Below are 80,794 nucleotides of genomic sequence, written 5' to 3'. Positions count from 1 at the left end.
ATCCAATCTGAGATATATTGTTCATGCTCCCCAATTTGAATCTGAAGCTGATAATCTTGATCACTAGGCAAAGTGCCCACCATCGCATATGTTCCATCCTCCTCCAAAGCAAATTGCCAGCTTCCTGATTCCGACCCAGTAAGAAATACGGTGGCATTATTGATTGGATTAATGGACTGCTCTGAATACACGGTTACCGTCCTGCCCAACTTCAAGGTCGACTTCCCTTCCAATTCCACATATCCTTCGGCAACTAAAAACCCAAAATCCTGGGTGATTATCTCAAGTTCATAAAACTCCCGGCAAGAAGCCAGAAGAAGAACTATTGATAGATACTTGGATACAAAAATTCTAGAGACCAGTCTATTCATGTTTTTAAAACTTAAAATTATATGTCACAAATGGAATAGGCTGTGCAAAAATGGATAGCTGATAGCCTTGCAATACACTGTTTACCGGGACAAAATAAGCTGAGTAAGGATTACTTCTTCCCAACACATTGTAAATCCCCAATGACCAGGAAGAATGGGCCAGCTTTTTACTTTTATGATTTCCCTCGATATTCACCGAAAAATCTACTCGGAAATAATCGGGTATGCGGTGGGCATTCCTGTCTGAGAAGAAAATCCTTTCCGCCCCTTGGTAGCTGAACTTGGCTATTGGTAAGGTAATGGGCCTTCCAGTGCTGTAATTTGCATTTATAGACGGTGAAACTCTCTTGGTCAATTCATAAGTTAAAAACAAAAGCGCATCATGGGGCTGATCAAAATTATTTGCGTACCAATTTCCATTATTGATTTTCTGGCCAATCTCATCTGGAGCCGAACGAATCAATGATCGTGAATACGTATAGCTCAACCAGCCATTCAGCCTACCCACATCCTTTTTTATCATAAATTCCATCCCATAAGCTTTCCCTTCTGATCGGATCACGTCCCGCTCTATGTTGTCATTCAAAATCAGGCTTGCTCCGCTTCGGTAATCAAGCAAATTTTCCATGGTTCGGTAATATACTTCCGTGGATACTTCCAGCGTGTTTTTCTTAAGATTTTTGAAAAGCCCCAAAGTCACCTGCTGTCCCAATTGAGGCCTGAGATGGGGATCACTTAACTTCCAAGTATCGGTGGGAGAAATGGCGGCAGTGTTGGTCACCATATGGAGATGCTGACGCGAATTATTAAATCCTGCTTTTAAGGAAGTGGAATTATTCAAAATGTACCTACCGAAAACCCTGAATTCAGGACCATGGTAATTTTGGGCAATCTGCCCTCCTTCAAAAACCTCGGTACCTGTCTGGGTTTCCGCGGTTTTGAGGACTCCCTCTGGATATAAGTTTACAGTAGTGGGCCCCAAAAACTGATACATAACATACCTAACCCCCAAGTCAACTGAAAGCCTATTGTTGACCTCCCACTTATCTCCAAAGAATAAGGCTGTTTCCAACGCTCTTTCTCTGCTCACATCCGATCTGGCAATGGTGGATTCCTCTGTGCCAGGCCTGATAAATCCCGGTTCCAAGTCAAAATGTACTGCCCCTATTCCGAAAGTAAATTGGTGGGAGTCGGAAAGCCTATAATCAAATTTCCCCTTAGCGTGAATTTGTCCTAAGTTAAACCCAAAATCAAATGCGTTTTCAGGCATTAAGTTACTTTCAATACCAAATGAGTACAGGTCCTGACCAATCACAAAGTCTCCTGTAAAGTCCTCATTAAATCTGTGGGTCCAGCCTACATTAAAATTCTGGTTGCTGTATGAAAATGTAGTATCCCTCTCAAACCTAAAGCTGTCTCCACTTTGGTAGGCATTTAGGCGAAGAGAATTTTTCGAATCTATCTCATGCTGAATACTTAAGTTGGCGTCATAAAAAGAAGCCCGACCATTATTGAATCCCGATCCTTCCTCCAAGAAGCCCAACAGCCAGTCAGAATATGTGGCCCTGATGCCCGCGGCAAAAGTCGTTTTGGGTGAAACAGGCCCATCAATAGAAAAACGGCTAGTCAGCAACCCAATACCCCCACTACCCTGAATTTTCTCTTGGTTTCCATACTTGCCTTTCACTTCGAGCACCGAAGATAGACGGCCGCCATATTCCATGGGGGCTCCGGCCTTATACAGCTCCACACCTTCCACCAAATCAGAATTAAAAGCCGAGAAAATCCCGAACATATGTGCTGGGTTAAAGATGGTGGCGTCATTGTACATAATCAGGTTTTGATCTGCAGCTCCACCCCGAACATTGAACCCCACACTGGCCTCTCCTACTGTTTTCACACCTGGCGTGGACAGAATTGCTCGGATTACATCTACTTCACCTAATACTGCGGGAAGCTTTTTGATGGTATTTATATCAAGTTCGACTGAACCCATATTTACCTGGCTGATGTTTTTGGGTTGCTCGGACGTGACCACTACCTCACCTAGTGACAGGTAATCTTCCTCCAGATAAATGTTTAAAGTCCCGGGTCCTAGAATATTTACATGCCTTTGGACTACAGGAAGTCCAAACCTTTGCAACCGGATATGCTGTAATCCACGCGGTAGAGCCAGGGTGTAATAGCCATTTTCATCCGTCATGGTCACCTTGCCAGTCACCGGCTCCACCACACTCATACCCTGAACTGCTTCATTTTTTCCTTCCAGCAAAACTCTACCTTCAAGCTTCACATCCCCCGCTCCTGTGGTCCGCTGTCCTACTGTCCATATCCTGTTTTCAGCATAATCACCCTTGCTCTCTACCTCTTCAGCTCTTGGACTGAGGGTATCGGCGACAGGTCTCAATGTATCATTGGAAATTGCCAAGGCAGGAAACCTCACCCGCATGGCTTTACCTTGGGTGATGAAAATTCTTTTTTGGGAATCAATGGCAAATTTGAAGTCAGTATCCTGAAAAACACTTCTAAGCAACTGCTCTACAGTGTGCTCGTCAGCTACCAGACTCACCTTGATTTGGGCTAGCTGCTCTTGGTCATAATAAAAAACATAGGAGGTTTCTCTTTCAATTTTATCCACAAACCTGTCAAAGGAATACCCGAAAAATGTCCCTGAAATTCGATCTTGATCAATTTTTTGGGCAGAAAGGAGCTTTGGAAAAATTAAAACAAATAGAAGGAAAAGTAATTTTTGTTTCATTAAACAACAAGTAAGCAATCGAAACCAACTAAAATAACGGTATCAATTTATTACTTTCTTTTTAAAAACAAAACAAATAATAACTAATTCAACCTAATCATTTAACATGATCTCTATTTTTCTCAATAGGCTTAAAAAAAATATAACTATTCCAAGAAAAGTTACGGAAAGCTCCATCAGAAATCCAGCGTTTTCGTTGTTTATGAGCTCCTACGGCCCATTTTCTAGTCAATTTTCGGAAATATCCGTAACTGATCCGTAAGTGATCCGTAGGTGATGCGTAAGTGATCCGTAACTGATACGGGGGAGGCCCGGGGGGGATAGTTTAGGATTGAGGTTTATAGCTTATTTTGAGAGAATTAGCCTGGCAGTTTCTTCAGAGGCATTTCTCCCTCCTATTCGATCCTTCACTAGCGTATACCCATCCAACATCTCCGCTTTTCTTGGAACCGATGCCAATATGGCATTCAGTTCATTACTCACCTGGTCAACATTCATATCTCCCTGGATCAGCTCCTTTACAACTTCTTTTTCAGCTATAAGGTTTACCAATGAAATATATGGGACTTTAATGAGCCTTTTGGCTATGGCGTAGCTAATGTTGCTGGTTTTATACACCACTACTTGAGGCACGCGGAAGAGCGCCGTTTCAAGGGTTGCTGTTCCGGATGTGACCACTGCGGCAGTGGCGTGATGCAGCAGGTCGTAGGTTTGGTCAAAAACTATTTTGACTCCTAAATCCAAGGCCGGTTGGTAAACCCCACCATCTAGATTTTTCACCCCTGCGATTACAAATTGGGCATTGGGAAACTTGGGGATCACACCCATCATGGTGGAAAGCATATTTGTCACTTCCTGTTTACGGCTGCCAGGCAACAGGGCTATGATGGGCTGATAGTTGAGCTGGTTTTTCTGGTGGAAAAAGTCATGGGGTTTAAACTTCTTGATTTCATCAAAAAGCGGGTTTCCCACATAATGCACACTCATATCAAATTTGCTGAAAAACTCCTGCTCAAAAGGCAGTATGGTATAGATTTGATCTGTATATTTCTTAAGCTTCAGTGCCCTTTTTTGATTCCAGGCCCACACTTTAGGAGGAATGTAGTAATGTACGGGTATATTGTTCTCCTTGGCAAATTTTGCAATCCGCATGTTGAACCCACCAAAGTCCACCAATATCAATGCATCAGGCTTGAACTCGAGGAGGTCTTTTTTGATCAGATTGAGGTATTTGAAAACTTTCCGGAATCCCAGCACCACTTCCACAAAGCCCATCAAGGCCATTTCTTTATAATGCGCACTTAACTCCACTCCCTCCCGGGCAGCATAATCCCCTGCCATACCCCTGAACTCAGAGGCCGGATCAAGTTTTTTTATTTCGTGGATCAAATTTGCCGCGTGCAAATCCCCCGACCGTTCCCCGGCAATTAAATAATACCTCAAAACCACAATTAATTATTTACTTAATGAATCAATAATAAACCGCAAAGATAAGAAGTAGCGCAAAGCCATATTGTTAAAGGAGACACCTCACATTCCATTTGCAACTCTTTTGATTCCGTCCTTGAGCCAGGGCACATTAAAATTGATTAGCAGTCCAAGTTTCAAGTTACTTAATTTTAAATATGTTAACACCTGCGCCAGATGAATTTCCTCAAAGGCTTTAATACTTTTCAGTTCCAATATAAGTTTATCTTCAATTAGTAGATCAATCCTATATCCGCAGTCAATTTTTATGCCCTCAAAAATGACAGGCATAGTTTTTTTCTTTTTCAACTTTAAACCCAGCTTGAGTTATTTTATAAAAAAGGCATTCTTGATAGGTGCTCTCAAGCAAACCTGGCCCTAAAGATTTATGTACTTCAATAGCCAGTCCTATAATCTTATTTGAGAGGAGGTTTTCATCCATGAATGAATCCATATTAAATTAAAAAAAATCAAAAAAATGATAAATCAATTTACAATTTTACCGCTATAAAAAATAGACCCTCAGAATAAAAACTTTGCGAAACTTAAAAATCTTTGCGGTTAAATATTTCATCCCCCTCTGCGCCTCTGCGGTTATTTTTTTTTCAAAACTTACTCACCGAAATACTCCACAAAATTCCTCGGCGTTTCATACAACGTCAACTTATACAACCCCCCATGCGGGGTAATTTGGTGGACTTTGGGTTCGAGGATTTTCCAGAATTCCATGATGAGGTTTTCGCAGCTGGCCATCTTGCCGGCCATGAAATCCACATCCATGTTGAGGTTTTTGTGGTCCACCTTATCAATGACATGCTCTCGGATCACATTGCTGAGTTGCTTTAGGTCAACCACAAATCCGGTATCGGCATCGGGTTTGCCCTTCACCGTCACGATCAACTCAAAGTTATGTCCATGCCAATTGATGTTGGCGCAAGGTCCAAAAACTTCCTTGTTTTTCTCCTCGCTCCAATTGGGGTTCCACAGCTTGTGAGCTGCATTGAAATGTTCCTTCCTACAAACGTAAATCATACTCCTTCTAATTGAAGGTGCAAATTTAGTAAAAAGAATTTATCTATTCCTTTTGCCCATTTTTAATGTAGAAAGATAGGCGGATTTTTAACGATAATATGGTGAACCGGTTTGCTCAAAGATCTTCCGGAAGCTGTTCCCGGTCAAAGCGCTAAATCCTGCTATCAAAAAACCAAGCAGACCGGTAGCCAAAACCAAAATAATTGGGTTCTCAAGTCCCATTATCTGGCCTATTTTGGCTGGAAGTTCGGACTCGGTCTGCAGGGTTACCCACATGGGCACCGCAATCCAAACCAAACCAACGCCCAAGCCACTAGCGGCAAATGCCACAATCCTCTTCCCTCCTACTAGGGCTGCCATTAAGGCAATAGCAATCATCAACCCATAAAATGGCAGAAATGGACCCAAAATCAGCGCTAGCACTACTGAAAATACAAAGAGTAATAAAAATTTCATCAGTTCTAAATCAAAATTATAAATTTCTTAGCCATTCCTTTGCGCCCTCGCGCCTTTGTGGCCTCATTCACATCAGTTCTGCTTCAAAGTTACTGTGTATAAAAGATCCCGTTCTTCGCTTTGAGGACGAAGGGAAACATCCAGGTACTCACCCCTAGCCCATTTGCCTATCAAGTTGGTGTAATACCGGCTGCCAGGATTCCCCGATTGACCTCCGGGATAGATCCCAAAAGCATTGGGCTGCTCACCCATTTCCACCACCATCCTCCAAGATGCCCCGTGGCGCTCACTCGTGGCATTGAGTATGCCTCGGCCTCCTCCGGTGCTCACATTCTCCACACTAAAGGACCTGAAGTTAGGCACCAAGTGCTGGATGGTCGTCCGCTTGTAATTGCCCCAAGTGAGCTCATCCTCTCTGGACTTCCACTCTTCATAATCCTGCAACATGGCCTCAAAACTCTCCCTGACCAGTTCACGGGCGGTCTCCACTTCTGCAGAATTGGGTTTGTCGAAAACCTCGTGGTCAGGGGAGTTTGTCAGTAACTTAGTGGTTTGGTATTTATTGGGAATTACGATCGGCACCTGTGGCTTTCTCCACTTGCCCCATACTTTCTCTTCCAGATTCTTCCACCACATTTCAAAAATAGGTGGCGCAGTCAATTCAGGATGGGTGTGAAAACTCCAACTCTGCAAATCCTGCACAATCCTCCGCACATTGCCATCTTCCAAAATCAAGGTATCTTCCAGCAAATAGTCCAACATCAACGGTAAAGCCTCTGAGGCGTGCAAATAGAAATTGTCAAATTGAAGATCCATCATATCCTCCACCGTGATCTTGGACATCTCTGACAGCCTGCTGTTGAGCCTGCGGTTTCGGAAATGTTCGAAGCTGTCATCAAATACAAAGTAAGGGTAGGAAGGATCTACCGAATGTTGGTTAGCCGAGCTCACAAATCCACGTGAAGGGTTTTTGGTGGCTGGGTTTTGTTCGGATGGAATAAAGTCATGCCACTCATAAATAGGGTCACTCCCGTCCATAAGATACTTTCCTTGCTGATCCCATTTCAAAGGGAAGCTACCCTGAACTTTCAGCGCGATGTCACCCGTTTTGCTGGCAAATACAAAGTTTTGTGCCGGAGCAACAAATGTCTCCAAAGCGGCTAAATAATCCTCGTGGTTTTTGGCTCTATTGAGGTTTAAGAAGGTGCTTTGCTCGTTGGAACCCAAGTGGGCTGTCCATTTGAGTGCGAAGTTTTTCAACTGGCTCTCTCCGCGGAAGCTTGGATCGTACACCACAGGACCGTAATGCGTATACACCACCGAGTCAATAAAAGATGATTCCCCTTTGATCTTGATTTCTTCCAAGCGAAGGCTGCTGTTGATCCATTGATCGTTATATAGGTATTCGGTACGGTCCTCATTTCTGAAATTTATACTATACCAATCTCTTACATCCCGGGTGGCGTTGGTCACACCCCAGGCAATATTTTCATTAAACCCTGAAATCACCCCCAAGGCACCTGGCAGAGAGGCGCCCTTCACCGAATACTCCGGCGTGGACAATTGAATGATGTACCATAAAGATGGCAAATTTAGATTTAGGTGGGGATCATTGGCAAGGATCGGATGTCCGTTTTGGGTTTTTGATCCGGCCACAGCCCAATTGTTGGATCCCACGCCCTCTTCAGGCGCTGGCATGGGGTCAATCAAGATTTCTTCATCGGGGTATACTATATTGTCCGGTCTATTTATTGGCAGAGGCGTAAAATCCCATCTTCGATTAGGCTCGATTACCGGGTCATTATCCTCCGGAAAGTCAGGATAAAGTTCTGCCATCAGCTCTTCTCCTATGAGCTTGCGTAGGTTGGTGTATTCCAAATCCTTATCTCCCACCAGCATATCCGCCATATATTTAAGAAATAAGGCAGTTTTGTAGACAGTCCAAGGCTCGGGTCTATAATTGAGGATCTTGTACTCAACAGGCAAATTTCGATAAGAAAGGCTATTGATGTATTGATTTACCCCATCAGCATAGGCTTCCATTAGGCTGAAAGTTTCAGGATCAGTTCCCCTGATGTATTGCAGGCCTTCCTCGGCACCAAAGCCCAGCCCTTTTCTCCGCTGCATCCTGTCAAAATCCAGGGCTGCACTGCCCACAATTTCAGATACCCTTCCTGCAGCAGCCATGGTCTGAAACTCCATTTGCCAAAGGCGGTGCTGGGCCGTTACAAAACCTTGAGCCCTGAAGAGGTCCTCTTCATTTTGGGCAAAAATGTGCGGGATTAGATTGGTATCGTACTTTATCTCTACTTGGGCAGAAAGCCCGGCAATTTTAAATTCATTGTCTTTGCTATAATCCTCGGAATAAGTATTCTGCCACACTCCGTGGTAGGGATCTAAAAGCCTGCCCAGGGGCGGTGTCTGCCCTATACTGATGGCCAAAGCCACGGCCAAAACCAGGGTGATGATCAGTGAAATTAAAAAAGCTATGTATTTCATTAAATAGTATTTACGATGTTTGGGTGGCGGATGTAGGAAGACTGATGTCGGATGTCGGATGACCGATGTCTTCACGCCTTATTTTACCTGTTTTTGTTTCAAAGAAGTCCTTTTTTTCGGTCCACTTTGTGCTACTTCATTAAAACTTTGTGACCTTCGTGACCATTTTTCATCCTATATTGGATGCAGGAACCAATTTAAGGTATTAAATGATAATTTCAATAAGGAGCGTGCAAAAATGAAAAAAGAGGCCGAAGCCTCTTTGGTTTAACTTACCTTGATTGGAAGTCTCAGCTTTTCCCATCTGATGACAATTCCCGGTTCCTCTACCTTGATGACAAGCTGCTCCTGGGAGTCATCCTCCCACTGGGGACTTACCTGTACCCGCAACACGTCATTTTCTTCCTTATACTGGAAGTGGCCGTGCTCCAAATCCCATTCAGAATTAAAAATCACTGTCCATGGCCCCTGTTGCTTAGGGATGGTAAAAATAGAATACTTTCCAGCTGGAAGGCTTTTACCCTCCACTTGAACCTCTTCTTTGAATTCAACATGCGTGGCTTCGTTGGCACCCGTACGCCACACCTCATCATACGGGGCGATATCTCCCCAGATCGTTCTGTTTTTCACAGACGGAGCACCATATTGCACGCGGATCTCCCGGTTGTTCACCGTACCCTCGGCCGTTCTCAATGGACTGGCTCTTTCTTCCCTTCTATCTTCCACAATCTCATCTTCACCATCCCTTTCGGTCTCATTGCTTCTCTCCCCGCAACTTACTACAAGGCTGGAGCCCAAGAGCATTAAGGCAATAAACAGAATGTTAGATTTTTTCATAGTTATACTGTATTAGTTTGAATAGTATTCCCGGGATTTTATTCCAAATAGTCCCGAAACTTAGTAAATATAGCCATAACTTCTAAATTATTATATAGCCTTGGAATAATTGGTAAATGAAAGACTGAAGCCCATTGCTATCGTAAAGTGTACCTATCACTTTTAACTCCATCTTTGCGTCCCTCAGCGACCTTTGCGGTGAAAATTAAATCTTGTGCCCACTGCACCTCTTCGGCTTCTCAATAACTGCTTACTTCACACCCCTCACATCAAAAATGGTTTGTTTTTTGAACACATACCCGTGATTTTGATTATTAAAGTGTGGTACTACATTCTATTTTCACCCAGATTAAGAACCATGCCCAAAATTTGCTCGAACCTAAAACCTATTTAAGACTAGTTTTATGGACAAACACACCTATGGCAGTGGCCTGATCGGAAACTGCGCCTATTTAGCCCATATCGAAAAAAACACCAATATCAGCTGGCTATGCTTTCCCCGATTTGATAGCGATTTTGTATTCGGCTCCATGCTGGATAAGGAAAAAGGTGGCGAATTCAGCATCCTTCCCGAATCGGAAGAATACTCTTCCGAACAACGATACCGAGAAAATACCAATATATTAGAAACAACCATTTCATACAACGGTGAACATGCCTATAAGGTGACTGACTTTGCTCCGCGATTCAGAAACTATGGACGCTACTACAAACCCCTGATGGTAGTAAGAAAAGTGGAAAGGGTAAGAGGCGAACCAAAAGTAAAAATCAAATGTCAGCCCAGGGCCGAACACGGAAAAAAGAAACTCGTTCCCACCCTCGGGAGCAACCATATCCGCTATATGGGCGTGGAACAGGAGATCAGGCTGACCACCAATGCCTCTCTCAATTATGTGGTTGAGGAAAAAAGCTTCATGCTCCAGCGTCCAATCTATCTGGTTTTTACCTATGGAAGACCCTTGGAAGCCCCAATTGAGGTTACCGCTGAAGATTTTCTCCAGTCCACCACCGCCTATTGGAGGGAATGGCTGAAATCTACCAGCATCACAAATTTTCACCAAGACTACGTCCTTCGCTCCTTGTTGATTCTTAAAATCCATCAGTTTGAGGACACGGGGGCTATTATTGCTGCCTCCACCACGAGTCTTCCCGAATCGCCAGGCAGTACCCGAAACTGGGATTACCGCTATTGCTGGATTAGGGACAGTTATTATACCTTAAATGCCTTCAACAATATCGGCCACTTTGAGGAGCTTGAAAAATACTTTGAATACATCCAAAACCTGGCTACCAACTCCAACGGCAGGTATCAACCCCTGTATTCGGTAACCGGGGAAGCCAAACTCACAGAGATCATCCATGACCTGGAAGGCTATAAAGGAAACCAGCCTGTAAGATTCGGAAATCAGGCTTACACCCACATTCAAAACGATTTATATGGGCAAGTCCTAGTTAGTTTGCTGCCGCTGTATGCTGACAAACGGTTTATTGAATCAGAGAAAAGCCACTCCAGGCCGATGATCAAAACCCTCCTTGACCGCATCGATGAGACCATGGATGAGCCGGATGCTGGGCTGTGGGAATTCAGAAACCTCAAGCAGGAGCACTGCTATACCTTTCTCTTCCACTGGGCCGGGGCAAGTGCGGGAATCAAAATTGCCAACAGACTGGAGGATGTGAGTTTGAGAAAGCAAGCTGAATCACTTCGTGACAGGGCCATCAAAAAAATAGAGTCTTGCTATGTCCCTGAACTAAAGGCCTACGCCCAGGCGGTGGGTGTAAAGCATATGGATGCCAGTACGCTCAAGATGATTAACATGGGTTATTTTGGCAATGACATAGAAAGGGCTAATAACCATCTTAAGCAATTGGAAAAAGAGCTTTTGGCAAAGGACTTCCTCTTTTATCGATACAAGCATGAGGACGACTTCGGCAAGCCTGAGACCACCTTCCTGATCTGCGCTTTCTGGTACATCGAGGCCCTGGCTTGTGTAAATAGGCTGGACGAAGCCATCGAAGGATTTGAGACGTTAATTAAATATTGCAACCACCTCAAACTCTTCTCCGAGGATGTGGACCAAAAAAGCGGTTCCCAATGGGGCAACTTCCCCCAGGCCTACAGCCACGTGGGACTGATGAACGCTGCCTACCGTATAGGCATCAAGCTTGATAGGCCGAGTTTTTTGTGAAAAAGACGGGAGACGGGAGACGGGAGACCGAAAAGTAGTTACCAAACAATAAATAACCGCAGAGGCGCAGAGGACCAGAGAAAATTTTTCTCTGTGCCCGCTACGCCTCTGGCGGTTTACAATTCCCTGTTACGGACTAATCCTACTTAACACTCTTTCCAAGCATTTCATATTTCTCCGCGATGAGGGAACTCTGAGAAACTCTATTAGAACTCAGCGGAACTCTGTGTCCCTTTTCTTTCCCCAAAGGGTTCTTCCGTCTCCTAAAAAAGCCTCTTCAACAAATCCCTTACCTGACTGGATGATTTGATGTTATAATTAGCCTTGGTATAGTTATACCCCACGCGTATCGTGTAGGCATTTTTGGGCATTGCTTTGAAAGTATCCTCATCAGTCCAGTCATCGCCAATGGCCAGGATGAAGTCATAATCCTTATCCTTCATAAAAGCCATAGCGGCCCGGCCCTTGTTGATATCGGGACGCTTGATTTCAAGCACCATGTTGCCCTCCAGCACTTGTAGATTGTGGCCACTTGCCATGTATTTGAGGTGACTGAAAAGTTCACGCATCCTCAATACGCCCAGGCCACTTTCCACTTTGCGGTAATGCCAAACCAAAGAATGATGTTTTTCTTCGATAAAGGCACCTGGTGTCCTTTGCACATAATAATCCATCACGCTTCGGATATCCTCTTTCCAGGAGTTGTCGACATCGGAAAACACATCCCACTCTTCCTCCGTGTTTCGGTTTTTCACCCAAACGCCATGCTCTGCAATCATGTCCACATCAAGTCCCTCAAACCACCTTCCCAAGGTATCCTTATCCCGGCCGCTGATGATCACCACTTGTGCTTTTTTGGAGAGCTTTTCTACAATCTCTTTCAATTCACTATCCGGATAAGCATCTTGTGGCTTGTTTTTGAAGCCCACCAAAGTCCCATCATAGTCCAAGAAAAGTATAGGATTTTTCGAACCTTTAAAGTACCCGATCAATTCCTGGATCGTCTCCTCATCCATTTCTTTGGATTGGAACTCCTCCTGCTTATCTTTTACAACTTTCAGCCTGTCCATAAACACTTTTACCCATTTGTGGATATCGTAGCGTTTGATGGTTTCCTGCATGGATACCAGACGCGTTTTCTGTTCTTCTTCCGACATGTTCAAGGCCATGTGCAGTGCCTCGGTCACTTTGTCCATATTATTGGGATTGACCAAAATGGCATCCTGAAGCTCCTTGCTGGCCCCTGCCATCTCGGAAAGGATAAGCACCCCCTGCTGGTCGGTTTTGCTGGCCACAAATTCCTTGCAGACCAGGTTCATACCATCCCTTAATGGGGTCACCAACCCAATATTAGACATCTTATAGAAGGCACTGAGCTCCTCAAACGGAAAGGCCCTATAGAAATAATGAACTGGCACCCAGTTAAGGGTACTATAGGCACTGTTAATCCGGCCCACCAGCGTGTCAATTTCTTCTTTCAGTTCACGGTATTCTTTCACGGTGTCCCTGGAGGGCACCACCACCATGATAAGAGAAACCTTTTCCTTATACTCTGGATAAAGCTTAAATAGCTGATCAAATGCCTTGAGGCGCTGGGGAATCCCTTTGGAATAATCGAGCCTGTCAATGGATAAAAGCAATTTTTGGCTTCCCAACTGTTTCTTGAATTTTTCTACGACAGCCATGGTAGTTTCGCTGTCAGCTGATTCAGAGTACTTCGTGTAATCTATGCCCATAGGGAATGCATCCACGTTGATCAGCCTGTTTTCTGCTTGAATGTAACCACTTTCATTGGAAAGCCCGAGGATTCTCCCCACAGAGCTCAGGAAGTGGCGCATGTCGTCGTAGGTATGAAAACCAATCAGGTCAGCCCCACACATTCCTTCCAGGATGGGCCTTCTCCAAGGAAGCATCCGGATGATCTCGTAGGAGGGAAATGGAATATGCTGGAAAAAGGCAATAGTAGCATTGGGTAGCTTGTCCCTCAGCATTTTTGGCAACAAGAGTAATTGATAATCATGCACCCAGATGGTGTCATCCGGATCGGCTTTTTTCAAAATGGCCTCACAAAACTTTTCATTGACCCGCACATATGCTTCCCAGAACCGGCGCTCATAAGCTATATATTGGGTAAAATAGTGGAATGCCGGCCAAAGGGTTTCATTGCTGAAGCCTTCATAAAACTCCTCTATATCCTCTTGGGTGAGAAATACAGGGGCCATTTTGTGTTCATGTAGCTCCAGAAAGATTTCCGCTCGCTGCTCTGGATCCTCCACATAATTTCCCGGCCATCCAATCCAAATATTATCGGCCTCTTCGAAGATGGAGCCCAGCCCTGTGGCAAGTCCTCCGGCACTGGTTTTAAAATCGGGTTTCCCATCCTTATAATCCAGGCTGATGGGCAGCCTATTTGAAACAATTATTGTTTTTCCCATGCTGACAAAATGTAGGTTTGATAGAAATCATAAAATAAACTCCCAAAGTAGGGGGATGTTTGGTGATTTGGTGATTTAAAAGACGTAAGACCGAAAACGGGGAACCTGAAAAGCAACCTCAGAGACACACAGATTAATATCCTCTTTCTTCTCCGCGAAGAAGCCTGCCTTTGCTGGCGAAGTAGGCTCTGTGCAACTCTGTGTTAAACTCTGCGAAACCCTGTGACCTTTTATTTTGGTCTTCGGTCAAATAAAAAAAGGTATAGAAAATTCCTATACCCTTTATAACCTTGCAAAAACACAAGTTTACAACTCAGTTGTAATTGCCGTTATCATTTCTCTTCATTAAGGAAATTAACTACCACTCTTAAGTGGTCAGGATCTTTTAAGTTTAGTCCGGAGTTCTTTTGGATCTCTTTTACTTTATCATAATCGTCCCCAAATACTTCTTTCAACTGCTTATTTCGGTTACTCAATTGTTTTACTTCATCATCCTTTACAATGAAATGAGAAACCCTATCAGAAAAAGCTTTCTTTGCAGCAGCACCATATGTGGCGTTTGGATCATCCACAATTACCTTATGCTTAAATTCTAAAAGCTTGTACTCATCCCCTTCAGCAAGCACTTTTGTAAAGGCTTTGTCTTTTAGGTGGGGAATGACATACTCGGATGTGTAGTAGGTATTTCTACCGTTTTCATTTACAATAAACCCTCTAATATCTTTTGCTCCATAAGAAAACACCTCACCTTGCTTAAGATATTCTAATCTATGGTCGTGAGCATTAAGCCTTACTTGCATGTTTTGGGCAGAATCTTTTTTACTATGGATGATGATGCCTTCGGCAAAATCATGGAAAAAATGGTCGCCATTAATGCCTGTGAAGGCATCCTTCATTACCGGAGCACCTGAGGCCATATCGTTGTAGACTCTCAGTTGGGCAAAACTCAAATTACCTACTAAACACAATAATAAACCTAAAAGAATCTTTTTCATAAATTGGACTTTAAAAAAGGCCGGCAAAGTATGCCGACCTTTAGATTTAACATATTATAAATTAATCAGCAGGTGGAGCAGGCTGAGAAATTCTAATCTGAACTCTTTTGTAGTTTTCACTTGCAGAAATGTTTGCATTACCTTCAAGCTCCAAGAGAAGATCAACCACTCCAGTACCAACACCTGTATCCAAGATCTCTACTTCCAACTCACCGAAGCTGGAATTTGCAGGGATTACCAAAGAGCCAGATGCATTGTAATGAGTACCAGCTACTGCGGAGGTACCATCACCAACTATGTTATACGTGATAGTCTCATCACTTGTTCTCTGTGCAGACACAAGGTTAACTTGCAAATTCACAGTGCCTACCGTATTTTGGACAGCTATCCTTGGGAAGGTTTGGCCCGCAGCGGGTGCTCTGGTTACCGCATCCTGGAACTCTACTTCAGCTCCATCCCAGATGGGGTAGTTCTGCTCTATGCAAGAGCCAAAAACAAACACCATCACAAGGGAAAATATTGAAATTATCTTTTTCATATTTTTATAAATTAATATCCTCTGTTTTGGTTAAGATTGGTGTTGATATCCACTTCTCTTTGAGGAAACGGAGGCAATATTCTGAAATCATCAAAAGGAACCAAAGCATTAGCACCCAAGTAACTAGTTTTATCGATGGCTTGACTATAACGCTTTAAGTCATAAAACCTGTGTCCTTCAAAAGCAAATTCTTTGAATCTTTCGATCAGAATTTCATCAAGAATAGCTTCTCCCGTAAGCTGGACTGGTTCCAAACCTCTTAATCCTTTAAAAGCATTTAGTTCATCCAAAGCTTCCGCAGTATTTCCTAGGTGAAAATTTGCCTCTGCTCTGTTCAAATGCATTTCGGACTTACGGATCACTGGAACATTATCCGCATATGCAAAGCCAGTCTTGGATATAAACTTGATACATTCAATCTGGCGACCAGCACCTCTGATATTGCTACCTGTGGTATATAGAAAGGCTCTTACATCATTATTTCTAGTAACATCCCAGTTATTATTATCCGATTCATCACCACCTAAATGAAGAGGTGCTAACCCAAAGAAATCTCTAACCCTTTGATTAGGAACGAAATCACCCCATCCTCCTTGAGAGTTTTTGCTGGCGTCGAGATTTAACAATGTAGTATAGGAACTTGACAGTGACAAGTTTACTCCATTAGACTCACCTGGGATTGCATACCTAACTTCAAACATTGCCTCAGGATGAGATTCAGCTCTCCATCCATCAACATAAGCTTGACCTGACAGCACATTTCCAGCGGAAGACCCTAAAGCTTCAGTTGCTTGATTAGCAGCCAATTCCCAGTCTCCACGATAAAGAGCTACCCTTGATAATAGACCTTGTGCGGCACCTCTTGAGGCATACTGAACGGGACCATTTCCAAGAGAGGCTATTGCATCATTTAAATCATTATAGATTTGACTGTATACTTCATCAATTGTTGCTCTCGGAGAGCTTCTATTCATACCAATATCTGATGTTATTGAGCCCTCCAATGGCATAGGAATACCCCCCTCATCAGTTAAGCCTGCAGTATATATAGCTGTAGGTATATAAGAATAAGATTTTACCAAATCAAAATAGTAAAGTGCTCTTAAGAATTTTGCTTCGCCTTCCCAAGCTGCTATTTGCGTAGCAGAGGCTCCTTCTACACCTTGAGCGATACCATCAAGAATAAGGTTGGCTTCGTTGATGGCGTAATAACTATTTTGCCAAAACACATTCCCCTCATTATTAAAATGATTATTTGGTTGGTTATTATTTTCTTGGATCAAACGCCCACTATTTCCAGTGGTCACACCAACATCAGCTAAAGCATCTGAAACTGCCATTAGGTTTCTACCATAATTACCTATGGACCTTAATCTAGCATATACTGAATTTAAAGCTGCATTCACCGCTTCAGGTGAGGATAAGGCCCCATCCGCATCGATAGACTGTCTTGGCTCCACATCCAGTATGCCATCGCAAGCGGTAGTCATCACACTACCTCCAAGCATTGCCGCAAAAGCAAGTCTATATATAAATTTCATATTTTTCATCTTATTTAATATTAGAATCCTAGTTGAACACCCATGATGAAGTTTCTGGTCATTGGCAATTGGCCTGTTCCAGCACCTACGAATTCAGGATCATAACCTGGATAATCTGCATAAGTCCATAGGTTTACACCTTGAGCATATACTCTAGCTCTGTTTAAGCCTAATCTTCTTACTGTCTGCGTAGGAAGATTATAAGCGACCATTAATTGAGCTAACCTTACGAAGTCAGCATTTAATAAAGAAGCTGACCCAAAATTTCTGCCTTGACTTCTTACTTCATTTCCACCATTAAGTGCAAGGTTTCTTGGAATATCTGTCATTTGACCTGGCTCTCTCCAAGATCTATCATTCACTTCTCTCAAAGCATTCAAACCTAAACGAGTTCCATTTTCTCTTAGGAAGCCATATTGGCCATCGGTTACAACTGCACCATATTCATAAGTGAAAAACGCAGTTAATTCAAATCCTTTAAATGAGAAAGTATTATTTAAACCACCATAATATGGTGCTAAATTGCTACCAAAGTATCTTCTATCAGCAGCGATAGGCAGATAAGTTCGATTCCCTTCAGCATCAAGCCACATTGGTCGGCCAGTTGCTGGATTGACGCCAACATATTCTGCTACAAAATGAGCTCCTGGCGCCTGACTACCAGGAAATGCTGGGTTACCAACCGGTTGACCAACTGCCAACTGAGTGCCTGCAGTACCTCCCTGAATGAACTCAAGCCCATCAAATAAAGAAACAATTTCGTTCTTAATGTATGTAAAGTTGAAACTAGTATTCCATCTAAAGCCACCTCTATCAACATTCACGGTACTAATTTCGAATTCAATACCTCTATTTCTAAGTTCACCTACGTTATTGGCAATTGCGTTGAAACCATTTGTCCAAAGTATGGGCTGATTTAACAATAGATCCTTAGTTCTTCTATCGAACAAATCGACACTACCATTAACTCTATTATTAAAGAAACCATAATCGATACCAAGGTTTATAGTTTCGTTGGTTTCCCAACCAAGATTCAGATTACCTAAAGAAGATGGCCTAATACCTGCACTTCCAGAATAGTTACCAGCACCTTGATAAAGTCCTCGCGCATCAAAGTTACCGATCTGGTCGTTACCAGTTCTACCCCAAGAAGCTCTAATTTTCAAATCAGACACAGTAGAGCTTTCTCTCAAGAAGTTCTCTTCTTTCAAATACCAACCACCTCTGATGGATGGGAAAAGGCCGTATTGTCTGTTAGCACCAAATCTGGAAGAACCGTCATAACGGGCTGTCAAAGTCAACAAATACTTCTTATTGTAGTCATAATTCACGGAACCAAAACCACCAACTCTTCTATAACCGGTCCAGAAACCAGTGATGCTTTCAGGAGTTGCAGCAGATTGGATCGTTCTGAACTGGAAAGTTGGGAAACCGATACCAGCACCAGAGAAGCCTTCTCTTGACTCATTTACAAACTCAAAACCGCCAATTGCAGACACGTTATGTACATTCGCATATGTCTTGTTCCAGTTTAAGGTATGGGTAGTAATAAAGTTAGTTCTAAAGTCAGTCATTTGAGATGCTCTACCCTGCACACCCGCTCCATCAGGAGTACGTGGATCAGTAAATCTTTCACCTTGTATGGTTCTATAATTGATACCAGCCAATGATCTCCATGTAACATTATCTGATACCTTATAACTAGCTACAACGTTTCCTACTAGTGTATTTGTTCTAGTCAACCCACTATTATAATCATTTACCAAAGCGACATTTTGGCCCAAAACACCTCCAATAGAAGTATTATAAGAACCATCTTCATTTCTTATCGCATTGTGCGGCAATATCATGGATGCCGAGAAGGCAGGGTTACCCAAGAATGATCCATCTACTGAGAAAGGGTTTGTCTGGCTAACAGTTGCAAGATTAACATTAGTCTCAATACTCAGCCTTTCATTTGCCTGATGCTTCAAGCTGGCACGGAAAGTACCTCTTTCAAAATCAACAGGTTGAAAAGTTGATTCTTGGTAATTATATGAACCCGACACAAAGAACTGAGTTTGTTTATCACCACCTGTAGCAGAAAGCTCATAGTTCTGAAGACGGCCTTGGCCCATCAATTCTCTTTGCCAATCATAAGATCCAACTCCTTGACCAAGTGCCTCAAGATCTTCTCTTGATAATGACTGCCAATTGGTTGGTAGAATACCCATACCATTTAAAGCATTAGCCTCCGGAGATGCATTACCAGAATTAATAAAGGCATCTCTTCTCATCTCATACCACTCTGGACCGTTTAACACATCTAAGTATTTCATCGGCTGAGTCACACCGGTGAAGGCGTTGAATTCAAATCTTGCTTTACCTTGCTTACCTTTCTTAGTAGTGATGATCACAACACCGTTAGCAGCCTGAGAACCGTAAATTGCAGCAGAAGCAGCATCTTTCAATATCTCCATAGACTCGATATCGTTAGGGTTCAAGAACGCAAGCGGGTTAGCCTGAGTCATGGAAGCGTTATCCTGGCTGTTCATCTGAACTCCATCCACAATATAAAGAGGCTCGTTTCCTGCGTTAATAGAACCTACACCTCTAATTCGGATGTTTACCGCACCACCTGGAAGACCGTTTGCAGATCTTACCTGAACACCAGAAGCTCTACCTTGAAGGGCTCTGTCGAAAGACTGCATTGGCAGGTTTTCGATCAATTCACCTTTTACGGAAGATACAGCACCTGTTACTTCTCTTTTCTGCTGCGTGCCGTAACCAGTTACGATTACTTCACTTAAGCTTGTAATGTCTGGCTGCATTACGATTTCAAAATTGGTTCTGTTTCCAATTGTCACTTCTTGGCTAACATTTCCAATAAAGCTTACCACAAGCACATTGTTGCCTTGTGGTACCGATAGGGAGAAATTACCATCCAAGTCAGTAGCAGTACCGACGGTGGTTCCCCTTACAACAACAGACGCCCCGGGAATGGGATAACCATCCTCAGCCGAAGTCACTGTCCCAGTAACTCGACGCTCCTGTGCAAAAGCCGTAGCTGCTGCCATTAAAAGCACGAGTCCTAGAAGTAAAACTTTCCTCATAAAATATTTTTTTTGGTTTAACGATTCCCAATTTTAGCGCATCTCTTATAATAATCCAATAGCTGAGGAAAATTAAATCAATATCGCTACTATTTTTACTTCTAAACAAAATAACCATTGTAGAAAAAATCAGAATATTATACCAAAATATCAAACCATATTTCCTTTGTTAAAAAATTCAAACGAAATACAACCTAATAATCAGAATAAAATTTTTTTTAAGAAATCTTTAAGAAAGTTAAAATCTGTTAAATTCAAATTGTATTTAGCCAATACGCCTAATTCACACTATACCCTTATTATCTATTAAAAAACATTAAAAAATCATTATTATTATCACTTTACAAATATTAAATAAAAATATACAAATTATATAAACCTTTTAACAAGTTCTAACGCTGATCCAAGCAAATAGCTTAATTTCGCTTAAACACAACATTAAATCAATTTAATTAAATTTATTGTCCAAATAATACTATTACATCGTTTGCATAAATAGAATAGATTATATTTGGTGGGATTAATTGTTTAAAGTCTAAAAAAATAGCTATTCCACTACAATTTCGATTCTTCTGTTTTTAGAGCGGTTTGAGGAAGTATCATTGGGTGCTACAGGATTTTGGTCTCCATAGCCCCTAGTAGAAATTCTTGCTTCTGATATCCCAAGCGAAATTAACTCCTGCTTGACTGAGAGGGCTCTTTTTTCACTAAGTTGCTGGTTGTAGCCCGGATTCCCCACGTTATCCGTATGGCCTTCTATCAGGATATTGACTTCAGGATTTTCCTGAAGAAAATTCCGCAACCTCCCAATAGAACTTTTGGATTCCGGCCTCAGGTCGGCCTTGTCAAAATCAAAAAATACATTTTCAAAAAGAAACTGTTCGCCCGATGCCACTGGTGTAAGTTCTATCTCCATTCCAGAACGGTCCATCAGGTTGTCCTTTTCCACATTATAGATCTTTGGCAGAAAACCCTTCTTCTCCACATATAAGCCTGAGAAGGTCTTGTTGGGGTACAGCATCATAAACTTGCCCGACTCCCCATCTGAGCGAAACTGATAAATAGTACTGTCATTGGACAAGCTTACCAAAGATAGCCTTGCATCAATTGGTTTACCCGTTTTGCTATCCAGCACCCTGCCCTCGGTGACAAGAATTTTCTCACCTAGGTCTATTTCCTGCGGGAAAGGAAACCTATACAGATAAGAGGCGTCAAGTCTTCCATCCTTAATGGAGTTCTCAGTATAATAGGCAAAATCCCGCTGGGCGGTAATGAATAAAGCAAGCTGATCTTGGTGATCGTTGATGGGGTAGCCCAGGTTTTCCGGCTCGCTAAAGACACCGTTTTCCATCCTAGACATAAAAATATCCATCCCCCCAAAACCCAAGTGGCCATTTGAGGCAAAAAACAACAGCTCATTGTTAAAGTAAATGAATGGGCTCACCTCATCTTTAGGAGTATTCACCCCTTCACCCAGGTTTTTTGCCTCCCCCCAGCTGCCGTCCATTTGACGGACAGAGTACCAGATATCATTTCCCCCGTACCCTCCTCTCCTATTGCTGGAGAAAAACAAAATACTCCCATCCGCCGAAAGTGATGGTTGGGAGTCCCATTGGCGGGAGTTCACATTTTTGCCCATGTTGGTGGGCTTTTGCCATTTGCCGTTTACTTTATATGTCACGTACAGATCACAACTGCCAAAGGAGTCCGGAGCGTCACAACTCGTATAGATCAGGATATTGCCGTCAGCGGAAATGGTGCAGGTACCCTCATTATAGTTGGTGTTCACCGTAGTAGAGATAGGGCTCGGCTCCGTCCAGCCGTCTTCCTCATAGTAGCTCACAAATATATCTTCATTGTCATGGAAGGAAAGACCGTCCCTTTTGGTGAAGAGGATCTTGCGGCTATCGGCAGTCAGCACGGGAAAGTACTGAAGATTGAAACCGTTTAAGGGAGCGGGAAGCTTCTCTTTGGTGATGTCCAAAGGCGAAGCGATATGCTTTTTGATAAAATTGAGCTGCTCCACAAACTCCTTATAATGGGACGTCATCCTAAACCGGTCCGTAAATAAGGCCTCACTTTCCTCAAACACATTGACCGCTTGCTCAAACTTCCCTACTCTCATCAGGATGTTGGCTTTCAGCCAGCCGAAATCACCTTTGATCTTTGGGTTGTCCTTTACCCGGGCGGCACCTTTTTCAGCAACAGCCATGGCCTGGTCGGGATCCCCTTTCATCAATAGCAACTGGGACCAACGGATGTAAGATTCAAAAAAATTGCTACTTCTATTAATAGAGGCCTCAAACTTCTGTATGGCCTCGTCATACCTTCGCTTCAATACCAGTTCTTCACCCTCCTCATGCAGTTTGATTGCGCGCCTATCAATTACAGAATAATCTTGCGCCTGCACAAAAAAGGCCAAAAAAATAAACACCAAAAGCAAAAGTAACTTCTTCATAATTTATGGAATATCCATAAATTTATGAGTTTGTAGCGATATTTTCCAATTTGGGTTACTTTTTACATAATTTACTATCTGCTCAGTAAAGGTCGAGGCTTTGCTCCATTCCGGCTGCAATAGCTTAACACAGCCCTCCCTGACTTTGGAAGCGTGTTTTTCAGCAAAGTCAAAATCACTTTTGTGAAAAATCACTACTTTCAGTTCATCGGCTACCTGATAGATACTTGGATGGGGTTCCTTGAATTTTTTGGGCGAAAAACAAACCCAATCAAATTTCCCCGAAAAAGGATGAGCTCCTGAGGTTTCGATGTTTGTCTGAAAACCTCTCGATTTCAATAGCTCGGTAAGTGGGTCAAGGTTATACATCAGCGGCTCCCCCCCGGTGATGACCACCAGTCTACCAGGATGCTGCTCTGCCTCCGCCACAATTTCCTCAATGGATTTTACTGGCCATTTTTCCGCTTCCCAGGATTCTTTCACATCGCACCACACGCAACCCACATCGCACCCGCCCAAGCGGATGAAATAGGCGGCATGGCCGGTAAATGAACCTTCTCCTTGGATAGTATAAAACGCCTCCATCACGGGAAGCATGCTGCCGCTTGACACGGCTTCTTTGATTTGCATATCAATTTTTGATTAAGCGGGTGATTGAACCGCTGGGTTTTAGAATAATTAAGCCTGCAAAGGTACGATTAATATTCCTTTTCTTAAATCCACAAATGCTTAATTCCCTCTCAATCTGTTTCTTTCCCGTCACATTGCCAAATCTTGAAATAATCTCCCCCATTTCCTTTTTACCCAAGCTCTCAAACATATTTTTCGCATATAGATTTTTGACAAAATATTATAATACAATTCTTGAATCATTAGCGATTATTGTCCTTTATAACTTTATCTAAAAATTAAGGAACGGGGTTTGAATTCTTAAAAGGGATTTTTACTTAGGAAGCAATAATTTCAAAAACTGTCCAACCATGAAAAACATCCAAGATAAAGTAATCGTAATTACCGGAGCCTCAAGCGGAATCGGAAGAGCCACCGTCCTGGAAATAGCCAGACAAGGAGGTACTGTCGTTTTGGTTAGCCGAAGAAAAACCGTTCTGGAAGAATTGGCCCATGAATGCGAATCCTATGGAGGAAAAGCAATGGCAGCCCCTGCCGATGTGTGCCGGGAAAAGGAACTTGCTGAAGTGGTAAAAAAAGCTATTGATAAATATGGGAAAATTGATGTGTGGGTAAATAATGCAGCGATCACATTGCTCGGCCCCTTTGAAAAAACACCCCTTAAGGACAGCAAGCAGGTTATAGAAACAAATGTCATGGGATATATGAACAGCGCACATGCGGTCATGCCCATTTTTAAAAAGCAGGGCTTTGGCAACCTGATCAATGTTTCTTCCATGGTGGCACTGACAGGGCAGCCTTTCTCCGCAGCCTATACCGTAAGCAAATTTGCAATCCGAGGATTGAGCTTTAGCCTAGAGCAGGAATATTCTGATGTGAAGGACATCCATGTATGCTCTGTATTGCCTTCTGTGATCGATACCCCACTATTTCAATCCGCCGCCAACTATATGGGCAAGGAGATCAAAGCCCCCGAACCGGTGATATCTGCACAAAAAGTTGCCGAATCAATTATTGATCTTGTCCTCCACCCTCAAAAAGAAGTAGTCGTAGGATATCAGGGTAAGGTTGCCAAACTTTTGAAGAATGCTTCCTCACCTAAATTTGATCATCAGATCAGAAAGAAAATCCTAAAGGATCACTTCAAAAAATCCTCAACAGGAAAGTCCACCGGAAATCTGTACACTACAAATGGCAGGGCGACGATCAGCGGGGGCTGGCTTCCTGAGGGTAAAAATAAAAAAGATGAGGGCGTAACGTTGGGCTGGGGCTTAGTGGTTGCTGGCTTGGTGGCAAGCACCTATATGATGGTGAAGTCCAGTATGGAGTCAAAACCCAAAACCCTTACAGAGAAAATAACTCGGCAGGTAAAGCTTAACACACCAGCATTTTTGAAAAAGGTGGCATGGTAAACTTTCAAATGAAAATTTCACGGGGCGATCGCAGCAACAGGCAGCGCCGCCGCGTGAAACTTTTCCTAAAATCTCTTTTCCCAGAACTTGAGTTTTCCTTTTGCCTCCGACTTGATTAATATAAATTGATCTGGCACTATTTCCTCCCCTCCACAATAGGTTACCACCCTCGTCCCATTTGGGGCTTCTCCCCATAGACCATGGAGAAATCTGCAATTTTCTTGATACGCGTTTTCATCGATAGAGTTTTCGCGATCCAGACTGTCAGTTAAATCAAGGTTTTCACCAAAAGAATTGAAAAAGTAGAAAGAATCGAATTCTTTGAAGCTAATGCTTTTGATGTCAGCATGAATGAAATTCACGCGAAGGCCCAGCTGAGCAGCCATTTTTCGAGATAGGCGAATTAGACTTTCCCTTTTTTCCACCCCATAGATCTGACCGCTTGAACAGCCTGCCGCTACTAGGCAAAATTTCCCCGACCCAGAGCCAATATCCAAAACTCTTGTCTCAGAGTCTCTCACCAAAAAACCAATGGCCTTTTTGGCAATTTCCATGGGTGTCCAATGGGTAGAGGATAATTTATTAATCTTTAGGGGATATAAAGCGTCGAACTCTCGGTCCGTAAGCCTATCCAATTCCAACTGCATGGATCCTGTATTTAAAACCTCATCAGGTTTATATCTGGTAAACTCCTACCCGTGTTTATCCCATGTTTAACACGTGTTTAACCCGTGTTTAACCTAAATTAACCCTGATATAAAGCAGCTTTTTCTAGCTTCTTACCGCTTACTTTTTACTTATAAATCTTTTTCTCAGCTGCCAGCAGCGTGTTGCTCAGCAAGGAGGCAATAGTCATCGGACCAACTCCACCCGGAACTGGCGTGATAGCGGAAGCTTTTTCTACAACCTCTTCAAACTTGACATCTCCTACCAATCTGAAACCGCTTTTCTTACTTGAATCCTCAATTCGGTGGATTCCTACATCAATTACTACAGCACCTTCCTTTACCATATCAGCTGTTACAAACCCAGCTTTTCCAAGAGCTACGATCAGTATGTCAGCCGATTTTGCGATCTCGGGCAGGTTTTTGGTTCGACTATGGGTTAGGGTAACTGTGGCATTTCCTGGATTTCCATTGCGGGCCATCAGGATGCTCATCGGGGAACCAACGATGTGGCTTCGGCCTATTACTACACAGTTTTTGCCTGAAGTTTCGATATCGTAGCGTTTCAGGAGCTCCATTATTCCATTTGGGGTGGCGGAAACATAAGTTGGCCAGTTGAGAGCCATGCGACCCACGTTTGCGGGAGTGAAGCCGTCCACATCCTTTTCAGGCTTGATTTTCTCGGTGACTTTTTCCACTGAGATGTGTTTTGGGAGCGGCAGTTGGACGATCAAGCCATCAATGGCAGGGTTGTCATTGATATCCTCGACCACTTGTAGCAGTTCCTCTTCACTAATATTTTCTTCCAAACGTACCAAGGTTGATTCAAATCCGATCTGCTCGCAGGCCTTTACTTTGGCATTTACATAGGTCTGGCTAGCTCCATCATCCCCTACCAGCACGGCAGCCAGATGCGGGATCTTTCCTCCCTCCTGCTTTATCTCCGCCACACGGGCAGCAATTTCATTTTTGATCGTTTCTGAAGTCTTTTTTCCGTCTATGATGGTAAGCATGGTTTGATTGATTTGTAAGGATTAAATAACCGCAGAGGCACAGAGGTCTCAGAGAAATGAAACCTTTTGATTGCCTCACACTTATGTTTTTTATGTCAAGTTTTTAGAAGTAGTTGCTACGCTTTTTACAAAAATAGAAACTAGTTCATTGCATTCTTTCATTGTATTGGTAACCAAAGCTTCATCTTTAAAAAGCTTCGACCTGAAAATTAGTTTTAAGCAAACCAAAGTCTCCCTAAGTTCCTTTAAAACAATTTTTATCTTATGAAGAAAATCCCTTTTGGACTCTCCGCTTTGCGCTTCTCCATAATTCAGAGCAGGTGAGGTTCCTGACCTCAAGAGTTGCCCAGCCAAATGATTCCCAGCTTTGCTTTGCACAATATTTTCGGTCAGGTCAATAACCATAACCGCAAAATTTATCAGCCGTTCCTCCAGATCGTATGTTCGATTCATAAAAAAATTAAGGTAAATGGATAAAAAATGAATGAGAATAAAAAAGGAGGGAAGCCCCACATTTTCTAAACTTCATTATTCATTATTCATCATTCGGGGTTCATCATTTAATAATGAATAATGAAAGTCGAATGATGAATGATGAAGATTATCAATCCAACTTGAGTACGGCCATAAATGCCTCCTGAGGGACCTCCACGTTGCCGACTTGTCTCATTCGCTTCTTGCCTTTTTTCTGCTTTTCAAGGAGCTTGCGCTTACGGGAAATGTCCCCACCGTAACACTTGGCAAGTACGTTTTTGCGGAGAGCCTTGACCGTTTCGCGGGCAATGATCTTGGTTCCAATGGCGGCCTGGATGGCGATTTCAAACATCTGTCTTGGCACCAGTTCTTTCAGTTTTTCACACAGTCTCTTACCCCATTCGTAAGCCTTGTCTCTGTGTACAATCGCAGAAAGGGCATCCACCACCTCACCGTTCAACATCACGTCCAACCTCACCATATGGGATTGCTGGAAACCTTTCAATTCATAATCCAAAGAAGCGTATCCTCTGGAGATGGTTTTTAATTTATCGAAGAAGTCAAATACAATTTCAGCCAAAGGCATGTCAAATGTCAATTCAACTCTCTCTGCGGTTAGGTAAACCTGGTTTTTAATTTGACCTCTTTTCTCCATGCAAAGCTGGATCACCGGACCTACATAATCAGCAGCGGTGATGATCGAAGCCTTCACGAAAGGTTCTTCAATATGTTTGAACATATTCGGTTCGGGCATATCTGAAGGGGCGTTTACCACCTTGTAATTCCCGTCATTCATCATGGCGCGGAACTGAACGGATGGCACCGTGGTGATCACTGTCATATCAAATTCCCTTTCCAGCCTCTCCTGGATGATCTCCATGTGGAGCATGCCCAAGAAACCGCAACGGAAACCAAAGCCCAATGCGGCGGAGGTTTCAGGTTCCCACACCAAGGATGCATCATTTAGCTGCAGCTTCTCCATAGAAGCTCTCAACTCTTCAAATTCCGTGGTATCCACTGGATAAATACCTGCGAAAACCATCGGCTTTACGTTTTCAAAACCTTTGATGGATGTGGTACAAGGGCGCTTGATATGGGTGATGGTATCACCAACCTTTACCTCTTTGGCTATTTTGATACCTGAAATCAGGTAACCTACATTACCTGCAGAAAGGGATTTTTGAGGCTTTTGCTGAATGCCCAATATCCCGATCTCATCGGCATCATATTCCTTACCCGTATTGACAAACTTGATCTTATCTCCCTTATTAATCGTCCCGTTGAATACACGGAACAATACTTCTACTCCTCTGAATGGATTGTAGACTGAGTCGAAAATCATGGCCTGCAAAGGCGCTTCCGGATCACCTTTTGGAGCCGGGATTTTTTCAACCACTGCATTGAGAATATCCTCGATGCCTAGTCCTTCTTTGCCTGAAGCCAACACGATATCCTCTCTGTCACAACCGATCAGGTCTATCACCTCATCAGCCACCACTTCAGGCTCAGCACCTGGGAGATCTATCTTATTTAAAACAGGAATGATCTCCAGGTCATGCCCCATGGCAAGATAGAGATTGGAAATGGTTTGGGCTTCGATCCCCTGGGAAGCATCCACGATCAAAAGCGCACCTTCGCAGGCGGCTATGGAACGGGAAACCTCGTAGCTAAAATCTACGTGGCCCGGAGTATCGATAAGGTTGAGGGTGTACTCCTCACCTTTATATGTATATTTCATCTGGATCGCATGAGACTTAATCGTAATGCCTCGCTCACGCTCCAAATCCATGTTATCCAACAGCTGATTTTGCATCTCCCTATCGGTCACCGTGTGGGTAAACTCCAATAGGCGATCTGCTAACGTACTCTTCCCATGATCAATATGGGCTATGATACAGAAATTTCTTATTTTTTGCATATCCATTCTGAGGGCAAAATTAGTAAATAGTTAGGGTTTTACATTGATTTCTCCCCTTAATTTCTAACTTCATAGGCTTTGGAAGGTTTTAAAACAGTAAATCCACCTTCAATGCGTTTTAATCGGCAACATACCATTTATATTATTGCAGGCCTGCTGCTGGTTTTTCTGGCGGCGTTTGGCGCACAGGCATTTCGGGAAAAGTCCAGAATCACCTTATCCCCGGACCGAAATTTAGTTTGGCGGGATTTCAAACAGGTAAAAACCATACGCAACAAACCCTCCATCAATGCCCGAACAGCAACTTACATTCAGCCTAAGATCAATTCCACCTCAGGAAAAAATGGAGTAATCCGCATATACCCCAGTGTGGAAATCGGCATTGACCCGGACCATACACAAGTGTCGCTGGGATTTCTCTCCCGCTCCGACAAGGCCACCAAAGACGCTGTACTCAACCATGAAAACGGCCATTTCAAAATTGCCCAGCTCATAGGCAAGCAAATCCTAAATGCCATAGAAGCATTTGAATTTGACAAAAGCAGGTATCAGGACCAATTTGACAGTCTGGTGCAAGAACATTATAAATATTGGAGGGAGATGGAGGGAGCCTATGACTATGAAACGACCAACCCGCGGGATCTGGAAAGGCAAAAAGAATGGGACAATTTCTTTGAAAAGGAGCTTTCTAGGTAGGAATTTGTAGTTTTGGAAGATGGGAGACCGAAAGATTCTAGGCCTGATGCTAGGATGGCGCTTTATTCGGTCTTCGGTCTTCCGTCCTGCCAATCAATGGAAAATAGGCTACTGGCATAATATTGCAGATAATCAAAAAAATCACACATTTATGAAAGATATTGCGGAAAAGAAGAAGAGTACCAATATAGGTGAATACATTATATACATGTACCAAATGGAGGACCTAATCAGGTCGTACCAGTTTAACATGGAGGATATCCAGAAATATGTGGTGTCACACTATCCGGTGCAGGAGGATAAAAAGGAAGAGATTTACGAATGGTTTTCGGATTTGGGAGACAAGATGCAGGATGAGGGGGTAGCAGAATCCGGTCATCTTTCAGATGTGCAGGCCTATGTCAAGGCCCTTGCGGAGCTTCACTGGGAGCTTTTGAAGACAGACAAAGAATATTTTCAGATCTATGACCAAGCCAAACCGCATATCCTTGATTTTATCTCTTCCTCAAATGGCCAGGATATCGGACATGAGGTACAAATCTGCCTTAACGGCATTTACGGACTGCTTTTGGCCAGGCTAACCGGCAAAACGGTGAGCGAAGAGATCGAAAAAGCCACATCGGCCTTCGGAGCCGTACTCGGCTACTTGAATTTTGTCTACATGGAAAAATAAAACCATTGCCAAAAATCATTTTCCCAAAGGGAACAAAAAAGCCTTTCAGTGTACCTGAAAGGCTTTTTTTTCATATATCATACTCTTAGTACATTCAAAGATCCAACTTCGCATTCTCATCATCTCCAGCCTGTTGCTGGTAAGATTCTCCTTTCAGAATGGCTTTAGAGATCTTGAACAGCTGCACCATTTTACTGGAATTACTGTCCCAAAATTCAGCGCTATGGGGGATTACTCTGATGAGGGCCAAATCAGGATCTTCTTTTCCCTCCGGAAACCAGGCTTTTAATATGGGATTCCAAAGCTCGTTTACTTTATTTTGGTCATGTACCAAGGATGCTTTCCCACTGATGGATACATAAGAATTGGACTCCTTGTCTGCATAGCTAAGGTTTACCTCGTCATGTTCGAGTATTTCTCCCGTTTTGGAGGAAAACTCATTGGTAAAAAACCAGAGGTGTCCGGATTCATCCATTTGGCTGGTGGTCATCGGGCGTGCACGCAGCTCTTCACCGTCCTGAGTCACCATCATTGCCAATTCAATTTTTTCTATAAGTTCACGGAGTCTTTTGAGCTCCTCATTTTTAGTCTGGGTCATGATTCTAGGTTAGTTAGTTGATGAAAACATAACATACACCTCCCTATTTTGTTCCATTTTCCCAACCTAACTTTAAACAAGATGAAAGACAATCAGGCCAAAATCATAAAGGAAGAAACGGTATTCGACAACCACTTTAAAATCAAAAAAGCCACCCTGCAGATCACTAAACCCAATGGAGAATGGAGTGAGGAGATGGAAAGGATGAATTTTGAAAGGGGTGACTCGGTGGCGGCGGTAATTTACATTCAGGATAAGGATGAATACCTTTTCACCAGGCAGTTTCGCTACCCTACATATCAAACTGACAACGGCTGGATTTTGGAACTGGTTGCCGGATCCGTGGAGGAGGGTGAGGAGCCAATCGAGACGCTCAAAAGGGAAATCATGGAGGAGGCAGGCTTTGAGACTGACGAACCGGTTCATCTAAGCACCTTTTTTGTCAGCCCGGGAGGCACCTCAGAAAGAATACATCTTTATCTTTGCAACACCAGCTCGGACCGCCAAAAAGAACAGGGCGGAGGGGCAGAAGAGGAAAACGAGCACATTGAGCTGGTTTTTCTCAGCAAAGAAGATGTAAAAAGGAGGCTGGCCGCTCAGGAATTTAATGATGCAAAAACCCTGATCGGACTGCTCCAAACGATAAAATAACCCATGGATTTTATTCAGATCAGCAAAACCCTGTTTTCTTCCCTCCAAGAAAACCTCAACCTGCACAGGCGGGAGAAAGGCCTGTTTGGGCTGAACAGTGTTGCGGACAAAGAGGTGAAAGCAACCCATTTAATTGACGAGGTGGCCTTCGAAGTCATTAGGAAAGAGCTTTTGGAGCTACCGGTCAATATTTATATGGAAGGCTTTCCTGCAATCAAAACAGAAAGCGCTGAATTTAATATTTACATCGACCCCGTGGATGGGAGCAGAAACTGGGACCGAGGAGTGGGAGACCCATCATTTTGCCTAGCTGTAAGTCCAGTGAAGGAGTCGCTAAGATTTGGTGATCTTTCCTTTAGTTTCATCGGTGGCTACCATTCCCATGACCGGTATTATATCCAAAATGGAAAGGCTATTTTCGATTCCCATTTGCTGCAAAAGCAGATAGAGATCAACACCAAGAATGCCGCTGCCAAGTTGGGTGACGCACATGCCTACCTAAAACCGGGTTATACAGCAACAAAAGCCCATTTTGATTACTGCTGGCCGATTTATCCTTTGGTAAAGGACATCCGGGCCATTGACAACAGTGGTATGGACCTGTGTGAAATCGCCCGGGGAGCAGCTGATTTTTCCATTGAGTGCCGCAAACTTTCGGATTTTTATAACCTGTTGGCATTTCCGATCCTGAAGGCCGCCGGTGGCGTAGTGACTGACCTGAACGGACAGGATTTGACTGGCATGACCTTTGAATTGGAGGGACAATACGATTTCATTGCAGCCGGCAATAGGATGCTGGTGGATGAAATAATCCAAAAGCGGGGAAGTATCTAATCAAAAATACCATATTCGTAAATACTCCTGTAAATTCCGTGCTGTTCAGTGTAGTTAAGAAATTTCTGGTAAAAGGGGTGGTTTCCTATCGTGGAACTGTCCCCCACTACGACCAGCTTTCTTTTTGCCCGCGTCAAGGCCACATTCATGCGACGTGTATCGGCAAGAAAGCCAATTTCCCCCTCAGAATTGGACCTGACCAAGCTGATGAAAATAATATCCCTCTCTTGCCCTTGAAAGCCATCAATAGAATCAATCGTAATATTCTCCTTCACCGCATTCAAATAAGGAAAGGTGCCTTCATCCTCAAATAGCTCCTTCAATTTAGCCACCTGCGCCCGATAGGGGGAGATTACACCGATTGTCCATTGGTGATGGTTGATTTTTTCAGGTTTGACCTTCTCAATGGTTTTCTCCAGCTGAGAAAGTGTAAAGTGGGCCTCATCAGCATTTAACTTACTTTGACTGTCTTTTTCTATCTGCTCTCCAAATCCGCTTCCTGCTGTGTCAATGAACAGCATGGCTGGCTCTCCATCCTCAAGCGTCCTTTCCGCAATGGAATTTTCGGCAATCAAGCGCCCCTTGTAAAACTCATCATTGGAAAAACCCATGATAATATTGGGCATTCGATATTGAAGGGTGAGCATGGTGGCCACTTCGGGTTGCCGCTGTATGGTTTTTTCAAAAAGAGTAACCTTAAACCCCGCTTCTCCGGCTTCAAAGCTTTTTACAGTTGGTGGCAGTTGGCAATGATCCCCCGCCATAACCACCTTTCTTGTTTTGAGCACGGGAATCCAGGTAGCAGGTTCCAGACCCTGCCCTGCCTCGTCGATGAAGGCTACGGGAAAACTCCTATCCTTCAAAACTGTATGGTTGGCACCTACCAGGGTAGTGGCAACCACTTGGGCTGATTGCAAGACATCCTGCAGGATATAGTCTTCCAGCATAGATGCCTCTTCCCTCAACCGGGTCGCCGCCTCAAACATTCTTTTACGCTGCATCCTTTCATCATGGCCGAAATTCCGCTTGTACTTTCTGGCCACACTTTTGAATTCACCCGCATCCCTTTTTAATTTTTTGAGGTCTTTATAACTGGGGTGTGAGGCAATCTGGTAATCAAGTGTATGCTCAATTATCCGATCCTCAATTCTGGCTGGATGCCCCAAGCGTACAACTTGGATGTTTCTGTCGAGCAACTTTTCCACGAGCAGGTCCACCGCAGCATTGCTGGGAGCACACACCAAAACCTGGGAATTCACCTTGAGATTTTCCTCTACAGCCCCTACCAAGGTGGTGGTTTTGCCTGTGCCAGGAGGTCCGTGAATGATGGCCACATCCTGAGCGTCGGCCATTTTCTGCAAGGCCTCTATCTGGGAGCTGTTCAGATGGGGATCAGGGAAGATGGTTTCCGATGAAAAAGAAGGTTTTTTATGGCCCAAAAGAATATCCCGCAACTCGGCAGTCCTACCCTTTTCTGCTTTTTGCAACGCCTTCATGGCCGCCTGCATTTCTTTATAGGAAGTTTGATCAAAAAGTAGATCCATCCCCAGTTTCCCTCCCTTAAGCCAATCTGGGAAATAGGATGTATTAAAAGTTACTGTGATGGTATTTTTGTTGGCCGAGTTCACCACTCCCCCGATTCTGCCTTCATCAGCAGTCACAAAATCCTGGAGGCTAAATAAAGAAACGGATTTGCCGGATTGGAACTGGTTGGCATCTCTCAACCCCTCCCCTTCAAAGGTCAGCATGAGCCTTTCGCCAATCAAAAATCGCTGGCTTTTGAGCTGCAGGGGATAAAGACACACCCCTTCCTGTTTTTTCTCCTGCAAGGACTTGTTTTGGGACTTTTTGATAAACTGTTTGTAGTCCTCATCCCACTCCATCTGGAGGAGACCAAGACATTTTTCCAATTCCTCTTGTAATGTCATTGAAGCTTCTTTGTAGAATCCAAAGCCCTGTTCCGGCTCAAGGATCAGTATTTATTTTTTCGAAAAAGTAAAGAACAGCAAAATTTTTGAAGACACATAAGAATGAGGACTTGAAACGCTGTTTCAAAGCCAGCTCAAACAAAAATCAACCTAGATTAGAAACGCAGTTTAAAAAAAGCTGAGGGGCAAGACAATAATTGCAAGCATATTTCTTATAAAAATGTAACTTTAGTCTTGAAAACTAATATATTTAGGTTGTCTAAAGTATAACCAACACCTTAAGTTTGTAAATTTTGAATTTTCTAGCTCACGCATACTTGTCTTTTGGAGAACCTAAGGTGCTGATCGGCAACTTCATAGCGGATTTTGTAAGGGGAGACCTGACCAAAACCTACGATGCCGAAGTGATTACAGGAGTGAAACTGCACAGGGCAATCGATGCCTACACCGACAGTCACCCTGAGGTAAAAGCCGTCCAGGAACTTTTAAAGCCCACCTACGCCCGTTATTCCTCTGTGATTTCGGACATGTTTTTCGACCATTTCCTGGCTGTAAGTTGGGACCAATACCATGACACCCCTATCAAGGAATTTTCCCAAGAGGTGTACAGGATTATGACACAATTCACCATTGACCACCCTTTCCCCCTTCCCGAAAAGTTTAACATCGCTTTTGATCTGATGGTCAAAAATGACTGGCTGATGTCCTACACCACCATTGAGGGAATGAAGCAGGCGATGAAAGGAATGGCCAACAGAACGACTTTTGAAAGCAAAATGGAGACCTCCCATATTTTTCTACAAGAACATTATGAAGAAATCAAAGCTCCCTTCCACAGGTTTTTCCCCCAGTTGGTGGAATTCTCCAAGCAACACCTGGAAGAGCTGAAAGAAAAAGTATGATTGACTGCAAACCCAAAACCGGAACTTATTTCTCTTTATCGATTGTAGTACTCATCCTGTTTTCAGGCTTGGTCTACATCCTCATTGATTTTGCCCAAAAGCAGACATACGGCTTCGTTTTTTATTTATTCAGCGCATCCCTACTTACAGTAGTTCTCTTAATCATTTTGGTGAAAATGATGGCCGGCTTCCGGTTTATTTCTGCCGGAAAGGAAAGTTTGCAAGTCCGGTTGCCCTTGAGAGGCCTTAAGAAAGGTTATAAGCTTCAAGAGGTTTTGGCTTGGCAGGAAGAGGTGATCGTGACCAACAAGCGCGAATTTAAGCAGATGACCATTGTTTTTGCCGATCAAACTTCCTTCAGTCTTAGCAATCACGAACACACCAATTACGACCAACTATCTTCTTACTTGGGGAAAAAGATTCCGAGAAAGAAATTGAAATAAAAAGGCTGTCTCTTCCATACAGACAGCCCATTTAGTGCAAATATACTAGCTACCGCATAAATCAATGCGTCCAGTCGTATTGGTCCATATTTTCCAAGCAGGCATTCAACAAATCTATGCTGCCTTGTATATCTTTTTTGTGGGCCATTTCAATTACCTGGTGAAGATGTCGGGTCGGGATGGAGATAGCTCCGGCGATGGCGCCTTGCTTGCCCATTCGCTGCAGTCCTGCTGTGTCTGTCCCCCCTGCGGTCAAGATTTCCGGCTGCCAGGAGATGGCTTTTTCATCCGCTGTCTTTTTCATATAATCCACCATTCTATAATCGCAGATGGTCATGGCATCCATAATTTTGATGGCGGTACCCTTTCCTAGTTCCGTGATCTTCTCGTGTCCTTGGGCCCCAGGTACGTCATAAGCAATCGTAGTGTCCAGGGCAATTCCAAAATCTGGATTGATCTGGTGGGCGGCTACATTGGCACCCCGCAGTCCCACTTCCTCCTGTACTGTGAAAGTAGCATATAAATCAAACGGCATTTCCCCAACGGTACGGAGAGTTTCAAGCAGGATAAAGACTGCTACTCTATTATCAATAGACTTGCAGTTCACACAATCACCCATTTCGATAAGTTGCCTTTCCCTTGTGATGGGGTCGCCAACTTTGATTACTTTTTCAGCCTCCTCCTTGCTCATGCCCAGATCGATAAAATAATCGGTTAGCTTGGGGAGTTTGGCTCTCTCCTCTTGGCTCATTACATGGATTGGCTTGCTGCCCATCACCCCGATGATATCTTGCTTGCCGTGTATGATCACCCGCTGGGCGGTCAAGGTCTTCGGATCAAACCCTCCAAGGGGGTGAAACCGAACGAATCCCTGATCATCGATATGGGTAACTATAAAGCCTATCTCATCCATGTGGGCAGCCACCATCACTTTTTTGTTTTCCGGGTTATTATTGCCCCTCTTTATGGCGATGACGCTCCCCATATTGTCCACTTTGACCTCATCGGCTAAGTTTTCCAAAACTTCTAAAATGTAATTTCTTATCGGTGCCTCAAACCCCGGGGCTCCAGGCTTCTCACATACGTTTTTTAATAGTTCTATATTCATTTAAGCTAGTTTTTGGTAAAAAATGATGTAAAATTTTTTGTTAACTATTTACAATAATGACGCCCTTGTGGGGAAACTGGCATATATTTTTCAAGTGTATTTCAAAATCAAAGTTATCAAATTATTGTAGGCCATAATCAATGATTCAAATCATTTTAGTCCTTATTGGGGCTTTCATCATCTTCATCTTAAGCACCCTGAGCGGCGGGGGCGCCAGTCTTCTTTTGATGCCCCTGGTAGCCGTTGTGGTAGGAGTGAAAGCCGTGGCCCCAGTAATGACCATCAGCATCGGCATGAGCAGTACCTCCAAGGTTTTCTTTTTTTGGAGAGACATCGACTGGAAATTATTCATGTGGCTCTTCCCGTCCACCATCATCGGATCCATCATCGGGGCAAGAATGTTTGCAGAGCTTTCTTCTGACTACCTGCAAATATTAATCGGACTGCTTTTGGTCTCCACGGTGATGCAGTTCAAGAAAAAAGACAAGCCGAGCAAATTCCGCATCAAAGCATGGCATTTTGCACCCATGGGCTTGGGGGTTTCCTTTTTATCCGGCCTGATCGGAGGTGTGGGCCCCTTGATGAACTCCGCTTATCTGAGCTACGGGATTTCCAAAGAGTCCCTTTTAGGCACCCGTTCAGCAAATGCCATTCTACTCCACCTCACCAAGATAATTTCTTACGCTTACTTGGGGTATGTCAACGGCGAGGTACTCAAATACGGAATCATGATTGGTGTAGTATCCATGTCAGCCATTTATGTGGGGAAACTGATTTTGGGTAAAATGTCAGATGAATTGTTTCGTAAAATAGTGGTGGCCAGCATGGTAGTCAGTGGCGTATTGATGCTTTGGCAAAACAAAGAGTTTATCGCAGAGCTTATTTATAGAGCCTAATCCCAAAATATATTTTCTTAACGAATCAAATTTCCTTAAACATGAAGCTTTCCATATCTTCCAATGTCCATCTAGTTGAACCCGGCGATTTTGAACCGGCAGACCACTGGTATCCCCGGGCACTAAATTCCCAGATCCACCCCTTGGTGGCTGCATTTTTGAATCTGAACCATGAGCAGATGGCTGCCCGCTTCTGTAGGCTAAACCCAAGAGCAGACCATGAGACGGTCATGAAGCTATTGAAATACCAGCCAAAATATTTCAGGTGGTCCGGCACCGACCTGATGCACGTGACCAACAATCAAGGCCTGAGAAAACTTACCCTAATTGAAACAAACAGCTGCCCAAGCGGGCAGAAGTCCATGCCCTTACTCGATTTCAGTTTTGAGCATGGCGGTTACAGAAGGCTCATTGAAAAGACTTTCAAGCCGATGGTGGAAAAACATCCGGAGGAAGGTGCCTTGGCGGTCATCTATGACAAAAACCCGATGGAAAACGTGGGCTACGCCGCCACTATTGCGGAAGTTTTTGGACAAAACGTTTACTTGGCCCAATACAAACTGGGTGATAAAGACGCCCCTGTAGAGTTTCGGGATGGAAAAATGTTTGTCAGAGGGGAAAAGGAAGAATGGGTGGAGATTAAGGCTGCCTTTAGGTATGTCACCCAGGAGCCTTGGACCAGAATCCCCAAGCATTCCAAAACACTTCTGCTCAACCCCATTGAGGCTTGCCTCGCAGGTGGCCGCAACAAAGAAGTGGCCAGTGAGGCCTATGACCGTTTCAACGAAGAGTTTGAATCAAAAGGTATCAGCATATTTACTCCCAAAACCTATAGAAATGTGCCTTACGGGGAGCTTCAATCCTATTTTGAAAAAATGGGAGGAAGCATGGTAATCAAAGTCCCTGATTCCAATGCAGGTCAAGGCGTATACACCGTGGTGAACCAAAAAGAAATGGATTTTGCACTTGCTGAACTGGCCCATGATCCGGATGAGGTTTTCATCATTCAGGAATTGATCCATAGTAATTACACTGAAGGTAAAGACCCGGCAGACACCTGGTACCACTTGGGCACTATTCCGGACAGTAAGGGAAGAAGTTTTGCTTTCGACCTGAGAATGATGATGCATGCCACGGAGGACGGAATGAGGCCTCTGGCGATCTACAGCCGAAAATCAGGCTTTCCCCTGAACCAGCCCCTACCAGAAGACATGAATTCATGGGAAGTATATGGCACCAACCTATCCATCAAAGGCGATGATGGCTGGACATACGCAGACGAGCGCCTGATTCTATTTGATGTGAGAAACTTTGCACTTTTGGGCCTTGGAATAGATGAACTCATCCGAGGATTTATACAGAGTATTATGGCTGTATATGCCATTGATCAAAATGCTATCCATACATTTGATAAGGAAGCCAGTATTGTTTAATTTAACCGATCAATTAACATGAACATGATAAAAAATATATTAATTGTTGAGGACGACGTGGTGTTCTGCAAACTCCTGACGAGGTTTTTGACGAAAAATAGCTACACAACCAAGGATGCCCAATCTGCTAAGCAGGCATTTGAACTTTTGAAAGAACAAACATTTGACCTGGCTATATTGGATTATAGGCTTCCGGATGACAACGGCTTGAGCATTCTAGAGAGCATTAAAGAAGGAGATAAAGTAAGCAAGGTAATCTTGATCACCCGGTATGGAGACCAAGAAGTGGCCAACAAGGCAATCGACTTGGGGGCTGATGCTTATGTAAGCAAACCGATAAACCCGGATGAATTGCTAAATGTAATTCAAAATTTATAAAACTTATAAAAAGAAAGAGCGGCCAATTGCCGCTCTTTCTTTTTATAATCCACTTTCGATGCCCATATCGATGTCAAAGTCTACCTGAACAGATCTTTCACCGTCTACGGAAAGGATATAGCTGAAAATTTTCGCATCTCTATTAATCACCATGGACCAAGTCGCGTTTTTTGATCTCGGCAGCATTTCGCCTGTTTCTTCATCTGCTGGAAAATGAACCTCCCAAGCATTGCTCTCATCAGAAGCTACCCCACCATAATTGGTTAAGTCATCCGGCGTACCATCTTCATGTCGGTGATCATGCTTTAGCTGCAAACCTTCTTCCATGAGCGTTAAAACCCAGGTTCTGGACCGATCCGTGCCTACTATAAAAGGAATCTTAACGGTATCCTCTGTACATGCGGCCACGGTCATGGAAAGTGGATTGCTGGAAAAGGGCTCACGGCCTTCCTCAGGATACACCAGCTTTCCTTCAAAGGTTTTGCCGCACAAGGGCTGCAGGTTTTCCAAAAACATCAACACTTCGCCTTGGGCAAAAGCCCCTGAGGAGATCAAAAACAATAAAAATACGCTTGCGATTCTTTTCATAACAAAATACTTAAAGGTTAAAATTTAGTAAGCTCTCACCACTTTTCCTTCCATGAAGTTGGCAAAGGACTTATTCACTACTCTCATGCCACCTTCAGTTGGGAAATCACCGGTAAAGTACCAGTCGCCCAAATGCTCAGGGCAGGCCTTATTCAGGTTTTCAACAGTTTGGTAGATCACTTTCACCTCCGCGTTGATGGATGGTGAAGTGATAATCTCGCCGATTTTGTCCGAAACCTGCTCATCCGTAAACGGTGCATAAACCTCCTTCACAAAGTTGTGGGGGGAATTCGGCTCGGCTACACATTTTTCGTAAACCTGATCCAGGATGTGGGATTTACCATGATCCCTCAATAGCTCTAAGGTGGCCCTAAATGCGATGAACTCCCGCATTTTGGACATGTCTATACCGTAACAATCCGGGAAGCGGATCTGGGGCGCGGAGGAGACAATGATGATCCTTTTGGGCTGTAGTCTATCTAGCGTCGTCAAAATGCTCTTCTCCAAGGTAGTTCCTCTCACAATAGAGTCATCGATTACCACAATAGTATCAATTCCTGAGCGGATTACTCCATAAGTGGTGTCATATACATTGGAAACCATCTCATCCCGGTCGCTATCGTTGGTAATGAAAGTCCGCAACTTCACATCCTTACTTACCAGCTTTTCCACCCTAGGACGGAAGTGCAACAGGTCTTCGATATCTCCCAGGTGCGGTTTTCCTTCCAAAAGCACTTCCCTCCTCTTGGCACTCAAATAATCTTCCAGTCCCTCGATCATACCCAAAAAGGCTGTTTCGGCGGTGTTTGGAATATAGCTAAAAACCGTGTTCTTCAAATCAAAATCAATGGCTTTGAGTATCTGGGGGATAAGGAGTTTCCCAAGGTTTTTCCGCTCAGAGTAAATATCCGGATCAGTTCCTCTAGAGAAATAAATGCGTTCAAATGAACAGGAGGTTTTCTTTCGGGGCGGGGTAATTTCATATTCACCGTAAGAACCATCTTTGTTTATGATCAAAGCATGGCCAGGCTGGATCTCTTTTATTTCTTTATAATCAATGTTGAAAGCTGTTTTTATCGCAGGCTTTTCGGAAGCGATTACCACAATCTCATCATCTGCATAATAATAGGCAGGTCTAATGCCCGATGGATCGCGAACCACGAAGCTGGCACCGTTCCCGATGATTCCGGCCATGGCATATCCCCCGTCAAAATCCCTGCAGGATCTTCGAAGGATCCGAGCTACATCTAACTCTCGCTCGATTACTCCGGTGATTTCCTGGTTGGTGTAATCCTTCTTATACTTATCAAAGATCCTTTGGTTTTCCTCGTCCACAAAGTGGCCGATTTTTTCCATTACAGTGACTGTATCAGTCTTTTCTTTGGGGTGCTGACCCAGCTCCACCAATTTGCTGAAAAGCTCCTCCACATTGGTCATGTTGAAGTTGCCTGCCATTACCAGGTTACGGCTTCTCCAGTTGTTTTGCCTAAGGAAAGGGTGGCAGGTCTCGATGCTGTTTTCACCATGGGTGCCGTAGCGCAGGTGGCCCAGCCAAACTTCCCCGCTGAAAGCAACATTGTTTTTAAGCCAATCCCCGTCTTTGGCCACGTGGTCGCCATTGGCTTTGTATGCTTTTTTGAATTTTTTGGAAATCTTTCCGAAAATCTCATTCACTGCCTGGGGCTGTATGGAGCGGTAACGGCTGATATAGCGTGTTCCCGGAGCAGTGTCAATTTTAATATTGGCAAGCCCGGCACCATCTTGTCCACGGTTGATCTGCTTTTGCATCAACACATAGAGCCGGTTGGCGGCATACATGGGTGAGCCGTATTTATCAATGTAATATTGGAGAGGTTTGCGAAGCCTTAGCATGGCTATCCCGCATTCGTGTTTGATCTGGTCACTCATTAGGTGTAGCTAGATTTTATACAAGAAGTTGCAAATGTAAATGATTTTGCCGTAAACCTGATACCGATCAGGCGATATGGTAACTTATATTTGTCGATTATAATTCAACTATGTCGCTCATTTAAGAATTTTAACTAGCCGTGAGGGGCAAACCGGGTGTGGGGAGAGAATTTTGGGCGAAATTTATATTTTTGCAAAAAAGAAACCCTTGAACTCACGCGTCCAAGGGCTATTTGCAAGCAAAGAGTGAAATTTAATTAATAACCCAAAAATACCAAATATTAGACCAAAATGAAAATACTCAAAACGATTTACACCATTTACGCCTTGTTGCTGTTTTGGATTTTCATGATAATTTTCGCCCCGTTCATTTTCATCCCGCTCTTACTCTCAAGCAAATGGGGCTATGTGACCTTTTTTTTCATCCGCTGTTGGGCCAAGGTGTGGTCTTTCTCTATTGGCGTAAAATTCAACATTCACGGGCTGGAACATATTGAAGAAGGCAAGCCCTATATTTACATTTTCAACCACACTTCCTACCTCGACGCACCGGCCATTCCGATGGCCATACCGCAGGAAATCCGCGCATTGGGCAAAAAAGAGCTTTCCAAGATCCCCTTGTTTGGATTTATGATCAGCAAAATCGCCGTATGGGTAGACAGGCAAAGCCCCGAATCAAGAAAAGAAAGCATCATAAGGTTGAGAAAGGTGCTACACTCAGGAGTGAGCGTGGTGGTAGCTCCGGAGGGGACCCGAAACCCAAGCGATTCGCTGATGCCTTTTCAAAATGGGGCTTTTCGGCTCTCGGTGGAAACTGGCGTCCCAATCATGCCGATGGCCATCATTGGAGCTGGGAAACTAATGGGACGGGATTCCCTTTTGATGAGCCCGGGCACCATAGATGTGTATTTCTCCAAGCCTATTGTCCCAATCGGGAACCATGAGGGGGAAATTGCACATTTAAAAGAGAAATCTTATAATAGGCTCGAAGCGATGATTTTAACCCACGAATAATCTGTACCTAGTATTTTCCCCAACCTGTAGAAGGCATACCCATTTTTTTATCATTAAGTTCTGAATTTTTCTTAAAAACGGCATATTTTTTTCTGGCACAATTGGTGAACAATATAACGAAACGGCTAAAAAGTATGAAAAAGCTAATCGTTATATTATTTATGGCTATTGGTTTCGTCTTTATGATTCTCCTGACCTATTTAAAATTTGAGAATTTCGAACACAATAACTTTCAAAATCAAGATTCGGATAGTGCTCTATATACATTAAAGCAAACTATGGAATATGAATAGATAGCGACCCTTAAACCAACACCGATTATGAAAAAACTGTTTTATGTACCCATTATTTGGCTTATAGCCTTAGGTTCCTGTCAGGGGAATATATCTAACCCTGATTTTGTAAAAGCAGGTTTCGGTGCGGATTCGGATTCAGTCAAGCAGGTGGACTCGAACGATATGTATGAGGACAAGCTATTAATTCAGTTGCCCGCCTCCATTGTTGATAAAATTGAAAACGACAGGCGGTTGCGCTATATGGAATTGAACAACATTATAAAATACAAGGTTCAGGATACCCAGGTTTATGACCTGACCTTCATCAGCTATGGAGGCAACAGGACCAAATCAGTGAAATTCGACCAAAAAGGAAATAAAATTTATCATTAACCACTTATTATAATACCATAACTATGAAAAAAGGATTGTTAGTACTCGCCCTTTGTGGATTTGCCTTTGTCGGTGTACAGGCCCAAACCACAACACCTCCCACTGAGCCACAGACGGAGATCAATCAGGACAGGGTAAAGATCGCACCAGATGATCTTCCCCAGGCAGTTAGAAACTCCATTAGCGAAAAAGATGATGTGAGGGATCTAAGAATCACTGAAGCTTATCAAGTAACCAATATGGAGGGCGAACTTCATTATGAGGTACATTTTGATAAAGCAGGTGAGGCGGTGACTAAAAAATATGACGCCCAAGGCAACGAAGTAAGAGAAGACTAAACCAAATACTCACAATTTCTGTTTAAATTGGCATCGGTAGGAATACTGATGCCATTTTATTTTTACTAAATTCATGAAATAGTAAGAAGACCACCCGAATACGCACTTATGAAAAGAATCCTTTTGATAGAAGATGACCTCACCTATTCAAAAATCATTAAAAATTTTTTAGAGCGAAATCAATATGCTGTACAGTCCATTCAAAAAGTCTCCGAGGCACTGCATGCCATAGAGAAAAACACCCCCCATCTGATCATTACCGATTATCGGTTACCAGATGGTACGGGAATGGAGATTTTGGAAAAAATCATTGACTCACAGTTGGCCGTTCCGGTGATCTTGATTACCAATTATTCTGATATACGCACGGCGGTGAAAACCATGAAAATGGGAGCTTTCGAGTACATTACCAAGCCCGTGAATCCAGATGAGCTATTGGCTACTGTCAAGGAAGCCTTTAAGCAGAAAAACAAAAAGAAAGCCCCTACCGAAGCCCCCTCCTCCCCTAAAACCCAATTGGCCCATGGCGACCATTATGTAGCCGGCACAACGGAAGCCTCCAGAAAACTCGAAGAGTACATAGACTTGGTGGCCCCTACTGATATGAGCGTGATTGTGCTCGGGGAAAGTGGGACGGGAAAGGAATACATTTCGAAAAGAATCCACCAAAAATCCAGTAGAAAAGACGGCCCATTTGTAGCTATCGACTGCGGTGCTCTTTCAAAGGAATTGGCGGCCAGTGAACTCTTTGGACACATGAAGGGGGCTTTTACGGGCGCTTTTGACCACAAAGTTGGAAACTTTGAAAGTGCCAAAGGAGGAACGATCTTCTTGGACGAAATCGGGAACCTGAGCTATGATGTTCAGATCAAGCTGTTGAGAGCTATACAAGAAAGAAAAATCCGAAAAGTAGGCGGCAACAGTGATATTGACATTGATGTAAGGATCATTGTGGCTACCAATGAAGATTTGATAGAGGCTTCCAGACGCGGCGAATTCAGGGAAGATTTGTACCACCGACTCAATGAATTCAGCATTCAGGCGATTCCTTTGAGGGACCGTGGCGAGGAGCTTTTTGATTTTGCCAACAATTTTCTGGAAGAAAGCAATAACTATTTAAACAAATCAGTAACCGGCTTTTCAAGTGAGGTAAAAGAAATATTTAAAACTTACAGTTGGCCGGGTAATTTGAGAGAGCTCAAGAATATCGTAAAAAGAGCGGTTTTATTGACTGGAAAAGGATTGGTGGAAAAGGAGGTATTGCCGATTCAGCTTTTGTTGCCTGAAAACTCAACCCAAGAAACGGGAGCTGCCAAAGATCTGAAAAGCAGTTTTGAGGAAAAAGAAAAGAGTTTGATTATCCAAACCCTTGAAGAGGTAAAGTTCAACAAGTCCAAAGCCGCCAAAATCCTCAATATGGACCGAAAAACGCTCTACAACAAAATTGAAAAGTACAATATCTCTTCCTAACCAGCGGAAGAGATATTTTCTTTTTTCTGGATTTCCTCAAGCACCACATGGGTCCGCTCGACTAGCCCTTTTACCATCGCACGCACTTCCGAAGTATCATCCTGCTTTACATTTATCTCAATATTCTTGGCCAGCTCAGCAGTGTCAATCCTTAATTGGCCAAGCCTGCTAGAAAGTTTGTGGGCAATTTCCATCACTGCTTGATAATCCTCCTTATCTGCCAACTGTTGAATATCCCTCAGGTTGCTCACAGTTTCTTCATAAAACTCCTGCACTACTTCCTGCAGCAGCTCTTCATCGCCCATACAGAATTTCTCCAAGTCGCTCAAAGAGTACTTGCTATTTGAATGATCGTTGTTTGATATTTTTTCCTCCATTTTCGTTGGCTCTAAGTTAAGATATGAAGCAATGGTTTCCACCAGTTTGTTCTCTTTAAACGGCTTAAGCAAAATACCGTCAAATCCATGATTGCTAAGCTTATCCCTTTCGTCGGCAAATACATTGGCTGTCACGGCCAGGATCGGTAATTGGTCGTAATGATAATTTTCCTTCAGCAAGTTTAGTACCTGATAGCCACTCACCTCCGGCATTTGGATATCCAGCAAGGCAATATCAAAAGGTTCCTTCTGGAAATTATCCCGAAAATCCACTCCACCCAGATAGCTGGAAACCTTGGCGCCATTGCTTTCCAAAAGTAGTTTGGCAAACTTTATCCCAATGGGATCATCATCGACAAGCAGTACCCGGACGCCTTCGATTGAGTAAGTGAGCTGCGCATTCAGATCCCGACTGTCTTCTATAGCATCAGTCAAAGGCACGGGGAGTTCTACATAAAATGCCGTTCCGCTTCCCAGTTCACTTTCGAAAGTAATTTCTCCCTCCTGCAGGTCCACCATCTTTTTCACTATGGAAAGCCCAAGGCCAGTACCGCCAAATTTCCTTGTAATGGAACTGTCGCCCTGGTTGAATTCTGTGAATATGTTCTCCCTCACCTCTTTGGTCATCCCCATTCCGCTGTCAATGACCGCAAGCCTCAAATTGCCCGCATCATAGCTCACATCGACCTTGATTATGCCTTTATCGGTGAATTTATAAGCGTTGCTGATCAGATTGTTCATGATCTGGTTGATCCGAAGTTCATCGCCTACCAGCCATTTATCTTGGGGCAAATCCACATCCCACACAAACTCTAAACCCTTTTCCTTGATTTTTAGCTCGAAGAAGTCCTTGATATTGCGGAATAGCAGATGGGGATTAAATGGCTCCGGGTGGAAAGTGATTTTGCCTGCCTCAAGCTTGGAAAGATCCAAAATGTCATTAACAATGGAAGAAAGCGTCTGCGAGGCAAAGCCAACCATCTTGACATAACTCTGCTGATCATCGTCCAAAGGAGTTTTCTTCAAGGCCTCGTTGTATCCCTGGATGGCATGAAGAGGATTCCGTATTTCATGGCTCATGTTGGCGAGGAAATACTGTTTGGCTTTCGCCAAATTATCAGACCGCTTTTTCGCCTCTTCCAGCCGCAGCCTGTAATCCTGCGCCTTGTTGATTTCCGAAAGAATACTATATATAAAGGCTGTGGAACCGATCACGCCTATGACGATAAGAATTATCAACAAAATCGAAACCTTAAAAGTCAATTCGTAGGCATCATCGTTTTGGGACCTTGCCTCTGCCAACACTTCCTGCTGTAGAGTGGAGATTACCGTCTGTATATCGGCAATAATAATCTTATTTTTCTCCACCAAATCAAATTCCAGGGCAGCAAGCTGTGACCTGAGCCGCTGCTCTTCGGTATTAATATCAAGGATGGTGCTTCTTACGGCATAAAGGATGGAATCGGACTGGGACTGGTTTAGTCTCGCACGGGTAGTATCCCCCCTGGCCGGGTTGATATTTAGAGTAGAAAGCAATTGTCTCAGATTTGCGCGTTCTTCCGAAGAGAGTAATTCATTGATCCCAGCAGTGGTATCCCTTCGGATTCTTCTTGGGGGTAAGGTGTCCCCCTCCGGCCTCCGGGTGGTATCCGGAAGCGCTCTTCGGGTGGTAGGTTGGTTAAGCTTTATCCGGCCAATGGTTTGCAACCTGTTCAATTCCTCTTGCCGGCGGATCTTGGTTTCAATGTTCTTGAGAGCCTCAGAGCTGAAATTCCTGTTAATCAGGTTGAACTTGACCTCATCCAGGCCATTATGGACTAGTAAGAGCTCATTGACATTGTAACTGATTTTCTTGAGCTGGTCGATTTCGGTGCTATCCGAGGCATACTCTTGAAGCTGTAGCAGCCTTTCTTCTATTTTTTGCAGATAATTGCTCCCATTTTGGGTATCCTGATCCACACGGCCCTGTGCCCTGTCAAGCTGGTAAATATCAGCCAGCAGGCCATTCAGGTGCCTTAATCTTTCACTTGGTTCTGCTAGGGCCTCCACGGTATCCAGCAGCTTTCGGACAGAAAAATAGGTTACCATGCTGACACCCACGATCAGTACCAGTGCCAAAACAAATCCGGCAATTACCCTTGCCCTAGTTTTATAGGAATTGTGTGAAGTATCCAAGTCGCTCGTTTAGAGTTTATATCCCAATATTTATACCAGTGCTACTCCTCTTCCTCATATGCGCCTTCTGTTACGGTTTCAAATACATTATATATAACAAAGGCACTGACGGGAAGCGAGACCAGCAAGCCCAGCAGGGCAGGCAGAGCAGCTAGTATATTCAAAACCAACAACAACAAAAACAGTATAAAAAATTTCCCCCATCGCTTATGAACTACTTTTCGGCTCAATTCCAAAGACTGCCAAAAATCCGTTCCTGCAAAAATGGCAAACAGGAAGGAGAACATATACCCCACCATTAGATACACCCCAGGCACGATCAAAGCCATAATGCCTAATGCCACCAAAACCTGCCCAACCAGATTGATCAGGATAAGGACAATGTAATATTGGAATCCTTTGAAAAAATCCGGGTAAACAATAGCGTCTCCTTGGCTGATCTTGTTGGCGACTAAGAAAAACCCGCCAACCAGGGCCGGAAACAGGAATATGCTGTACACGAGCGTCAGCTCTGGCACATATGTGGCCACCAAAAGCTGCACAGAAAGGATCAGCATGCTATAGGCAACACAATTGATCGCATTTTGAGAAAACATCTCAAAAGCTTTCTCAAATGCAGCCCTTATATCAAAATCGTACCCTCTTTCCAAGAGTTTCTCTATGTTCTTCTTTTCCATATATCGAAAATGACAAATGCACAGAAAACTTTCCTGTGCATTTGAATATCATAAGTTTAATTAAAATTATTTGGTAGCTGCCTCCAAAATATCATGCTTGGTGATGATATGGATTTGGTCTAGGTGGTCTCTCACCAAAACTGCCTTTTCCTTTTCAACTAAAGATGATAATACATCCAACGTGCTGTCCAATGCAACAAACTTCATCGCATTTTCCATCACATCAGAAACCTGGGCATCTTTCAATTGCGGATTTTCTATCAGTTTATTAAGCAATTTGCTGTCTGTGAGACTTCCCACCACATTTCCATCTTCCACAACTGGAATCTGGGATACACCTTTTTGGTTCATCAAATGAATGGCGGAGCGAACACTATCACTTTTCTGGGCTACTGCAAGCTCGAAGGAGCCGTTTCTTCCACCTATGATGTCTCTGGCGGTCGAATAGCTCTTGTCCTCCAAGAAACCATGGTTACGCATCCAGTCGTCATTGTAAACTTTACCTAAATATCGGGTACCATGATCTGGAAGGATAATTACCATTCTGTCGCCTTCTTTGAGGTTTTCTTTGGCATATTCGAGAGCTCCATGAACGGCCGAGCCACAAGACCAGCCTACAAACAAACCTTCTTCTCTGGAAAGCCTTCTGGTCATCACGGCTGAATCCTTATCGGTAACTTTCACAAAGTGATCGATAACCGAAAAATCAACGTTTTTGGGAAGGATGTCTTCACCTATGCCTTCTGTAAGGTAAGGATAGACTTCTTTCTCATCAAAAATCCCGGTTTCTTTATATTTTTTGAATACCGACCCATACGTGTCGATTCCAACAGTTACAATATTAGGGTTTTGCTCTTTAAGGTATTTGGCGGTACCAGACATTGACCCTCCGGTACCTACACCGGCTGCATAATGGGTAATTTTGCCTTCTGTGTCGTTCCAGATTTCCGGCCCAGTAGTCTCATAATGAGCTTTCCAATTCGATAGGTTGTCATACTGGTTTGGGTAGAAAGAATTGGGGATATCCTCATTAAGCTTTTTGGCTACAGAATAATAAGATCTTGGATCTTCAGGAGCCACGTTAGTAGGGCAAACGATCACCTCTGCGCCAACAGCCTTAAGGATATCGATTTTCTCCTTAGATTGCTTATCGGCCATGGTAAAAATGCACTTATAGCCTTTGGCGATTGCCGCCAAAGCAAGTCCCATCCCGGTATTGCCGCTAGTTCCTTCGATTATAGTCCCTCCTGGCTTCAAAAGCCCCTCCTTTTCGGCATCCTCCACCATTTTGATGGCCATACGGTCCTTCATGGAGTTACCAGGGTTAAAGTATTCGACTTTCACCAAGATTTCACCCTTGATTCCGGCATTTACCTTATTAAGTCTGACCATGGGCGTATTGCCGATGGTTTCGATGATGGAATTGTAGATCATTATGTTCTATTTTACCTTATTTGCAATTTAAATATTTCGATAATTAAAAAATAATATTCCGTACAATCAATGATTTATCTTGATCTGCAGAATTTACAACAACGCTTATTCAAAACAAGTTTGCTTACTACAGCTTATTTTGCTCCTGCCAAAAGATACAGAACGGCCATTCTTACTGCCACGCCATTTTCCACTTGATGGAGGATGATGGAATGCTCGCTATCTGCCACATCCGAATTCAATTCCACCCCCCTGTTGATTGGTCCTGGGTGCATAATCACGATCTCCTTGTCAAGTCTGTCCAGCATTTTTCTGTTGATACCGTAGTAGAGGCTGTATTCGCGCAGGGATGGAAAATATTTAATCTGCTGCCGTTCAAGCTGGATTCTTAGCACGTTGGCCACATCACACCACTCGAGTGCTTTTTGCACATCATATTCAACTTTCACACCTAGACTGGCAATATGCTTGGGCAACAGGGTAATGGGTCCGCAAACCATCACTTCAGCCCCAAGTTTTTGGAGACAGAAAATATTGGAAAGCGCCACCCTTGAATGCAGGATATCGCCAATGATCGCCACTTTCTTTCCAGCCACATCACCTAATTTCTCCCTGATGGAATAAGCATCCAAAAGTGCTTGGGTAGGATGCTCATGGGTTCCGTCACCGGCATTTACTATGTTGGCCTTGATATTTCGGGAAAGAAAATGTGCCGCCCCCGGACTGCTGTGCCTCATCACCACCATGTCCACTTTCATGGAAAGGATGTTATTGACCGTATCGATAAGCGTTTCCCCTTTTTTGACACTGGAGTTGCTGGAGGAAAAATTGACTACATCGGCAGAAAGCCTCTTTTCCGCCAGCTCAAAAGACAGCTTGGTTCTGGTAGAGTTTTCAAAAAAGATATTGGCAATGGTGATGTCCCTGAGAGAAGGTACTTTTTTGATGGGTCTATTGATGACCTCTTTAAAGTTTTGAGCGGTGTCAAAGATGGTATGGATATCTTGCTCAGTGATATCCTTAATTCCTAACAGGTGTCTGGTACTCAGCTGTGACATGTTTAGCTTTTATCTTTTTCTGTGATCCATATGGCGTCCTGTTCAAACCCCTTATCCTTCCACTCCACGCTCACATGCTGGGTTTCCAGGGTATTGACCTGTCGTCCAAAATAATCGGGTTTGATGGGATAGTCTCGGGTGTATTTGCGGTCGATAAGGATCATTAGTTCAACTTTCTGAGGTCTGCCAAAGGCAATCATGGCATCCATGGCAGCTCTTACCGATCGTCCCTTGTAGAGCACGTCATCTACAAGAACTACTTTCTTTCCTTCTATTAAAAAATTGATTTTGGTCTCGTTAGCAGTGAGGGGCAGATCCCTCCTTCTGAAATCATCTCTATGAAAAGTGGCATCCAAGTAGCCAAATGGCACCTTCACCCCACTTATCTCTTCCAACAGGGCAACTAACTTATCCAAAACAATAGGACCACGGGGCTGGAGACCCAAAAAAACAGTATTCTTAAAATCATCGTGATTTTCAATCAGTTGATGGCAAAAACGCCTTAAAATGATTGCAATCTGATTATGGTCAAGGACAAGTCTTTTTTGCATAATTTCAATTTGGCTACAAATATATCCTGCTTTTTTTCAGGATACAAACCAGCCGTCAGGTTTGATGGCATTAAATAAAGTTTGCTGACTAAAGGGCATAAAAAAAGGCCTAAGTACAGCTTAAGCCATTTTTGTTCAATAAACCCAAAACTCAAGTATGCATCTTAAATATGCTGCTTATTTTTACCCTATCAGGTTCCCTTGGTCATCCCATTGGGCTACCACTCCCCGCTGATCGGGTTTTAGATATACATCTTCCAACCTGGGATCATATGCCACCCCATATTTTTCCAAAACATGCTCGGGCACTCCATCCCATACATTTGGCCGGTTGCCCACATACCCTAAGTCATCAAAACCCATTTTGGAGGTGAAATAGCCTGTGGAAGTCAAATCCCTCAAGATATTGAAAAACCGCACGCCATTTCCAACTTCCGGACCAGCCTTGTCAGGATAAGCTATTTCATCAATGATCGAAATTCGTTGATCATTGGAGAGATCCATAAATTCCTGATCAAACCTATCCAAGGCCCGATTGTCAAGCCAGCGCAGGCCTCCACGCATATGCGTTTGATAAGACGGGATGTCTTTGACCATAAACTCAATAAAATCCGGCACACCTGCATCCAGAGCACTTCCTGAATCTTCATCAGCAGGTATGATTACCTCCACCAGATAATTCAGCTTTTCCACTTCCTTCTCAGTAAAAAATGTCTCCGACAACAACTTCTTGTCAATAGCTATTTCCTCGGGACTTCTGCCGGCTGTGGAAAAACCCGACGGGGCCGGAACTTCTTCTACCGAACTCTCCTCCACGCTGCAGCCCGCCAGCAAAAAGCCCGAGGCCCCAGTAAAAAGTAATTTCAAATTTTCACGTCTGTTCATATCGATATTACTTAAATATTTTGCTTTTTCATTTGATCCACAATATAGTCGGAAGTTCTCCAGGCCAATGCAAGGATAGTCCAAGTCGGGTTTTTGTCCGCCTGAGAAACGAACGGCCCTCCATCCACTACAAACAGGTTTTTGCAATCATGAGACTGACAGTTGCTGTTTAAGACAGAATTCGACGGATCATTCCCCATTCGCGTGGTACCCACTTCATGGATTATTCGCCCAGGAGCATGCAGCCCGTATTCGTTTTCCTTACCCGGCTTGGTTCCTAGAAGCTTTCCGCCCATACCCGTAAGCAGCTCCTCAAAGGTATCATGCATATGCTTGGCTTGATTAAGCTCCTGATCGGTCCAGTTGTAATTGAACTTCAATACCGGAATACCATATTTATCTACCGTCAAAGGATCAATTTCGCAGTAGTTTTCATAACGCGGAATACTCTCCCCACGTCCTGACATCCCTACGGTGGTTCCAAAAAACCTCTTGATATCCTTTTTGAGACCTGCCCCATACCCACCATTCGGGCTAGGCGTACCAAACTCATCTTTGATGTGGCTTCTCAGGGTATCCATTCCGGTCCCGAAACCGTAGGATGGCATGCCCATCCCACCCCAAAACTCAATATGGTAACCTCTGGCAAAATCAAGCTTTTTATTGTCCAACCACCATGGCGTATACACATGCATCCCTCCGGTGCCGTCCTCATTATACCTGTCGCGATCGACCAAATCAGGGATTACTGCCATTCTATCGGCTCCTGTAGAATCATGCAGATATCGGCCCACCATTCCGCTATGATTTCCCAATCCGTCTGGATGGGTTTTGGATTTTGAGTTCAACATAATCCTAGCCGATTCACAAGCAGAGGCTCCTAGCACCACTACACGTGATTTCAGCTTATATTCCCTCATGTCCTCTTTGCTGACATAAGAAACTCCCGTGGCCTCACCCCTATCATTAGTAGTCACTTTTCTAACCATGGAGTTAGTATACAAGTCCACTTTTCCTTTCTGCATCGCAGGCTTTACCAAGCATGTTCCTGAGGAAAAATCCGCATATGCCTGGCACGCTCTGTTACATTGGTTACAAAAAAAGCACACCCCTCTTTCATTGTTGATCGGCCTGGTAAGGATTGAAAGCCTGGAAGGGATCACGGGGATATTGGCCTTATCGGCGCTCTTTTTAATCAAAAGTTCATGCAACCTTGGCTTTGGTGGAGGCAAGAAAAAGCCATCCGGCTCATTGTAAATCCCTTCTTTTGTACCAAATACTCCAATTAATTTATCAACCCTATCATAATAAGGCTTTAGATCATCATAACCAATCGGCCAGTCATGACCCAATCCGTCAATACTACTTCTTTTGAAATCGTTTGGCCCAAACCGCAAGGAAATCCTCCCCCAGTGATTGGTCCTTCCCCCCAGCATCCTTGACCTGAACCAATCAAAACGGGTCCCTGAACTTTTGGTATAGGGCTCGCCATCAATCAGCCAGCCGCCAATAGCCGCATCAAAGTCACCGAAGGGCCGGATAGTCCCGGCACCTCTCCTTGGAGACTCCCAAGGAAACCGCAACTGTGTTCGGTGCTCTTCCTTTGCAGGATCAAAATCACCTCCAGCTTCCACTACCGCGACCCTAAAGCCGGCTTCTGATAGTATTTTAGAGGCCATTCCGCCTCCCGCACCGGATCCCACTATAATTGCATCATACTCCTGGGATCCTTCCTTTATTTCAAAACTCATACTCTATAATTGTTTATTTTGGGCTGGTCAGACGATCGACCATCAGTTTCTAAATACTAAAACGTTTTATTTACAACAAATATGTTTAATCAATCAGGTAAATCAAACATAAATTCTAAAATTTTCTCAAAACCCATGATAATCGGTTTATGAGGCGTTTGATCAGGTCTTTATAATAGAACAGCCCATTTTCTAAAAATTTATTTTTAACAATTTTTGACAAATGGTTTGTGAATTTTTAAAAATATTATGTAGTATAGCTGTCTCAAAACCATTTAATCCCTTAAAACCCAATAGCAAACATGAAGAAACAATCAAATTCTATGATAGAGCTAAAACCTTTCAGTTACATTCTACATTTTTTTAGATCTGAAAAGGAAATCGATTGCACCCCATCAAAATCTTAATTTTAATAATTCAGCGCTAAAACATTTTAGTAAAACCCAAAATACAATGACATGAACACACAACTACTAACCCCACCCGACCAGCAGAAATCCGCTGGCTGGCGGCATCTGAGAAAATTCCTTGCTATAGGGATTACTCTTGTGCCTTTACAACAAGCATTGGCAACCTCATCTGCGGTGAGCTTGGATGTTTCGTCTACAATGAATGTAGAACAAAATGACATTCAGGTTTCCGGAGTTGTTAGGGATGAATTTGGTGAAACTCTACCGGGGGTTTCTATTATGATTAAAGGAACCTCAATTGGAACGGTGACAGATATTGACGGGGCATTTACCTTAGAAGTGCCTTCGGAAACCGCTATCCTGGTTTTTAGCTTCGTTGGCCTTGAAACCAAGGAAATCCAGATAGGTAATGAAACCAACATTGAGGTTGTGCTGAATCAGGGCACAAGCGCTTTGGATGAAGTTGTTGTTGTGGGGTATGGTAGCCAAAGAAAATCCGACCTGACCGGTTCCGTGGGAACGGTTGGGTCTGAAGACTTGCTCCGTGAGCCTGTAGGGAATGTTCTTCAGGGCTTGAAAGGGAAAGTTGCCGGGGTGAATGTGAGCCTCAACTCCGGATCGCCTACCAGTAGTCCAAGAGTAATTATTCGGGGTCTGGGCACGGTAAACGCATCATCTGACCCGCTATACGTAGTGGATGGGGTGGTAATGGAAGACATCAGGTTTATGAATCCCAATGATATCGAAAGCCTTGAAGTATTAAAAGACGCCTCCGCGACAGCCATATACGGTTCTCGAGGTGCTAATGGTGTGATCCTCATCACCACAAAAAGAGGCACCAAAACCGACGGCATAGTGGTAGGCTATGAAGGTTTTGTCAATGTGGGCGTCCTGCCAAACAGGATGGACATGATGAACTCCGAGGAGTATCTGGAAGTGGTGGAGAGAGGTTTTGCCAACCACTCGCAGTATTCGGGCAGCACGCCGCCGGTATTCAGCAGGGAAGATCCCCGACTGTTTGACAGCAACGGAAATCCACTTTATGACACGGATTGGCAAAGAGAAGCCACCAGAACAGCGCTATCCCATAACCACCAAATTTCAATCCAGCAAGGTGGCGAAAGAAGTTCCGTTGGTGCATTTGTCAACTATTCCAGAATGGAGGGCATCATGCTCAATAGCTGGATGGAAAGAATCAACGGTAAGATCACCTATGATGCCACTCCAAAAGACTGGATATCCGTCGGGATGAACCTCATGGTCAACCACACCAAAGAAAACGAAGTGGAAGAGGGCGGCGGTGGCCAGGTTCCTAGAAGGACCATGCTGGAAATGCCCCCAATCTTCCCCGTACGCTTCCCTGATGGCACTTGGAGCAACTCCGCCATGATCAGTGATCCCTACAATATTGAACCAATGGCCAACCCTGTCCATGTTTTGACCACTCAAGATAGATTAAGAGACAGAACCCAGATATTTGGTAACACTTATCTGACTTTCCACTTGGCTCCAGGCTTGGATTTGAGAACGCAATTTGGTTTTGACATCCACGAGCGGAAATTCCAGGATTATGGGCCAACCGATCTGATCAACATATCAGCTCCATTGGGCTATGCTTCGATCAATAATCAACGAAGCACCTATTGGCAGGAAGAAACCTATTTGACATATAACAAGGAAATGGGTGATCATAGAATCAACGCCGTGCTAGGTCTTAGCTGGCAAGGAAGAACTTTTGAAGGTAATTTCGTGGAAGCCAGAGGCTTTTCAGATGACTTCTTCAGGTTCAACCGAATTCAGGCGGCAAGTCAGCCGGAAGCTCCACAGTCTAACTGGAATAACTGGACTATGAACTCCTATTTCTTGAGAGGTAGCTATACTCTCAAAGACAGGTATTTGGTAACCTTGACGGGAAGAATTGACGGTTCATCAAGATTTGGGGAAAACAACAAATATGGGGTATTCCCTTCTGCGGGTTTAGGCTGGATTTTGAGCAATGAACCTTTCATGGAGAATGCCACGGGCGTAGATGAGCTAAAACTAAGATCAAGCTTTGGTATTACAGGCAACACCGAAATCCCCATGTATCAATCCCTAGGCACGGTGAGCTCGGGAACGGTTTTAATCAATGGATCAAGAGCTTCCCACAGCTTTATAAACCGCCTGCCAAATCCAGACCTGGGCTGGGAAAGAACCAACCAGTTCGATGTTGGATTTGACATGGGACTGTTCAACCGTCGCTTGACTTTAGGATTTGATTATTACTACAAGCTTACCACCGACCTGCTACTTGACAGACCGGTTCCTTACCACACGGGGTTTTCGGCAGTAAGGGATAACATAGGCTCGATTTCAAATCAAGGTATAGAGTTTTTGGCTACTGCCTACCCTATCAACAGACCTGATTTCCATTGGGAAACAACTCTAAATTTTAATTACAATGTCAATAGAATTGAATCACTCGGCGAAAATGACGAAGATATTTTCCCTGGCCCAAACTGGGTTTCCGGTTCGCAAACCATTCTGAGAGTAGGCGAGCCACTAAGTTCTTTCTGGGGCTTCCAAAGATTGGGCACATGGGGCACCCATGAGGCGGCAGAGGCTGCGGCAGTGGGCCGAGTGCCCGGTGAGGCCAAGCGTTCCGAAGACCCCACAATCATAGGCAATGGTCTTCCGGACTGGACAGGAAGCTGGATCAACAACCTGCGTTACAAGAATTGGGACTTCAGCCTTGAATTGCAGTTTGTATATGGAGTAGACGTACTTCAGCAGTACCTCCACTCTATCGAGGACAGAACGGGCATTGCCAACACCCTAAGGACCTCCCTTTACAACAGCTGGACTCCAGAAAATCAAAACACCCATGTTCAGCAAATTAGAAACGCAGCATATTCCGGACAAAATAGTGAAATAGATGACCACTGGGTAGTGGACGGCTCATACATCCGAGGCAATGTGATATCACTTGGATACACTTTCGACAGAGAATTGATCTCAAGATGGAACATGAATCATCTTCGGGTATATACCAGTGTGCAAAATGCTTTCCTACTTACCAGCAACGAGTTCCAGGGATTTGACCCAGAATCCTCTTCATGGGCTGGAAACCAATGGGGGCAAAATATTTTCTTCTTTCAGTACCCGAGACCTAGAACCTTCACCCTAGGGGTAAGTGTACAATTCTAAATTTAGACAATCATGAAAAAGTATATATATACCATACTTATAGCGGGCATTTGCTCTTCCTGCGCCGACTTCCTACAGGAGGAGCCCAGGGATGAAATGTCTTCAGAACAGTTTTTTACCATACCACAACATGCGCATGATGCAGTTAACTCCCTTTACCGAAACGGAGCGCCGCAGATCATCAATTCAGCAGCCTCCTATGGGGGGTCAAGAGCCATGTTGGGAAATTATATGTCCGGGTATTTTGACAACGAATACCGAGGTCAGGAACCGCATGTCCAGCACACCCAACAACTGACGCTAAACGGGGTAAACCTTGCCACCTATCTTGGCAATACCTGGGCTGATCTTTACAGAGGAATAGCTAGAGCCAATAACGCGATCAAGTATATTCCTACTATAGAAGCCCTCCCTGCCAATGAGGCATCCATGCTGTTGGCAGAAGCCCGGTTCTTCAGAGCCTTTTCCTACTTCTATTTGGCCAAAATGTTTGGGCCTGTCCCGTTGATCGTAGACCCATATGAATCTTTGGAAAACCTGTATATGGAAAGAGCTCCTTTGGAGCAAATTTATGGATTGATCGTTTCCGATCTCGAATTTGCGATCAACGAAGGCGGGCTTTCACAGTCTAGCATGGCCAATAACGGGAACAGGATTGCTCAGGGTACAGCACAGGCCTTGCTTGCGGATGTCTATTTGACAATGAGCGGTTATCCTTTGCAGCAGGACAATTATCAAAATGCTGCGGCGATGGCTAGAAGCGTGGTGAGCAGTGGCAGCTATGCCCTAGTGGACCACGATAGAGATGGTGATGGAAATGTAATCCCTGAAAACAGTGCCTACAACAAAATCAGAAGGGCAAGCGTGTCCCCTTCCGAGTATATTTATTTTGTAGAATACACGGTAGGTATAGCAAACAACACCTACCCGGTGTACACCATGCCGGTTTCGGTGACTTCAGAAGCGGCCTATGGTGTCACGAACGGTGCCTACCAGCCATTGAGCAGGTTCCTGAACGGCTATGACCCACAACAGGATTTGAGGGTTCAGGAAAAACAGTATTTCCACTCTTCTTTTACCAACAATCAGGGAAACACTTTCACCTTTGGAACCGCCCCGTATATGTGGCATGATGAAACGGCTATCAGAGAGACAGCCGCCTCGGGAAAAGATGTAGCCGTATATCGCTATGCAGATGTATTATTAACGGGTGCGGAAGCCATTGCCCAGTCGGAAGGAGTGACGGATGAAGCCGTGAGATATTTGGCTGATGTGAGATCAAGAGCATATTTTACCCAAACCAGAGAGGAAATAGAAGCGGATTTGAGAGCACTTTCCGCTGGCGAATTTATTCAGGAAGTGTGGAAAGAAAGGTTTAGAGAACAAGTTTTTGAGTTCCACCTTTGGGCGGATATTCAGAGAACCAGGCAATACCCTATTACCCAGGAAGGGGGCGTAATCAATTATGTGGACGTAATCGGTCAGCCTAACGGATGGGGTAGGTCTTTTACTGAAAACAATTTGCTTTTCCCTATACCAGAAACAGAACTACAGAGAAACCCTGCCTTGACGCAGAATCCAGGATACTAAACCTATATAAACCGACTAAATCTAAAAAAAGATATAGTCCCTTGGGCTATGTCTTTTTTATATCTTTAAAAAATGAAAACTATCCATATGAGGCATTTAATTCTTTTCATCTGTTTTATCATAGTCTCCCCTGCCTTTTCGCAAAAGGTAATAGTGGACGAGGTCAAAGACCCGATCGATTGGGTAAATCCATTGATGGGCACAGACTCGAAGCCCAGTCTATCGCACGGCAATGTATATCCAGCCATAGCTTTGCCCTGGGGCATGAATTTTTGGACTCCCCAAACGGGCAAGATGGGAAGCGGCTGGGCCTACCAGTACAGTGCCGACAAAATCAGAGGTTTCAAGCAAACCCACCAACCTTCCCCTTGGATGAATGATTATGGGCAATTTTCTTTGATGCCCATCACCGGGGACATCAAAGTTGATGAGGACGAGCGAGCCAGCTGGTTTTCCCACAAATCGGAGGAGGTCAGCCCATATTACTACCGTGTTTACTTGGCAGACCATGATGTCACCACGGAATTAGTGCCTACCGAGAGAGCGGCAAGATTCAGAATCGCCTACCCCGCAACGGATGGGGCCCATTTGGTCATTGACGCCTTTGATGACGGAAGCTATGTCAAGGTGATTCCTGAAGAAAACAAAGTCATTGGCTATACGACTAAAAACAGCGGCGGAGTGCCGGAAAACTTTAGAAATTACTTTGTCATTTATTTTGATGCCCCAATTTCATCTGCTCAAGTTTATGAAGGAAATGACGCCAAGTCGGGTAATGAAAATGAAGGAGAGCATGCCAAAGCTGTTATTACCTTTGATTCCAAAGATGGCAAAACCGTGGAAGCAAGGGTCGCATCATCCTTTATCAGCTATGAGCAGGCTGAAAGAAACCTGACAACAGAAATAGCAGATAAAGGATTTGACGACCTGAAAAAGGAAGGCCGGGATATATGGAACAAAGAACTAAGCAGAATTGAGGTAGAAGGCGGAGAAGTGGACCAAATTAAAACCTTCTACAGCTGTCTTTATAGATCTTTGCTTTTCCCTAGAAAGTTTTTTGAATACGACGAGGAAGGCAATGTAGTGCATTACAGCCCATACAATGGTGAGGTTTTGCCAGGATATATGTTTACCGACACGGGATTCTGGGATACCTTTAGATCATTATTTCCATTCCTGAACCTCATGTATCCTGAGCTAAACGCCCAAATGCAGGAAGGTCTGGCAAACGCCTATAAGGAAAGTGGATGGCTCCCAGAATGGGCCAGCCCCGGATTGCGGAATGTGATGATTGGAAATAATTCGGCATCTGTTGTATCGGATGCCTACCTGAAAATCGGTCAGGAACATTCCTACGATATCGAAACCCTCTATGAAGCGCTGCTGCATGGAGCAAACAATGCCGGTCCTTTGACTGCCGTGGGAAGGGCCGGTGTAGAATATTACAACGATTTGGGCTATGTGCCTTATGATGTGGGCATCAATGAAAACGCTGCTCGAACCTTGGAGTATGCCTACAATGACTTTACCATTTATAAATTGGCCAAAGCCTTGAATAAACCCAAGGAGGAAATTGAGCTTTATAAAAAGAGAAGCTTGAATTACAAAAATCTTTTTGATCCTGAAACCAACCTGATGCGGGGCAAAAATGAAGACGGAACCTTCCAGTCTCCCTTCAATCCCTTCAAGTGGGGGGACGCGTTTACAGAAGGAAACAGCTGGCACTACACCTGGTCGGTCTTTCACGATGTAGCGGGGCTGATCGATCTCATGGGGGGAAAAGAGGGTTTTGTTTCCCAACTGGATAAGGTTTTTGAACTGCCCCCGATCTTTGATGAGAGCTACTACAGCAGTGTGATCCACGAAATCAGGGAGATGCAGATTGCCGACATGGGCCAATATGCACACGGCAACCAGCCTATCCAGCATATGATTTACCTATACAACTATGCAGAAGAACCCTGGAAAGCCCAAAAGTGGCTTCGGGAAACCATGAACCGAATGTACAGACCTACCCCTGATGGATACTGTGGGGATGAGGACAATGGCCAGACTTCGGCTTGGTATGTTTTCTCCGCCATGGGTTTCTATCCTGTAGCCCCGGGTACCGATGAATATGTAATGGGCGCTCCCCTTTTCAGGAAAATGACTTTACATTTACAAAACGGTAATGAGGTAGTCATTTCCGCACCTAAAAATGGGCGGGAAAACCTATATGTTCATAATGTCAATTTCAACGGAGAAGCTTATTCCCCATTGTTCTTCAATTATTTTGACCTAATGGATGGAGCGAATATTGAATTTGAAATGACTGACAAGCCGCAGGAAAATATCCAAAAAAGCCAAAAAGACCTGCCCTATTCCTTATCCACTGCCAACGAATAAAAACCTATTAAATGAGTAACCTGAAAACGATGGGGATAGATATCGGAGGTTCACATTTCACCTCCGGGTTTGTGAACCTGCATAACCTGGCCATCATCCCCCATACCTTCAACCGAGTCGATTTGAAATCGAACGGCTCGGTTGAAGGTATAATTTCCGCCTGGGCAAATGCCATCATGCCCAGTCTCGGCGAAGAGGGCTTTGACGGCGGTATCGGAATTGCCTTCCCAGGACCGTTTGACTATCCCAACGGGATAAGCAAAATCAAAGACCAGGGGAAATTCCAGCACCTTTATAACCTCAACATCAAAAACCTTCTAGCGGATCAATTGAATATTGGAGCATACCAGATCAAATTCATCAATGATGCGGCCTGCTTTCTCCAAGGGGAGGTGATCAGTGGTGTAGCCAAAGGGAGCAAATCCGCCATTGGGCTTACTTTGGGCACTGGTTTGGGTTCTGCATTCTTTTTAGATGGAAAGGCCGCAGATGCGGCTTTGTGGGAAAGCCCTTTTAAAGAAGGAATTGCTGAAGATTATTTCTCCACCGCCTGGTTTCTAGGCAGGTATATAAAACTCACCGGTTTTGAAGCTGAAGGAGTAAAAGAATTGGCATTTAAGGCGGATAGAAATCCCGTTTTAAGGGCTCTTTTTGAAGAATTCGGCAAAAACCTGGCTGAATTTCTAATCCCGCAAATAGAAGAGCACAAACCCGAAACCATCGTCTTGGGCGGCAATATTTCCAAAGCCCATAAATTGTTTTTGCCAGCCACACAGGCCGTGTTAAAGCAAAATAAAATCGAAACTTCCATCAAAATCACTGAACTTGGAGAATGGGCCACCATAGTAGGTGCAGCAACCTTTAGCCATAACTGCCAAACCCAATGAGTCAAACTACCCTAGCCAAAAACAAAGCAGGCTCCTATTCCGCTCCACTGGCAGTGGTAACACTGCTCTTCTTCATGTGGGGGTTCATTACCTGCATGAACGATATATTGATCCCGCATTTACAGGAAGTGTTTACTTTGAAGAACTGGCAGGCCATGCTGATCCAGACCGCCTTCTTCGGTGCATACTTTTTTGTATCGTTGGGGTATTACCTCTTTTCGGTTTGGAAGTTTGACCCAATCGGACGGATAGGCTATAAAAATGGGATTGTGCTGGGTTTGTTGGTCGCAGCGACAGGCTGTGCTTTGTTTCTACCAGCAGCCTCTATGGTCAATTACAACTTCTTCCTTTTCGCCCTATTCGTACTGGCCTGTGGCATCACCCTGATCCAGATTGCCGCCAATCCTTACGTGGCCATCCTTGGTCCTCCCAAAGGTGCTTCCAGCCGACTCAACATGACCCAGGCGTTTAATTCCCTTGGCACCACCTTGGCCCCGGTGATTGGGGGTTATTTGATATTTCAAGCGGTGGGAGAAGGTAATCTCGGTGCCGCCTCTGTCAAAATCCCCTACCTGTCACTAGCTGGCTTGTTAGTTCTTCTTGCCGTACTGATAAAAAGGTTTCCGCTTCCCGAAATCAAGCCAGACGCAAGTTTGGACACCAGTTCGTCCCTGACCAAAAACCGGCATTTGGTCTTGGGGGTATTAGCCATATTTGCTTATGTCGGAGCCGAGGTGGCTATTGGCAGCAATATTATCAACTTTGCACGATTGCCGCATATTGCAGGTTTGGATGAGGCTGAGGCGAGTCATTTCTTGGCCCTTTTCTGGGGTGGGGCGATGATAGGGAGGTTCTTTGGTGCCATCGCATTGGCAGGAAAAAGCCTGCAACAAAGACATTTCACCCTCATTGCGGGAATTTTGACACTCTCCGTACTGGTGGTATTTTCACTTTACGGAGCCCAAACAGCCCTGTATGTCGGCCTGTTTATTATGCTCAACATGCTGGTGCTGGCGATTGGCCGGTTTATTCCCCAGAGAACCTTATGGCTATTTGCTTTGGTGATCGTAGGCCTGCTTTCAGTTGCTATTTTTACAGAGGGATACCTGGCCCTTTGGACATTGGTAGCCGTTGGTCTCTTTAATTCCATCATGTTTCCAACCATTTTCACCCTTTCCATCGCAGGATTGGGAAGCGCGACCTCACAGGGTTCTTCTGTGTTGGTGATGGCCATCGTGGGAGGTGCCATTATCACACCCCTTCAAGGTGTTGTGGCTGACTATTTGGGAAGCGTGCAATGGTCTTTCATTGTCCCTTTGCTTTGTTATTTGTACATCATGTTTTTCGGAATGAATGGTTACAAAATCAGAAAAACAGACTGATTTTACGACAAAACAGGCCTTTGAAGCAAATAATTAATTAATTTGCCAACACTATGGCAAAAAAGAAATACTCAATCAAGGACATTGCAAATGAACTCAACATTTCAATTACAACTGTTTCGTTTATCCTAAACGGAAAAGCCAAAGAAAACCGGATTAGTGAGAAGCTTACCAAGAAGGTCCTTGATTATGTAAAAAAGGTCGGATACAAGCCAAATCAGCTTGCCCAGAGTTTGAGGACCGGAAAAAGCAAAATCATTGTGTTTATGGTGGAGGATATCTCCAATCCTTTCTTTTCCAATATTGCCAGAAACATTGAAAGCAAAGCCCACGAGAATGATTATAAGATTATCTACTGCAGCACGGACAATAAAAAGGAAAAGGCGCAGGAGTTGATTCGGCTGTTTAAGGGCCGCCATGTGGATGGGTATATTATCACGCCCACGGAGGGCATGGAGGAGGATATTAATATGCTGCTCAGTGAGAAAATCCCAGTGGTTCTCTTTGATAGATATTTTCCCGAGGTGGAAACCAGCTACGTGGGCATCAACAATTACCAGGCAGCCAAAGACGCCAATAATTACCTGATCGGCAAAGGCTACAAAAACATTGGGCTGGTGACTTTGAAAAGTGCCCAAACCCAGATGACCGACAGAATGGACGGCTACTTGGATGCATTGATTGAAAGTGATCTCCGCCCGGTAGTCAAAGAGGTAGATTATGACAATTTTAATTCTGATGGCATAATCCGGGATATTGAGAAGTTTATCGTCACCAACGACCAGCTGGACGCCATTTTTTTTACCACCAATTATTTAACCATCAGCGGGCTGAAAGCAATCAAAAGATTGAAGAGAAGCATACCCGAAGATCTGGCCATAGTTGCCTTTGACGACAATGTGCTTTTCAGCCTCTTTGACCCGCCAATTACGGCTTTGGTGCAACCTATCGAGGATCTGTCCAAAAACTTAATGGAAATCATCCTGCCCCAGTTAAAGGGCAATATGGACATCGTCAAAAAAGAATTGCCGGCCACCTTACTCAAAAGGGCCTCCACCAATTGAGCGCTTACCGGTCTTCGGCAAACTGCATCTGCTGGTTGTCCACTTTTATTTTGGTCACAAAAAACACGTGCCGGTTGGCCTCCCTCCCACTTTCTGTCTGATACCGGACCTTTTGGGTCCCCGTGAGCAAATAATAATTATCGTACCACCATGTGAGGGACAAAGAATTTTCCGGCGTGTCGCGTATTCTTTCTTTGTCGTTGATAAGCTCAATTTCGAACTTTTCATTTTCCATCAAAACCTCCCCTTCCCTGACATGGCTCAATACCAGGTCGGCTTTATCTAGATAAAGGAAATATAGATCCCGTCCGTCAAAGCTCACCTGACCGAATTTCTGATCCGAATGGGTAATCTTGTTGCCTAATGGCAGGGAGTTTTCCCACAGCAGTTTTCCCTGGCTGTCGACAAACATAAATTGGGCTGCCATATATTTGAATTGGTAATTTATCGGCCTGCCCATTCCCCCAGCCGTCATCCCTGTACCCAAAGCTGGATACATCCGCTGATGCTGGTTAAAGTAAGCCTCAGAACCTGGGTAAAAATTCCGGTTGTACATATACCTGCTTGAGGAAGGAGAAAAGTAATCGTTGTAAATCAAATAGCCGTCGCCAAACGCCATGACCTCCCGGGTGGCCAGCACATTGGGTATAGTGATGCTTTTTTCCCGCTCAATCGCCCGCTCCACACTTTTGTTCCTCCTCTTACGTGCCCGTTCGGGAAGGTAATTGTAGAAGTTTGGAAAATCTTCGATGGTGTAATAATGGTTGAAATATTCACCAAACTCATTGATGTTGGCAAAATAAATGCCTTGGAAGGCATCCTTTTTTCGTAACCCAAATGGCCCAAACATAGCCTGTCGATAGGCGCTTGGCTCAGTTAGCACAGCTTCCAAGATTTCAAACTTGGGATCATCAAGCTTGTCAATCTTCACTTCACGGAGTTTTTGCCCATCTAGGTCAAATGTGAGTACAGAAATCAGCTTGTTTTTATACATGTCCCTACGGCTCATCACCACATCAAAAACCCCTGTTTCGGGTTGCTTTTGGAGTTGGATTATTTTGGCATCATTGGCGTAAATTCCCTGTAGGGTAAAAACGCTTTCCTCCTCGATGTCAAAAACCTGCACGACGGGCCTTCCATCAAGCAACCCCATCATGATGGCCCTTTCGTCGAGCACCTGAAAATCCTGTAAGTCAAATTGCAGGGTTTTGCTGACGTCAAACTTTTCAAGAGAGGAGTTTTCCAGATTGATTCGGTATATTTTTCGGTCTTTACCAATGGAGGTCCGGCCAATAAGCACATATAAAAACTCCCCTTCAAAATCATAGGCAATCAGATCATGGTAGTCAGGTAATTCAACCTCGCGGAGATCCTTTTTTTCCAAATTGTTTGATCCCAGAAAATATTGGAACTTCCTCTTCAACACCAACCCTCGGTCTCCGTGTACTCTAAAACCCAAAACCCCGCTTTTGTAAGGAAAAATCATGAAATTCTCCTCATTCGGTTTCGTCTCAATTTCGAGCCTTTCCACAAACTGGATTTGTGCAAAACCTTCGACAGATAAAAAAATCAAAATCAATACTGTACACAAATACTTCATTTTTCCGCCAATTGTAAGATAAAATCAAACTCATTCGCTGTTAATGGCATCACTGATAAGCGGGACTGTTTCAACAATAGCATCTCAGACAACTCTTCCTGACCCTTTATTTCTTGCAGGGTCACAGGCCTCTTCAACTCATTCTCCGCAGCCAACCGCACCGCAACCCAGCCTTTCCCCTCTTCATCCGCAGGATCGGGAAATGACTCTTCACTGACCTTTGCCAATCCCACTACCTCCCGATGCTTGCCACTATGGTACACCATCACCAGATCGCCCTCTGCCATGTCTTTCAAAAAATTCCTGGCCTGATAATTCCTCACTCCATCCCAGATATCTTCCTTTTTGGATACCAGGTCTGCCCATCCATAGGTTTCGGGCTCAGTTTTAACCAGCCAGTGCTTCATTGCGACATTTTTATGCTTCTAGCTATTAAGATACATCTTAGGATTTTAATTTAAAACTTTTATTGTGGACATTTGCCTTATCCTTCAAAAGAAACCCGCTTAAAATTGGACAACAAGAGCATTATCAAAAAACTGAAGTTGACCATTCAGTTGATGGAACTTCACGAAGAAAACCCATTCAAAATCAGGAGCTATCAGTCGGCAGTCAACACCATAGACCGGGGGGAGATCAGCCTGGTGGAGCTGGATCAGGATGAACTGCAAAAGATCAACGGAATCGGCAAGAGCATCGCCGAGGTCATCCGTTCCCTAATCAAAAGCGGCACTTTCCCCTTGTTGGAGGAATTATTATCCAACACTCCAGAAGGGCTTTTGGAAGTAATGCAGCTCAAAGGGTTGGGGCCTAAAAAAATCAAAACGCTTTGGAAAGAGCTTGGCATCACTTCCACCCATGAACTGATGGAGGCCTGCCAATCCGGTCAAGTGGCAGGTCTCAAAGGTTTTGGACAGAAAACGCAGGATACCATCATCGCTGCATTGGAATTCCAAGCTTCAAATGTGGGAAAATTTCTCTACGCCGAAATTGAGGAAACTTCGGCCGGTTTGGATAAATTGCTCAAGGAAAGATTTGGAGAAAACAATGTGGTTCAAGTGGGGGAATATGCCAGAAACCATGAAATCATCAGTGATCTGGAGTGGTTAATAATTAGCGAAGATAGACCGGCTACGCATAAGCAAATAAACAGTATAGAAGGGCTTGTCCAAAACCGAAAACTCTCCTCCCCTTACACCTGGGTAGGCCAACTAACCAGTCCCGAAATCACCTTAAGGTTCCGACTCTGCACTGAAAACGCCTTGGTTTCTGAATTCCTGATCAGAACTTCCAGCCCAGAGCATCTTAACCTGCCGATTACCGACACGGAGACCATGGCGCACCTTTATAGGAAGAAACCTTATTCCTCTCCACAAGAGGTGTATGAGGAAGCGGGAATGCAATATATTCCCACAGAGCTCCGTGAGGGATACTTCGAAGTAGAAGCAGCCAAGGAAAACAAACTGCCCAAGCTGGTCGAAAATGGCGACCTTAAAGGAATTCTCCACAACCACAGTACCTACAGTGATGGCAAGCACTCACTTCGGGAAATGGCTGAACAATGCCGTGACCTCGGCTATGAGTATCTTGGCATCTCCGACCACAGTCAGACAGCTGTGTATGCAGGCGGATTGGATGTGGCCAAAATTGAGAGGCAACACCAAGAAATCGACGAATTGAGTAAGGAATTGGCTCCCTTCAAGATTTTTAAAGGTATTGAAAGTGACATCCTGGGAGATGGTAGCCTGGATTACCCAGATGAGGTATTAGCCAAGTTTGATTTCATTGTTTCCTCTATCCACAGCGTCCTTAACATGGACACCAAAAAGGCTACAGCCCGCTTGCTGAAAGCGATTCAAAACCCATACACCACGATTTTGGGTCATCCTACGGGGAGACTCCTGCTCAGAAGGGACGGCTATCCTATAGACCATAAAACCATCATTGATGCCTGCGCAAAATACAACGTAGCCATTGAGATCAATGCCAACCCCTGGCGGCTCGACTTGGATTGGAGATGGGTCCACTATGCGCTGACGCAAAACGTGAAAATTGCCATCAATCCAGATTCCCACGACAAAAACACCTACAACCATATGCACTATGGCGTGTTGGTAGGTAGAAAAGGTGGCCTTTCAAAGGATATGACCTTAAACGCCCTGAATAAAGAGGAAATGGAAGCCTATTTTGAAAACAGGAAATCCAAAATCAAACAATAATCACCCTATCCGAGAGTAAATGAGATATTTTGATAAAAACGAAACGCTACTTTTAAAAAGGTCTTTTGCTATTGGCCTGGTTGGGATAGTGCTTTGTTTAGTGCCCCTGTACCAAAACTACAGCCCATTCGCATCCAACAACATCATCAACATTGTTCATGGGGTAGGACTTGCCGCTCAAATGTTTGCATTGAGTATCGCCGTATTGGTGCTGCGCAAAAGAAAAATTGAAACCAGTGTGAAAGAGAAAGCCCAAAAGATGACTTTAATCCTGGCTGTATCGATCATGTTTTTCATTTTAGCCGTCTGATGAATAAAATACTATTTATTTCCGCCCTCCTAATTTCTTTTCTTTCTGGATGTCAAAAGAATTATGAATTCACTTGGAAAGAGGGTGATATTCTATTTCAAGATGGGGATTGCGGGGATTTCTGCGAAGCGATTCGAAAAGTCACCAATGGATATGATGGAAGGGATTTTTCCCATATTGGCCTTCTCATCCTTGAAAATGGAGACTGGTATGTGATCGAGGCCATTTCAAAAGGGGTTTCCAAGACTCCCCTGTTTGAATTCCTCGACCGCCACACCGATGAGGCCGGACAACCAAGGGTGGTCGTTGGGCGGGTAATTGATGAATATAAATACCTCATCCCCACTGCCATCAATGTCGCCAGTACCTTGATTGGCAAACCCTATGATTCTGCCTTTGACCTTAACAATGACGCTTATTATTGTTCTGAGCTGATCCATATGTCCTTCCAAAAAGCTAACCTCGGAACTCCAATTTTTGAAATCCAACCCATGACCTTCAAGGATCCAGATACGGGGGAAACTTTTGGAATTTGGGAGAAATATTTTCAGGATTTGGGCATGGAAATACCGGAGGGTGAGCTGGGCCTCAACCCCGGCGGCATGTCCCTTGACCCAGCCATCCGGATAGTCCATGAGTTTTAATCAAAGACCCCAAGGCCACGGATTTTCAATATTTTAACAAATTTTGTATCGTTTTTGCATAGTTACTGAAATAAACCAATTTCAGTAAATATGAGATTTAAATTGAAAATGCTTGCCATGGCAGCCATGGTATTTGCCAGCTCAAAATTGATGGCTCAGGACACCTATCTCCAAATTGGGGGTGGTTTTGCACTTCCCACCTCCAGTAGCGCAATCGGTGATTTCACTACTCTTGGACCAGACGGTAGTATCACAAGTATTGAAGCTGTAAACAACAAATTGGGGGGAGGAATACCCATTACGGTTAGAGCTGGTTATATGATCACACCAAACGTGGGGGCCGACATCGGCTTCAACTATTTAATAGGAAATAAAGTCTCGATATCAGAATTAAGGGCTGGAAATGATATCTTAGCTGTATCGGGGCATACACGCCAGGCTAGGATCAATCCAGCAATTGTATTTTCAACAGGCAGCGATCAGATATTGAGTGCTTACTCAAGACTTGGCTTGGTTTTACCAGTCGGCGGTGTCACTTCTCTGGAATACCGCGTTCCAGCATCCTTATCCACCAGTGGCAACTCCGTATTGGAGGTGGAAGAGGTCAGAGGCCAGTTTTCAGTAGGTTTCTCCGGTACATTAGGTGCTGAATACGAAGTCTACGACAGACTGAAGTTATTTGGGGAATTGGAAGCTATTCATTTGGCAGTACCCAGAAGAGTTTCCGAAACTACCACCTTTAGAGTCGGTGGACAAGATGGTTTGGATGCCCTTCCCACCTATTCAAGAGAAACCAATTACGTCACCGAACTGAATTCCTCCAGCAATAATGCTGATTTCAATCCTAACGTGGACCAAAACAGACCCATGGATGAGCTGGTCACTACCACGTTTTTCAACAGTATCGGGATGAATTTTGGAATCAGGTACAGGCTATTTTAGTCCACAATATAAATTAGAAAGGCAATCCTTCCGGGTTGCCTTTTTTTATGGGCAAAAAAAAAGAGCCTTATCCAAGACTCTTTCTTTTCTCTCTAATGCTCAAAAAATCAGACTTTTTTCACATTGATGGCATTAGGACCTTTTTTACCTTCTTTGAGGTCAAAAGATACTTTGTCATTCTGAGCGATCTTGTCTACAAGCCCAGTCGCGTGCACGAAAATGTCACTTTGAGATTGGTCATCAATGATAAAACCGAACCCCTTTGAATCGTTGTAAAATTTAATTGTTCCAGTAAGCATAATGTAATTTTAAAATATGTGGTTAAATGAATAATAAATGTAAAAATTTATGTTAAATTATGCAAAAAAATATATAAGAAAAACTTTTATGAAGCGATTTTTAATCTGCCGACACGCCAAATCCTCTTGGGACAAACCCTTTTTGGCGGACCATAAACGGCCTCTCGCGCCTAGAGGCTTAAGAAATGCCAAAGACATGGCCCAAAGACTTGTGGCGAAAAAAATTTTCCCAGATATGATAATTTCCTCCGATGCCGAGCGGGCTAAGCACACCGCAGGGATATTTGCCGATATACTTGGGATTGGTAAAAATCACTTTAAGCTAACCTCCGAGCTCTATCATGCTTCCCCCACGGAAATCCTCAAATATATCAGGAAAACACCCAACACTGTGGATACACTTTTCATCTTTGGCCACAACCCAGGGTTGACCGATTTGGTGGTGGAGCTGGGCGAGGACCTGGAAAACCTACCTACGACAGGGGTCTTCGGTTTCACTTTCAACGTGGAAGACTGGGGAGATGTCGGTAAAAAAAATGCTAAATTCTGGATGCACGATTATCCCAAAAACCCGGAAGCTCAAAATTGACGGACATCCTGCAACACTTCTTTAAAGTTATCCCGATTATCAATTAGGTATTTGACCTTTTCCGCAACCTCCTCCGGACTGGCTAGTTCTTCATTCTCCTTGAAACCTCTAAATGCCTCCACACGGCTGAACTCCTCGGCTTTGGCACTGCGGATATCCTGTTGCATACCAGTATCGATTATGCCGGGTGAGAGGGCGTAAAACTTGATCCCCCAATTGCTCATCTCACTTTCTTCCTCGGCGATCTCCGTATAGCGGTTCAAAGCCGCCTTGCTGCTCGAGTATCCCGACCAGCCATCTATGTTTTTGGCTGCGGCTCCTGAGCTGATATTCACCACTGTCTTCCTTGAAGGAGAATCTTTATAACGCTTGACAAATTCATTCATTAAGATTGCAGGAGCTACGGTATTGATCTGGTGAATTTGGGAAATGGCATCAGCAGATAAATTCCCAAAATGCCTTATCTCCCCTATCCATCCCGCATTGTTGACTAAAACTAAATTGTCAAAATCCCCTCTTGGAAAGATCTTATCCAAGTTACTTTTAACCATTTGCAAGTCAGACAGGTCAATTTTGAGATTTTCAAAGTTGGCAAAACCCAAGGTCAGCCCAGTTCTGGAAACCCCAACAACCCTATTTCGGCCATCCTGACAATACAGCGCTGTCAACGCTTTTCCCAGCCCTTGGCTGCAACCGGTAATGATGATGAGATTTTCCATAATTAAAAAAGCCTGCCCGTTAAAAGGGCAGGCGAGATTAGTTTTAAAGTATATACTGTGAAAGGTCCCTGTTTTGAACCAGCTGGCTCAATCTGTCGGTGACCATATCCTTGGTGATCATGATTTTTGAATTTGCCTCGATAGTGTCCGGCACATCAAAAAGGAAATCGTTAAGCAAATGGCTCATCACGGTATGTAACCTCCTTGCTCCAATATTTTCAACCTCTTCGTTGATTTTAAAGGCCAATCGGGCAATCTCATCAATGGCTTCATCCGCAAAGTCCAAATAAACCTCTTCAGCTTCAAACAAGGCTTTATACTGCTTTGTCAAGGCATTTTTTGGCTCCTTCAATATCATCTGGAAATCTCCCTGGGTCAGGCTGTTCAATTCCACCCTGATTGGAAATCGGCCCTGCAATTCAGGAATCAAATCCGAGGGTTTGCTCACATGAAAGGCGCCCGCAGCGATGAAAAGGATATGGTCTGTGTTGATCACCCCATACTTGGTGGAAACGGAGCTTCCCTCCACAATTGGCAAAAGGTCACGCTGCACCCCTTCTCGGCTTACATCCGGCCCACCGCTACCTTTTCCACTCTTGGAGGCAATCTTATCGATCTCATCAATAAAGATGATTCCGTTGTTTTCAGCCAATTGGATAGCCTCTTCCTTCACCTCATCAAAGTCGATCAACTTGGAAGCTTCCTCCTCCATCAGTACTTTTCTGGCTTCGGCAATGGTCAGCTTTCTTTTCTTGGTCTTCTTAGGCATCATGCCGCTGATCATGTCCTGCAGACCGGCCATGCTGGCATCATCCATCATACCATTGCCAATCATCCCCACTCCTACGGGAGAGGATTGCTTGACATTGATTTCAATCTTTCTTTCTTCAAGTTCGCCGTTTTTGAGCTTTTCTCTAAATCTCTCCCTTGTTTTTTCATTCAGCTCATTTTCAGAAGCTGTGTCAGGATTGAAATCATTTTCGCTGCTGGATGACTTGGCCAATGAAGGACTTTTCACTGGAGGGATCAGGATATCCAAAATAATGTCCTCTACGATCACTGAGGCCTTCTCCTTCACTTCCTCATTCTTTTTGGTTTTCACCAAGTGAACCGCCTGCTCCACCACATCACGGACCATGCTCTCCACGTCTCGGCCCACATAGCCCACTTCTGTAAACTTGGAGGCCTCCACTTTTGTAAATGGTGCGTTGGCGATCTTTGCCAACCTTCGGGCAATCTCAGTCTTACCCACACCAGTAGAGCCAATCATCAGAATGTTGTTCGGCACAATGTCCTTCTGAAGGTCAGACTTGACCATAAGCCGTCTGATCCTATTTCTTAAGGCAATCGCCACATTCCTTTTGGCATTTTGCTGGCCAATAATATATTTATCTAATTCCGCAACAATCTGTCTTGGCGTTAAATCCTTTATTTTATCCATAATATTGGGTTCATTTTTTCACCTCCATGAGGTATGTACAAAGGGATACCCTAGGGCATCCCTTTAAAACTCACTTAAACTCTGGTTTCCAGGGTTTCTCTTTCCTTGTCAAAAGAAAAAACGATCTGGTCCTTCACCTTTTCCTCCAATAGCGACACTTTCAATACCTCATCCACATTGTCGACAAAGTGAAACTGAAGCCCTTCGAGATAGTTTTTGTCTATTTCATCAATATCCCTTTGGTTTTTCTTGCAAAGGATAATCTCCGTAATCCCTGATCTTTTGGCAGCAAGGATCTTTTCCTTTATGCCACCTACCGGCATCACTTTACCTCTTAGGGTAATCTCTCCAGTCATGGCAACTTTTGCCTTCACTTTTCTTTGGGTGTAAAGGGATGCAAGGGCCGTCATCATGGTGATACCTGCGGAAGGGCCATCCTTCGGCACTGCTCCGGCAGGCACGTGGATGTGTAGATCATATTGATCAAAAATCCTGTGGTCGATTCCCAGCTTTTCAGCTTTTGATTTCAAATATGAAATAGCCGTCATGGCAGACTCCTTCATCACATCTCCCAGCTGACCGGAAAGGGTAAGCTTGCCCTTTCCTTTGCTCAAGGAGCTTTCGATAAACAAGATCTCACCGCCTACAGAAGTCCAGGCCAAGCCCGTCACCACACCGGCGACGCTATTGTCTTGGTAGATTTCCTTATCAAAAATCTCACCGCCGAGTATCTCCCTTACCAAGGCAGGTGTAATTCGCTTGGAATACTCCTCCTCCATAGCAATGGATTTGGCTACATTCCTAACCACCTTGCCGATGTTCCGCTCCAGGTTCCTTACCCCGGATTCACGGGTATAATCCTCAACAATTTTGATCACGGCCTTATTATCAAAGGTGATGTCCTTTCCTTTCAACCCATGCTCTTTTCTCTGCTTTGGGATCAGGTGTTTTTTGGCTATCTCCACTTTTTCTTCAAGGGTATAACCCGTCACCTCAATGATTTCCATCCGGTCCCTAAGTGCCGGCTGAATTGAATCCAATGAGTTGGCTGTGGCGATGAAGAGAACCTTGCTGAGGTCATAATCCACTTCCAGGTAGTTGTCGGTGAAAGCGTTGTTCTGCTCCGGATCCAAGACCTCCAAAAATGCCGAGGATGGATCTCCCCTAAAGTCGGAGGAAAGCTTGTCGATCTCATCCAATACATACACGGGATTGGAAGACTTGGCCTTCTTCATGTTCTGGATGATCTTGCCGGGCATGGCGCCGACATAGGTTTTCCTATGCCCACGGATTTCGGCTTCATCGTGCAGACCGCCCAGTGACATTCGGATATATTTTCTGCCCAATGCCTTTGCTATTGACTTGCCTAATGAGGTTTTACCCACGCCTGGAGGTCCGTAAAGGCAAAGAATGGGTCCCTTGAGGTCATTTTTTAGTTTCAATACAGCTAAGTACTCGATGATTCTTTCCTTGACCTTTTCCAAGCCATGGTGGTCCTTATCCAATATAGTCCTAGCCCTCTTGAGGTCAAAATTATCCTCCGTAAACTCGTTCCAAGGCAGCTCTACCATCAGTTCTGCATAATTCAAAGCAATGGGATATTCAGCAGCCTGTGGGTTGATGCGGAGAATCTTGTCCAGCTCCTTTTCGAAATGTTTGGCCACTTCTTTAGGCCATTTTTTCTTTTTGCCTTTCAGGCGAAGCTCCTCCACTTCCTTTTCAGGTCCCTCTTCTCCCAGCTCAGTCTGAAGCACCTTCATCTGCTGACGCAGGAAATAGTCCCGCTGCTGCTGGTCAATGTCGGTATGCACCTTTTTGTGGATCTCACTTTTGAGCTCCAGCATCTGGATGTCCTTCATCATAAACTCCAACAGCAGGGTAGCCCGCTCTATGCCATCGTTGATTTCCAGCAGTCGCTGCTTGGACTCCACGGCAGCGTTGATGTTGGAAGAGAGGAAATGGGTAAGGAAAGGGGTGTTGTCAATATTTTCAAGCGCCACCTGGGCTTCTCTTGGGATCTCTGGGTTTAAGTCCAAAATTTTAGCCGCAGCATCCTTCAGGGATTCCTCGAGGGCCTCAATTTTTTTATTACCCTCCGGAAAAGTCTCTTCCAGGTAATTTACTTTGGCCATGAAATAAGGATCCTCGGTCACCTGTTCGGTGATCTCAAACCTCTTTTTACCCTGAATGATGATGGTGGTATTCCCATCCGGCAACACGATCATTTTGATGATCTTGGCCAGGGTCCCCACCTGATAAATATCCTCCCAAGAAGGATCATCCACATTGGGGTTGATTTGGGCACAAACACCTATTAATTTATCTCCCTTTTGGGCCTTTTTGACTAATTTGATGGACCGCTGCCTTCCCACAGTAATGGGAATAACTACGCCAGGAAAAAGTACTGTATTTCTAACCGACAGGATAGGAATCTCATCAGAGAAATCTTCCTGAGAGACCAGTTCTTCGGACTCATCATCCGTGATAAGCTGAATCAAATCTCCCTCTCCGGCAAAATCTCCTAACATAAGCGATCGGTAAAATTGGTTTTCGAATTTATTCATATAAAAGACAAACTGACAGTTTTTACTGCCATGTATAATGTGTAAATGCTATGTAATTCCCGATTAGGGCATTTCCCCTATAAAACTCAATGGATATGCCAATGTTATAATAAACACAAATTGGCAGTAAATGGCCAAAATACTGACTCAAGAGCTGCTTCAAAAAAACAATTATATAAAAAAAATGAGCTGAAGTAAGGCTTCAACTCATTTTTATTTTTCAAAGTTTATAGGAATTTACCAACCGGTAAAAATCTTCAGAATATCGTTTCCAATAGCGAAAACCATCAGGGCCAAAAGCAGCACCATTCCCACTTTCTGCGCATTTTCCAGAAACCTTTCAGAGGGTGATTGACCGGAGATCATTTCATACAAAAGGAATACGACGTGCCCGCCATCTAAGGCAGGAATCGGCAGGAGATTCATAAAGGCCAAAATCATGGAAATCAATCCAGTGATACCCCAAAACTTACCCCAATCCCAAGTATTGCCGTAAATTTTGGCCATCCCGATAGGTCCGCTCACGTTTCTTGCAGAAACCTCTCCGGTAAACATCCTACCTAAAGCTTTCGCGTTGATGATTACCGCGCTAAATGCTCTTTCGGTGCCTTTAGGGATGGATTCCAAAAACGAATACTTTTCTCTGACTGGCTCCAATAGTGGATTAAAATATACGCCAATAGTGCCATCAGATTTTACCGAGCCACTTAATGTAATCAGCTCTCCTCCACGATCGATTGTGAAATTCGCCTCTCCTGAAGAAAGATTTTGGAGAGCACTGGAAATTTCATTGAAATAAACGACTTCTTGATCATTAATCGCAACTATTCTATCCTTTGGTTTGACACCCATTTGGTCGGCTGGGCTTCCTTTGACCACATCTCCGACTTCCATTGGATAACGCAAGGAGATAAAGTTGGAGAGTGCATCTTCATTAGAGAAGGAATTGATGAAACCTCTTGGGATCTCTACTCGCACTTCCTGCCCATCACGCAAAACAGTATAATATCCCCCGCTGCTCAACAAAGCCTCTCCACTGCTCAGATCATCAAATCGCTTATATGGCTGTCCGTTGATGTCCAATACAATATCGCCATCTTGGAAACCGATTTCCTCACCAATGGCACGGGCCTCTATACCGTGCTCCAAAACCTGGTCGCGGGAATAGAAGGTGTCTCCTCGATCATAAATCAGGAAAGTAAAGATCACAATACCCGTAATCACATTCACAATGATACCACCCAGCATCACGATAAGCCGCTGCCAGGCTGGCTTGGCACGAAACTCCCAAGGTTGGGGTTCGGAATCAAGTTGATCGGTATCCATGGATTCATCGACCATCCCTGAGATCTTCACAAAGCCCCCAAGTGGGATTGCTCCGATGGAATACTCAGTTTCGCCGTACTTAAAACCTATGATCTTTGGGGGAAAGCCAATGGAGAATTTCTCAACCCGCATCCCAAACATCTTTGCCGTGAGCAAGTGACCCAACTCATGCAATCCTACCAAAATAGACAGCCCCAGTAATAACTGGGCCGCCATGATCAATGTATCCATTATTTATACTTTACTCTTGATTAATTCTTCAGTTTTTATTCTTGACGTTTTGTCAGTGGCGACAAAATCTTCCAAAGTTGGATTTTTAACAAAGTCCACCGCATGTAAAGTTTCCTCAATCAAATCCGACATTTCCAAAAAGCCCACTTCGTTTTTCAAAAAAGCTGCAACCACAATCTCATTGGCGGCATTCAGCACACAGGGAGCGTTTCCGCCCTTTTCCATGGCGTCGTAGGCAAGCTGTAAGTTCCTGAATGTCTTCAAGTCCGGTTGCTCAAACGTAAGGTTTGGATATTGCAGAAAATCAAACCTCGGAAATGTAGAGTCAAATCTATCGGGGTAACTCAATGCGAATTGTATGGGGATACGCATATCGGGCAGCCCGAGTTGCGCTTTTATTGATCCATCCCGAAATTGGACCAAAGAATGTACTATAGATTGCGGGTGTACGACTACTTCAATCTGCTCGGCCTTGAGCCCAAAAAGCCACTTGGCTTCGATCACTTCCAGCCCCTTGTTCATCATGGAAGCCGAGTCAATCGTGATTTTGGCGCCCATGTCCCAATTGGGATGCTTGAGCGCCTGTTCCTTGGTCACATACTTGAGAAACTCCCTATCTCTTCCCCTAAAAGGCCCGCCTGAGGCCGTTAAGATGATTTTTTCTATAGGGTTGTGAAATTCACCAACCAGGCATTGGAAAATGGCGCTGTGCTCGGAATCCACAGGGTAGATATTCACCCCTTTCTCCATAGCCATTTTGGTGATCATCTCTCCTGCCACCACCAAGGTCTCCTTGTTGGCCAAGGCAATGTTCTTCCCGGCTTCTATAGCCTTGATGGTTGGCATCAGACCTGAATATCCCACCAGCGCGGTAAGTACTACATCGATGCTGTCCATTTCCACCACTTGAGCCAGGGCACCGTTACCTGCGTAAACTTTTATATCATGACTGAACAAAGCCTCCTTTACCTCATCATACAACTGCTCATTGGCAATCACCACGGCATTTGGCTGGAATTTTATCGCTTGTTCAATTAGGAGTGTTGCATTGTTTTGGGCAGTTAGGACTTCTACCTCAAATTTATCCGGATGGCTTTCAATCACATCCAACGCTTGAGTTCCTATACTTCCCGTTGAGCCCAATATGGCTACTCTTTTCTTTTCTGACATGTAATTCTTAATCTCTCGGACTCAGTTGATTGCAGTTAAAATGGCATTTGCCAGCTAAAAGTTTTCCAATATGCCAACAAATTTACAAGGTTAAAAGACTTTTCCTGTGTTTTTTGACACTTTTTAACGGCAGGACACCGATTAGTAATTTATATTTGAAACCGAAAACAGGCCTAAAACTCTTTTTCCAAAAAGATAGCCAAGGCTTTTTCTTTTAGCGTATATGAAGGCAACATAAGGTATAATATTTATCGAGTACGTTTATGAAAAGCATCAAAATAGTTGTGGTATCCTTTCTTTCCGGCATCGGGGGCGCCTGGTTTTTCAGCCAAGTTTCCCCTCAAGCAGAATTGCAGATCAATCACCCCATTGCAGAAAACTATTCCCAGCAGGTAAGCAAAACAGAACTATACGAACCGGCTAACTACAACCCTCCCGTATCCTTTGTGGAAGCTTCTGAAAGAAGCAAAAACTCGGTTGTTTTTATCAAAAACTTTTCGGGCTCAGACCCACGTCGAAACAGTATGTTCGATTACTTTTTCGGTACCGGCCCCACACAGCGGGTCAGCACCGGATCGGGGGTAATCATCAGCGGTGATGGCTATATTGTCACCAACAACCACGTGATCGACCGAGCAGAAACCATCGAGGTAGTGCACCAGAAAAGAACTTATAAAGCTAAACTTATCGGAACCGATAAAAACACAGACATCGCCGTACTTAAAATCGAAGCCGAAAACCTGCCAGCAATCGCACAGGGCAGCAGCCGGGAACTCCGAATCGGGGAATGGGTAATTGCCGTTGGCAACCCATTTAACCTTACTTCCACCGTAACTGCGGGGATTGTTTCCGCTAAAGAAAGGCAGATCAATATCCTAGGGGGTGATTTCCCGCTGGAATCCTTTATCCAAACCGACGCTCCTATCAACCCTGGCAACTCCGGAGGGGCATTGGTAAATACCAAGGGAGAACTTGTGGGTATCAATACCGCCATCCTCTCTAGGACGGGGTCCTACACAGGCTACGGCTTTGCAGTTCCGGTAGACATTGCCATCAAAGTGGCCAATGACCTGATCAAGTTTGGGGAAGTACAAAAAGCCCTGCCAGGAGTGGAAGTGGTGGAAATCACCCCTGAACTTGCCGAGGAAATGAACCTGCAGACCATGGATGGGGTGATCGTGACGCATGTGCAGCGAAACGGCGCCGCTGAAAGAGCCGGGCTGCGCAAAAATGATGTCATTTTCCAGATCGAAGACATCAACGTGAGTGGAAAGGGCAGCTTTGAGGAGGCCATCTCCTATTTCTATCCTGGCGACAAAATCAAATTCAATTACATCCGCGAAAACCGAAGAAACTCTGCAAATGTCACCCTGCTGAACCTTGAGGGCGGGACCGGCGTGCTCAAAAGGGAATTTTACAGCTCCAACATCCTAGGGGGGCGACTGGAGGCAGTCAATACCATAGAACGGGACAGGCTTGATATTGACCATGGCATCAAGATAACTGGGATGACCAGGGGATACCTGCGTGAACTGGGTCTGGCCAATGGTTTCATCATCACCCATATCAACAAGGAGCCTGCAACAGATCCAACCGAAATCGGGGAATTCCTGGAAAAATAC

At 44.1% G+C, this 80,794-nt stretch carries 68 protein-coding genes (1 of these 68 only partly in view); 27 read left to right on the top strand and 41 right to left on the bottom strand.

Annotation, left to right across the window (positions count from 1 at the left end; genetic code table 11):
* The 9 genes from KIH41_RS11925 to KIH41_RS11890 all read right to left on the bottom strand — a co-directional run.
* On the bottom strand, positions 1 to 371 hold a 371-nt coding region (locus tag KIH41_RS11925), incomplete at its 3' end, for a DUF4249 family protein (RefSeq protein WP_214162517.1).
* 4 nt (positions 372 to 375) lie between these two features.
* Positions 376 to 3,129: a TonB-dependent receptor gene (locus tag KIH41_RS11920; protein ID WP_214162516.1), complete on the bottom strand. Its 2,754-nt coding sequence runs from the start codon at positions 3,127 to 3,129 to the stop codon at positions 376 to 378.
* A 345-nt stretch (positions 3,130 to 3,474) separates the two neighbouring features.
* The gene (lpxB, locus tag KIH41_RS11915; protein WP_214162515.1) at positions 3,475 to 4,572 is read right to left on the bottom strand and encodes a lipid-A-disaccharide synthase; all 1,098 of its coding nucleotides are present in this window, start codon (positions 4,570 to 4,572) and stop codon (positions 3,475 to 3,477) included.
* A gap of 87 nt (positions 4,573 to 4,659) precedes the next feature.
* A complete protein-coding gene (locus KIH41_RS18280) occupies positions 4,660 to 4,887 on the bottom strand; it encodes a GxxExxY protein (RefSeq protein WP_317194946.1) in 228 nt (75 codons plus the stop codon).
* On the bottom strand, positions 4,871 to 5,050 hold the full coding sequence (locus tag KIH41_RS18275; protein WP_317194945.1) for a GxxExxY protein: 180 nt from the start codon (positions 5,048 to 5,050) through the stop codon (positions 4,871 to 4,873). The genes KIH41_RS18280 and KIH41_RS18275 overlap by 17 nt, the downstream gene beginning before the upstream one ends.
* Positions 5,051 to 5,208: 158 nt before the next feature.
* A complete protein-coding gene (locus tag KIH41_RS11905; protein WP_214162514.1) occupies positions 5,209 to 5,628 on the bottom strand; it encodes a 6-pyruvoyl trahydropterin synthase family protein in 420 nt (139 codons plus the stop codon).
* A gap of 87 nt (positions 5,629 to 5,715) precedes the next feature.
* A complete protein-coding gene (locus KIH41_RS11900) occupies positions 5,716 to 6,084 on the bottom strand; it encodes a hypothetical protein (protein WP_213945724.1) in 369 nt (122 codons plus the stop codon).
* Between the two features lie 72 nt (positions 6,085 to 6,156).
* Positions 6,157 to 8,583, bottom strand: a complete 2,427-nt coding sequence (locus KIH41_RS11895; protein ID WP_214162513.1) for a penicillin acylase family protein — start codon at positions 8,581 to 8,583, stop codon at positions 6,157 to 6,159.
* A 267-nt stretch (positions 8,584 to 8,850) separates the two neighbouring features.
* Positions 8,851 to 9,420 carry a DUF2911 domain-containing protein gene (locus KIH41_RS11890; RefSeq protein ID WP_214162512.1) on the bottom strand — a complete coding sequence of 190 codons (570 nt, stop codon included), beginning with the start codon at positions 9,418 to 9,420 and terminating at the stop codon, positions 8,851 to 8,853.
* A 404-nt stretch (positions 9,421 to 9,824) separates the two neighbouring features.
* Between KIH41_RS11890 and KIH41_RS11885 the strand changes: the two genes are divergently transcribed.
* On the top strand, positions 9,825 to 11,609 hold the full coding sequence (locus KIH41_RS11885) for a glycoside hydrolase family 15 protein (RefSeq protein WP_213945727.1): 1,785 nt from the start codon (positions 9,825 to 9,827) through the stop codon (positions 11,607 to 11,609).
* A gap of 263 nt (positions 11,610 to 11,872) precedes the next feature.
* On the opposite strand, the gene KIH41_RS11880 is transcribed toward KIH41_RS11885, so the two are convergent.
* From KIH41_RS11880 to KIH41_RS11845, 8 genes are all read right to left on the bottom strand, one after another.
* Positions 11,873 to 14,044 (bottom strand): bifunctional alpha,alpha-trehalose-phosphate synthase (UDP-forming)/trehalose-phosphatase, encoded by a 2,172-nt coding sequence (locus KIH41_RS11880; RefSeq protein WP_214162511.1) that lies wholly within the window; start codon positions 14,042 to 14,044, stop codon positions 11,873 to 11,875.
* A gap of 332 nt (positions 14,045 to 14,376) precedes the next feature.
* Positions 14,377 to 15,039, bottom strand: a complete 663-nt coding sequence (locus tag KIH41_RS11875; protein ID WP_214162510.1) for a hypothetical protein — start codon at positions 15,037 to 15,039, stop codon at positions 14,377 to 14,379.
* A 61-nt stretch (positions 15,040 to 15,100) separates the two neighbouring features.
* A complete protein-coding gene (locus KIH41_RS11870) occupies positions 15,101 to 15,577 on the bottom strand; it encodes a DUF4843 domain-containing protein (RefSeq protein ID WP_214162509.1) in 477 nt (158 codons plus the stop codon).
* Positions 15,578 to 15,588: 11 nt separating this feature from the next.
* Positions 15,589 to 17,127 (bottom strand): RagB/SusD family nutrient uptake outer membrane protein, encoded by a 1,539-nt coding sequence (locus KIH41_RS11865; protein ID WP_214162508.1) that lies wholly within the window; start codon positions 17,125 to 17,127, stop codon positions 15,589 to 15,591.
* Positions 17,128 to 17,138: 11 nt separating this feature from the next.
* On the bottom strand, positions 17,139 to 20,210 hold the full coding sequence (locus tag KIH41_RS11860) for a SusC/RagA family TonB-linked outer membrane protein (RefSeq protein WP_214162507.1): 3,072 nt from the start codon (positions 20,208 to 20,210) through the stop codon (positions 17,139 to 17,141).
* 547 nt (positions 20,211 to 20,757) lie between these two features.
* Positions 20,758 to 22,668, bottom strand: coding sequence for an OmpA family protein (locus tag KIH41_RS11855; protein WP_214162506.1), 1,911 nt, complete (start codon positions 22,666 to 22,668; stop codon positions 20,758 to 20,760).
* Positions 22,669 to 22,671: 3 nt separating this feature from the next.
* Positions 22,672 to 23,298 carry a 7-carboxy-7-deazaguanine synthase QueE gene (locus KIH41_RS11850; RefSeq protein ID WP_214162505.1) on the bottom strand — a complete coding sequence of 209 codons (627 nt, stop codon included), beginning with the start codon at positions 23,296 to 23,298 and terminating at the stop codon, positions 22,672 to 22,674.
* A gap of 1 nt (position 23,299) precedes the next feature.
* Positions 23,300 to 23,488 (bottom strand): hypothetical protein, encoded by a 189-nt coding sequence (locus tag KIH41_RS11845; RefSeq protein ID WP_214162504.1) that lies wholly within the window; start codon positions 23,486 to 23,488, stop codon positions 23,300 to 23,302.
* Between the two features lie 160 nt (positions 23,489 to 23,648).
* On the opposite strand from KIH41_RS11845, the gene KIH41_RS11840 reads away from it, so the two are divergent.
* Positions 23,649 to 24,710 (top strand): SDR family NAD(P)-dependent oxidoreductase, encoded by a 1,062-nt coding sequence (locus KIH41_RS11840; RefSeq protein ID WP_214162503.1) that lies wholly within the window; start codon positions 23,649 to 23,651, stop codon positions 24,708 to 24,710.
* A gap of 65 nt (positions 24,711 to 24,775) precedes the next feature.
* Here the strand turns inward: KIH41_RS11840 and KIH41_RS11835 are convergent, their stop codons facing one another.
* The 4 genes from KIH41_RS11835 to lepA form a co-directional block, all read right to left on the bottom strand.
* A complete protein-coding gene (locus tag KIH41_RS11835) occupies positions 24,776 to 25,357 on the bottom strand; it encodes a methyltransferase domain-containing protein (protein ID WP_246539103.1) in 582 nt (193 codons plus the stop codon).
* Between the two features lie 146 nt (positions 25,358 to 25,503).
* A complete protein-coding gene (gene folD, locus KIH41_RS11830) occupies positions 25,504 to 26,388 on the bottom strand; it encodes a bifunctional methylenetetrahydrofolate dehydrogenase/methenyltetrahydrofolate cyclohydrolase FolD (RefSeq protein WP_214162502.1) in 885 nt (294 codons plus the stop codon).
* A gap of 90 nt (positions 26,389 to 26,478) precedes the next feature.
* The gene (locus KIH41_RS11825; protein WP_214162525.1) at positions 26,479 to 26,841 is read right to left on the bottom strand and encodes a four helix bundle protein; all 363 of its coding nucleotides are present in this window, start codon (positions 26,839 to 26,841) and stop codon (positions 26,479 to 26,481) included.
* Between the two features lie 151 nt (positions 26,842 to 26,992).
* Positions 26,993 to 28,786: a translation elongation factor 4 gene (gene lepA / locus KIH41_RS11820; RefSeq protein WP_214162501.1), complete on the bottom strand. Its 1,794-nt coding sequence runs from the start codon at positions 28,784 to 28,786 to the stop codon at positions 26,993 to 26,995.
* Positions 28,787 to 28,891: 105 nt separating this feature from the next.
* On the opposite strand from lepA, the gene KIH41_RS11815 reads away from it, so the two are divergent.
* Positions 28,892 to 29,476, top strand: coding sequence for a DUF922 domain-containing protein (locus tag KIH41_RS11815; RefSeq protein WP_213945739.1), 585 nt, complete (start codon positions 28,892 to 28,894; stop codon positions 29,474 to 29,476).
* A gap of 151 nt (positions 29,477 to 29,627) precedes the next feature.
* Entirely contained in the window at positions 29,628 to 30,149 is a 522-nt protein-coding gene (locus tag KIH41_RS11810) for a DUF4924 family protein (RefSeq protein ID WP_213945740.1), read from the top strand.
* 94 nt (positions 30,150 to 30,243) lie between these two features.
* Here KIH41_RS11810 and KIH41_RS11805 read toward each other — a convergent pair whose 3' ends face one another.
* On the bottom strand, positions 30,244 to 30,747 hold the full coding sequence (locus KIH41_RS11805) for a pyridoxamine 5'-phosphate oxidase family protein (RefSeq protein ID WP_214162500.1): 504 nt from the start codon (positions 30,745 to 30,747) through the stop codon (positions 30,244 to 30,246).
* An 81-nt stretch (positions 30,748 to 30,828) separates the two neighbouring features.
* Here KIH41_RS11805 and KIH41_RS11800 point away from each other — a divergent pair, with 81 nt between their 5' ends.
* Complete coding sequence (locus KIH41_RS11800) at positions 30,829 to 31,398, top strand: NUDIX domain-containing protein (protein ID WP_214162499.1); 570 nt, start codon at positions 30,829 to 30,831, stop codon at positions 31,396 to 31,398.
* Positions 31,399 to 31,401: 3 nt separating this feature from the next.
* On the top strand, positions 31,402 to 32,232 hold the full coding sequence (locus tag KIH41_RS11795) for an inositol monophosphatase family protein (protein ID WP_214162498.1): 831 nt from the start codon (positions 31,402 to 31,404) through the stop codon (positions 32,230 to 32,232).
* On the opposite strand, the gene KIH41_RS11790 is transcribed toward KIH41_RS11795, so the two are convergent.
* Positions 32,229 to 34,160 carry an AAA domain-containing protein gene (locus KIH41_RS11790; RefSeq protein WP_214162497.1) on the bottom strand — a complete coding sequence of 644 codons (1,932 nt, stop codon included), beginning with the start codon at positions 34,158 to 34,160 and terminating at the stop codon, positions 32,229 to 32,231. The genes KIH41_RS11795 and KIH41_RS11790 overlap by 4 nt on opposite strands.
* A gap of 293 nt (positions 34,161 to 34,453) precedes the next feature.
* Between KIH41_RS11790 and KIH41_RS11785 the strand changes: the two genes are divergently transcribed.
* Positions 34,454 to 35,062: an acyl carrier protein phosphodiesterase gene (locus KIH41_RS11785; protein ID WP_213945745.1), complete on the top strand. Its 609-nt coding sequence runs from the start codon at positions 34,454 to 34,456 to the stop codon at positions 35,060 to 35,062.
* A complete protein-coding gene (locus KIH41_RS11780) occupies positions 35,059 to 35,505 on the top strand; it encodes a hypothetical protein (protein WP_213945746.1) in 447 nt (148 codons plus the stop codon). The genes KIH41_RS11785 and KIH41_RS11780 overlap by 4 nt, the downstream gene beginning before the upstream one ends.
* A 61-nt stretch (positions 35,506 to 35,566) precedes the next feature.
* Here KIH41_RS11780 and KIH41_RS11775 read toward each other — a convergent pair whose 3' ends face one another.
* Positions 35,567 to 36,613: a M42 family metallopeptidase gene (locus KIH41_RS11775; protein WP_214162496.1), complete on the bottom strand. Its 1,047-nt coding sequence runs from the start codon at positions 36,611 to 36,613 to the stop codon at positions 35,567 to 35,569.
* A gap of 140 nt (positions 36,614 to 36,753) precedes the next feature.
* Between KIH41_RS11775 and KIH41_RS11770 the strand changes: the two genes are divergently transcribed.
* From KIH41_RS11770 to KIH41_RS11760, 3 genes are read left to right on the top strand one after another with little or no spacing between them, the layout of a single operon-like run.
* Complete coding sequence (locus KIH41_RS11770; protein ID WP_246535402.1) at positions 36,754 to 37,509, top strand: sulfite exporter TauE/SafE family protein; 756 nt, start codon at positions 36,754 to 36,756, stop codon at positions 37,507 to 37,509.
* A gap of 41 nt (positions 37,510 to 37,550) precedes the next feature.
* Positions 37,551 to 38,942, top strand: coding sequence for an ATP-grasp domain-containing protein (locus KIH41_RS11765; protein ID WP_214162495.1), 1,392 nt, complete (start codon positions 37,551 to 37,553; stop codon positions 38,940 to 38,942).
* 18 nt (positions 38,943 to 38,960) lie between these two features.
* A complete protein-coding gene (locus tag KIH41_RS11760) occupies positions 38,961 to 39,320 on the top strand; it encodes a response regulator (RefSeq protein ID WP_246535403.1) in 360 nt (119 codons plus the stop codon).
* A gap of 42 nt (positions 39,321 to 39,362) precedes the next feature.
* Here the strand turns inward: KIH41_RS11760 and KIH41_RS11755 are convergent, their stop codons facing one another.
* A complete protein-coding gene (locus KIH41_RS11755; RefSeq protein ID WP_214162494.1) occupies positions 39,363 to 39,908 on the bottom strand; it encodes a hypothetical protein in 546 nt (181 codons plus the stop codon).
* A gap of 24 nt (positions 39,909 to 39,932) precedes the next feature.
* Complete coding sequence (locus KIH41_RS11750) at positions 39,933 to 41,816, bottom strand: amidophosphoribosyltransferase (protein ID WP_213945750.1); 1,884 nt, start codon at positions 41,814 to 41,816, stop codon at positions 39,933 to 39,935.
* Between the two features lie 291 nt (positions 41,817 to 42,107).
* Here KIH41_RS11750 and KIH41_RS11745 point away from each other — a divergent pair, with 291 nt between their 5' ends.
* From KIH41_RS11745 to KIH41_RS11730, 4 genes are all read left to right on the top strand, one after another.
* Positions 42,108 to 42,830 (top strand): lysophospholipid acyltransferase family protein, encoded by a 723-nt coding sequence (locus KIH41_RS11745; protein WP_214162493.1) that lies wholly within the window; start codon positions 42,108 to 42,110, stop codon positions 42,828 to 42,830.
* Between the two features lie 320 nt (positions 42,831 to 43,150).
* On the top strand, positions 43,151 to 43,498 hold the full coding sequence (locus KIH41_RS11740) for a hypothetical protein (RefSeq protein WP_213945752.1): 348 nt from the start codon (positions 43,151 to 43,153) through the stop codon (positions 43,496 to 43,498).
* 23 nt (positions 43,499 to 43,521) lie between these two features.
* Complete coding sequence (locus tag KIH41_RS11735; RefSeq protein ID WP_213945753.1) at positions 43,522 to 43,836, top strand: hypothetical protein; 315 nt, start codon at positions 43,522 to 43,524, stop codon at positions 43,834 to 43,836.
* 108 nt (positions 43,837 to 43,944) lie between these two features.
* On the top strand, positions 43,945 to 45,306 hold the full coding sequence (locus KIH41_RS11730) for a sigma-54-dependent transcriptional regulator (protein ID WP_213945754.1): 1,362 nt from the start codon (positions 43,945 to 43,947) through the stop codon (positions 45,304 to 45,306).
* Here the strand turns inward: KIH41_RS11730 and KIH41_RS11725 are convergent.
* The 7 genes from KIH41_RS11725 to KIH41_RS11695 form a co-directional block, all read right to left on the bottom strand.
* A complete protein-coding gene (locus KIH41_RS11725; RefSeq protein WP_213945755.1) occupies positions 45,303 to 47,858 on the bottom strand; it encodes an ATP-binding protein in 2,556 nt (851 codons plus the stop codon). The genes KIH41_RS11730 and KIH41_RS11725 overlap by 4 nt on opposite strands.
* Positions 47,859 to 47,899: 41 nt before the next feature.
* Positions 47,900 to 48,535, bottom strand: a complete 636-nt coding sequence (locus KIH41_RS11720; protein WP_213945756.1) for a hypothetical protein — start codon at positions 48,533 to 48,535, stop codon at positions 47,900 to 47,902.
* A 66-nt stretch (positions 48,536 to 48,601) separates the two neighbouring features.
* A complete protein-coding gene (locus KIH41_RS11715) occupies positions 48,602 to 49,969 on the bottom strand; it encodes a cystathionine beta-synthase (protein WP_213945757.1) in 1,368 nt (455 codons plus the stop codon).
* Between the two features lie 134 nt (positions 49,970 to 50,103).
* A complete protein-coding gene (locus KIH41_RS11710; RefSeq protein ID WP_213945758.1) occupies positions 50,104 to 51,027 on the bottom strand; it encodes an aspartate carbamoyltransferase catalytic subunit in 924 nt (307 codons plus the stop codon).
* A gap of 2 nt (positions 51,028 to 51,029) precedes the next feature.
* Positions 51,030 to 51,578, bottom strand: coding sequence for a bifunctional pyr operon transcriptional regulator/uracil phosphoribosyltransferase PyrR (pyrR, locus tag KIH41_RS11705; protein WP_213945759.1), 549 nt, complete (start codon positions 51,576 to 51,578; stop codon positions 51,030 to 51,032).
* Between the two features lie 183 nt (positions 51,579 to 51,761).
* Positions 51,762 to 52,463 (bottom strand): gluconate 2-dehydrogenase subunit 3 family protein, encoded by a 702-nt coding sequence (locus tag KIH41_RS11700; protein ID WP_213945760.1) that lies wholly within the window; start codon positions 52,461 to 52,463, stop codon positions 51,762 to 51,764.
* Positions 52,464 to 52,474: 11 nt separating this feature from the next.
* Entirely contained in the window at positions 52,475 to 54,214 is a 1,740-nt protein-coding gene (locus KIH41_RS11695) for a GMC oxidoreductase (protein WP_214162492.1), read from the bottom strand.
* Between the two features lie 458 nt (positions 54,215 to 54,672).
* Here KIH41_RS11695 and KIH41_RS11690 point away from each other — a divergent pair, with 458 nt between their 5' ends.
* The 6 genes from KIH41_RS11690 (at position 54,673) to KIH41_RS11665 (ending at position 65,118) form a co-directional block, all read left to right on the top strand.
* Positions 54,673 to 57,810 (top strand): SusC/RagA family TonB-linked outer membrane protein, encoded by a 3,138-nt coding sequence (locus tag KIH41_RS11690; protein WP_214162491.1) that lies wholly within the window; start codon positions 54,673 to 54,675, stop codon positions 57,808 to 57,810.
* Between the two features lie 12 nt (positions 57,811 to 57,822).
* Positions 57,823 to 59,400: a RagB/SusD family nutrient uptake outer membrane protein gene (locus KIH41_RS11685; RefSeq protein ID WP_214162490.1), complete on the top strand. Its 1,578-nt coding sequence runs from the start codon at positions 57,823 to 57,825 to the stop codon at positions 59,398 to 59,400.
* A gap of 72 nt (positions 59,401 to 59,472) precedes the next feature.
* Positions 59,473 to 61,785, top strand: coding sequence for a GH92 family glycosyl hydrolase (locus KIH41_RS11680; protein WP_246539099.1), 2,313 nt, complete (start codon positions 59,473 to 59,475; stop codon positions 61,783 to 61,785).
* 11 nt (positions 61,786 to 61,796) lie between these two features.
* Entirely contained in the window at positions 61,797 to 62,672 is an 876-nt protein-coding gene (locus KIH41_RS11675) for an ROK family protein (RefSeq protein WP_214162489.1), read from the top strand.
* Positions 62,669 to 64,054: a sugar MFS transporter gene (locus KIH41_RS11670; RefSeq protein ID WP_214162488.1), complete on the top strand. Its 1,386-nt coding sequence runs from the start codon at positions 62,669 to 62,671 to the stop codon at positions 64,052 to 64,054. Before KIH41_RS11675 ends, KIH41_RS11670 begins: the two co-directional genes overlap by 4 nt.
* A 53-nt stretch (positions 64,055 to 64,107) precedes the next feature.
* Positions 64,108 to 65,118 carry a LacI family DNA-binding transcriptional regulator gene (locus tag KIH41_RS11665; RefSeq protein ID WP_213945766.1) on the top strand — a complete coding sequence of 337 codons (1,011 nt, stop codon included), beginning with the start codon at positions 64,108 to 64,110 and terminating at the stop codon, positions 65,116 to 65,118.
* A 4-nt stretch (positions 65,119 to 65,122) separates the two neighbouring features.
* Here the strand turns inward: KIH41_RS11665 and KIH41_RS11660 are convergent, their stop codons facing one another.
* Positions 65,123 to 66,718: a transcriptional regulator gene (locus tag KIH41_RS11660; RefSeq protein ID WP_214162487.1), complete on the bottom strand. Its 1,596-nt coding sequence runs from the start codon at positions 66,716 to 66,718 to the stop codon at positions 65,123 to 65,125.
* Positions 66,715 to 67,125, bottom strand: a complete 411-nt coding sequence (locus KIH41_RS11655) for an EVE domain-containing protein (protein ID WP_213945768.1) — start codon at positions 67,123 to 67,125, stop codon at positions 66,715 to 66,717. Before KIH41_RS11655 ends, KIH41_RS11660 begins: the two co-directional genes overlap by 4 nt.
* A gap of 105 nt (positions 67,126 to 67,230) precedes the next feature.
* Between KIH41_RS11655 and polX the strand changes: the two genes are divergently transcribed.
* The 4 genes from polX to KIH41_RS11635 all read left to right on the top strand — a co-directional run bounded on the left by polX (position 67,231) and on the right by KIH41_RS11635 (position 70,833).
* Entirely contained in the window at positions 67,231 to 68,937 is a 1,707-nt protein-coding gene (polX, locus tag KIH41_RS11650; protein WP_214162486.1) for a DNA polymerase/3'-5' exonuclease PolX, read from the top strand.
* A gap of 19 nt (positions 68,938 to 68,956) precedes the next feature.
* Positions 68,957 to 69,247: a hypothetical protein gene (locus tag KIH41_RS11645; RefSeq protein ID WP_214162485.1), complete on the top strand. Its 291-nt coding sequence runs from the start codon at positions 68,957 to 68,959 to the stop codon at positions 69,245 to 69,247.
* Positions 69,247 to 69,891: a YiiX/YebB-like N1pC/P60 family cysteine hydrolase gene (locus tag KIH41_RS11640; protein ID WP_214162484.1), complete on the top strand. Its 645-nt coding sequence runs from the start codon at positions 69,247 to 69,249 to the stop codon at positions 69,889 to 69,891. The genes KIH41_RS11645 and KIH41_RS11640 overlap by 1 nt, the downstream gene beginning before the upstream one ends.
* Before the next feature lie 90 nt (positions 69,892 to 69,981).
* A complete protein-coding gene (locus KIH41_RS11635; RefSeq protein WP_214162483.1) occupies positions 69,982 to 70,833 on the top strand; it encodes an outer membrane beta-barrel protein in 852 nt (283 codons plus the stop codon).
* A gap of 107 nt (positions 70,834 to 70,940) precedes the next feature.
* Here KIH41_RS11635 and KIH41_RS11630 read toward each other — a convergent pair whose 3' ends face one another.
* The gene (locus KIH41_RS11630; RefSeq protein ID WP_213945773.1) at positions 70,941 to 71,132 is read right to left on the bottom strand and encodes a cold-shock protein; all 192 of its coding nucleotides are present in this window, start codon (positions 71,130 to 71,132) and stop codon (positions 70,941 to 70,943) included.
* Between the two features lie 88 nt (positions 71,133 to 71,220).
* On the opposite strand from KIH41_RS11630, the gene KIH41_RS11625 reads away from it, so the two are divergent.
* Positions 71,221 to 71,721: a SixA phosphatase family protein gene (locus tag KIH41_RS11625; RefSeq protein ID WP_214162482.1), complete on the top strand. Its 501-nt coding sequence runs from the start codon at positions 71,221 to 71,223 to the stop codon at positions 71,719 to 71,721.
* Here KIH41_RS11625 and KIH41_RS11620 read toward each other — a convergent pair.
* The 5 genes from KIH41_RS11620 to KIH41_RS11600 all read right to left on the bottom strand — a co-directional run bounded on the left by KIH41_RS11620 (position 71,712) and on the right by KIH41_RS11600 (position 79,172).
* A complete protein-coding gene (locus tag KIH41_RS11620; protein WP_213945775.1) occupies positions 71,712 to 72,440 on the bottom strand; it encodes an SDR family NAD(P)-dependent oxidoreductase in 729 nt (242 codons plus the stop codon). The two genes, KIH41_RS11625 and KIH41_RS11620, sit on opposite strands and share 10 nt — an antisense overlap.
* A 43-nt stretch (positions 72,441 to 72,483) precedes the next feature.
* Positions 72,484 to 73,881, bottom strand: a complete 1,398-nt coding sequence (gene hslU / locus KIH41_RS11615) for an ATP-dependent protease ATPase subunit HslU (protein ID WP_213945776.1) — start codon at positions 73,879 to 73,881, stop codon at positions 72,484 to 72,486.
* A 74-nt stretch (positions 73,882 to 73,955) separates the two neighbouring features.
* Positions 73,956 to 76,445: an endopeptidase La gene (lon, locus tag KIH41_RS11610; RefSeq protein ID WP_214162481.1), complete on the bottom strand. Its 2,490-nt coding sequence runs from the start codon at positions 76,443 to 76,445 to the stop codon at positions 73,956 to 73,958.
* 237 nt (positions 76,446 to 76,682) lie between these two features.
* On the bottom strand, positions 76,683 to 78,002 hold the full coding sequence (gene rseP / locus KIH41_RS11605; protein WP_213945778.1) for an RIP metalloprotease RseP: 1,320 nt from the start codon (positions 78,000 to 78,002) through the stop codon (positions 76,683 to 76,685).
* Between the two features lie 3 nt (positions 78,003 to 78,005).
* The gene (locus tag KIH41_RS11600) at positions 78,006 to 79,172 is read right to left on the bottom strand and encodes a 1-deoxy-D-xylulose-5-phosphate reductoisomerase (RefSeq protein WP_213945779.1); all 1,167 of its coding nucleotides are present in this window, start codon (positions 79,170 to 79,172) and stop codon (positions 78,006 to 78,008) included.
* Between the two features lie 263 nt (positions 79,173 to 79,435).
* Here KIH41_RS11600 and KIH41_RS11595 point away from each other — a divergent pair, with 263 nt between their 5' ends.
* Positions 79,436 to 80,794, top strand: partial view of a S1C family serine protease gene (locus KIH41_RS11595; protein WP_213945780.1) — the 5' portion only. 72 nt of this gene lie beyond the right edge of the window; only the first 1,359 of its 1,431 coding nucleotides appear in the window; the start codon lies at positions 79,436 to 79,438; the stop codon falls past the right edge of the window.

It is taken from the genome of Litoribacter ruber (assembly GCF_018500185.1).
GTDB classification, from domain to species: domain Bacteria; phylum Bacteroidota; class Bacteroidia; order Cytophagales; family Cyclobacteriaceae; genus Litoribacter; species Litoribacter ruber.
The sequence above is the reverse complement of the archived record's forward strand: the minus strand, read 5'-3'. Positions and strand labels throughout refer to the sequence as shown.

Coding starts and splice junctions, on each gene's coding strand:
- KIH41_RS11920 (WP_214162516.1), bottom strand. CDS start 3,129: ATGAAACAAAAATTACTTTTCCTTCTATTTGTTTTAATTTTTCCAAAG.
- KIH41_RS18280 (WP_317194946.1), bottom strand. CDS start 4,887: ATGCCTGTCATTTTTGAGGGCATAAAAATTGACTGCGGATATAGGATT.
- KIH41_RS18275 (WP_317194945.1), bottom strand. CDS start 5,050: ATGGATTCATTCATGGATGAAAACCTCCTCTCAAATAAGATTATAGGA.
- KIH41_RS11905 (WP_214162514.1), bottom strand. CDS start 5,628: ATGATTTACGTTTGTAGGAAGGAACATTTCAATGCAGCTCACAAGCTG.
- KIH41_RS11900 (WP_213945724.1), bottom strand. CDS start 6,084: ATGAAATTTTTATTACTCTTTGTATTTTCAGTAGTGCTAGCGCTGATT.
- KIH41_RS11895 (WP_214162513.1), bottom strand. CDS start 8,583: ATGAAATACATAGCTTTTTTAATTTCACTGATCATCACCCTGGTTTTG.
- KIH41_RS11890 (WP_214162512.1), bottom strand. CDS start 9,420: ATGAAAAAATCTAACATTCTGTTTATTGCCTTAATGCTCTTGGGCTCC.
- KIH41_RS11885 (WP_213945727.1), top strand. CDS start 9,825: ATGGACAAACACACCTATGGCAGTGGCCTGATCGGAAACTGCGCCTAT.
- KIH41_RS11880 (WP_214162511.1), bottom strand. CDS start 14,044: ATGGGAAAAACAATAATTGTTTCAAATAGGCTGCCCATCAGCCTGGAT.
- KIH41_RS11875 (WP_214162510.1), bottom strand. CDS start 15,039: ATGAAAAAGATTCTTTTAGGTTTATTATTGTGTTTAGTAGGTAATTTG.
- KIH41_RS11870 (WP_214162509.1), bottom strand. CDS start 15,577: ATGAAAAAGATAATTTCAATATTTTCCCTTGTGATGGTGTTTGTTTTT.
- KIH41_RS11865 (WP_214162508.1), bottom strand. CDS start 17,127: ATGAAAAATATGAAATTTATATATAGACTTGCTTTTGCGGCAATGCTT.
- KIH41_RS11860 (WP_214162507.1), bottom strand. CDS start 20,210: ATGAGGAAAGTTTTACTTCTAGGACTCGTGCTTTTAATGGCAGCAGCT.
- KIH41_RS11855 (WP_214162506.1), bottom strand. CDS start 22,668: ATGAAGAAGTTACTTTTGCTTTTGGTGTTTATTTTTTTGGCCTTTTTT.
- KIH41_RS11850 (WP_214162505.1), bottom strand. CDS start 23,298: ATGCAAATCAAAGAAGCCGTGTCAAGCGGCAGCATGCTTCCCGTGATG.
- KIH41_RS11845 (WP_214162504.1), bottom strand. CDS start 23,488: ATGTTTGAGAGCTTGGGTAAAAAGGAAATGGGGGAGATTATTTCAAGA.
- KIH41_RS11840 (WP_214162503.1), top strand. CDS start 23,649: ATGAAAAACATCCAAGATAAAGTAATCGTAATTACCGGAGCCTCAAGC.
- KIH41_RS11835 (WP_246539103.1), bottom strand. CDS start 25,357: ATGCAGTTGGAATTGGATAGGCTTACGGACCGAGAGTTCGACGCTTTA.
- folD (WP_214162502.1), bottom strand. CDS start 26,388: ATGCTTACCATCATAGACGGAAAAAAGACTTCAGAAACGATCAAAAAT.
- KIH41_RS11825 (WP_214162525.1), bottom strand. CDS start 26,841: ATGAATCGAACATACGATCTGGAGGAACGGCTGATAAATTTTGCGGTT.
- lepA (WP_214162501.1), bottom strand. CDS start 28,786: ATGGATATGCAAAAAATAAGAAATTTCTGTATCATAGCCCATATTGAT.
- KIH41_RS11815 (WP_213945739.1), top strand. CDS start 28,892: ATGCGTTTTAATCGGCAACATACCATTTATATTATTGCAGGCCTGCTG.
- KIH41_RS11810 (WP_213945740.1), top strand. CDS start 29,628: ATGAAAGATATTGCGGAAAAGAAGAAGAGTACCAATATAGGTGAATAC.
- KIH41_RS11805 (WP_214162500.1), bottom strand. CDS start 30,747: ATGACCCAGACTAAAAATGAGGAGCTCAAAAGACTCCGTGAACTTATA.
- KIH41_RS11800 (WP_214162499.1), top strand. CDS start 30,829: ATGAAAGACAATCAGGCCAAAATCATAAAGGAAGAAACGGTATTCGAC.
- KIH41_RS11795 (WP_214162498.1), top strand. CDS start 31,402: ATGGATTTTATTCAGATCAGCAAAACCCTGTTTTCTTCCCTCCAAGAA.
- KIH41_RS11790 (WP_214162497.1), bottom strand. CDS start 34,160: ATGACATTACAAGAGGAATTGGAAAAATGTCTTGGTCTCCTCCAGATG.
- KIH41_RS11780 (WP_213945746.1), top strand. CDS start 35,059: ATGATTGACTGCAAACCCAAAACCGGAACTTATTTCTCTTTATCGATT.
- KIH41_RS11775 (WP_214162496.1), bottom strand. CDS start 36,613: ATGAATATAGAACTATTAAAAAACGTATGTGAGAAGCCTGGAGCCCCG.
- KIH41_RS11770 (WP_246535402.1), top strand. CDS start 36,754: ATGATTCAAATCATTTTAGTCCTTATTGGGGCTTTCATCATCTTCATC.
- KIH41_RS11765 (WP_214162495.1), top strand. CDS start 37,551: ATGAAGCTTTCCATATCTTCCAATGTCCATCTAGTTGAACCCGGCGAT.
- KIH41_RS11760 (WP_246535403.1), top strand. CDS start 38,961: ATGAACATGATAAAAAATATATTAATTGTTGAGGACGACGTGGTGTTC.
- KIH41_RS11755 (WP_214162494.1), bottom strand. CDS start 39,908: ATGAAAAGAATCGCAAGCGTATTTTTATTGTTTTTGATCTCCTCAGGG.
- KIH41_RS11750 (WP_213945750.1), bottom strand. CDS start 41,816: ATGAGTGACCAGATCAAACACGAATGCGGGATAGCCATGCTAAGGCTT.
- KIH41_RS11745 (WP_214162493.1), top strand. CDS start 42,108: ATGAAAATACTCAAAACGATTTACACCATTTACGCCTTGTTGCTGTTT.
- KIH41_RS11740 (WP_213945752.1), top strand. CDS start 43,151: ATGAAAAAACTGTTTTATGTACCCATTATTTGGCTTATAGCCTTAGGT.
- KIH41_RS11735 (WP_213945753.1), top strand. CDS start 43,522: ATGAAAAAAGGATTGTTAGTACTCGCCCTTTGTGGATTTGCCTTTGTC.
- KIH41_RS11730 (WP_213945754.1), top strand. CDS start 43,945: ATGAAAAGAATCCTTTTGATAGAAGATGACCTCACCTATTCAAAAATC.
- KIH41_RS11720 (WP_213945756.1), bottom strand. CDS start 48,535: ATGGAAAAGAAGAACATAGAGAAACTCTTGGAAAGAGGGTACGATTTT.
- KIH41_RS11715 (WP_213945757.1), bottom strand. CDS start 49,969: ATGATCTACAATTCCATCATCGAAACCATCGGCAATACGCCCATGGTC.
- KIH41_RS11710 (WP_213945758.1), bottom strand. CDS start 51,027: ATGTCACAGCTGAGTACCAGACACCTGTTAGGAATTAAGGATATCACT.
- pyrR (WP_213945759.1), bottom strand. CDS start 51,578: ATGCAAAAAAGACTTGTCCTTGACCATAATCAGATTGCAATCATTTTA.
- KIH41_RS11700 (WP_213945760.1), bottom strand. CDS start 52,463: ATGAACAGACGTGAAAATTTGAAATTACTTTTTACTGGGGCCTCGGGC.
- KIH41_RS11695 (WP_214162492.1), bottom strand. CDS start 54,214: ATGAGTTTTGAAATAAAGGAAGGATCCCAGGAGTATGATGCAATTATA.
- KIH41_RS11690 (WP_214162491.1), top strand. CDS start 54,673: ATGAACACACAACTACTAACCCCACCCGACCAGCAGAAATCCGCTGGC.
- KIH41_RS11685 (WP_214162490.1), top strand. CDS start 57,823: ATGAAAAAGTATATATATACCATACTTATAGCGGGCATTTGCTCTTCC.
- KIH41_RS11680 (WP_246539099.1), top strand. CDS start 59,473: ATGAAAACTATCCATATGAGGCATTTAATTCTTTTCATCTGTTTTATC.
- KIH41_RS11675 (WP_214162489.1), top strand. CDS start 61,797: ATGAGTAACCTGAAAACGATGGGGATAGATATCGGAGGTTCACATTTC.
- KIH41_RS11670 (WP_214162488.1), top strand. CDS start 62,669: ATGAGTCAAACTACCCTAGCCAAAAACAAAGCAGGCTCCTATTCCGCT.
- KIH41_RS11665 (WP_213945766.1), top strand. CDS start 64,108: ATGGCAAAAAAGAAATACTCAATCAAGGACATTGCAAATGAACTCAAC.
- KIH41_RS11660 (WP_214162487.1), bottom strand. CDS start 66,718: ATGAAGTATTTGTGTACAGTATTGATTTTGATTTTTTTATCTGTCGAA.
- KIH41_RS11655 (WP_213945768.1), bottom strand. CDS start 67,125: ATGAAGCACTGGCTGGTTAAAACTGAGCCCGAAACCTATGGATGGGCA.
- KIH41_RS11645 (WP_214162485.1), top strand. CDS start 68,957: ATGAGATATTTTGATAAAAACGAAACGCTACTTTTAAAAAGGTCTTTT.
- KIH41_RS11640 (WP_214162484.1), top strand. CDS start 69,247: ATGAATAAAATACTATTTATTTCCGCCCTCCTAATTTCTTTTCTTTCT.
- KIH41_RS11635 (WP_214162483.1), top strand. CDS start 69,982: ATGAGATTTAAATTGAAAATGCTTGCCATGGCAGCCATGGTATTTGCC.
- KIH41_RS11630 (WP_213945773.1), bottom strand. CDS start 71,132: ATGCTTACTGGAACAATTAAATTTTACAACGATTCAAAGGGGTTCGGT.
- KIH41_RS11625 (WP_214162482.1), top strand. CDS start 71,221: ATGAAGCGATTTTTAATCTGCCGACACGCCAAATCCTCTTGGGACAAA.
- KIH41_RS11620 (WP_213945775.1), bottom strand. CDS start 72,440: ATGGAAAATCTCATCATCATTACCGGTTGCAGCCAAGGGCTGGGAAAA.
- hslU (WP_213945776.1), bottom strand. CDS start 73,881: ATGGATAAAATAAAGGATTTAACGCCAAGACAGATTGTTGCGGAATTA.
- lon (WP_214162481.1), bottom strand. CDS start 76,445: ATGAATAAATTCGAAAACCAATTTTACCGATCGCTTATGTTAGGAGAT.
- rseP (WP_213945778.1), bottom strand. CDS start 78,002: ATGGATACATTGATCATGGCGGCCCAGTTATTACTGGGGCTGTCTATT.
- KIH41_RS11600 (WP_213945779.1), bottom strand. CDS start 79,172: ATGTCAGAAAAGAAAAGAGTAGCCATATTGGGCTCAACGGGAAGTATA.